74 protein-coding genes and 1 pseudogene are annotated in these 84,096 nt (G+C 32.5%); 13 read left to right on the forward strand and 62 right to left on the reverse strand.

The window, feature by feature from the left end; all coding sequences use genetic code 11:
* On the forward strand, positions 1–227 hold a 227-nt coding region (locus Z054_RS32325), incomplete at its 5' end, for a hypothetical protein (RefSeq protein ID WP_035092227.1).
* Between the two features lie 480 nt (positions 228–707).
* Here the strand turns inward: Z054_RS32325 and Z054_RS0115550 are convergent.
* The 4 genes from Z054_RS0115550 to Z054_RS0115575 all read right to left on the reverse strand — a co-directional run bounded on the left by Z054_RS0115550 (position 708) and on the right by Z054_RS0115575 (position 4,838).
* Positions 708–2,504, reverse strand: coding sequence for a M61 family metallopeptidase (locus Z054_RS0115550; RefSeq protein WP_024770973.1), 1,797 nt, complete (start codon positions 2,502–2,504; stop codon positions 708–710).
* Positions 2,504–2,950: a MarR family winged helix-turn-helix transcriptional regulator gene (locus Z054_RS0115555; RefSeq protein WP_024770974.1), complete on the reverse strand. Its 447-nt coding sequence runs from the start codon at positions 2,948–2,950 to the stop codon at positions 2,504–2,506. Before Z054_RS0115555 ends, Z054_RS0115550 begins: the two co-directional genes overlap by 1 nt.
* 925 nt (positions 2,951–3,875) lie before the next feature.
* The gene (locus tag Z054_RS0115570; protein ID WP_024770976.1) at positions 3,876–4,331 is read right to left on the reverse strand and encodes a hypothetical protein; all 456 of its coding nucleotides are present in this window, start codon (positions 4,329–4,331) and stop codon (positions 3,876–3,878) included.
* A 132-nt stretch (positions 4,332–4,463) separates the two neighbouring features.
* On the reverse strand, positions 4,464–4,838 hold the full coding sequence (locus tag Z054_RS0115575) for a hypothetical protein (RefSeq protein WP_024770977.1): 375 nt from the start codon (positions 4,836–4,838) through the stop codon (positions 4,464–4,466).
* A 246-nt stretch (positions 4,839–5,084) separates the two neighbouring features.
* On the opposite strand from Z054_RS0115575, the gene Z054_RS0115580 reads away from it, so the two are divergent.
* A complete protein-coding gene (locus Z054_RS0115580; RefSeq protein WP_024770978.1) occupies positions 5,085–5,654 on the forward strand; it encodes a Crp/Fnr family transcriptional regulator in 570 nt (189 codons plus the stop codon).
* 120 nt (positions 5,655–5,774) lie between these two features.
* A complete protein-coding gene (locus Z054_RS0115585) occupies positions 5,775–6,554 on the forward strand; it encodes a hypothetical protein (protein ID WP_024770979.1) in 780 nt (259 codons plus the stop codon).
* A gap of 47 nt (positions 6,555–6,601) precedes the next feature.
* Here the strand turns inward: Z054_RS0115585 and Z054_RS0115590 are convergent, their stop codons facing one another.
* Positions 6,602–7,237, reverse strand: coding sequence for a hypothetical protein (locus Z054_RS0115590; protein ID WP_152538577.1), 636 nt, complete (start codon positions 7,235–7,237; stop codon positions 6,602–6,604).
* A 153-nt stretch (positions 7,238–7,390) separates the two neighbouring features.
* Here Z054_RS0115590 and Z054_RS0115595 point away from each other — a divergent pair, with 153 nt between their 5' ends.
* The 3 genes from Z054_RS0115595 (at position 7,391) to Z054_RS0115605 (ending at position 10,659) form a co-directional block, all read left to right on the forward strand.
* On the forward strand, positions 7,391–8,140 hold the full coding sequence (locus Z054_RS0115595) for a hypothetical protein (protein ID WP_024770981.1): 750 nt from the start codon (positions 7,391–7,393) through the stop codon (positions 8,138–8,140).
* A gap of 197 nt (positions 8,141–8,337) precedes the next feature.
* The gene (locus tag Z054_RS0115600; RefSeq protein WP_024770982.1) at positions 8,338–9,504 is read left to right on the forward strand and encodes a threonine synthase; all 1,167 of its coding nucleotides are present in this window, start codon (positions 8,338–8,340) and stop codon (positions 9,502–9,504) included.
* Positions 9,505–9,960: 456 nt separating this feature from the next.
* Entirely contained in the window at positions 9,961–10,659 is a 699-nt protein-coding gene (locus Z054_RS0115605) for a hypothetical protein (RefSeq protein WP_024770983.1), read from the forward strand.
* A 199-nt stretch (positions 10,660–10,858) separates the two neighbouring features.
* Here Z054_RS0115605 and Z054_RS0115610 read toward each other — a convergent pair whose 3' ends face one another.
* The 22 genes and pseudogenes from Z054_RS0115610 to Z054_RS0115715 form a co-directional block, all read right to left on the reverse strand.
* Positions 10,859–11,980 (reverse strand): aminotransferase class I/II-fold pyridoxal phosphate-dependent enzyme, encoded by a 1,122-nt coding sequence (locus Z054_RS0115610; protein WP_024770984.1) that lies wholly within the window; start codon positions 11,978–11,980, stop codon positions 10,859–10,861.
* A 5-nt stretch (positions 11,981–11,985) separates the two neighbouring features.
* Complete coding sequence (locus tag Z054_RS0115615; protein ID WP_024770985.1) at positions 11,986–12,942, reverse strand: ornithine cyclodeaminase family protein; 957 nt, start codon at positions 12,940–12,942, stop codon at positions 11,986–11,988.
* Complete coding sequence (locus Z054_RS31045; protein ID WP_084050385.1) at positions 12,926–13,717, reverse strand: threonine ammonia-lyase; 792 nt, start codon at positions 13,715–13,717, stop codon at positions 12,926–12,928. The genes Z054_RS0115615 and Z054_RS31045 overlap by 17 nt, the downstream gene beginning before the upstream one ends.
* Positions 13,705–13,890, reverse strand: coding sequence for a pyridoxal-phosphate dependent enzyme (locus Z054_RS32720; RefSeq protein ID WP_024770987.1), 186 nt, complete (start codon positions 13,888–13,890; stop codon positions 13,705–13,707). The genes Z054_RS31045 and Z054_RS32720 overlap by 13 nt, the downstream gene beginning before the upstream one ends.
* Complete coding sequence (locus tag Z054_RS30320) at positions 13,887–15,371, reverse strand: M28 family peptidase (protein WP_024770988.1); 1,485 nt, start codon at positions 15,369–15,371, stop codon at positions 13,887–13,889. The genes Z054_RS32720 and Z054_RS30320 overlap by 4 nt, the downstream gene beginning before the upstream one ends.
* Positions 15,372–15,636: 265 nt before the next feature.
* Positions 15,637–16,074 carry a hypothetical protein gene (locus Z054_RS0115640; RefSeq protein WP_024770989.1) on the reverse strand — a complete coding sequence of 146 codons (438 nt, stop codon included), beginning with the start codon at positions 16,072–16,074 and terminating at the stop codon, positions 15,637–15,639.
* A gap of 186 nt (positions 16,075–16,260) precedes the next feature.
* Entirely contained in the window at positions 16,261–17,037 is a 777-nt protein-coding gene (gene speB / locus Z054_RS0115645) for an agmatinase (protein WP_024770990.1), read from the reverse strand.
* A gap of 13 nt (positions 17,038–17,050) precedes the next feature.
* A complete protein-coding gene (locus Z054_RS0115650; RefSeq protein WP_024770991.1) occupies positions 17,051–17,923 on the reverse strand; it encodes a ketopantoate reductase family protein in 873 nt (290 codons plus the stop codon).
* A 111-nt stretch (positions 17,924–18,034) separates the two neighbouring features.
* A complete protein-coding gene (locus Z054_RS0115655; protein ID WP_024770992.1) occupies positions 18,035–18,871 on the reverse strand; it encodes an alpha/beta fold hydrolase in 837 nt (278 codons plus the stop codon).
* Positions 18,872–18,909: 38 nt separating this feature from the next.
* Complete coding sequence (locus Z054_RS0115660) at positions 18,910–19,548, reverse strand: Crp/Fnr family transcriptional regulator (protein ID WP_024770993.1); 639 nt, start codon at positions 19,546–19,548, stop codon at positions 18,910–18,912.
* A 166-nt stretch (positions 19,549–19,714) separates the two neighbouring features.
* The gene (locus Z054_RS0115665) at positions 19,715–21,868 is read right to left on the reverse strand and encodes a serine hydrolase (protein ID WP_024770994.1); all 2,154 of its coding nucleotides are present in this window, start codon (positions 21,866–21,868) and stop codon (positions 19,715–19,717) included.
* Between the two features lie 175 nt (positions 21,869–22,043).
* On the reverse strand, positions 22,044–23,105 hold the full coding sequence (locus Z054_RS30325) for a DJ-1/PfpI family protein (protein ID WP_051473776.1): 1,062 nt from the start codon (positions 23,103–23,105) through the stop codon (positions 22,044–22,046).
* A gap of 89 nt (positions 23,106–23,194) precedes the next feature.
* Complete coding sequence (locus Z054_RS30330) at positions 23,195–23,473, reverse strand: helix-turn-helix domain-containing protein (RefSeq protein WP_024770996.1); 279 nt, start codon at positions 23,471–23,473, stop codon at positions 23,195–23,197.
* 201 nt (positions 23,474–23,674) lie between these two features.
* Positions 23,675–24,154 (reverse strand): annotated as a pseudogene (locus tag Z054_RS32725) (DJ-1/PfpI family protein); the annotation flags it as partial.
* Positions 24,155–24,223: 69 nt separating this feature from the next.
* A complete protein-coding gene (locus tag Z054_RS0115685) occupies positions 24,224–24,829 on the reverse strand; it encodes a hypothetical protein (protein ID WP_024770998.1) in 606 nt (201 codons plus the stop codon).
* Positions 24,822–25,316, reverse strand: a complete 495-nt coding sequence (locus Z054_RS0115690) for an RNA polymerase sigma factor (RefSeq protein WP_024770999.1) — start codon at positions 25,314–25,316, stop codon at positions 24,822–24,824. Before Z054_RS0115690 ends, Z054_RS0115685 begins: the two co-directional genes overlap by 8 nt.
* The gene (locus Z054_RS0115695; RefSeq protein ID WP_024771000.1) at positions 25,309–26,148 is read right to left on the reverse strand and encodes an alpha/beta fold hydrolase; all 840 of its coding nucleotides are present in this window, start codon (positions 26,146–26,148) and stop codon (positions 25,309–25,311) included. Before Z054_RS0115695 ends, Z054_RS0115690 begins: the two co-directional genes overlap by 8 nt.
* Before the next feature lie 184 nt (positions 26,149–26,332).
* Entirely contained in the window at positions 26,333–26,545 is a 213-nt protein-coding gene (locus Z054_RS32590) for a nuclear transport factor 2 family protein (RefSeq protein ID WP_262482438.1), read from the reverse strand.
* A complete protein-coding gene (locus Z054_RS32595; protein WP_262482439.1) occupies positions 26,539–26,784 on the reverse strand; it encodes a nuclear transport factor 2 family protein in 246 nt (81 codons plus the stop codon). The genes Z054_RS32590 and Z054_RS32595 overlap by 7 nt, the downstream gene beginning before the upstream one ends.
* A gap of 95 nt (positions 26,785–26,879) precedes the next feature.
* Entirely contained in the window at positions 26,880–27,986 is a 1,107-nt protein-coding gene (locus Z054_RS0115705; protein WP_024771001.1) for an AraC family transcriptional regulator, read from the reverse strand.
* A 53-nt stretch (positions 27,987–28,039) separates the two neighbouring features.
* Positions 28,040–28,741 (reverse strand): hypothetical protein, encoded by a 702-nt coding sequence (locus Z054_RS0115710; protein WP_152538578.1) that lies wholly within the window; start codon positions 28,739–28,741, stop codon positions 28,040–28,042.
* A gap of 224 nt (positions 28,742–28,965) precedes the next feature.
* Positions 28,966–29,334, reverse strand: a complete 369-nt coding sequence (locus Z054_RS0115715) for a hypothetical protein (protein WP_152538579.1) — start codon at positions 29,332–29,334, stop codon at positions 28,966–28,968.
* A 221-nt stretch (positions 29,335–29,555) separates the two neighbouring features.
* Here Z054_RS0115715 and Z054_RS30340 point away from each other — a divergent pair, with 221 nt between their 5' ends.
* Entirely contained in the window at positions 29,556–32,213 is a 2,658-nt protein-coding gene (locus Z054_RS30340; protein ID WP_084050388.1) for a T9SS type A sorting domain-containing protein, read from the forward strand.
* A 142-nt stretch (positions 32,214–32,355) separates the two neighbouring features.
* On the opposite strand, the gene Z054_RS0115725 is transcribed toward Z054_RS30340, so the two are convergent.
* The 11 genes from Z054_RS0115725 to Z054_RS0115775 all read right to left on the reverse strand — a co-directional run bounded on the left by Z054_RS0115725 (position 32,356) and on the right by Z054_RS0115775 (position 47,788).
* Complete coding sequence (locus Z054_RS0115725) at positions 32,356–32,883, reverse strand: GNAT family N-acetyltransferase (protein ID WP_024771005.1); 528 nt, start codon at positions 32,881–32,883, stop codon at positions 32,356–32,358.
* Between the two features lie 158 nt (positions 32,884–33,041).
* A complete protein-coding gene (locus tag Z054_RS31775; RefSeq protein ID WP_161635297.1) occupies positions 33,042–33,215 on the reverse strand; it encodes a hypothetical protein in 174 nt (57 codons plus the stop codon).
* A gap of 148 nt (positions 33,216–33,363) precedes the next feature.
* Positions 33,364–34,089, reverse strand: coding sequence for a sulfite exporter TauE/SafE family protein (locus tag Z054_RS0115735; protein WP_024771006.1), 726 nt, complete (start codon positions 34,087–34,089; stop codon positions 33,364–33,366).
* 9 nt (positions 34,090–34,098) lie between these two features.
* Positions 34,099–35,721, reverse strand: a complete 1,623-nt coding sequence (locus Z054_RS0115740) for a M1 family metallopeptidase (RefSeq protein ID WP_024771007.1) — start codon at positions 35,719–35,721, stop codon at positions 34,099–34,101.
* A 119-nt stretch (positions 35,722–35,840) separates the two neighbouring features.
* Entirely contained in the window at positions 35,841–37,178 is a 1,338-nt protein-coding gene (locus tag Z054_RS0115745) for a M28 family peptidase (protein ID WP_024771008.1), read from the reverse strand.
* Between the two features lie 83 nt (positions 37,179–37,261).
* Positions 37,262–38,791, reverse strand: coding sequence for a nuclear transport factor 2 family protein (locus Z054_RS0115750; RefSeq protein ID WP_024771009.1), 1,530 nt, complete (start codon positions 38,789–38,791; stop codon positions 37,262–37,264).
* A 206-nt stretch (positions 38,792–38,997) separates the two neighbouring features.
* Complete coding sequence (locus tag Z054_RS0115755; protein ID WP_024771010.1) at positions 38,998–40,335, reverse strand: DUF4302 domain-containing protein; 1,338 nt, start codon at positions 40,333–40,335, stop codon at positions 38,998–39,000.
* 17 nt (positions 40,336–40,352) lie between these two features.
* Positions 40,353–41,288, reverse strand: coding sequence for a substrate import-associated zinc metallohydrolase lipoprotein (locus Z054_RS0115760; RefSeq protein ID WP_024771011.1), 936 nt, complete (start codon positions 41,286–41,288; stop codon positions 40,353–40,355).
* A gap of 11 nt (positions 41,289–41,299) precedes the next feature.
* Positions 41,300–42,781, reverse strand: coding sequence for a RagB/SusD family nutrient uptake outer membrane protein (locus Z054_RS0115765; protein WP_024771012.1), 1,482 nt, complete (start codon positions 42,779–42,781; stop codon positions 41,300–41,302).
* A 12-nt stretch (positions 42,782–42,793) separates the two neighbouring features.
* Positions 42,794–46,348, reverse strand: a complete 3,555-nt coding sequence (locus Z054_RS0115770) for a SusC/RagA family TonB-linked outer membrane protein (RefSeq protein ID WP_161635298.1) — start codon at positions 46,346–46,348, stop codon at positions 42,794–42,796.
* Positions 46,349–46,618: 270 nt separating this feature from the next.
* Positions 46,619–47,788, reverse strand: a complete 1,170-nt coding sequence (locus tag Z054_RS0115775; protein ID WP_024771014.1) for a FecR family protein — start codon at positions 47,786–47,788, stop codon at positions 46,619–46,621.
* Between the two features lie 160 nt (positions 47,789–47,948).
* Between Z054_RS0115775 and Z054_RS0115780 the strand changes: the two genes are divergently transcribed.
* Positions 47,949–48,461: an RNA polymerase sigma factor gene (locus Z054_RS0115780; RefSeq protein ID WP_262482441.1), complete on the forward strand. Its 513-nt coding sequence runs from the start codon at positions 47,949–47,951 to the stop codon at positions 48,459–48,461.
* Positions 48,462–48,506: 45 nt separating this feature from the next.
* Here Z054_RS0115780 and Z054_RS28670 read toward each other — a convergent pair whose 3' ends face one another.
* The 3 genes from Z054_RS28670 to Z054_RS0115795 all read right to left on the reverse strand — a co-directional run bounded on the left by Z054_RS28670 (position 48,507) and on the right by Z054_RS0115795 (position 51,626).
* On the reverse strand, positions 48,507–49,661 hold the full coding sequence (locus Z054_RS28670; RefSeq protein WP_035092238.1) for an MFS transporter: 1,155 nt from the start codon (positions 49,659–49,661) through the stop codon (positions 48,507–48,509).
* Positions 49,662–49,665: 4 nt separating this feature from the next.
* Complete coding sequence (locus tag Z054_RS0115790) at positions 49,666–50,460, reverse strand: sugar-binding protein (protein WP_024771016.1); 795 nt, start codon at positions 50,458–50,460, stop codon at positions 49,666–49,668.
* 275 nt (positions 50,461–50,735) lie between these two features.
* On the reverse strand, positions 50,736–51,626 hold the full coding sequence (locus Z054_RS0115795; RefSeq protein WP_024771017.1) for an MBL fold metallo-hydrolase: 891 nt from the start codon (positions 51,624–51,626) through the stop codon (positions 50,736–50,738).
* A 178-nt stretch (positions 51,627–51,804) separates the two neighbouring features.
* Between Z054_RS0115795 and Z054_RS0115800 the strand changes: the two genes are divergently transcribed.
* From Z054_RS0115800 to Z054_RS0115815, 4 genes are all read left to right on the forward strand, one after another.
* The gene (locus Z054_RS0115800) at positions 51,805–52,260 is read left to right on the forward strand and encodes an OsmC family protein (RefSeq protein ID WP_024771018.1); all 456 of its coding nucleotides are present in this window, start codon (positions 51,805–51,807) and stop codon (positions 52,258–52,260) included.
* An 8-nt stretch (positions 52,261–52,268) separates the two neighbouring features.
* On the forward strand, positions 52,269–52,661 hold the full coding sequence (locus Z054_RS0115805) for a hypothetical protein (protein ID WP_024771019.1): 393 nt from the start codon (positions 52,269–52,271) through the stop codon (positions 52,659–52,661).
* A gap of 11 nt (positions 52,662–52,672) precedes the next feature.
* Positions 52,673–53,143, forward strand: coding sequence for a DinB family protein (locus tag Z054_RS0115810; protein WP_024771020.1), 471 nt, complete (start codon positions 52,673–52,675; stop codon positions 53,141–53,143).
* Positions 53,144–53,240: 97 nt separating this feature from the next.
* Positions 53,241–53,930 carry an ArsR/SmtB family transcription factor gene (locus Z054_RS0115815; protein ID WP_024771021.1) on the forward strand — a complete coding sequence of 230 codons (690 nt, stop codon included), beginning with the start codon at positions 53,241–53,243 and terminating at the stop codon, positions 53,928–53,930.
* Positions 53,931–54,014: 84 nt separating this feature from the next.
* Here the strand turns inward: Z054_RS0115815 and Z054_RS0115820 are convergent, their stop codons facing one another.
* From Z054_RS0115820 to Z054_RS0115855, 8 genes are all read right to left on the reverse strand, one after another.
* Positions 54,015–55,826, reverse strand: a complete 1,812-nt coding sequence (locus tag Z054_RS0115820) for an acyl-CoA dehydrogenase family protein (protein ID WP_024771022.1) — start codon at positions 55,824–55,826, stop codon at positions 54,015–54,017.
* A 78-nt stretch (positions 55,827–55,904) separates the two neighbouring features.
* Complete coding sequence (locus Z054_RS0115825; protein WP_024771023.1) at positions 55,905–57,095, reverse strand: acetyl-CoA C-acyltransferase; 1,191 nt, start codon at positions 57,093–57,095, stop codon at positions 55,905–55,907.
* A gap of 12 nt (positions 57,096–57,107) precedes the next feature.
* On the reverse strand, positions 57,108–59,513 hold the full coding sequence (locus Z054_RS0115830; RefSeq protein ID WP_024771024.1) for a 3-hydroxyacyl-CoA dehydrogenase/enoyl-CoA hydratase family protein: 2,406 nt from the start codon (positions 59,511–59,513) through the stop codon (positions 57,108–57,110).
* 17 nt (positions 59,514–59,530) lie between these two features.
* Positions 59,531–59,986 carry a MarR family winged helix-turn-helix transcriptional regulator gene (locus Z054_RS0115835; RefSeq protein ID WP_024771025.1) on the reverse strand — a complete coding sequence of 152 codons (456 nt, stop codon included), beginning with the start codon at positions 59,984–59,986 and terminating at the stop codon, positions 59,531–59,533.
* A 195-nt stretch (positions 59,987–60,181) separates the two neighbouring features.
* A complete protein-coding gene (locus Z054_RS0115840; protein WP_024771026.1) occupies positions 60,182–61,954 on the reverse strand; it encodes an AMP-dependent synthetase/ligase in 1,773 nt (590 codons plus the stop codon).
* Positions 61,955–62,287: 333 nt separating this feature from the next.
* On the reverse strand, positions 62,288–62,845 hold the full coding sequence (locus Z054_RS0115845; RefSeq protein WP_024771027.1) for an isochorismatase family protein: 558 nt from the start codon (positions 62,843–62,845) through the stop codon (positions 62,288–62,290).
* The gene (gene purL / locus Z054_RS0115850) at positions 62,842–66,516 is read right to left on the reverse strand and encodes a phosphoribosylformylglycinamidine synthase (RefSeq protein WP_024771028.1); all 3,675 of its coding nucleotides are present in this window, start codon (positions 66,514–66,516) and stop codon (positions 62,842–62,844) included. The genes Z054_RS0115845 and purL overlap by 4 nt, the downstream gene beginning before the upstream one ends.
* A 251-nt stretch (positions 66,517–66,767) precedes the next feature.
* Positions 66,768–67,976, reverse strand: coding sequence for an RsmB/NOP family class I SAM-dependent RNA methyltransferase (locus Z054_RS0115855; protein ID WP_024771029.1), 1,209 nt, complete (start codon positions 67,974–67,976; stop codon positions 66,768–66,770).
* Positions 67,977–68,059: 83 nt separating this feature from the next.
* Here Z054_RS0115855 and Z054_RS0115860 point away from each other — a divergent pair, with 83 nt between their 5' ends.
* Entirely contained in the window at positions 68,060–69,124 is a 1,065-nt protein-coding gene (locus Z054_RS0115860) for a WD40/YVTN/BNR-like repeat-containing protein (protein WP_024771030.1), read from the forward strand.
* A gap of 49 nt (positions 69,125–69,173) precedes the next feature.
* Here the strand turns inward: Z054_RS0115860 and Z054_RS0115865 are convergent, their stop codons facing one another.
* The 13 genes from Z054_RS0115865 to Z054_RS0115925 form a co-directional block, all read right to left on the reverse strand.
* Positions 69,174–69,620, reverse strand: a complete 447-nt coding sequence (locus Z054_RS0115865; RefSeq protein ID WP_024771031.1) for a hypothetical protein — start codon at positions 69,618–69,620, stop codon at positions 69,174–69,176.
* Positions 69,621–69,728: 108 nt separating this feature from the next.
* Complete coding sequence (locus Z054_RS0115870; RefSeq protein WP_024771032.1) at positions 69,729–70,253, reverse strand: hypothetical protein; 525 nt, start codon at positions 70,251–70,253, stop codon at positions 69,729–69,731.
* Positions 70,254–70,284: 31 nt separating this feature from the next.
* Positions 70,285–70,833, reverse strand: a complete 549-nt coding sequence (locus Z054_RS0115875; RefSeq protein WP_024771033.1) for an RNA polymerase sigma factor — start codon at positions 70,831–70,833, stop codon at positions 70,285–70,287.
* Between the two features lie 2,439 nt (positions 70,834–73,272).
* Positions 73,273–75,831 (reverse strand): GEVED domain-containing protein, encoded by a 2,559-nt coding sequence (locus Z054_RS30345; RefSeq protein ID WP_084050391.1) that lies wholly within the window; start codon positions 75,829–75,831, stop codon positions 73,273–73,275.
* Between the two features lie 483 nt (positions 75,832–76,314).
* The gene (locus tag Z054_RS0115885; protein ID WP_024771035.1) at positions 76,315–78,141 is read right to left on the reverse strand and encodes an ABC transporter ATP-binding protein; all 1,827 of its coding nucleotides are present in this window, start codon (positions 78,139–78,141) and stop codon (positions 76,315–76,317) included.
* A gap of 31 nt (positions 78,142–78,172) precedes the next feature.
* Complete coding sequence (locus Z054_RS0115890; RefSeq protein WP_024771036.1) at positions 78,173–79,900, reverse strand: phospho-sugar mutase; 1,728 nt, start codon at positions 79,898–79,900, stop codon at positions 78,173–78,175.
* Positions 79,897–80,022, reverse strand: a complete 126-nt coding sequence (locus Z054_RS32600; RefSeq protein ID WP_262482440.1) for a hypothetical protein — start codon at positions 80,020–80,022, stop codon at positions 79,897–79,899. The genes Z054_RS0115890 and Z054_RS32600 overlap by 4 nt, the downstream gene beginning before the upstream one ends.
* Before the next feature lie 162 nt (positions 80,023–80,184).
* Positions 80,185–81,132, reverse strand: coding sequence for a glycosyltransferase family 2 protein (locus Z054_RS0115900; RefSeq protein WP_024771038.1), 948 nt, complete (start codon positions 81,130–81,132; stop codon positions 80,185–80,187).
* 164 nt (positions 81,133–81,296) lie between these two features.
* The gene (locus tag Z054_RS0115905; RefSeq protein ID WP_024771039.1) at positions 81,297–81,821 is read right to left on the reverse strand and encodes a DUF4199 domain-containing protein; all 525 of its coding nucleotides are present in this window, start codon (positions 81,819–81,821) and stop codon (positions 81,297–81,299) included.
* 23 nt (positions 81,822–81,844) lie between these two features.
* Positions 81,845–82,369: a DUF4199 domain-containing protein gene (locus Z054_RS0115910; RefSeq protein WP_024771040.1), complete on the reverse strand. Its 525-nt coding sequence runs from the start codon at positions 82,367–82,369 to the stop codon at positions 81,845–81,847.
* A gap of 23 nt (positions 82,370–82,392) precedes the next feature.
* Entirely contained in the window at positions 82,393–82,917 is a 525-nt protein-coding gene (locus Z054_RS0115915; RefSeq protein ID WP_024771041.1) for a DUF4199 domain-containing protein, read from the reverse strand.
* Between the two features lie 24 nt (positions 82,918–82,941).
* Positions 82,942–83,466: a DUF4199 domain-containing protein gene (locus Z054_RS0115920; protein ID WP_024771042.1), complete on the reverse strand. Its 525-nt coding sequence runs from the start codon at positions 83,464–83,466 to the stop codon at positions 82,942–82,944.
* Positions 83,467–83,489: 23 nt separating this feature from the next.
* Positions 83,490–84,014 carry a DUF4199 domain-containing protein gene (locus Z054_RS0115925; protein ID WP_024771043.1) on the reverse strand — a complete coding sequence of 175 codons (525 nt, stop codon included), beginning with the start codon at positions 84,012–84,014 and terminating at the stop codon, positions 83,490–83,492.
* Positions 84,015–84,096: the final 82 nt, after the last annotated feature.

Raw genomic sequence — 84,096 nt, forward strand, 5'->3', positions numbered from 1 at the left:
ATTGCAAAAAGGAAATAACCTTTCGATTAAACACTAAACTTTGCTCTGATTTTATATATAATGTTGTAAAACGTTTTTATTACAGAAATAATTTCCATACTTCCAAAACCAAAAGTAATATTGCTGAAATAGATAGACCTAAGGTTAATATTATTGTTTTCAAGTTCTCTTTTTTAAAAATTGAAATGACTGATAGTATGAAAGAAGTTATTCCTATAAAAATATAATCGAGTTGCATTAGATGCTTAATTCCATATAATGCTTGTGTCTTTCCAGTTGCGGTTTGGTATTCGTCAAATAAATTATATTGGATGGAAATAGCAATATAAATTCCAATGAGGCTTATAATTATAGATATCCTAGAAATGAGCATTATTGTCCAGTCTTTTTATTCAGTAACTCTTTTTCGTAACTCGTTTGAAATCCGATATAAGTTATTTCTTTGATTTTTATTTTTTCATTCTCAACCCACGCCGATGGCACGGATTTGCAATCCGTGCTATTAAAACTTTAAAATAAATTTAAAACAATCTTATCTATAACTGGATTATTATAATGTACTTTAACAAAAAAACAGTCACATTATAAGTGGCTGTTTTGGTATTTCCTTATGTTTCACGGATTACAAATCCGCGCCGTCGAGTTTTGGCACTTAACCCTTATTATTTTTATACTTTGTTATGTCTTGTTATTTTGCCTCCAGATTTCTAAAGTGATTTTGACCAAATTTTAAATAGTGCTTTTGCCTCTTGTGTTGCTTTAGAATCTATTTCAAACACATAGTTAGTAACTTTTGGAAACATCATACCATCTAGGTTTATCGTGTTTCCATTTCTTATAATTGATATTGAATAAGTATCATTAGGATTTAAAAGTGACCACATTTTCTTTATATCGCTTATAGTATTTTCATCAAATGCTTTGTTATTTACTGTTTTTATAATATCTCCTTCTTTAAAGCCTATTTTTGATGCTTCTTCTGAACATTTTAAAATAATAAACCCTTTTTCTGTTAAATAATATCGTAAACCTGTTTGGCTTTTAGTTGTATCAATAACTTGTTCTATGAAATTTACTCCAATTTTTTTATAGATTTCTTTTAATGGTAAAGGTTTTGCACCTATAATATAGTTATCAATGAAAATTTTAATCTCAGGGTTTGACATACTTACTATTTCATCATAAAAAGTATCTTCTTTAAATGGTTTTGAAGGTCCATATTTTTGAATTAACTCGTTAACTAGTTCACGCAATCCTTTTTTACCATTAGATAATTCTAACAATTTAATATCTAATAACCCCATAGTAAGTGCGCCTCGATGGTAAATATTGACATATTGTTCCTGTCCTTCATTTGAATAAGAATTTAGAGATAATTTTTCAAGACTATAATCGCTATCAAAAAATTGACTTGCATCTACTTTTCTATGTAACAATTCAAAATATTCTTCTAAAGAAATCTGATCAGACCTAAATAACATTGTATTTGCAGCCCATTCTGTAGTGGCTTCATATAACCACAAGTGCTTTGAAGGTACAGGTTTGACAAAATTAAATTGTTCTATTATTTCACTATGAATATTTAATGGAGTTACAATATGAAAGAACTCGTGCGCGGCCGTATTTTTAACAAACTGTTCCATAACTGACCATTTGTTCTCTCTCAATACATATCCTGAACTATAAGAATGTTCCCAAGCACCTGCATCTTTATTATCAAAGAAAAATAAAAACGTATATCTATCTACCGGTAATCCGTATAAAAACTTGTCTGCAGCAACTAGTATTTCTTCCATAGAAGAAAGTATTTCGTTAGAATTAACAATTTTATTTTGAGAAAACGTAAACACATCAATATCTGTGTTACCAACTTTTGAAGAAGCCACATTTAATTCTCCTAAAAGAATTGGAGAATCTACAATTTCATCATAGTTCTTTGCCAGATATCTACCTTGGTTATCTTTCTTTAAAGCAGTTCCTATTTTCCAATGGTTTGGATACTCAATTTTTACTCGAATTGGAGCAGCCTGTTTACCTTTGAAATACCCAAAAACAGCCTGTCCATTTATTAGTGCGTGATCATTCTCTATTGAAGTACCACACATTAAATAAACAGTGTTTTCCTTTATTTTAGAATCAAAAGTTTCTGCAATTTCATATGTTATTTTTACTGTCTTTTGTGGAGCAGATAATTCATATTGGTTTACAGAAATCTTCTTTACAGGAAGGCTTCCATTATTAGCATCAAAAGCGTTAAAATTTGAAACAAAGCGACCAATGTCCATCACTTTGTAGGTGCCTGGAGCTGTAGCAGCAAATTGAAAAATTGCATTTTCTTTTGTTAGATTTGTAACATCAATGGTTATTTTAAATGTATCGTTTGACCTATCGTTTAAATTAATACTATAATCAATGGTTGTTCTGTTTTCACTTTCACTGATTTTTATAGACTTACACGATAACGTTATTAAGATTAAACTTAAAATTAGAACTTTTTTAATCATTATTGATTTGGGATTTTGCAATTGGTAATTATTTTTTGTAACCCTGAATTAATCTGAATTATTTCATTTTTTGATAAACCATATAAAGCTGTGCGTCTATTCTCTAGAATAGTTGACTCTAATGCTTTTAGGGATTTTGTGCCTTTATTTGAAATAATCAAGTTAAACCGTCTTCTATCCTTTTCATTTATCTCTCTTTTTATATAATCTTTTTTTACCATTAATTCGATCATTCTAGTTATAGAGGCATAATCTTTAAATAATAATTCAGCCATATCTTTTTGAGATAATTTCGAATTATCACTAATTATAATAAGTAATAAAGCTTGATCAACAGTAATATCTAATCCAGTTTTGTCAATATTATTTTGACATAATTTCCGATATTCTTTAATAGCTTGTTCGATGGAATAAAGAATTGTTCCAGTAGGAGTATTAAATTTCATAAAAAAAATACTTGATATATATATATATATGATACAAATATACTTGATATATCAAATAAAACACAATTTATTTAACTAATTTTTGAATAAACTAAATAAAGGGTTGAGTTATTTTAATAAGGCATAACGCCAAATATATGAATCGGAGCAAGGCAAACAAGCCTGAATCAATTGATCTATCTGCGCATTTTTATTTCTTATTCAATTTATAAAAATTTAGCGCCATTGCAAAAAGGAAATAACCTTTCGATTAAACACTAAACTTTGCTCTGATTTTATATATAATGTTGTAAAACGTTTTTATTACAGAAATAATTTCCATACTTCCAAAACCAAAAGTAATATTGCTGAAATAGATAGACCTAAGGTTAATATTATTGTTTTCAAGTTCTCTTTTTTAAAAATTGAAATGACTGATAGTATGAAAGAAGTTATTCCTATAAAAATATAATCGAGTTGCATTAGATGCTTAATTCCATATAATGCTTGTGTCTTTCCAGTTGCGGTTTGGTATTCGTCAAATAAATTATATTGGATGGAAATAGCAATATAAATTCCAATGAGGCTTATAATTATAGATATCCTAGAAATGAGCATTATTGTCCAGTCTTTTTATTCAGTAACTCTTTTTCGTAACTCGTTTGAAATCCGATATAAGTTATTTCTTTGATTTTTATTTTTTCATTCTCAACCCACGCCGATGGCACGGATTTGCAATCCGTGCTATTAAAACTTTAAAATAAATTTAAAACAATCTTATCTATAACTGGATTATTATAATGTACTTTAACAAAAAAACAGTCACATTATAAGTGGCTGTTTTGGTATTTCCTTATGTTTCACGGATTACAAATCCGCGCCGTCGGGAACCAATCGATTAACCACTAATCAATTATGATCACATATATCGTGTTATAACTTTTTTTTAAAACGTATAAAATCGAACAAAATGTCTGTATTTCACATTTACAACTTTTCCGTTATTCATACCAGGAGACATTTTGGGAATGGAAGTAAATATCTCATATACATTCTTTTTAGCTGTTTCTGTTGGACCATTTACTTTAATGTCTTCAATTTCTCCATTACTATTGATTATGAATTCACTTCTAATTTCAACTAACGTTCTAGGATCGAATTCTTTTGAAATCAGTTCTGTATTTAACTTTCGATGAATAAAACCGTTGATTTTATCTTTTGTACATTTTTTATTTTTTTCCTCCTTCTTTTTCCTCTTACAATCGTTAAAAAGGGGGGCAATTTCCACATCTTTCCATTCAGTAAATTCAGTTTGAGATTTTTCTATTTCGTTAGTCACTTCTTGAGACTTAACGGATAAAATCGTTAAAATAAAAAGGAGAATAGATAATTTGGTTTTCATATTTAATTTTGATTGACTATAACAAAGATATATAGTTACCCTAGTTACTATATATCTGTTTGTAATTGTTTATGATTATTTATAAACGTTTGTTTGTGTTATGAGATCACATCTATCAATGCTTTTGTTTTTTTATACTATAAATTCTTGCCTATGTTTTCTGATACCGTTATCGGTTAATCCAATCTCATAGGCTTCGGCATATACCTCATCACGAGCTTCTAATTCGTTCCAGGCATCATTTAATAAGCTCATTTCGATTCTATCGAGATCAAAGACATCATTGTATTTTATAGTTTGATTCAATTGTTTCTTTTGATCTGGTTCTTGTAACAATGCACTAATAATCTTTTTTTGAATGCCTTTAATGATGTGTTGGTCCTCTTCGTGATGATCTTTGAGGTTATATTTTACTTCAAGATGTTCTAATATTCCTTGTTTTATTTTTTCTTGTTGGATATTCTTATGTTCAGAGATTTCTCTGATTTTACGGTCTAATTTGTCCATTTTTTTAACCCCTTTTTTTCTGGATGCTACTAAAATATACCTACGGTATATTTTTGAGCACTAAACTACTATTCCCTTTTTAGATATTTTTACGGGAACCCGCAGGAGGGAGATAAAAGTTTAGTTTAATGAGGTTGGTTGGATGGCCTTTTTAGAGAATTTATACATAGAACATAAACTATTAGTGAAGTTTTTGCATATTTACCTATACAAACTCTACCCAAACAATTGATTTTATTATAAAACATGATAGAGGATATATTTAAAAAAATTACAGAAGAGTACTGTGAAATTAGTACCGAAGCTATTTACGATTGGTCCGAAAAAATAAAAATTGTAGAGTATAAGAAAAGAGATGTACTGGTAAAAGAAGGTGCATACTCACATAAGTTTTATTATATCATACAAGGTGCACTCAAAGCCTATTACTTATCTGATGATAAAAAAATAACCGATTGGTTTGCATTAGAAAATGATTTTATTCCGTCGACTACCAATCATATGCATGGCCAACCCAGTTCACATACCATAGAAGTATTAGAAGACAGTGTTCTGGTAGCATTAAACCATGATGATTTAGAAGATTTGTGTAAAAAGCACCATGATTTTGAACACCTGTACCGCCTTACACTATCCAAAGTAATCTACCAGCTTAGAGAGCGAATAGCTTCTCTTCAGTTTAGAACGGTACAACAACGTTATGATAGCCTGATTCATCTACATCCAAAAATCGAATCCCGTGTTCCTCTGGGAGATATAGCTTCTTTTCTGGGGATTACACAAGAAACATTGAGTAGGATTAGAGCTTCAAAGTAAGAATTTGATTTAGATCAAAAGTTTGTATTCGCTAAATAGATAATTTTGTTTTCGGATTTTGAAATGGAACTATCAGAATGATATTTCGTTTGTTTTATTTCCCTAAATACTTTTGAAGAAATGAAAAGAATACATCTATTCGAATTCGAAGATTTACCATGGTTTCCTAACGGGATTAGAATTTGTATGACCAGACTAATTATGGTAATGCATAAAAAATTTGGTACCAGTCAGGATATGGCTATGCTACTTGCTGATCTTATTAAGCATACAAAAACAACAAAAATTATTGATTTATGCTCGGGTAGTGGAGGCCCAATGCTCGATACGATACAGCTATTGCGAAATCAGTATAATGTAAAAGATGTTGAATTGGTTTTATCAGACTTGTATCCCAACGTAGTAGCTGCCAAACGAATAAACGGCAGCAGCGATTATATGAGTTATAGAACAACTCCTCTGGATGCTACGCATATTGATGATTCGATACAAGGGATATTTACAATGATAGGTAGTTTTCATCATATGAAACCAGACCAGGCCAAAAGTATTTTGACAGCCGTACAAAGAAAAAAGCAACCGATATGTATTATGGAAATCAACAAAAAATTTCCTCTCTTGCTATGGTGGCTCTTTATTCCTCTTAGTGCCGTTTTATGCCTTTTTATCACTCCTTTGGTACGACCTTTAACGATTAAGCAGATTATTTTTACCTATGTAATTCCTATAATTCCTTTATGCTTTGCGTGGGATGCGGTAATTACCAGCGGAAGAATTTATCGGTTAGAAGATCTCGATGAGCTTTTACAAGAAATTAAAGAAGACACCTATATTTGGAGAAAAGAGGTTATAGGAGGGAAATCTGAAAAAATTTGCCTGATAGGATATCCAAAAGAATAAGGTATCGTGTTTCATAAAGCTAACCTTATTCTTTTATGAATCATCATCTAATGTATTTCTATAAAGATGTCTTTATTGTCATTTTCAAATGGGGAAGGCTCGAGATGGGCATGCCCGATATCATAAATTTTACCCGATACCTTTTCTATTGTATACCACGACTCCTGAAATTCTGATACTACGCTTATCGTGTAATAATTCTCATGTTCTCGAATGATCATATCATCCTCAAAATTTTCTACGTTAACCGAACCAACTTTAGTACTCTTATTAATCGATTCGATTACAAATTGAATGTTTCTCTCTGTGTCTTTTGTTTGTTTATAAAAAGGAATTTCTTTTTTGCTATTAGACTCTGCAGGATTAGAAATTGAGTGATATGAGGTTATTTTTTCTTTAAGATGTACCATTGCACCAAAATAAAAAACAGTTTTTAAAGGGAGATATTTTATTGGATTGTTAAACAAAACGAAAACCTCTTTACCATTGGTGGTTACTCTAATTCTGGAAAAATTTTCTGTGCTAGCTCCTTTACCAACCAGCTGTAAAGCAGATTGTACAATAGCATCTTTACCGGGAGCGATAATTTCTGAGACTTCCTCATTCATTGTAATGTCCTGAGAAAAACAAGTAGTATGGTGTAGTAGAACTAGAAATAGAGAGAATATAGCAATACATTTCATTAACTTATCTTTTATGAGTACTAAACTACCGTAATGGTTTTTATATTCCTAATGATAAAAAAGAGGACATTTTATTACGGTAAACTAAAATGGGAGTACTCAATATATGTTACAAATAACTATATCTCTCGTCTTCTGATTAAAGATAACGATATGAGATACCCGTTGATTAAGCCTAAATACTACTTCACCTTATTCAAAGAATTGATTGACTTTATAAAAAAGCCTAAGAATGAAAAAAATCTGGAAAAATCTGTAAGACTCAAAATTTATGATACTATTGGACTGTACTTTTTAAAATTTATACTATTAATCCCTGTAATTTTGTTTTTCGCTCTCGTATATGACCCAGAGAATGTACAAAAGGTAAATATGTCAGAGCGTTTTTCTCCATTAGCATTATTAATCGTCGGTGGGATAATTCTCCCTCTTATCGAAGAAGTTGCTTTTAGACTTTCCTTAAGATTTAAACCCATTTATGTTGCACTGTCATCAGGTGTATTCTCATATTATGTATTAACCAAACTTGTTTTTCAAACAAAAATAAGTGCAGTAGACGAAAGTTTTTTGATACGAGCTGTTATCGCAATTGCATTAGGGATACTCTTGTATCTGGTAGTTAATAGTACATCATTAAAAGAGAAGTTGGCTAACTTCTGGAGAACACATTTTAGAAGTATATATTATGTCTCTTGTGTGTGTTTTGCCTGGATACACATTACAAAGTATGAGTTAAACTGGACAAATATTCTTTTGCTTCCGATTCTTACCTTACCTCAATTAATGAGCGCATTAATTTATGGATATATAAGAGTATCTTTTGGTTTCAGGTATCCATTGTTTTTTCATATGTCTAACAATCTTCTGGCGATAAGCTTATCTCTTTTACCGTTTACAGGTTAAGAAATTAGATACTCAATTTTACTATATAAAAATACTGTCATAAAGATAAAACACAGGCTTGTATTATCGGCGATTGATTCGATGGCTATTTTTCAGTTATTCAATGTATAAAATGGAAAATATCACTTTTTGGAGATTAATCCTTTTTGAGATATCCTGATCGCAGTATATTTTTATATAGTAAAAATTAATACATTATGTCTACTAACGAATACTCCTATCTTCGATGTGATCACTGCGGAGAAATTTATGATAAGAACGAAATCCATAACTATTGTCCAAAAGATAATCAGCCTCTGGTTGCACACTATAATTTGGATGGCCCACTTTCTAAAGACAGTTTAAAAAACAGGCCGGCTACAATGTGGCGATATCATGAGTTACTACCAATCGAAAAAGAAGAAAATCAAGTGAGCCTGGGAGAAGGGTTTACACCACTTCTCACCTTATCAAAGCTAGAATCAACCTATAACCAATCCCAGTTATTACTTAAGGATGAGTCTGGCAATCCTACAGGTTCTTTTAAAGCCCGGGGAATTAGTATGGCAGTCAGTAAGGCAAAAGAACACGGGATTAAGGCAATGTGCATCCCTACTGCAGGAAATGCAGGAAGTGCTCTTAGTGCATATTGTGCTAAAGCAGGAATTAAAGCTCATATTTTTATGCCCGAAGAAACTCCAAAAACGTTTCAGTTAGATTGTGAAATTATGGGAGCTAATGTTACTAAGGTAAAAGGAAATATTGCAGATGCTGCCGGTATGATGAGATCAAAAAATGATGGATCCTGGTTTGATGTATCTACATTGCAAGAACCGTTTAGACTAGAAGGAAAAAAGACAATGGGATATGAAATTGCAGAGCAGTTACAGTGGGAACTACCAGATGTAATTCTATATCCTACAGGAGGCGGCACTGGATTAATAGGAATATGGAAAGCTTTTCTTGAAATGAAAGCCTTACAATGGATAGATCATATTCCTACCCGAATGGTAGCTGTTCAAGGCGATGGATGTAATCCTGTTATTACCTCTTTTCATAATGAAATGGACCATGTGCCAAAGCATGATAATCCCGCTCCAACGATAGCCAATGGATTAAGAGTGCCAAAGCCGTTTGGAGATCGATTGATCATGAAAACATTATATGAAAGTAACGGAACAGCCATTTCTATTTCTGATCAGGAAATAAAAGAAGGGATGCAGGAATTTGCAAAAACAGAAGGGTTATTTATTTCTCCAGAGGGCTCTGCAGTATGGGCAGCATATAAAAAATTAAAGCAAACCCATTGGATAAAAGATAATGAATCAGTAGTGCTTCTTAATACAGGCTCTGTATATAAGTATATCGAAAATTTATATTCATAATTTATAAATAATAGTACTCCTTTTTAAACCTGAATTCGATGTAAGAAATTTACGTCAATTCGAGTGATCCTATACTTCGATATAACTCAGTACAGGCTGGAGGATTGTATCGAGAATAGTGATCTTCCTTCAAAAAAGCTATTCTCGATACAGTTTTCCTCCATTTCATTCTGAAAAACCACTCGAATTAACGCTTTTTTAAACATTATAACTTACGTCGAACTCAGGTTTTAAGAGAAAAAACAACTTGATACTGATCCAAAAAAACTGGTAACTACATAAAATAAATACTGTTTCACTGAAAACAGGGTAGTGTAAACAGTGTATGGCTTCTACTTTTGGATTAAATAATTGATTATCAAATAGGTACATGCTATAGTGACTAGGGCTTACTATGCTCTGTATTGTACATTCAATTATTGACAATCACACATTTAATTCTTAAAACAACAAATCATGAAAAAAACAATTTTTAAAGTAATCACTATTTTAACTTTGGCAATCTTTATTAGTAGTTGCGAAACCGATGATGGTACTCTTGATGGTATCGAAGGAGAATCAAAAGATGTATCTGTAGAGGCCTCTACAACAGATAAGTCTACTAAAAAAGCAGGTAATACTTGCCATAATTGGAACATTATAACCTATGAAGGCCCTGTGTGGATAGACGTTAGAAACCAAAAAGAATATCCTTATGTAAATACCATTATGACTGCTGAAGCAACTTGTGACGGACTATGGGTTGCCTCTGGAGGTTTTAAAATTATTGATAATACCAAAAACAAAAGAAAAGTACGAGTTAAAAGAATCAATAAAAATAAAGGCTATCTTACTTTTTTTACTAGTGATGGTCGCTATTCTACACGTAGTTTTGATGCTTTCATTTATCCAGATACTCCAGTTCCATGCCCTGGTAATGAACATGTAAATATGCTTAGTTATGCCTATACTGTTATGGCTAGAAAACACAATCCGAAGTATACATATAGCTGGAAAGCTGTTAGTCCTAGTCAAAGAATCTTTTATGGTACCGGGAGCAGAATTAGACTAGGTTATGGGCGTTACACTGTTACTCTAAGTGTCTCTAAACCAGGTTGCACTACTAAAACAGCAACTGAAACCTTTTTTCTTGAAAGCGATGGTATTCCAGAATAAATTGTTAAGCTAATCATTGACTCTAGTTCATAATTGGGTTATATATGATTTTCAATTCTCATCCCATCCTAAACCCCTACCAAAAGGAAAGGCTTTTGCCCCCTTTCCTCTGGGATGGAGTTGGAATATTACATGAAAAATCAACACTATTTAAAACTAGAGTCAAATCATTATACTAAAAATTATGACAGGCAGATTGCTATGATAAATTAAACCGTTCTTTAAGAGCTTGTTTAACGCGTTCTAAACCCGCCAGGATATATTCTTTGCGTTCTCCAATCCCTATTCTGAAATGATGGTCCATCCCATAACAATCTCCTGCCAAAATAAATACACTTTTTTCTGTACGTAACCATTCGGCCAGTTCGGTAGAATTAATATCTAAATTGTATTTTATAAATAACATTCCACCACTCTTTGGGGGTACATATTCAAATAAGTCCCCGTATTGATCCAGCCATTGCTTTACCACTTTTAGGTTTTCATTAAGCATGGTTCTGTTTCGAGTTAGTATTTCTTTACGTTTTTCGGGCCTTAATGCGATCTCACCAATATAATGACTCATTATACCCGCAGTAATAGAAGTATAATCATGATATGCCCATGTATCTGCAATTAGTGTTTCGGGGCCTATTAACCACCCTAAACGTAATCCGGGTAGGGCATAGGCTTTAGACAGTCCACCGTTAACCATAACTTTGTCATACATCCCAATAAAGCTTTCGATAATTTCTCCGTCTAATTCGGCTCCACGATATACTTCGTCACAATATACCCAGGCATCTACACGCTTTGCGATAGTTACAATTTCTTGCATTTCTTCAGAAGAAAGTGTGTATCCTGTTGGGTTATTAGGATTACATAGCGCGATCATTTTTGTTTTTGAAGTGACCAGAGATTTTAATTCTTCGATATCTGGTCTCCATTTGTTTTCTTCACGTAAATGAAATGCCTTGGGGATACATCCCATCTCTTCGGCAATACCCCAGATCTGCATATAGTTGGGTACCATCATAACCACTTCATCCCCTTTTTCTAACAAGGTATGACAAGCAATAAAATTCGCTTCAGAAGAACCATTGGTTACCAATACATTTTCCTCATTAGCACCATTATACATTGCACTAATTCTTTTACGCAAAGGGATAGAACCATTAGTTTGTCCATATCCTAAAACAGTATTGGTAAGTGTATCTATCTGGTCTTTCTCTAATAGTTCATTAAGAGTATAGGGATGAAAACCACTTTCTGTTAGATTATAATCTACTGTGTTCTCAAATAAGGATTGTACTCTTTCGAGCTCAAAAATTGGAATATTCATTCTATTTATATTTTGGTATTCATGTATGTTTTATAAACAGCTTTTGCAATCATTATATCTTGTACTGCAACTCCAGTAAGGTCTACTATTGTTATTTGATCATCATTGGTACGTTGTAAGGCAGGATTCTGAATTGCATTACCGAGTTCTACGATTTTTTCTTCGGAAATTGAACCGTCTTTAACAGCCCGATATATTTCGCCTCTACTTTTACTTTGCGGAATACTATCTGCAATAACGATATCTGCTTTTTGAAGTATCTCACTACCAAGTTCTTGTTTATCTGAAGTATCAGAGCCTACTGCTGTGATATGGGTACCTGGTAAGATATCTTTTGCGTCAAGCAGTGCGACTTCAGATGGAGTAGTAGTAACAATTAAAGTGCTGTTTTTTGCTACTTCGGCAGGAGTTTTGGCAATATGAATATCAAAATCAGTACTCATTTCTGCTTTAAACTTCTCTGCTTTTTCGGGTGTTCTTCCCCATATCCATACGGTTTTACAAGGATTGTTTTTCTGCAGGAATTGCAACTGTAGTTTAGCCTGGATCCCGGTACCTATAATACCAATAGCACTTATTTTTTTTGGAGCAAAATATAAGGCTGCCAGAGCACCTGCTGCTGCAGTACGAATATTAGTAAGATATCCTTCATCTAATAAAATAGCTGCTAGCTGCCCTGTTTTTTGACTAAATATGAGCATCATTCCCTGGCTGGAAGCTATCCCTAATTTTGAATTATTATAAAAACCAGAGGCAATTTTGATTACATAAAAATCATCATTCTTTATATATCCATATTTAATATGTACATCCCCAGGAGGATCTTCAAATAGTAACTCACCTACAGGCGGAACTACCGTTTTTTTATTACTATAGTGTATAAAACCTTCTTTCATAGCCTCAACGAGATCTAATGATTTTATACTTTCTTTAATCTCTTTCAGATTAATAATAGTCGCCATATTTTACCATTATTTGGGTTAATAATTGATTGTCTATCTTTTTTCCGGTTACTACCAGAACCACATTTTTGCCTTGATACGCTTTACTTTGTAATAATGCTGCAATCGGTAGTGCTGCTGTAGGTTCGATTTCTACTTTATGATATTTCATCATAAAAGCCACAGCTTTTTTTATATCCTCTTCTTCGATGATCTCAAAACCAGACAAGTGTTTTTTACAAATATCATAGGTAATAGCATTATCTTCAATTCCGCCTGCCGATGCATCGGCTATTGTTGATAAAGTACTTGGAGAAACGATACTATTATGTTGTATCGACAAATACATTTCTGAAGCATTTTTGGGTTGACAGCCAATGACAGAAACACTATTATTAGCACTAAAATAAGTGCTTATACCAGATGCTAATCCACCACCGCCAACAGGAGTTAAAATAGTATCTACTTCGGGTACTTGTTCTTCTATTTCAATAGCAATAGTACCTTGCCCTTTAATAATTTCGGGATCATTATAGGGATGAATTAGAACACCGTTCGTTTCTTTTGCATATGCTCTTGCTTTTTCTTCTGTTTCTAAGCTGTTTTCACCATAAAAAATAACTCTGATCGAGTATTGCTCAAGAGCTTTTATTTTTGTGTCACTTGTTTTTTTTGGAAGAAATAATACACCTTTAAAACCAAATTTTTCTGAAGCATATCCAAATGCTGCGGCATGATTCCCCGTAGATGCTGCTACAAAAGTTCTGTCAAAAACACTTTTGTCTAAACTGTGTATTTTAGTAAGAACCCCCGTGTTTTAAACGACCCCGTGTATTGCAAAAATTCCATTTTTAGAAAGACATTCGCCCCGGATATTTTACTTAACTCTGGAGAATGCGCCATAGGAGTTCTATGCAAATCAGACTTGCTAATTTTGTATGCATCTATTATATCTGTAGCATGTATCATTGTTTTGAATTTGGAAAATTTTGATCTATCGCTTCAATAGATTTCTGGATTAATTTAGCTACATTTTTATAGTATTCCGGATTTGTATCTTCGATATCGTCGGTTGCCTGGTGATACCCTGGGTGATCTTCTTCACTAAAAGTGATATTAGGGATTCCTTTCCTGAAAAAAGGACCATTATCAGAAGAAAACATCCAATAGTCTTTGGTTTTATCATCTGGATCATCATGACCATAAGAAACGATTAATGGACTATCTTTTGCAATACTTTCGATTATGGGTTTAAATAGAGGATAGGGATAGGTACCAACCACATATATTTCGTTTTTTGGGTTACGACTAATCATATCCATATTAATATTGAGTTTGATATCTGATAACAAAACCGGTGGGTTGTCTACAAAATATTTAGAACCAAATAACCCTAATTCTTCGGCATCAAAAGCTGCAAAAAGAATAGAGTGCTGAGGTTGGTTTTTAGAGAAATATCTAGCTAAGGTCAATAGGGCAGAAGTACCAGAAGCATTATCATCTGCACCATTATAAATGGTGTCATTTATAATACCAAGGTGATCATAATGTGCACCAATAACAATATATTTTTGAGGATTTGTCTTCCCTTTTATATAACCTATAAAATTGGTCCCAATCCTTTCTTTTTTGGTTTTTCTATCTTTAAAAGTAAAGTGAGAATCATAATCGGTATCTAATTTTTCTAAACCAATATTTTTGAAATATGACCTGATAAAGTCTTGTGCTTTTTGATTGTTTCCTGTACCTCTCCCCAAATACTGATCTGATGCTATTTGTTTTTGAATGTCCAGTAATTCAGTCGTTTCTATTCCTAAATCAGTTATTACATCATATTTTTTTATTTCGTTAGCTGTCATCCAGTGAATACTATCAGCGGGAGCAGCTTCTAATGTATACCAATAAAATTCTGTAGGGATATTCATTTCGGTATAATAGCTTACGTATTTTTTGTGCTCTTCATGATCTTTAGGGAAATCCAGTGCTACACTATCTTCTCCTGACCAGGAATGCACTCCAAGCTTAGCTGTAGCGTGAATATTTCGTTTTTCTCCTGCCAAAAACATATCTGTTCCGCCAGAAGCTACCATTCCGTTTTCTGGGATATAAGTATTTATATGATGTTTCCTAATTTCGCGTGAAGCAAGAAGATTTATTTCATCGTCTATAGACCCTGGGACTTCTTCCATTACCAATGTGGTCACTTTTGGGTTTTCGAACAAAATTTCTTTAATATCATGTAGTGTATTAGAATAAATAACACCATTCATGTATAGTGTGTCTTTTGTAGTTTGATTTTCTTTAAAATAGAATTCTGCTACTTGATCGCCTTCCATTTTCATCAATATTTTTTGCCCAAAAGAAGAGGTATATAGAATTTCGGGAAAGAAATACAAGGTAGCAACAGAAACAATGATAATTGCTACAAATGCGATGATAACTCTTTTCATAATAGTAATGTGTTAATTAATACCAGATGCAATAAAAAAAACCTCCGTACACCAAACCAACTTTTGTTGATTAAGGTATACGGAGGTTTTCCGTAAGAAATTCACTTGTCTTTCCGATGTTCTTCCTTAAGCTAAAAAACAAGAGTGTAACATACTGTTACTATATTTCTACATATACAAAGATAGAAAAAAAACAATTAAGTGTATACAAATTAGAATTATAGGTCTTGAATATTTACTTTGATAAGTAAAATTTTGGAGGATATCATTTTTTTTGAATAAAATAAATATCTATATAATCAGTAACTTCACTACAAGGATTATTCATCTCCTGGAGTCTCCAGTATTTTCTATTTCCTTTTACTTTAAAATTGAATTCTCCTTCTCTTATACAAGGCTGTCCGTTGTTTATAAAATCTACCTGGGTTTCAATAGTTCCGTTAAATATCAAATGCTTTGCAGAGGCAGGAGTAATGGTACCTTTGATTTTTAAGAAATCACTATTTTCTTTACTATTTTGGTGGCCTTCGATAGTATATGTATTGGTTTTTTTCGATTTTTCGATTTTGGCAGTTCCAAAGTAATCCCATGAAATCCACTGAACAGATAGATAGTGATTACCTACCAGAGTTTGATCCAGATTGTTTTGTGAAAAAGAAAATAATGACAAGGATACTAAAAGAATTAAAACTATTTTTTTCATGTGCTCTCACATTAATAATTGATATACTTCTTGATTACTACAAACATCTTTGAATCAAAGATAGACATCATAGGTAATTTATAGTACCTTGTTTTCAGTGAAATAGTTTTTTGATGTGTTTGTAAGCTTATTTTTGTACTTGAAAACTTTTAATTGGTTTATACATTGCTAATAATACCTTTTATATTATAACATCTTTCCTAAAATTTCTTTCATCATTTTGGCTGCCAAAAATGCTGTCATATTCTGAAAATCCCTATTAGGATTATATTCTACAATATCTGCCCCAATGACTTCACCTTTTATATTTTGGATTAAATCGATTACTTGTCTAGACGATAGACCTCCAGGTTCATGATGCGAAACTCCGGGTGCATATGCTGGGTCAAAACCATCCATATCCAATGAGATATATACAGGATTATCAAATTGAGATATTTTGGTTACATCCAGATTCTTCATTTGATGAATTTCGACATTAAATTTTTCTGCCTGCTCTGCCTGATGCGTATTTAGTGTTCTAATCCCCACCTGAACTAACCTGGCAGCAAATCCGTTTTCCATAATTCTTGCAAAAGGACAGGCGTGAGAGTATTTGTCACCTTCAAAGTTATCATATAAATCAGAATGCGCATCGATATGTAAAATGTCTAATTTTGGATATTTTTTATGATGAGCCTTAATAATTGGAAATGTAATAGAGTGATCCCCTCCCAAAGTAAAAACTTTTGTTTCAGCTTCTAAATGATTCGAAGTTATGGTTTCAATGTCAAAATAATCTGAAATATCAAAATCTCCTTTATCGGTTATTCGAGAATCCTCGATTGTGATTCCGTTTTCTGTGAAAAGATTAAGCGAACCACAGTGTAATGCTTCTCTAATTAATGGAGGAGCTAGTCCTGGACCTTGCTGAAAAGAGGATTTTTTATCAAATTGTATTCCTTGTATGACAATTTTACTCATTTATTTTTAGGTATTAATTCTGGTTTATTTGCCTGAGTAATTTACAAATAGTATCGTTAATTGGCGTTGCAATTTTATTTTGTATTGCTATCTTTTCGATCGCTCCATTTTTTGCGTTAACTTCTATGATATTTCCAGTTAACCGATCAGATAACATTGAGCTTCCTTTTGTTTTTGAGTATGTAGCTATTTTTTCCATCATTTCAGATTCAAAACTATTTTCAATTATTACTCCGTCTGATTTTGCTACTTCAATTCCTTCTCTTAGAAGATCTTTATACAAATCTATTACTTCTGAATTTTCAAAAACAGAACATGTTCTTCCGGTTAAGCATAGTATTGATCCAAGGGCAGAACTTTCTATTAGTTTTTTCCAATTTTCGGTTTTGTAATCCAATACTTCTATTATCTGTGCATCGTTTTTGGCGAAAAGCTGCATAAATCGTGTTGCTAACTCGCTTTGTTCGACTTTAAGTATCGGTTTTCTAAATTGTAAGTAATAATTATCTTCAATAGGTTGAGTAGGGCAATCAATCATACATTCCAAAATATTTTCCTTTGTAGTAAAAGGCGTAATGGGTTCTTTTAATTCTATACCGTTTCTTATAACAACTACTTTAGTATTCGCCCCGATTAATTTTTCCAATTTATCATTGGCTGCGTCAAAATGATATTCTTTTAAGCATATAAGTAACCAATCAAGTTCCTCTGATCTTTCTTTTTCAATCTCAATAGGTATTTCTATTTTTTTATCTTGAAATTGTATTTTGATTTTAGATTTAGGAGTTCTGGTATAATAGAATACTTCGTTTTCAGGATGTACTACTAATATCCGTGAAATTACAGAACCTATCGCCCCTAAACCGAATATTCCAATTTTTCTCATGTATTGTTTTTTGTGATGAATAGGTTAAAAAATAGATTTCAAGTCTACTTTTAAAAACATATTAACCCTGGCATTGTTATGCTTAGTACTTTTGTCGACATCATTAACTAATTACATTTTTTGTGTATTGTAACTTAGAATTTGTTGTTCAATAATTTTAATTACTTTTTTAGACCAAAGCATTTTGAAATGCCCAGTCCCTTCTATTTCAATAAATTTAGAGTTCTTAAATAATGAACTTACTGATTTAGTTTTTTCTACTGGGATTATTTTATCATACTTATCATGAATGAACGTTACATCTTTCATTTCTATATCTTTAATAACAGTACTGACTTTAAATGTTACTGGATCGTACTTTGTTGTCGTTTTTTTTATTTTATTAATCAATAATTTAGTTGTCTCAGTTGTTAAACCAAATTGAACAACAGCAAGTCCAATAAATTCTAAAAATCTGCTAGGAGTCGTTAATATAATCATTTGGTTTATTTTATATTTTAACGAACTCATAGCTGTAAAGGCAAGTACAGAGCCCATTGAATGCGTAATTATTAAATCGTATTTATCTTTTTCTAAAAACAACTTTACTAAATCAGACATTTCAAAAAAACTTGTTTTCTTCTTTGTACTGGCTCCATGGCAAGGGCCATCAAAACTTATAACTTTGTATCCATTTTTTGTTAATTCAGGAATGATTGCTCCAAAATTAGAAGCTCTTCCTCCCCATCCATGTATGAGTAATGCTTTCTTATTTCCGTTTCCCCATGTATAGGTCTTAATATTAAATTTTTTAAATCGAATTATGGTCTCGATAGCAATTTCTAATATCGATTTTTCAAATGCTCTTATTTTCCTGTTTTTAGGTTTTGAAATAAAATTAAATGCTATTTGTGCAGTTAGTCTTGGAGATATCTTTTGTAAGATGTTAAGTGTTTTTTTTAAATTCATTTGATAGGTTATTGGTAACCTTACAAAATTCTATTATTTTAGAATTTATTACATGACACATTTGTGTCAATATTAAATTGAATCACTCTTTTTCTAATTCGAGTTAATGTTTGTCGCTTAATGCCTAAAAAAGAAGAAAGGTGTGTGAGTGAAATACGATTTAAAATGTCTTTATTTTGTGAAATAAAGTTAATATATCTTTGCTCAGCATTCTCAAATAAAAAACTTTCAATCCTATTTTGTCTTCTATTTAAATGTTTTTCAGCAATCAATCTACCGTATTTTTCGAAATTTTTATATTTGGAATAACATTCCTGTATTAAAGTAAATGGAACGTTTACTAATAAACACGATTCTAAAGTTTGAATGTAATACTTAGAGGGAGTTTGACTAATAAAAGCACCATAATCTGTTGCATAATTATTCTCTTTTATAAAAGCAATTGTTATTTCTTCTCCCTTATCATTGATATGGAAACTTCGTAATAAACCTTTAAAGGCAAAAGCTAAACTTTCTTGAATTTCTCCAGCTATTAAATATAGTTTTTTAGCCTTTAACTTGGTAACTGTAACTTTACTGCTTATAAAGTGTATTTCATCGGAGTTTAAATCAGGATAAATTTTTCTTAAAGCGTTTGAATATGCTTGAATTGGTTTAGTTATATTATTTATTTCCATTTTTTGCGTATTAAGCACAACAGTTAAATTAAGTACCAAGGTAATTATAATTTCTAAATAGAGAAGAGGGTATGATTATAAGGATTATAAACAGGGGGAAGCTCAAAAAAACCTCACAATCTTGATTGTTTTTTTTGACATTAGTAGTATATAGGAGAGGCAACTATTATTCTTTTTTTTGCTTACCAGTAATTAAAAACTCTAATAAAGCGGTATTAAGACTATCTCCTGTATTACTATTGGTAAATACAACATATCCCATATTGAGATCACTATACAGTATCGCTTCGCATCTAAAATCACCATTATTACCTCCATGTCCGAAACTAGGACCAAATGGTGTTTTTTGCATATGGATACTTAATCCAAAATAGTTTTCCCATCCTTCTGGGCTAGGATCTTCTTTATCTTTAGGAATTCTGGTTTGTATTTTGAACATTTCTTTATAGGTTTCTGGTTTTAGCCCTTTTTTGTTCTGTAATCCTAATAAGAAATTGGTAAATGTTTTAGCCTCTGTATGCATACTCCAGGCCATACCCGGATTTTCTGGTAATGAAGCCTGTGATGGCAGATTATCAAAATGACCATTAGATACTACTTTGGCCAGGTATTCATTTTTAGAGAAATAGGTGTTTTCTATATCTAATGGTGTAAGTACTTCTTCTTTTAGTATAGTATTGATATCCTTAGCTGTTACTTTGGTAACTACTCTTTTTAAGTATTCAAAACCTTCGCCAGAATATTGATATTTGGTACCCGGTGTAAATTTAATGTCAATCTTTCCATCTTCGTTCATCCAAGCCCAGTTTGGAAATCCTGTTTTGTGAGACATTACATGTCGGGCAGTTATAAGTTTATAGCGATCATCATGCGCAATGGCTTCAAATGGCAAATATTCATATAATGGTTTATCAAGATCAATAATACCACGTTCTACCAATCGCATTACAGCAAAACCAAAAACAGGTTTGGTAATCGAAGCTGCTTCAAATAAGGTATTGTGATCTACTTTCTTTTTTGTGAGTGTGTTCTTTACTCCATAAGTTTGATGATAGACGACTTTACCATTTTTAATCAATGCAAGGGATACTCCGGGGATTTGATAATGTTCCTGATATGTTTTGATAAACGTATCCACTATAGAAGCTTCTTTGATCTCAAAATCGTGTAAAACTCCTTTGTTTGGGATTATATCTGGATCAGAAATAGTAGATAATTCAAATGTTGGTGCAGTGATGTTTTTATTTGCCACCGCTGTGACCTTGATATTGGCATCTTTTGTATTTATTCTAAAAAGCTCTTCGTCTCTAAATTGACTTTTATCTTGATAAAACAAACTTGATGCTGGTGAAATGATATACTCGCCAGAGGGAAGGTTTAAGGTGTAATTTCCCGTTGAATCTACCGAGGTTTGCGTCCAAAGGGCAGGGTTATGAGTAGATGTAAATCGAATTCGGTTAGGATAGCCTCCCATAGCGCTATTTTTCCATTTTAATTTTCCACTGATTGTACCCGTTTTTTCTTTTCCTTTCATGAATATCACATCACCAAGTCTTCCTGGGGCACTACTTTTACCGCCACTATTTCCCCAGGCAATAAAAGAATTAGAGTTTTGATCATCATCAGCATCTTTATCGATAAATACATGATCGATTCCAATAGATTTACCTGTAGTTATGGTACTATTCAGTTTTACTTTACATTCATAAATAGTGGTGTTTTTATTTCGTTTGGATTTGATTTCTATAGCATCCCAATTTGTATTTTTCTTTGTAGGATCCCAGCTTATAGATTGATTATTGGTGTCTTTATAATTTTCGCTATACTGATATAAATCTACACCAGAACCATCGGGAGAGTGTTGCTCGTCGATATAGAAATTAAAGGTATCTTGTGTATTCCACTCTGATGCATCGGTAGTATCTACAATATGAGAGTCGTCTGTTATTACAACAACAATAAAAAGAGCGTTTTCAGAGAGGTTATATCCCACCTGAAAATAAGCATCAAAATCATTTTTGTCCTTAGGCCCACCACCATATGGTAGTTTATTGATAGGATAGCGAGTAAAGTCTTTTGGCCAATCTTGAGGATTCCCATCAATAGTTATAGAAGATACAGGATCTGCATAGGCGATAGCACCATTAGACACTTCTATTAAATTTTCTGATTTTGTTTTTATGTCAATCGAATTACTATATGCAGTATCAAAAAACACAAAAAAGAGTAGTACTATATACACTACTCTTTTTGAAATATTTCGATGTTCGTTTGATTGATGATGAATGGTATTTGTAAGAGAATTAAAGCGCAAACCCATAGTGATTGATTTAAAATGTGAATAAATAGCTATATTCCTTAAAAAAGATGAAGCTAAAGAGCATCATCTTTTCTAAAGATACTATTGTTTAAAGATTGTTACAGTTTTGCAGTTATAAATTGAAATAAAAGTTAAACAAGTGAGATTTTAAACTTTACTGTTATATAGATTGGTATTAATCACTTAGTTTATGAAATATTGTTTTTGGATGTTGTGAAGATGTGTATCCGGTAACTTTTTTATTTTTATCCTTTATAAATGTGATCTTATGATTAGCCAGGTTCATAAAAGTATTATTTTGTACATGAAAAATCGGATAATTTCTATCATCTACTATCGCATAAAGGGCTTTTTCTCTAGGGTTGATTTTTAATTTTACTTTGGCTCCATCCAGATATTCATAAGTTCCTGTGTATGCTTCCAGAATTGTTCTGTCACTATAATTTTTATAAGGATCATCTTCTGATAAAATTACCCCTTCTCCTGGTACCCACTTATCATATTCCATATGGTATGCTATTCTTCGTGCTTCATTAAACCCTTGAAGTTTTGCTACCAAATGTAAGGCACCATCAATACCGGCAGAAATACCAGCTGTGGTGATTACTTGTCCATTATCAACAAATCGTGCGTCTTTTATCACTGTTATATTTGGATAATTAGTTTCTAATCCATTCAATGCGTTATGAAAAGTGGTTGCTGATTTACCATCAAGAACTCCGGCTTTTGCTAATGCAAATACTCCTGTACATACCGAGAAATGGTATTCGATGTTTTGTTGTGCTTTTATCCATTCAATTACTTGTGGATCATTAAAAGCATTGGAAGAATTTCCTCCAAAAAAAGCAAGTATATCTGCATTAGGGCTATCGACTATACTATAATCCGGGAGTATTTTCAGGATTCCCTGGGAGATAATAGGTTCTTTGGTTTTAGAAACCGTAAAAACTTCAAAATTTGCATATGCAAATACTTCCATAGGTCCAGCAAAATCTAATACTTCTATACCAGGTTGTAAATAGAAAGCAATTGTCATTTTTTTATTAGCTAGTTTTTGAAGCTCCTTTTCTGTAGTAAGTTTCATATTACAATGGTGGCAGATTCCAGGTTTACTAAATTTTAAAGTATCGCAACTACTATTGCAAGGAGGACATACATAAATTTCATTAGAAGTTGCTGAAGGTTGTGATATAGCCGATATATTGATCAGTAATAGTAATACTAATAACTTTTGCATTGTTTTTGGAGTAATGATTAATTCTTCAAAATTAAATGTCTTTTGTAAATCTTAAAAGGACAAGTGTGCGCAGTATTAGGACAGATATATTATATATAAGTGAAGTTAACAGGCAATACACCTTTATGTTTTTTAAGTAAGGCTCTTAATTGGTTCGTACTTTTTAATCCACATTGGTTGGCAACATAGCTAACTTTATTACCATCGGACAAAAGATGTATGGCTTTATCTATTCTAAGTTTTTCGAGATAGGCACCAATAGTAATTCCTGTTGTTTTTTTAAAGAGCCGTGTAAGATTACGACTACTCATATGTACATAATCAGCCATATTTTCTAGTGTGAATGAAGTATGGAGATGTTTTGTCATATAATCTTGGGCATCATGAATCCGAGTGTCTAGATGATTTCGATATTGTAAGAAAACACTCAGTTGAGGATCAGATTCGCTACGACGAAAATATATAACTACTTCTTTGGCTATGTCTGTAGCAAACTTAGGACCATATAATTGCTCGAGAATAAATAAAGAAAGATCAATACCAGAACTGACTCCTGCACTAGAGTACAGACGATTATCTACAACAAATAATCTGTTGTTAACTAGATCAACTTTACGAAACTTATTAGTAAATTCTTTAAAATATTTCCAATGCGTTGTACATTTATGCCCATCTAATAATCCTGATTCTGCAAGTAAAAAACTTCCGGTACATACAGAACAGATGTTGACTCCGTTAGAATATTGAATATGTAACCAATCAAAAAAAGCTTTACTTTTTTGTATAAATTCAGAATCAGAAAGTAGTTGAAATTCTATCCCTGGGATAAAAATAAAATCACCCTCTGTTAATTCAAATTTCTCAAAATTAGAAAGTTTTGCAAAATACAGCCCAGCACTGCTTTTTATTTCCTCTTCATTGTTTATGGTAACAAAATGAAGATCGATATCAGCCCCATATTCTTTGGCTTCATAAAAGATATGTGCTGGACCATTAATGTCTAATAAATGAACTTTGGGTGGTATGACAAAAATGATATTTTTGATAATCTGATTTTAAGCTAAAATACTAATAAATAATATTCTTTAAGGATTATTAAATGGGCAAAGAGAAGATTTTTATGCTTCGTTTTCTTCAATAATTTTATTTTTTAGCTCGATAATTTCTAAAAGGGTTCGTATCTCTTTTTGAATACTATTTCTAACAAACTTAATAAAGATAATAGCGCCAATAACATAGGAAACGTCTATCATTACCATTTTCCATGTGGAAAAGTATAAGCTAAATTCTGGAGTGATCATATAAAAACCAATAGTGTACAATGCTATGATGGTTATAGTGACTGGCCCATGAATACGTTTTCTGAACTTGTAAAATGCTATTGTATCATTGGTTGTTTTTAGCACATCATCTATTACATCAATCTTTTTTGATTTTAAGACACTAATACATTCGATTATTATTCTTAGTAATAATCCTCCTATCATTAATGCTACTCCAATTCTACTTAGTATTTCTTTTACCGGAGCGATGTAGTAGAAAAAAGCAGATATTACTATTAATGTGATTGATAGTATTATGATGTTTCCGTAGTGAAAACGAACATTTAAATTTTTCTTAGACGTAATAGAAGATAATGTCTCTTCTAGTATTCCAGAATTGCTCTCGATATCTTTTTTTCCTTTTTGCCACTTACGTTGCAATTCGTCAAATTCATTACTCATGATCTAATATTTTTTTAAGTCGTTTCTTTATTCTGTGAATTTTTACCCTAACATTGGTGGGTTTAATACCTAAAACATGTGAAATAGTTTCATAGTCCTGCCCTTCTAACACCATCATAATGATTAACCTATCCAGTTCTTCTAATTGGCCTATGGCTATATACAATCCTTGTTCTTGTTCTGCATCCTGGTTTTGTGACTCATCAACCAGTACATGTTCTATTTTATCAAAGGATAATCTCTTTTTCTTTTTTTCTTTTCTTATGTATTGCAGGCATGTATTTACCGTGATTCTATACACCCAGGTTTTATGAGTGGATTGCCCTTTAAAGTTTTCGAGAGCATTCCAGATATTAATGAATACTTCTTGCGAAAGATCATTAGCCATATCTATATCTCCTTTCATAAAACCGAGACACATTTGCTGAACCATAGGGTAACACTGGCGATATACGGTCTCAAAAAGTTGTTGATTCTTTTTACTCATTTGCCAGGAAAGCGTTTACTGTTGTATAAAACCATTCGGGTTGATCAAACATTATAAAGTGTTTACTGTTTGAAGCCATCTTGATAGATTTGTTTGCTAAAGTAGTATATTGTTTTTCATAATTAGACTTTGCGACCTCTACAGAAGGAAATGATGCTCCCAGAATTAAAGTTTTTGCAGTCACCTTGTTTAAAATTTTTCTTAAATCCAGTTTTAATAAATCGGTATATCCATATACATACGTTTTGCGATCAGCTTCCATGATCCAATTGATCAAAACATCTACTTTATCTTTATTATTGGTCATGTTTTGGGCCATCATAGTGGCTGTTTGTTTAAACTGGGTATCTTCTGTTTGTAGCATTTGCTTGTTATATGGACTATCGTATTGTATTTGACTTTCTGGTACGCCAGGCATCATTAATTCTCTCATACAAGGGATGGAATCTACAATAACTAACCTGGTAATTGTATCGGGTAGTGCTGCAGCAAGATCAATAGCTAGATTTCCACCCATACTGTGTCCTATAATTGTTACATTGGTTAGGTTTCTATCTTTGATATATACAATTAACTCTTTTTTAATGGTATCATACCATGGCATTGCAATAGGAGGGTTGCCATTAAAACCAGCGTAGGAAATAAGATGAGCTTCACTTTTTGTAGTTAAATGTTCAACGGTATTGTTCCATATTGATCCGGGAGTGGTAAAACCTGGTAAAAATAATACAGGATTTCCTTGTCCAACTATTTCAGTTTTGATAGCCGATGTTTGACTAAATCCTAAGTTTACAATAATTAGTACTAATAAGGTAATTCTAAATGTTTTCATGTCTTTATTTTTATTGTATTTCTATTTTGATTTTCCCCTTTGATGCAGAAAGTTGTGAATTGTTACATGTGGGATAAAAAAAATAAAAAGAAATAAAAAAGACCTGTTAGAACTTAGTCAATAGTTGGTTGATAAGGTACAGTAAATATTAGAGTTATTGAATAGATCCCTATAAGTAGAGGGATTAATGTTTGGATGAATCGTTAAATTGCCAAAGGACATTTACAATTTTCCATGTACCATTTATTTTTACAATATGCATATAATCAATCCACTCATCGGCAATAAGTTTTACAGAAGCTGTCTTGTCAAAAACATCTAATATAATAACCTCTTTTTTTGGGTTTTCGGGAAACTTATCTCCGTTACGATTATAAAACTCTGAGAGAATTACCATAAAATCAGTAAACGTTTCTCGAAGGTATTCTTTGTAGCTTTATTTTTCCAAAAAGTCCTTTTTACCATTCTAGGATGAGCAGCTCGTTCAAATTGCTTAGGATTTACATTGTGTTGCGCTTCGAGGTAATCAAGAGCTACTTGTTTAATATCCAGAGAATCTTGTTTGGATTGTGCATTTGTTTGGTAGGCGAGTAAACTAATACAAGAAACTAAAACAATTTTAAACATATAATTCATGATGGCGACCTTTTATTTTTGTTTCTAAAATAGAAGATATCTAATAATTAAGTTTGAAATTTTTCTTAAATGTTAACGAGTAATAAATGTTATTTTTATTGCTGAGAAGTGAAATATTCTTTTGGTGACGTTCCCATCAACTTTTTGAAAGATTTATTAAATGTAGTTTTAGAATTAAAACCTGCTTCCTGGGCCAGCCCGAAAAAGGTGAAGTTTTTAGCCTTATCTGTTTTTGCTAATTCTACAAATTCTTTAATCCGATGATAATTAATGTATTCAAAGAAATTCATGCCGATATTTTCGTTTAATAAACGGGCTATTTCTGGACTGCTCACTCCCAGCATGTCAGCAAGTTCTGCTTTTAATAATTTTCTATTGAGATACGGCTTTTTCTCTACCATTAACTGATCTAGTTTGGTTTGTAAATGATCGAGATCTAATTTAGATAACTTGGATTGCGTATATTTTTTATGAACTCTACCGGGAATAATTTTAAATAAATCAGGAGAAATCATACCATAATAGGCGATAAAAAGAATGATTAAAGCGATACTTAGCCAAATCATTTCTCTTGCCGCTCTTTCTATCATTTCAAACCCAAAAATACTAATGAAGTATACAATTACCCAGCATAGTAAGCAAATACCAATTGCAATAAGAAAATTAAGGAAAAACTGTGTTTTTACGGTGTAGCTTAATTCATTGCGTAATTCTTTCCTAAAAGAAAGAAATAACTGCAGACTCATCACCCAATACGTAATGTTGAATAGTAGACCAGTACCAATAAAAATAGTTATGGTACGAAATAATTCTCCACTTTTAATTCTTGCCCCAATAACCTCGTCTGTGGGGAGCATAAACATAAAAACTACAAAAATAATATAGAAAATTCCAGGGAGGTAGTGTAACAGATCCTGATATGAAAAACGTTTGTTTAATAATGAAGATTTGGTAAACAAGTAAATTGTGGATCCAAATAAGAGTGTTGCAAACTCAGAAAAAGCAATCAGCCGAAAGTTTTTACCAAAAATATCAGATATATAAAGTACTCGACCTGATAAACCAATCATAAGGACCAGTACTAAAAAAGCAACATATCCATTAATGTTTTTTCTGTTTTTTGGTGAAAAAAGGTAAATACAGAGTAAAAATAAGCTCTGAAAATACCCAAAGTATACGAGTTGATTTAAAAGTGTCTGCATAATAATGTATTAAGCAGGTTATTAAATAACCTGCTTTTGTTGGTCTAAAATAGTTACTTAATATGAAACTGGTTCACATGTTTCACCGAACTATGATCCATTTTTAGATTTTCTTTATAAAACTGTTCAAAAGCGGCTTTGTTTTTCCAGGAAGTAATAACGAAATAGTCTGGATTATAGTTATATCCAAAAGGAGATGCACCTTCTACAAAATCCACTTGTATTTGACCACCTGATTTTTTCATTTTTTGTACCCATTCTTTTTTGAACTTTTGAAAAGAAGACTTGTTTTTATACCAATATGCGGTAACAATAGAAAATTTTTCAGGGTTAATGCTAAAAGAAATATCCTGTTTTAATTCATAATAGGTAAGGTTAAAAGTAGACCAGAGATTTCTTCTTTCTTCATGAAAATCAGGCATTGTTTTCTGAATATCGTGTAAGAATTTTTCTCTTCCATCAAGTGTATCCCAATATCCAAAGATCATACTTTCGGGATGATAATTACCTTGAGTTGGACTTCCCTTTATAGCTATCCCAGGTAATCTATGATACCCCATTTTTTCTGCTACAGGAAATACAGCTTTAAAGTAATGCTGTAGTTTTTGTTTAGTATCAGGTTTGGTATTCAGAAATATGATATCAAATACATGCCCTTTTTTTAGGCTATATGATTTTGTTTTTGATTGCGCATTCAGGGATGTAAAATTAACAGTCAAGAAAAGTGTTAATAACGAGATTTTTAAAAGCTTCATATAGTTCTTCAATTTTAATTAATGAATTTTTTTTACAAGACAAATGTATATGCTATCATCTGGGAAACGAAGAATAGTAGGGGGTGAAAGGTACATATACCGTATGTGTACTTTTATTTAGGGATAAAATAGTGAGAATTGATAATGTAGAGGTGATTCTATTAAAATCTAGTAGCTTATAGTAGAGATTATGGAAGTGAATTATAAATATATATATTGAAGATCTAAGTATGAAGTGTACACTTAATCGGTGTTTTTTTGTTATTTATTTGATGTACCAAATTACATATGTACTTATTAAATTCATGATTTCTTGCACCATAACTGGCAAGTCCCATTAATTTTACTTCCTGATTTTCTTTAGAATCTACCTTTATAATAAATAAGGAGTAGCCTTTTCTGGTTTTAAACCTAAGCCCTTGTTCTTCTCTTATAATTTCATAATCACTCAACTCATCAGAATAAGGTGATTCTTTTATTAGAATATAGTTTTCATAAAGAATACAATTAGGACTTGGCATAACTTTACTCAAAAGGAAGATAAGGGTAACGATACTAATTACTACCATACTACCTATTATCATAACGATCATCTTTCTTGAGTTTTTATGCATTGTTAACCACACCTTATGCTATCTAATGTACTAAAAATTATTTTCTTTTTGAATTCATGATTTGCTTCTTGTTTGAAAAAACATTCGGAAAATCTACAAATTAGAGTCATTCAGCTAATTTGTTTTTTATACGTTTCTCTTATTTATATCTTTTAAAGAATCTCAATATATATTAATCCAACTTATTTAAAACGTAAAGAATGAAACACAAACTCTTATTCGTCGTATGCTTACTATTTAATTTTTGTATCTATTCCCAAACCTTTATTCGGGATTATAGTAATCCCACAGCAACTTATCAATTAAAAATGGATTTTTCACCTCAATCCTGGGGAGATGTTTATCTTGATATAGAAGTAAAAAATACGGGAAACAGTGGTATTAATACTAGAAATGCTAAACTTCAATTTTTATCTGATGCTACTCCAAACTTTGTGAATTTTACACCTAATGGAAGTATTTCATATCCAACTGTAACGATGACTCATCTGCAAGATGGAAGTCAATTTATTAATACTTTAAATATCGGACTTCCCGAAGCGTCTTGGGTTGATCATATTTTATCTCCTAATGAAAGCTTTAAACTTAGAGTTGACCTTAGAACGGTAACATCATCATATAGTGATCTCGCTGATTCTATACGATTTTATACAGAAAATGGAGCACCTTCATTATTTACAGATGTGACGACCACAGTAACTGGAAATGATGCTAATGCTGTAATGGTTAACTATAAAAATACGAGTTCTAATACTCTATCTACAGAGACAATTACAACATCTGCCATCTCTTCGCTAAGAATTGACCAGCCATACCAGATATGGGCAAATAGCTTTGTCGTAGGTACTACTCAATATATAAGTGCATATGAAGAATCATCACCTTTATCATTCATACCTTCTGAAACAAATACTAATATTACTATAGGATATACGAAATCTACTATTCGTACAGAAAATGTAACTATTAATGTAATTGGACTTCCCAGTGGAGTTTCCGCACCAATTGCTCTTAAGAATAATGATATAAACGGTGCAGATAAAAATACACAGATTACTAATGGTAGTAATAGCATATCACAGGTTCTCGAAGGAAATTATGCTGTTACAATATCTGCCTATACTGATAATGCTAATAACCTTATTTATACTCCTCAATACACTGCTAATTTTACTGTAGCTACAGGAAATAGCAATACTCTGGCTGTTTCTTTTACGGCTTCTTCTGTTCATGAATTTACAGTCAAAGGTTTTCCTAAATACTTATCTCACGGAACCATAACGAATGCTGCTGCTTCTTTTGATGATAATTTCAAGAATTCACCTTTGAACGCTCTTTTTAAATATTCGGGATTAGACGGAGCAGGGGATAGAGGTAAGATTCCTGATATGACTCCTACAAAAAACACTATCGAGCAGGCACGAAGATTAGAAGCTAGTCAAGGCGGAAGAAAAATACTTCCTGTAATGGTACATTATACTGCTAATGCTAGTGGTGGTGGATCACTAGAAGCTATTAAAGATCTGAGTGAAAATCAAAATTTATATTTTCATTATAGAAATTTGATTCAGGAAATTAAAGTTATTTTGAGTTATGAAGATACTGATCACCCTAATCCAGGAGCTTTTGTAATTAGCCCCGATCTGATAGGCGCTATTCAACAAGATGTCGTTTTTGGAAATGATCATAATATCAGAACCATGCGAGTAGAGGTTAATCAAGATATCAAAAAAGCTTTTGAAGATGAGAATTTAAATATCACAGGACTTCCTTCTTTTTCTGATAATCTGAAAGGTTATTTGCAGTCGGTTAATTTTTTGATTCATCATGTTGGAGAATGTAAAATTCCATTTGGGTATCAGCAAAATGTATGGGCCGCTGGTTCTGCCCGTTGGGTGTTTGAAAAAGCAGGAGAGTTTAATGACCCTGTGAGTGAAGCTATTGAAGTAGCCGATTTTATGAATAGTCTTGAGTTATATACAGGAGAGTGGAAACCAGATTTTATAGCTTTTGACCGGTATGAAAGAGACTGTTTTGGGCCAGCCGCAATACAAAACTATGCATGGACAGCTAAACATTGGGATATGTACCTGATCTTTTGTGAAGAAATTGCAGAACGAATAGGTAATGTACCTATCATGTTATGGCAAATTCCTGGAGGGCATATGCCTACCACAGATGAGAATATTGTGAATTTTGATATTGCTAATCACTCCTCTGCATCTGCTCCTTATTTTCTTGGAGATAGTAGAATAGGAACAGACCTTAGTAAGATTCATCCTGATCTGAAAAATATTGCATTAGCACTTCCACATTATGAAGCTAATACTATAGGAGGACATTTGGCTAATGATAATGGTTATGATTGGGGAACGTCTAATCTGCAAAGACTAGCAAATATGAATGTTTTCTCTATTTTGTGGGGTGGAGGATCTACTACCGGAATAGGTTCTATCGGCACTAACGGAGATGATGACCAGTGGTTAGCTAAAAAAATAAGTGAATATTATAGCAATGCTCCTGTATATAAAACTGTTGCGATTACACCATATCAAAATGCAACGTATTGCCAGAATGGAGTAAAATCTTCATTGTTACCTAATGAAAATAATAAAGAATTACAGGGGATAAAAATATTCCCTAGCCCTGCAAAAGATCAATTACAGATAAGTAGCTCTGTTTCTGATCAGGAATATATGATAACGATATTCGATATATATGGTAAAAAAGTAGGTGAATATAAAAATCGAAATGGGAACAGTATAGATGTATCTAATTTATCTAAAGGAGCTTATATTATTAAATTACATTCTCGATCTGAAGAAGGAAGTATCTCTAAAATATTTTATAAAGAATAATTTTATCTGTTTAAAGAACAGATGCTAATTAAATTTATTAACCAGAGCCTGTCAAAATTATTTGATCACCAAATATGATATGAAATCTAGGCAGGCTCTGATTGATAATAAAAAAACCTTTCCTGAAGAGATGGTTTTCAGGTCATTTATTTCTGGAAATAGAAAAGATAAAATTGTCTAGATTGTCACTATCCTTTCTATGTTCAATATGATTAAAGTTGTTTTTAGTCAATAACTTTTTTGAAGGTTCATTATTTTTATGTGTAAAGGCTTCTATAGTATCTAGGTTTAAAACTTCAAATCCATACGTTAGGATATTTACCAATGCTTCGTTCATAATCCCTTGTTTATGAAATTTAGGATGTAAATCATAGCCTACTTCTGCTGTTTTTTTGTCTTCAGAGAAATTCCATAAGCAAATAGTACCGATGAGCTCTGGATTATCTTTTATTGTAATCCCCCAAAATAACCAGTTTTGCTCATCAATTCCTTTATTGATTTTGTCAATGAAATTGTTAGCCTCTTCTATTGTATTTGTTTTTGGTCTTTTTACAAATGCATTAACAGCTTCATCAGATCGTAAGAAGAGAATTACCTGATTGTCATTTTCTTTTAATTGCCTTAGGAGTAATCTTTCGGTTTGTAATTTTGGTAAAGACGTAATTTTCATTATTTAAGATTCTTTTTTTTTGCCTAATTTATTCAAAAAGAATTATACTCTCATATACATTTGAAATTACTAGCGATTATTTAATTGTATACTATATAAAAACTGCCAAAGGTTTAAATTTTTGGCAGTTTTATAATTTTTAGAAATAACCTATCTACTTAACAATCATTTCTATGTGAAACACATGTTCCTGTTGCACAAGCAAAGTTGCAATTTGGAGCAATACTAGAATCACAATCTCCTGTACCAGTACCTCCTTTAATTTTTTGAGCACTAAACTTAGAAATAGTGTTTTTGTTAAGTTTGAGTTTTTTTAACTGCTTTTTTTTCATGATATATATATTTAATTTGATTAATATCTAAATTTATCAAATTAGCAGCATTATTGTTTTTGTATGATATTAATTAACTAAAAGTTTAACTATGAGTTATTAATCTATTAAATATGTATGCTCTATAATTATTTAATATGATTAGTGATTATTTAAATAAAATAACCAATCCTCCAATGGCTGTCATGATCAAAATAAATTTTCGGTATTGGTGATCTTTAAACCGTTTTACTACCTTAAGCCCAATGACAAATCCCAGGATAACTCCCGGAACCAAATATAAATCCACAATTAATGTCTTCAGATTTATAGTATCCCAGCTAAAAATATGAAATGGAAGTTTAAACAAATTAATTATAAAAAAGAGCCAGGCAGCAGTACCGATAAACTCATTTTTTGGTATTCGGGTTGCCATGAAAAAAATATTGGAAAATGCTCCCGCCAGGTTCCCAATCATTGTGGTAAAACCTGCAGCAAACCCGGTAGTGCTAATAAACCAAAGCTTATTAGGTATGTTTTTTTGATCGCACCGTTCCCAAAAAAACATGATAACCACACTAATAATGATAATCACGGCCATTCCTTTCTTAAATATATATTCAGGAAGATCTTTTCCGACAAAAACGGCTAATAGAACTCCACCTATCATCCATGGAAGAAATTGAAGGAGATATTTCCAACGAGCATGTCGGTTATAATATAGTACGGCCAAAACATCTGCAAAAATTAACAGTGGTAATAGTATTCCTGTAGATGCTTTTGCACCATGTGCCAGTGCCATTAGAGTTACGACTACAATTCCCATTCCTTTGAGTCCTGATTTGGACACTCCTAATATAAAAGCAGCAGTAAACGGAATAAGGTAAGATGTCATTTTATAACACTATAGTTCTTTTACATTTACATAAAAATTAGGATCTACTGTAAGTTTATTTCCTTTAAAATCTTTGGTCTGCCACTTGGCATTAGGTTGTACCCATTCTGGAATACCATCGATAAAAAGACGTACAGGCATATCAAATTTATCTACAATGTCGCTATAACGATATTTTAATTTTCCTTCTTCGAATGAATATTCAAGAGTTGGGATTCTTGTATCTCTAAGATATTGATCAAAAAACTGGGTAAGATCAATTTTTGTAGCTGTACTAATATAGTCTTCTATTTGTTGAGTAGTAACGGTTTGATGATAGAAATTTGAGTTAAGCCCTCTTAGTATAGATCTCCATTTTTCATCATCTTCGAGGAGTTGACGAAGTGTATGTAACATATTTGCTCCTTTATAATACATATCACCTGATCCTTCTTTATTTACATTATAGTGACCTATAATTGGTCTGTCGTTTTGGATATTTCTTTTGGTGCCTATTACATATTCTGAAGCTGCTTTTTTACCATAATGATAATCAACAAATAAGTTTTCAGAATAGGCAGTAAAACTTTCATGTATCCACATGTCTGCAATATCTTTATATGTAATATTATTGGCAAACCATTCGTGACCAGACTCATGGATAATAATAAAATCAAATTTTGTTCCCCATCCTGATCCGGAAAGATCGTTACCTAGATATCCATTTAAATATTTATTACCATAGGTAACAGAGCTTTGATGTTCCATCCCAAGATAAGGCACTTCTACCAGTTTAAAACTATCTTCATAAAAAGGATAAGGACCAAACCAATGCTCAAAAGCTTTCATCATCTTAGGGGCGTCTTTAAATTGTTTTTTCGCTTTTCCAAGATTATCTTTTAATACATAATAATCCATATCCAGTTTTCCTTTCTCACCCTCGTATTGTTCTCCAAAGTGAACATAATCCCCAATATTGATATTTACACCATAGTTATTGATTGGATTGCTTACAAACCAATGAAATGTTTTGGTACCATTGTCATGTTTTTCTGTTTTACGCAATCGACCATTAGATACATTCATAAGAGTAGATGGTACATTAACACTAATTAGTAAACTATCTACTTCATCATACATATGATCTTTGTTAGGCCACCAAACGCTAGCTCCTAACCCTTGGCAAGAGGAAGCTACAAAATGCTTTCCATTTTGATCTTTTTTCCAGGAGATACCACCATCCCACGGAGCACGAACAGCTTCACGAGGTTTACCACTATAATACACTTCTATTGCATTTTTACTATTTTCTTTTTGTGTAGTTGATAGTGTTATAAAATGAGCATTACCTTCGGATGTTACTTTTAGTTGCTTATTACCCTGAAGTACTTTTTCTATCTTTAAAGGTGGTTGCAGGTCGATTTGCATTACATTATGCTCTTTCAATACTTTGTAATGAATTGTATTTTTTCCTGAAATAGTTTTTTGATCAGGGTCTACAGCAATATCAAGATGGTAATAGGTTAAATCCCACCATGCTCTTTCTGGAGTTATTGATCCTCGCAATGAATCTTGCCTGGTAAATTGTGATTCTTGTGCAGATAATAAGGTAAAACTTAAAATACTGAATGCTATTGTATAGAACGTGTTCATCTATGGTATGTTTATTTCTCGATCGTTATACTTTATATCTACCTGTTAGGTTAGTAGAATTCATATAGTAATCAATTTTGTGTTAGTTTCGAAATTATTGACAGATTCTTTTGTGTAATTTATCTAAAAGTTTCTGATGGAAACACAACAGGACTCTCATGTCCATTTTTTCCAACAGTGGCTATTCCGAAGAAGAAATTGTCAATAACAATGCCATCTAAAATGAAGTTGTCTACATTTCCTACAAAACGACTATGATCCCAGGTAGGAGAAGTGGTGTCTCGCCAGTATATTTTATAACCTTTAATATTTGGGTCATTGGCTTTTTGCCATTTAAATTTTACTGAAGGCTCTACAATTCCGCCTATTTTTACTTCAGATGGGGCAGGAGGAGCCCATGCAATACTTGCTAGATTTATAGCATTTACGGCAGTAAGTTTTGCGGCATAATTAAAATTAACATGTTCTACAACATCTCCGTATTTGATCCCATTTTCTTCACGAATATTTTGATGTTGTTGAGTATAGTTTTCATGCGCTTCCATAATTCGAATTCCGGCATAGCCTAAATCATTAAAAGGTCTGTGATGACCACCTCGACCAAAACGATCTAATCGATAAATCATCATAGGGTTCATCTCTGGCATATATGTTTTTACATTTTTATGTACATATCGAGCCAATTGGCGCGAAATCCCGTCGACTTCTCCTCCATAAAAACGTCTACGTCTTACAGTCTTTTCGTTATCAGTAAGATTGGTAGGTTCAGAAAATATTCTAAAAGCTCTATTGTCAATAACTCCATCTACTCCTTTAATGTTTCCGATCATATCATTATTAAGGATTCCGATAATATCCCAGCCTTTGTCTTTAGCGTATTTTGCTAGTCCACCACCACCGAAGAGGCCTTGTTCTTCTCCAGATAATCCAACATAAATAATACTATTTTCAAAAGTATGTTTTGATAATACTCGTGCGGCTTCAATGGTTCCTGCCATTCCACTGGCATTATCATTTGCACCAGGAGCATCGGTAGTAAAATCCATAGTATCACTAGCTCGAGAATCGATATCACCGCTCATAATAATATAGCGGTTAGGGTATTTTGTTCCTTTTTGTATGGCTACTACATTTACCACCCAGGCATCATGAGGAACTCTGGATCCCATATCTTTGGTTACAAAATCTTTTTGATAAAATACATCTAAACAGTTCTTACAATCTGTGGAGATTTTTTCAAACTCTGTTTTGATCCACCTTCGGGCCGCTCCAATACCTCGTGTCTGAGAAATAGTGTCGCTAAATGTATTACGAGTTCCGAAGTTTGCTAATTTTTTGACATCGGTTTCAATTCTATCTGCAGAGACTGCATTAATGATATCATAAATACGTTGATCTGTTTGTGCGATTAAAATGGTAGATAATAGAAGTAGGGTAGCCGTGAAAAATGTTCTCATTTGTGTGAATTTGATCGCCTAATTTAAATAAAAGAGCCAAGTAATGATTGTTTCTTAACAAATTTATAAGATGATGGTATGTATCACTGAATAAAAACAACCTTAGTTATTTTCTCATTATTTACCTCATAAATCGCGACAGCACTATAATATTGTTTATTAATGGTTAGAAACTCTTCATCAATAACTACATTACCCATTACAATTCTATTTTTTATTTTACAATTGAGATCAGGTGTGGTTTTAAAGAAATTGGTATATCCTTCTTTAATTTTCTCATGACCTTCGTATAAAAATTTGTAAGGGAAATTATACACTTTTATACCTTTGGTATAAGTGGCAACAAAAGCATCGATATCTCTAGCATTATAGGCATCGAGTTGTTTATTAATGATATTTTCAGAATTCTTTTCAATATCATTGTCAGGTTGAGGTCTGATAAAAGTTACCTTAGCAATCTTTCCATTTTCTACTTCGTATACAGAGATCACTTTTACAATTCGATCACTATATGTAACATATTCTTCATCAATTACTTTATTACCAAGTACAATACGATGTTTGATTTCACAAAATAAATTGGGTTCAGTTTTAAATTTTTTATCATAATAAGGACGCATGGCTTCTTTGCCTTTGTAACGTACTGTATCTGGATAATCATAAATTAACACATTGTCATTATATGTAGCTAAAAAGGCATCGATATCTTTGGCATTGTAGGCGTCTAATTGTTTTTGAACAATATGCTCGGGAGAAATATCTGATACCACAGCAAGCATGCTTCCTGAAGTATTTGTTGCTATTCTGGAAATATGACCGATTTCTTTATCCATAAAAGTATAAAAGGTGTTCCAGCCAGAATCTGTTTTTGGATTAAACTTAAAAACCGTATTTCCTTTCCCCATCAAGATAGTACCATCTGGTAGCCAGCAGATATCTTCAGACCCAGGTACTGTATGTATGATTTTTTCGGTGATTCCTGTTATAGGATCAATTGATTTAATTTCCCAATCTTTATTTTCTTTACTGATATAGCTAATCAGATTTGTATTAGGTATTTTATGCAACGATCTTCCTATTTTTTTTTGAAACGTATGATTAGTTCCTTTTTTTATATTAGATACTACCAATGACAATGCATTATCTTCAAGTACAGATGAAACGAGCATGTCTTCATTAAACCAGGTATGATATCCAACTTTAAGTCCTTCTAATAAAACTTTAGACTCCCCGGTTTTGTAATCATAACGATAAAGGAGTTGTTTTCCATCTTGATCCAGGCGAATAGAAGAAACTTGATTTTTGTTAGGGATTTTGGTAGGGGAATATTCACTTCCGTTTTTGGTTTCTGTAACCCAATCTATTTTAGCATTTTTACTATTATATACGACTATATCTGTTTGTTTATTACGGGTAGAAGAAAACAAAACCATGGTATCATTAAAAATGGAAGGTTGGTTATCATATCCTTTGTTGTTAGATATATTTCTTTGATTGTTAAGTATGATTGTTTTTTCTTTTTTGATGATATCAAAAAGATATACTTCAGTATCGGTTTGTGAGAAGGTAGGTATTGTAGTGAGTACTACTAAAAGAACAATTATGTACTTCATTGTTTTTATTTTCTAAAATACATTGAAATATTGACGTTATTCTTAAGTAAATGTTAATGTAGAAATGATGTCTATCCTTGGTTTTTAGAAAAAAAGAGAAATGGGTTTAATCAAAAAACCCAGAGCATAAAGCTCCGGGTTTTCGAAAGTTGAGTTAGAAAGGCTATTGAGGGAACAATAGTCAATTGTGTATATTGTTGATAAGATTAGATTCCATACACGGAGAATCTAAAATTTGGGAAATTCACATTCGTAAGTTGAAATGATGGATTAAAGGCAAAAGTACTTTCATCGGTTTCTTGTATGTACCATCCTCCTGTATCGATTAACAAAAGAAGTACACTTACAACATCATCGACAGGATCTGTTGCACCAAGGAATGTAAGAGTAAGTTTTTCTCCTGGGGTTTTTGTAAAATTAAAGGCAGCAATTAGAGGTCCGTTAGGTCCGGAAACTCCTCTAAATTCTATACCATGAACACCAGCGCCGAATTGATTCATTCTGATATCTAAACCAAACGCATTAACACTTTTAAGTAAGTGTAAAAAGTCGGGAGAAGTTTGCTCAAGGAAATTACGAGAAGTATCATCAAAATATAAATATCTAGGAAACCTCGTATCAAAAGTATCTACATCGGTAGAGAATAAGGAAGGAACCGGTGCGGTAGCAACAGGAGCCAGATCATAACCAATAACAGTGTTTAATCCACCATCTGCAGAAACGAAAGTATTGGTAGCTTCATCAAAAGTAAAGCTAGAAATATCCGAGCCATTTACTTGTAAAGCAGTTCCAAAATTAAATCCAATATCAGTACCAGCTATAGGGTAATTAACAGATTCTATATTTCCTGTTGATTGATTAAAAGTTGTAATTATTCCTAATCTTTCAAATTCTGCAAAAGAGAATGTACCTTGAAACAAAGGAGGGTCTGTAGCTCCTGCATTAGGATCAGTAACAATTATATTTCTAAGGAAACGGTTACTATCATGCCCTAAAGCTATCTCTTCATAAGATTCTCTTGCATTTGTAACGCGTTCTTTTTCTCCTTGGGTTGCTTTTTCAAAGACAATTGTAGTGATATCATCTTCATCGGTATCGGTTTTACTTCTAAACTCGATTCGTTCCGTTTCAACTTTTTGAAAAATAAATTCAAATTCTGCTTTTAAACTAAACCCATTGGTTTCAAAAAGATTATGAAAAGTAGAATAGTTCTCGAATACTAATTCTGGAAAATGAGCTTTTCCTACTCTATAAGTAGTTTCAAAATCTTGTGCTCCCAGAGCATGATCAGAAACAATTTCTACAGTATTATCCTCATTAAAATCTAAGAAAATATTATAAAAACCTACACTGTTATTGGGTTGGTAAACAAGTTTCCATCCAAATTCTGCATCTGTAAGTGTTTTTTTGTAGCCTTTTAAAAGAGCATCAACACGGCTATCCACGTTTTGATCAAATAGCGGTTCTACTTCATTATCGGTACTACAGGCCATAAAACCCAGAGTAATCAATAGTAATGTATATATTTTTATGTTTTTTAACATGTCGTTCTAATGTTTAATTAGTTAATACTGTTTAGAAATTCATCTCTCACTGTTAAAAGATCGATTCCTACATCTTCTTTCATATATTTTACTACAGCATCATATTTTTGTTTAATACGAGCTTTTCCTGTATTTATTTCAGCACAGTTAGCCGGAGCTCCCATAGCAGAGCAGTCAATAGGAGTAATATATGTAGCTTCAAAAACAGCGGGATCAGTAGTAACAATACGAGCTATTATTTCTGCAAAATCTTCTCCTACAGCAGAAGTGCCATAAGGAGTTACCATACCTCTTACAATTGCGTTGTTTATTGATGCAGCACTGTTTTCGTCCCCACCTGCAATTAGAGTTGTCCATGTTCCTTGCGATGTATAATCATCACTTGATATTTTGAAAAAAGATTCTACATCAAAATTAAAATTCTGATCTACAATATGTGCAAATTCATGATGTAAGGTTCTAAATGTTTGTATAATCCATGCAGTATTATCAGGAGCAAAATTATTAGCCTGTGTAAGTGTTACTCTTACCCCAGCATCTGCAACCCCAAGTGTGATCGTACCATCACCGTTAAATAGAGGAGAACCTATTAAAACAATTTCTGCGGGGAAATAAGTTTTTAAAAAGCTTTCTCCTTGATCTGATGCTTTGTTATAAGGCTCGATCCAGGCTTGCTTGATTAATTCAGCAATAGGTTGTACTACCTCTCTACGTGGTGGTACAGCAGATTTTGTTGGATCTATATAACGATCTACAAATTTATAGATTACATCACATCCGTATGGATCTCTAAACTCTTTTTTAAGGAATATATCAAGTGGATCGGTTGATTCAGCTTCTCCTTCAAATATAGTTGTTGGTTGTAATGTTTCTTCTCTATCACATCCAGATAGTACTACTAAACCTAGGATGATAAACAATATTTGCTTTATTAATATTTTTGGTGTTTTCATAATCAATATTTTTATCTAGGGTTAGGGGTTAATCCAAATGAAACAGCGTCATCTGGAATTTGCAAAGCTTTTCTTAGATCGTTGGTAGTGAGTTCAAAAGTTCCTCCACCTTCACTTACAGGTAATACATGAGTAACAGGAAGATTAAATCTTTTGATATCAAACCAACGTAACCCGTGATCAATGAATTCTTTCTTTCTCTCATCTAATAATAACTGAGTAATAGCATCAGTTTCACTAGTTGCAGAATAGAATGTAACAAGAGCGGCAAGATCAGTATATTGATTTCCTGCATATCTATTATTAGCAATCAAATTAATATCTGCCAATGCTGCAGCCTGATCACCTAGAAACAAGTTGGCTTCAGCTCTATTTAATATTACTTCTTCTCCTTTTAATTCTTGAGAGATGTGATAAGCAAGCCCTGAATTAGACGAAAGGTTCTCTCTAAAGAAATATTCTCTAAGTCTAGAAAGGTATCTTGAGTCGGTTCCTACATTCCATACCCCTGTAGAGGTTCTTGCATCTGCTACATTAAAAATATTAGCAAATAAATTATTAAGTTCTGCATTATTCAACCTATATCCAATACTACGACGTTGAAATGTGCTAAATTTTTGAATAACCAATACATTACTTTCATCTTCTGGATCACCATATTTATCCGCAATATCATTATAACCAGACCCGGTAAGAGTAGCATAATCTTTCACGAAAATTTCAGGAGCACCTCCTAAGAATAGATCACTGTATTTTTTACAATTGGTATAATCTTTTTTCCATAAGTAGAACCTTGATGCAAAAGCCTGAGCAGCTTTTTTTGTAAAATGATATTTTTTTGTTCCAATGAAAAAGTCATCGTTTATAAGGGCTAATCCTTCTAATAAATCTTTTTCAACAAGATCATAAACTTCAGCCACTGTATTACGTTTGTAACTTGGTAGAAATTCTGTCTCAGGCTCTAATACATAAGGTACTCCTAGGTTAGAAGAAGCACTTTGATCATAGTGCAAACCAAACATGTTAACCAGCATAAAATGATTATATGCTCTGGAAAGGAGAGCTTCTCCTTTTACTGCATTTTTTAAATTTTGTTCTCCTTCAAGATTATCAATTACAGCTAGTACTTCATTAGTTTGTGCAATTGCTTCATATGTTTGATCCCAAAAATATGTTGGAGTATCCTGAAAAATAGCGGTTACATTATCCCAAGTATATATTTGAGTATCTTGTAAACGTATAGTATTTCCTCCCGAAGTTTGTACAACACCTTCAGAATCAGGATTTCCTGTTGGGCCTACTAAATCGGTATATGCATCTGTAAAAGCATAACTAGCTTGTGAGTATGCATCTGCGATAATTTTGGCAGCTTTTTCAACCGTATCTAGCTCTAATCTGTCATCAGGAGCTTCATCTAAATAATTCTCACAACTTGTACCTAAGGTTACAAGAAGTAGCAATAATATATATGATGTTAATTTATAGTTCTTCATAATTAATCTTTTTTAGAATCCAACATTAAGTGAAAGAGAAACAGTTTTAGCTACTGGTAATGCAGCTCCTCCAGAATTAAAGAATTCAGGATCCTGACCGTTTAACGCTTTGTCAGAGTATAGTAAGAATAAATTCTCTCCTTGTATACGAATTCCTGCTGAGGTAAGACCTAGCTTTTTAGCATATGCAGAAGGTACTGTATATCCTAATGCTATAGATCTCATACGAGCATACGTACCGTCTACCACTCTTAAATCACTGTTGTTATATAATTGGTATGCATTGTCACCGGCAAATACAACACCATTATTAACAAAACCATTAAGTTGGCTTATTAAAACACGATTATCTAATATAGCAGGGATGTTGGTTACATTTTCATCTCCTGGAACCGCCCACCTATTAACTAATTCTCCAGGAAGAGAATTGAAATCTGTATATGCAGCATCAAAATTGCTATTTAAACGAATTTTGTAATCAAATTTAAATGAAATGTTTGTAGATAAAGTAAAACCACCATATTTGAAAGTGTTATTAAGTCCACCTGCTCCTCTTGGTTGAGTAGGACCTTCATACTTTAGTATTTTTTCAATATCGTCTCTACTTTGAAGATCTATATTGGTTACTCTATTATTATCAGCATCAAAGAACGTTGGTATACCAAATTCATTTAATCCGGCAAAACGAACCGAGTATAGTGCAGAGATTTCACGACCAGTGAATGGAGCACCCGCTGGTGATATTAGATCTACTAAACGAGGATCAAATTGAAGTTCTTTTACTTCTTCGGTGTTATAACCTACATTAATATTAGTAGACCATTCGAATTTATCTGTTTTTAGATTAACAGTAGATAAAGTAAATTCATATCCCTCTACAGCTAAATCAGCATAATTTCCTCTTTTAAATGCTTGACCACCTACACCACTCGTTTTAATATCTCCAATAAGATCAAACGAATTACGGTTATAGTAACCCAGTTCACCGGCAACTCGGTTATTAAACATAGAGAACTCTAATCCAACACTAAATTCTTTAAGTTTTTCAAAAGTTAAATCAGAATTTTCTAATGAATTAATTCTAATTATACTTTCTTGATCTTGAGGTCGTAATGGTATTTGACCTCTTAAATCAAGAGAAGCACTTGTATTAGAAGGGCCTCTACCTCCTGATAAACCATAAGTAGCTTTTAATTTTAAAAGATTTACCCAATCAGCTTTGAAGAAATCTTCTCTATCAATGTTCCATGCCCCACTAATATTATAGTTTGTAAGATATCTTGCTTTAGGACTTGACCCTTGTAGGTTGGACCCATCATATCTTAAAGTACCGTTAATAGTGTACTTGTTTTTTAAAGTGTACCCTGCATTAAAGAAAAAACCAGTAAAACGATCTCTAAAATTTTCAATATCAAAATATTGATCGTTATTATCGATTAATTGATCAATAGCATCTGGATTAGTATTAATCAAATATCCGTTTTGATAAGAGATACCGATACCATTATATTCTCTACGTTGTCTTGTAGAAGATTTTATTTCTTGACCCAAAAGGAATGTAAATTGATGATTATCCCCTATGTATGGATTCCATGAAATAGAATTTCTCCAATATACATAGTCTAAAATATCTTCATTAAAGACATTTATACCACCTTCTGGTAATATAGAGAAAGGAGGTCTGGTTAAATTATCTCTATCTTGATATAAGAAAGGATTTACATTTGCCAAAACGCCTTCATCTGCTCTAAATGCTTCTGCCTGATTAGATTTGTCACCAATAATATGCTCTCTTTGAGTAATCGCTTTACGATAGTTAAAAGTAGAAGTAGCAGTTAAGTTATTAGTGATTTTATAATTTAAATCTGTTTGAAAAGTAATATCAGTTACGTCAATATCAACATAATTATTGTCTAATTCATGAATGATATTAAAAGGTGCATAGTTTTTTCTAAAGAATTCTAAATTACCATTTTCATCGTATGGTGTAACACTTCTACTATTGGTTAAAGAAAAGCTATAAGGGTTGATCTCAAACTCACGTTCAAATTCACCTGTTAATGGGTTTAGTGATCTATCATTGGTTCCTGGAGCTTTCTGTTTTCTAAAACTCCCTGTTAATGAGGTGTTTATAGAGAATTTTTCAGAAAGATTAAACTTGGTGTTTAACTTTGTAGTATATCGTTGTGCATTATCTCCAATCGTTTGTCCCTGATCATTAAGGTAACTAGCTGAGAAATAGTAAATAGCATCATCACTACCACCAGATATACTTAAAGAATGATTTTGTTGTAATGATAAATCATTAAAAAGGGTTTCAAACCAATCTGTATTGGCTACTTGATAACGTCTGAAAAAACTATCTGATAATTGTCCGTTAGCTCCTATTTCTACATTATTCGTTCTTCTTTCGTTATAATATTGCCCTAAAACACCATAAGATTCGGCAAGTTGTGCTGTTGTAAGATCGATTAATCCTTTTTCTACCAATTCGGCATATACAGATAATTCTTGTTGAGAATTTAATACATTAAAGTTTGTATATCGAGGTCTCAATCTATAAGCAAAATTATTACTGTAGCTTACTCTTAATCCACCTCTTTTACCTTTTTTGGTTGTGATTACAATTACACCATTCTTTGCACGTGCTCCATATAAAGCTGTTGCAGACGCATCTTTTAGAATAGAGAAACTTTGAATATCATCTGGGTTTAATCCAGCGATAGAGGAACCAATTAATGAATTGATATCTCCAGAAGCTAAATCTTCCTGATTTAATTCTACATTATCTTCCAAAATTACACCATCAACCACCCAAATTGGGTTATTGTTACCATTAAGGGATGTATTACCTCTAATTCTAATTCTTGGTGATGCACCAAATGAACCAGAAACATTATCTACAACTACCCCAGCATCTCTACCTTCTAGAAGTCTTGATGCATCAGAAACTCCATCAATTTTAATATCTTCCAGGTTAAGCTTTGTAGCAACCCCGGCAAAAAGACGGCGATCTACTTTTTTATAACCATCTGTTATTATGACTTCGTCTAGTGACTCTACAGATTCTTTTAATACAAATTGAAATTTTGTTTTATTCTTATCTGTGATCGTAATAGTTTGAGTTTCGTAACCTAAGTTTTCGATCTTAATTACATCTGATACCGAAACTCGCATTGTAAAATTTCCATCAAAGTCTGTAACTACTCCTTGGGTAGTTCCTTGTATAGATACAGTAGACCCGGGAATGGGAAGACCATTTTTGTCAACAACCTGTCCATTAATTTCAAAACCTTTCTGTGGTTTTACCAGCGCAGATTGTCGTTTTTTGATTGTTGGAATATTAGAACTAACCACTTTTTTTACCAATACAATTTGCTTATCTACTATTTTATAAGAGACATTGGTGTTCTTAAATATTCTATCTAAAATATATTCTACTCTTTTGTTAGAAACTTTAAAAGATACCTTTCTTTTGGTATTCACCTCAGCATCCTTAAAAAACACTTTAAATTCTGTTTTTTGTTGTATTAAATCAAATACTCTCTCAATTGTAAAGTTTTTCACATCAAGTGAAATCTTCGTGTTTTGAGAATAAGTATTTGCGTTTATTCTAAATAGAGACAATATAATTAATAGTATTGTTAGCCTCATTTTCAAATTAAATATTAATTTTGCCACACCATTTGTGTGGTTTTGTCTAATTATTTTCATATTTTTAATATGATTTAATGATTGAACCATTGTTAAATTACGCTTACTCTAAATCGGGAGATGTTGCAGCATTTCTCGATTTTTTTTGTTTATTAGTCATTTTGGAAACATACTTTTTTTGTTTTAGGGATTAATAATTATTTCATTTTCTTTGATGGTAAAATTAAAGAAGGTATTGCTTTTAAAGGTTTTTAATACGTCTTCTATATTTTCTACATCAAACTGACCTGTGAATTTTTCTTTCTTTATTTTTGGGTAATTTATTGTTATTTTCTTGTCATAAGATCTCTCCAGTTTCTTAATTATATTCTCAAAACTTTCATTCTTAAACAATAATATTCCATCAACCCAAGCAGTATAATTTTCTGTTTTTACTGTAGAAATATTTAAATTCTGACCTGATTTTAAAAGACTAGCCTTCTGATTTGGCTTAAGTATTTGATCGGTATCTTTATTAAATCGGTCTTTATTTTTAAATACACCTACACTACCTTCTACCAGAACAACCTCAGAAAATGGATCATCAGTGTAAGAAGAGACATTAAACTTTGTCCCTAAAACTTCAGTTTTAATACCATTGGTAGATACAATGAATGGAGCTTCTTCATTTCGGGCAACTTCAAAATAGGCTTCACCAGATAATTCTACTTCACGAACTTGTCCGGCAATAAAACGCACGGGAAATTTTAATGTAGAACCTGCATTAACATGAACTATTGTACCATCAGATAGTTCTAATTGAAATTTTCTTCCATAAGGTACTTTTAATGTGTTGATACTTGGTTTTACCTCAGCAATGTTGTTTTTTTCGTTTTGGTATACTATTTTACCTTTTTCCTGAACTCCTACTACAGTACCATCGTTATTTTTAATTTCTTTAAATAACTCATTCTCCTGTATAGTTTCAAGACTGCCATCGCTTAGTTGTAATGTTACTTCATTTGAAGTAGAACCGGTGCCAAAAAAAGTGTTGTTGTAGTATAAAGTAGCACTAATTATAAGCCCTACAAAAACTGCAGCATATTTTAAATAATTATTGATTCTATTTTTGCGGGTTTTAGTACGAGATTTTGTACTTTGTATTTGTTTTTGGAATAATGATGATGCTTTTTGATTATCAAAATCGTTTTTACCTAATTGGATGTAATGATCAGTGATAATGTATTTTTTAAATTCATTTAAATTTTCTTCATCATTCAATAGTTTTTTGAACTCGGTGAGTTCTCGTTCGGACATCTCATTATTTAGGTATTTTAGTATTTGATTTATATCCAAATCTTTGTTTTTTTTCATGCGAATTATTGGCTTATTTATAGTTAAGACTTGAAAAAAATAAAAAACCCTTACTTCTGAAACTATTTTTTTTATTATTTATGTAAAGTTTTTGTTAATTGTTTTAGGATAGGGTTTAAAAATGAGTTAAAAAAAGAGTGCTATAAAGAACGAGACCCAAATAGAGGAACTTAAGAGAGGTAATGAATTTGTATACAGGCATTTATATGAGATGTACTATAACGAATTATGCGCCTATATCTATAGTTTATCGAGGGATAAACAGCAGGCAGAAGACATCGTTCAGAACGTAATGCTTAAAATTTGGAAGAATAAAAAAAAATTAAATATTACTACTTCTATCAAAAGTTACCTATATAAAGCATGTTATTATGAATTAATAGATACCTATAATAAAAATAAAAAAGAGTTAAGTTATATAGAACAAATACAAAAAAATACTCTTAATGTTTTTGTAGAAGAAGATAACGATTTTATCAAAAGAAAAATACACCTTGTTCAGGCAGAAATTGAAAAACTTCCTCCAAAATGTAAAGAGGTATTTATATTAAATAAAATTCAGGGATTTAAATATAAAGAAGTGGCAGAACAACTTGATATTTCTATAAAAACTGTTGAAGCACAAATGTCAAAGGCTATGTCAAGAATTAAAGAAGCTCTAGAGACTGTTTAATAGAATATTTCTTTTCAAAAATGATATTTCAAACTATTTAATTACTTATTTCCTTAATGTATATATCCCTAAAATAGGCCCTATACTTAAAAACACGTATAACATAGTATTATCTAATTTTCCTGTTAAAAAAGATAATAACTGAATACTAATTATAGTAATAGCAAATCCAATACAATTAATAATTGTAAGAGCAGTACCTCTTAGTTCTGGGGGTACAGCAGCAGCTACCATTGTAGAAAATTGAGGAGAATCTGAAATTACCAACATTCCCCAAATACTTAAAGCAATTAAAAATAATTCTGGCGGTAATAGGAAAAGCAGGGGAGAAGCAAGACAAAATATTCCAGAAATTAATAGTGAATTATATGCTACTTTTCTACTTCCGGTTTTTAGCGAAATCAAACCACCCAGAATGCAGGAAATAAAACCAACACCTATGATGATAAAAGACCAAAAAGACACCTGAAGTTGTATCGATTGTAAGCGAGAATAGGTTTTAAGAATAATAGGAACAAATCCCCAAAACGCATATAGTTCCCACATATGTCCAAAATATCCAAAAGCTGCTTTTCTAAAACTAGGGATACTAAAAAGTTGTGTAACGATCCCAAGTTGAAGCTTAGAAACTAGTTTTCTGTATGGACCATCAGGAACCAAAAACCACATTGCTGATCCTCCAACAAATGCTAAGATAGATGTGCTAATAATTACAGCTTTATAATCGCTACTCCAGGAAAACTGATTAATTAGGTGAGGAAAAGCTGTTCCTAGTACCAAAGCACCTACAAGATACCCAAGTGCCTTACCGAGTCCGTCTTTATAATAATCAGAGGCTATTTTCATGCCAATAGGATATATACCAGCAAGGAAAAATCCAGTGCCAAATCTTGCCGTAAGTAAATTAAATACCGTGATATCAGGAATAAGTAATGACAAATTACTAAGCCCTCCCAAAAAAGCACAAATCATAAATATTCGAGATGGAGAAAACCGATCGGCTAATGTTAATAGAGCAAATGTTAGTGTTCCTACAATAAACCCAAATTGCACAAAAGATAAAAGATAGCCTAAAATATTAAAATCAGCATTAAACTGAGAGGCGAGATCATCAATAACAGCATTGCCAGCAAACCATAACGAAGTACAAAAAAACTGCGAAATGATAATCACCGGGAGTATGTAGAATTTTGATTTCAATACATTATTCTTCTAAAATGATTGTGCCAAAAATATCGGCATTAATCCACCCCAGATTTTTTTCTTCTCCTGGGATAAAAACAGAACCAATAAAATTTTCTCTTTCCTTACTACCATCATTATCATTATAAGCAATAGCAAAACCTAATTTCTGATCCTTTTTTAAAATCATTGGGTCATTAACTTTTCCTTCTGTATAAGTATTGTCATATACAATGATCTCAAACTCCCATACCGATACATCGCCATTAGTAATTCGTTTAGAGCTAACATGACTATTATATAGTAATGGTTTTTTTTGTTCATCCAGATCAACAACATTTCCGTCTAATGCTACATGATATGCGAATGCATTATTAGAATATTGATGATCACCACCAGAGTTATCCGCATCAATAAAAATCTCCACACAGTCATCATCCCACCATAAACTTAGAGGGTCTTTATTTTGATCATATAAAACATCATCTTTGATTTCGACTAATACATATAGAGCTTCTGGGGTCCAAACCACTTTATACCTTCCAAAAAAATCATTAAAGGTATAAGGTGCTCCCAGCCACCTTTGATCAAAACCATACCAAATAGCTTCTTTCCAAATAGGATCATTCATCTTGCCATCTAGCTTAGGAACAATTACTGCTTTTTTTACTTTTCTGATTTGATGATCAACTTTAACTTTCTGTTTTAGTAAATCTTTTTGATCTACGATTGCCAATTCATCTTTAGTCGAGTTGGGAAGGTTTTTTTTACAGCTTAGTATAAATAATAAAATGAATAATAAAAGTATTCTTTTCATAATGACATTTAGTGACATAATCATGATAAATGTAGTGAACAAAATTTAAAAATTAGTTGTAGCATATAAATAAGTAATAATCATTTGTATTTCTAACAGTAGATTACTGGATAACCGGAAATAGATATTTTATGTTCACATGATATTAAAAAGTGTATTAAATTGAGTTTTGATACTAATAATAAAAGGAACTCTTGGTTATTAATGTTTTGGAAGAAAAAATTTGGAATATCCTGTATGAATAACCATAGATTTTTTTGTCTATGTAAAGCTTACTATAACTGAAAAATAATTATTTCCATCCCACTATAATTATAACGTATTGCATTATATCCCCATAAAGTGGTAGCCGAAGATTGACAATTGTTACTTTCGATACATATTAAGAAGTCCTTAAGAGTTTGTAGTTTGTTAAAAGTAATTTTAGGAGCACCATAAAGAGTGTAATCAGAATCTAAAATATAAATGAGATGATCAATACTTTCTCTATATACACCAAGGTCATTGTTGTTAAATAAAAATAAAGCACCATTATATAAATAATCTCCTAAAAAGGCAATTTTATTGGTCTTGTCAATAATTGCTGTAGATTCTATAGTATGGCCAGGAATATTAACTAATTGTATAATTCTGTTACCTAGGTCTATATCTTTATTAACAGGGAGCCATTCGTTTATTTGTATTTGAGATGGATGTTCTCCTATAAACAGATCTCCGGTAGTAAAAGAAAATATATTATCCCCTGTGATACGTTCTTTTAAAAATGGCAAATCCGGAAAGACAATGTTTTCAAATTCTGATATATTTTGATTGTGGTCAAAATGAAAATGAGAGAGTAAAAGAGAAACCGGCAAATTGGTTAACTGATCTGTGATATGCTTAATTTTAGATCCATTTTCTGGTTCATTTTCACCAGAAGCGGTATCATACATTATAGCTTTATTGTCTCCGATTAATAAATAACTCACATTGGCCTGAGAACTTTTAGGCTCTTTAATGATATAAGTTTTATTTTTTAAATAGTCTACATCATACCAATTTGATGTTATTGTAACTCCTTCATTTTCGGTATCTGTGATGGGGTTTTCTGCAGCGTTGTCATTATTGTTACAAGCAACTAATACTATGTAAAAGATGATCGTTGTAATCCGTGTTGTTGTTTTCATGTTTTAATCATATTAGTAGTATGCTTTGCTAAAGATACAATAAGAAAATATTTTCTTTTAAAACAGACGATATACATGTCTTTTGAGTAACATGTTAGAATTTCATACTTCATTCTAGAATGAAATAAAAAAAATAAAGCTGTTTTACTTTTGTGGAATACAAAAAGGAACAAGTAAAATGAAACATTCGGCGAGGGTATTTTGGAAGAAAAATCAACATGAAGCATTTATGGATGGAAAATATAGCAGGGCACATGCCTGGTATTTTGATGGGGGAGCAGAAATTTTGGCTTCTTCTTCTCCAGAGGTAGTCCCCACTCCAATGTCTAATGCATCCGCGGTAGATCCTGAAGAAGCGTTTTTAGCATCTGTTTCGAGTTGTCATATGTTGTTTTTTCTTTCTATCGCTTCAAAGAAAAAATATGTTGTAGAGAGTTATGAGGATCATCCTGTAGGGGAACTAAACGAAATAAAAGGAAAAAAAGCAATTACTACGATTGCATTATGCCCTAAGGTAATTTTTAAAGGAAACCAGCCTTCAATAAAAAATATAGAGCAGATGCATAATCTAGCACATTCTAATTGCTTTATCGCGAACTCTATTATAGCAAATATTCAAATTAAAATAATATAAAATCAAGTATGAGAAATTTGACAATTAGATTAGATAATAAACCAGGAGCTTTAGCAGAAATGGGAGAAATTTTGGGAAACGTAGGAGTAAGCCTTGAAGGGGGAGGTGTTTTTGTACATAACAATATTGGAATGGCTAATTTTTTGGTAGCCGATGCCGAAAAAGGAAAGAAAGCATTAGAATCTTATGGGGTTGAAGTGTTTGCGATCAATAAAGTACTTATTCAAAAATTAAATCAGGAAGTACCCGGACAGTTAGGTAAAATTTGCCGTTTAATGGAAAAAAATAATATAAACATAATAACACAATATAGTGATCATGATAATCAGTTAATATTAGTTGTAGATGATTATGAAAAAGGCAAAGTTATTTCAGAGAATTGGAGTAGAGGAATATATTAAAAAGATGCATGATGAATTCGATAGAAATTATTTTATTAAACTGTACAGAGACAAGGAGACGAAGTATTAAACTTTGGAAAGGAATACCAGAAGAATATTTTGATTGGAAACCAGATAAAAATGCGTTCTCAATTATCGAAATGATTAGACATGTATTAGAAACCGAGCATTTATTTCATAAGATAATTGACAATAGAGGAAACCTGGGAGATTACCATTCACCATGGCAAGGAATGAAGTATGTGGATCTGGAGTTTGAGCTTGAAATAGCAATGAGCTATAGAAAGAATTTTCTTGATATGATAGAAGGGTTAACAGAGACAGATCTTGAAAACATAAGGATAGAAAGAACAGAAGTAGGACAGAGCAAAAAACTTGGTGATTATCTAAATAGAATTGTGTTTCATGAAGCAGTGCATATGGGACAAATGCTCGATTATTTAAGAACACTTGAAGTAAAAAGACCTAAAATATGGGATTGAAAATGATCATATCGGTTATATTATAGTAAATTCATGGCGCAAATGGTATTACATTAGTTTTGTGTATTGAAATCGGATAATATTGTGATAATAGTTAATGGAAGAGTTTGAAAATAAATTTGCTCAGATCGCCTCTTTATTAGGAGATAAATCTCGATCTGTAATGCTATGGTGTTTGTTAGATGGTAGAGCATATACAGCTCTTGAGCTGTCGATATGTGCAAATATTTCTGCGCAATCAGCAAGTAATCATTTAAAAAAATTAATTCAGGCTAATATATTACTGGTAGAAAAACAAGGAAGACATCGGTATTATAGGTATGCTACCTCTGAAGTCGCTCAAGTTATTGAATCTATGGCAGGATTAGTATCCATTACCGATGAATATACTAGGATTAAACAACCAGAACTTAATGGTATAACATATGCCAGAACTTGTTATGATCATTTAGCAGGGAAAATTGGTGTAAAAATCACAGATGCCTTGCTTGATAAAGGCATGGTAGAAATTGTAGAACGAACTTATAAAGTTACGTCTGCAGGAGAGAGTTGGTTTCAAAATGTTGGTATTGATATCGATGATATAATGCTGCAGAAACGATCTTTTGCTCACCCGTGTTTGGATTGGAGTGAGCGTAGACATCATTTGGCAGGTGCACTTGGTGCTTCTTTTCTTACTATGATGTTACAAAATGATTGGATACGAAGGAAGAAAGATTCAAGAGAGGTTTTGGTAACAGGGAAAGGAAAATTAGAATTGAAAACAAGGTTAAATTTGGAAATATAAAAACCGCCTTCTAATTATTTAAAAGGCGGTTTCTTATGATAAATTAAACACATCACAATGTTTTGTGTTCTTTTATTCTATTGATTAACCAATAAAATACCCGTTTTCTTTGGCGATTTTATCAGCAATTTTAGTTCTTAAAGCAACTACATTAGGCTGATTAGCATATTTAGTAAAACGCTTAAGTCCCATTAACATCATTCGTTGTTCATCTCCTTCTGCAAAAGAAACTATTCCTTCTTTTCCTTTTCTAATAATAATATCTACGGCATTGTATAAATATAATTGAGACATTGCTATTTGAGTTTCCTGAGCATCTTCACCAAAACGTTTTGCATTTTTCTCGGTACGTAAGATTGCAGATTCTGCCATGTAAATTTCAATTAAAATATCTGAAGCAGCTAGTAATAATTGTTGATGATCCTCAAGTTGTGGCCCAAATTTTTGTACCGCAGCTCCTGCAACCATCAAAAATACTTTCTTAAGCTTAGCAATGATTTCTTTTTCTTCAGAAAACAATATTGAATAATCCGGAGTATCAAAAGATGGAATACCTGTAAGTTCATCTGCAACTTTCATTGCAGGGCCAAGAAGATCTACATGACCTTTCATTGCTTTCTTTACTAACATTCCTACGGCAAGCATTCGATTAATCTCATTGGTACCTTCGTAGATTCTAGAAATACGAGCATCTCTCCATGCAGATTCCATTGGTGTATCTGCAGAGAATCCCATACCTCCAAAAATCTGTACACCTTCATCTGTACAACTTTGTACATCTTCAGAAACGGCAACTTTAAGAATAGAGCACTCAATTGCGTATTCTTCAACACCCTTAAGTTCTGCTTCCTGATGTGTGTTCCCTTCCGCTTGACGGATAGCAATTCTATCTTCGATATTTTTTGCAGCTCTGTAACTAGCAGATTCATCGGCATATGTATTGGTAGCCATTTCTGCAATTTTAGCTTTAATAGCACCAAAGTTCATAATAGGTGTTTTGAACTGGATACGTTCATTAGCATATTTAGTAGCTTCACCAATCACACGACGTTGTGCATCAAGACAGGCAGCAGCAAGTTTAATACGCCCTACATTTAATGCATTCATTGCAATTTTAAACCCATTACCTCTTTCTGATAACATGTTTTCTACCGGTACTTTGGTATCGCTAAAGAATACCTGGCGAGTAGAAGATGAATGAATACCTAACTTCTTTTCTTCATCACCTAGAGAAATCCCATTGGATGGATCGTTTTCTACAATAAATCCTGTAATATTTTTATCATCTTCAATACGGGCAAAAACAATAAATAAACTACAGAAACCGGCATTAGATATCCACATTTTCTGACCAGAAATCGAGTAATGTGTTCCATCTTCAGAAAGTACGGCTTTTGTTTTACCAGAATTGGCATCTGACCCTGCACCTGGTTCTGTTAAGCAGTATGCTCCAAACCACTCACCAGTAGCAAGCTTAGGGACATATTTTTTCTTTTGCTCTTCATTACCATACAAGGTGATTGGCATGGTGCCAATACCAGTATGAGCTCCAAAAGCAGTACTAAATGATCCAGTAGCTCCAGAGATATAATCACAAACTAACATTGTAGATACGAATCCCATTCCTAAACCATCATATGCTTCTGGTACAGAAACTCCTAAAAGTCCAAGTTCACCAGCTTTACGCATACACTCTTCTGTATATGCATAGTCTTTACTTTCGAATCGCTCCCAATGAGCCCATAGCTCACGATCTACAAATTCTCTAGCGCTATCACGCATCATTCTTTGCTCCTCAGAAAAATCTTCTGGAGTAAATACATCTTCACATTTAGTTTCTTTAACAAGGAATTGTCCTCCTCTAAGAATATCTTTATTTATAGTTTTATCACTCATTTTTTTAGTAAGGTTTTAGTCGTTAGTATTGAGGCTGATTAAAATGTAATTTTTAACACTTAGATCTCAATTCTAATTTTAATTTAAAAATTCGTAAATACCAGCAGCACCTTGTCCTGTACCTACACACATGGTTACCATTCCGTATTTACCTTTCATATCACGTTTACGCATCTCGTCAAATAATTGAACCGAAAGTTTTGCTCCTGTACATCCTAGTGGGTGTCCTAATGCAATTGCGCCTCCATTAACATTTACGATATCCTGATTGAGACCTAATTCTCTCATTACTGCAAGAGATTGAGAAGCAAAAGCTTCATTAAGTTCTATAAGTTCTATATCGTCTTGTTTTAATCCGGCTTGTTTTAAAGCTTTTGGAATAGCTTTTACTGGCCCAATACCCATGATTCTTGGTTCTACACCTGCAGCAGCATAATTAACAAGTCTTGCAATAGGCTCAAGATTTAGTTCTTTAACCATCTCTTCGCTCATTACCATCACAAAAGCGGCGCCATCACTCATTTGCGAAGAATTACCAGCAGTTACACTTCCTCCAGCTTCGAATACCGGTCTAAGTTTACCTAGTACTTCTTTACTGGTTCCGGCACGAGGCCCTTCATCCTTAGATACAGTATATGATTTTGTGGCCTTTTTTCCATTTTCATCAACATAAATTTGTTCGACATTAATAGGAACAATTTGATCCTGAAAACGCTTTTCTGCTTGCGCTTTTAAGGCTTTCACATGAGAGTTGTAGGCAAATTCATCTTGATCTTCTCGAGATACTTTGAATTGGTGAGCAACTGCCTCTGCAGTATTTCCCATTCCCCAATAATAATCTTCATGCCCTGATTTGGCTAAATCATAATTAAGTTCTGTTTTATAACCTGTCATGGGAACTGAACTCATGCTTTCTGCTCCACCGGCAATAATACAATCTGCCATTCCAGATTGTATTTTGGCTGTTGCAATACCAATGGTTTCTATTCCTGATGAACAAAATCTATTTACTGTTACTCCGGGAACATCAACAGAATTTAACCCCATTAATGAGATTAAACGTGCCATATTTAATCCTTGAGACCCTTCGGGCATGGCATTACCAACAATTACGTCGTCGATACGTGCTTTGTCAAGGTTAGGAAGCTCTTTCATCATATGTGCTATGGTTTCGGCTGCCAATTCATCTGTTCTTTTAAACCTGAACACCCCGCGAGGAGCTTTTCCTACGGCTGTTCTATATGCTTTTACTATATATGCTGTTTTCATTATTTTCTTTTTCTAGTTTCTTAGAGGTTTTCCTTTCTTAAGCATATGCTCGATACGTTCAAGAGTTTTACGTTCTGTACAAAGTGACAAGAAAGCTTCACGTTCCAGATCCAATAAGTATTGTTCTGTAACCAATGTTGGTTCAGATAAATCTCCACCAGCCATTACATATCCTAGCTTATTAGCTATTTTATGATCATGCTCAGAAATATATTTACTAGCTTCCATAGAGTCGGTTCCAACCAAGAACATACCTAATGCTTGTTTACCTAGTACCTTAATATCTTTTCGAAGAGGTGGTTGTGTGTATCCTTGTTCTGCCATCAATTTAGCATGTGCTTTTGCTGTAGCGATTTGGCGATCTTTATTTACAACAACGATATCTTTTCCTTTTTGAAGTATATTAGTATCATACGCTTCATAAGCAGAAGTTGATACTTTGGCCATACCTATAGTTAGGAAATGTTCTTGTAGCACATTAAGTTCTACATCATTTTTCTTAAAAGTATCAGAAGCTCTTAGTGCCATTTCTTTGGATCCACCACCACCGGGGATAACACCAACACCAAATTCTACAAGTCCTATATATGTTTCTGCAGCAGCAATTACTTTATCGGCATGCATAGAAAGTTCACATCCACCACCAAGTGCCATACCATGAGGAGCAGCAATTGTTGGGATTGCAGAATAACGCATACGCATCATAGAATCCTGGAAATATTTAATTGCCATATTAAGCTCGTCATATTCTTGCTCAACAGCCATCATAAATATCATTCCGATATTTGCACCTACAGAGAAGTTTGCTGCTTGATTACCAACAACCAATCCCTGAAAATCTTTTTCAGCAATATCGATAGCTTTGTTTAATCCGGCTAGAACATCACCACCAATGGTGTTCATCTTACTCTGGAACTCTACATTTAGAATTCCATCACCAAGATCTTCTACTACGACTCCGCTATTTTTAAATACTTCTGAAGATTTACGGATATTATCCAGAATGATAAATGCATCTTGTCCTGGTACTTTTACTTGTTCTTTTTTAGGAATATCGTAGAAAAATGTAGCTCCGTTATTTACAGTATAAAAAGAAGTACTTCCTGAGGCGATCATATCATTTATCCAATCAGCAGGTTCATACCCTTCTGCACGCATCATTTCGATTCCTTTTTCTACTCCAATAGCATCCCAGATCTGAAAAGGACCATGTTCCCATCCAAAACCGGCTTTCATTGCATCATCGATTTTATATAAATCGTCTGTAATTTCAGGAATACGATTGGAAACATATGCGAATAACGCGGATAAATTTTTACGATAAAATTCTCCTGCTTTATCTTTTCCAGATACTAATACTTTAAAACGATCAACTACTTTATCTATAGTTTTTGTCATTTCAAGAGTGGCAAAAGAGGCTCTTTTCTTAGCTCTGTATTCTAAAGTTTCTAAATCTAAAGACAGGATTTCTCTTTTTCCATCTGCACCAACATTCTTTTTATAGAATCCTTGTCCGGTTTTACTTCCCAACCATTTATTATCCATCATAGTACCGATGAAATCCGGAAGTTTAAATAATTCGTGACGTTCGTCATCCTGACAATTGTCGGCAATACCATTAGCTACATGAACCAAAGTATCTAAACCAACGACATCGACTGTACGAAAAGTTGCAGATTTTGGACGGCCAATTACAGGACCAGTAAGTTTATCTACTTCTTCTATGGTTAATCCCATTTCTTTTACCATGTGGAATAAACTCATGATACTAAAGATCCCGATTCTATTACCAATAAATGCGGGGGTGTCTTTTGCTATTACAGAAGTTTTTCCTAAATATTGTTCTCCATATCCGTTAAGGAAATCCAAAACTTCCTGAGATGTATTTGGGCCAGGAATAATTTCGAATAATTTAAGATAACGGGCAGGGTTAAAGAAATGTGTTCCACAGAAATGCTTCTGAAAATCTTCACTTCTTCCTTCATTCATAAAATGAATAGGAATACCAGAAGTATTAGAAGTAATTAATGTACCTGGTGTTCTGTGTTTTTCAAGATTTTCAAAAACTATTTTTTTAATATCTAATCTTTCTACAACAACTTCTATAATCCAATCTACATCTGCAACTTTTGCGATATCATCTTCCAGGTTTCCTGTAGTGATACGATTTGCAAATTTTTGATGGTATATAGGAGAAGGTTTAGATTTAAGAGCAGCGGTAAGTGAATCATTTACTAATCGATTACGGACCACTTTGTTTTCAAGAGTAAGGCCTTTCGCTTTTTCTTTATCGTTAAGTTCTCGAGGGACTATATCTAATAATAGTACTTCGACACCAATATTAGCGAAATGACATGCAATACCGGATCCCATGATTCCTGAGCCGATAACTGCAACTTTTTTAATGATTCTTTTCATTTTTTAACTTCGAGTTGTTAAGGTTTTACAGATTCTTGTTTTGAGTAAATTTTTTTAGATGATATCAGATCATTTATGGTTTGAAACACCTCTAAGAAAATGTCTAACTTTTCTTGTGGGACATGTTTTCTTACCATGGTATCAAAAGTAAAAACGACTTCTTTCGAGAAATTTCTCATTTCTACGCCAAATGGAGTAAGGTAGATCAATACACCACGTCCATCCTGAGGATTTTTCTTTCTGAAAATCAATCCTTTTTCTTCCATGGTTTTCAAAGTGCGTGATAAACTTGTAGCTTCCATTCCCATTTTGGGACCTAGTGAAGTAGAAGGTGTACCGCTTTCTGGGTCTATGCTTAGTAATGCAAATCCAGTAGCCATCGTACTTCCTTTTTTGCTGGCTTCTTCATTATACATCTTAGCAACCGCCATCCAGGTGGCTCTAAGTGCATAATCGATTGTCTTTTCTCTCATTCAAAAAAATTGTTATGAATGTAAAGGTAAGGAAATTTATTATGCGTGCATAATAAATAAAGTAAAAAATTGAGAAAAGTTGATGTAATGTACACTTTTTTGCTGAATTAATAAAAAAACTCCCCATAAAATGAGGAGTTTACTGATTAACAGTTAAAGCTTACATGCATTTTGCGTTGCAATCAGTTAATTGAATTAGCCATAAATTTTAGAATAAAGATCTTTGTATTTTTCTTTTATTATTTTCCTTTTTAATTTCATAGTAGGAGTGAGGTGACCCGCATCAATACTCCATTCATCTGATGTAAGTTCGAATCGTTTCACACGTTCCCATTTTCCGAACTTTTTATTATGCTCGTCGACTTCTTCCTGGTAACGATCAATAATTGATTGATTTTTAAGAGCTTCTTGCATAGAGTCACCCATTTGTATGCCTTTACGCTCTGCCCATTCTTTTAGAAACTCGAAATTGGGTTGTATAAATGCTGCCGGCATTTTTTCTCCTTCTCCGATTACCATTATTTGCTCAATAAAACGGGATTGTTTCATGGCATTTTCTATTAATTGCGGAGCGACATATTTACCACCAGAAGTTTTAAACATTTCTTTTTTACGATCGGTAATACGCAAAAACCCATCATTATCGATTTCACCAATATCTCCGGTATGGAAATACCCGTCTTTTAATACCTCTTTAGTTTTTTCTTCATCTTTATAATAGCCTAACATTACTTGAGGACCTTTTACCAAAATTTCACCATCTTCTGCTATTTTCACTTCAGTTTCAGGGATCATTCTTCCTACAGAGCCTATTTTCATTCCTCTGTTTCCTGTTTCATTTACAGAGATTACAGGAGACGTTTCTGTAAGACCATATCCTTCCATAACTCCCATCCCTGCCGCATTAAATATTCGTGCAAGTCTTGGCTGTAGTGCAGCACTACCAGAAGCAATTAATTTTAAATTACCTCCCAGAGCTTCCTGCCATTTACTGAAAATAAGTTTTCGAGCGAGACCTAATTTTTTCTCATACCACCAGCCATTTGCTCCATAAGGTTCGTATTTTAATCCCAGATCTACTGCCCAAAAGAATAATTTCTTTTTAATCCCTGTAAGATCAGCTCCTTTGGCAATAATTTTGTCATATACTTTTTCTAGTAACCTTGGTACTGCGGTCATAACCTCGGGTCTAATTTCCTTTAGGTTATCACTAATAGTTTCTAAAGATTCTGCAAAATATATGCTCACACCACGGTATTGATATAAATACATTAACATTCTTTCATAAATGTGGCATACGGGAAGAAAGCTTAAGGCTTTTGTTTCTCCATCTACAATAGGGAATCTGGAAGAACTATTTATCGAATTGCTTACTACATTTTTATGACTTAACATCACACCTTTAGGCCTTCCTGTTGTTCCTGAAGTATATATTAAAGTTGCAAGATCATCTTCTTTTACAGAAGCCATGATTTCCTCTACTTCTGATTGATTGCTATCGTCTTTACCTAATTCAAGAACTTCATCCCAATTTTTACAACCTGAAATATCATTATAAGAATATACTTCTTTTAATGAAGGTACATTTGCCTTAATGTTTTTAACTTTTTGAAATACTTCTTCGTCTGAAACAAAACAATATGCTGCTTCAGAATGATTTAAAACATATTCGTAATCTTCTTGAGAAATTGTTGGGTAAATGGGAACATCTTGTGCACCAATTTGAAGAACACCAATGTCGGTTATATTCCATTCTGTTCTGTTATTAGAAGATATAATTGCTATTTTGTCATTAGGTTTTACTCCTAACCGTAATAAACCACGGCTAATTTGATTTGCTTTCTCTACATATTCTTTAGTAGAAGTTGCAATCCATTCACCATTATATTTAGTTATTAAAGCCTTGTCTAAATTAAAGTTTTTTAATTGATAATGTGGGAAATCAAATAATCTCGTAATTTTCGTCATAAGTTGTTTTAAAATAATTTTTGTAGCATTCTAAAGCTCCTTTCAGATGGTTATTTTTAAAAATAATTGGGTGATTAATTTACGTATAAACAAATTAGATTACACCACTATTTAAGAACTTAAAAGAACTACTATGCGCGCATAGTTTTGCAAATTATAAAAAATCTTATAATACACAACTCTAAGATATAAAAAAAAGGTGCTGTAAATTGTTAACTCTTTAATATTTTATCGTTTTTAATAAAATATCTGCCATTTATAGATTCAAAAATAGCTTTATAACATATAAATAGGATAATCTCTTAACAAATTAAGGGATGTATTCTATACCTATTAATGACTTGTTAGATTGTTTTTTATCTGCTCAAAGTTTTTTACATCTATTTTTCCTTTGGTAGGAATCATATTTTGCCACACCCAATTGTAATGCTCAATTACTTTTTCAGCTTTTAAGTGTGGCCTGTCTCCTGTGGTATGACCATCTTCTACTACAGTTATGTTATAGTCCTTTGTTAAAGCTGACTGGACAGTTGATTCTACACAAAAATCAGTTGCACAACCTGTAATAAATAACTCATCAATATTTAAATCGTTTAGCTTTGATTGTAACTTTGATTTATAAAATATATCATTTGCGTACTTATCTATAAAAACGTCTGTTGATTTTATCTTTAAGTCATCTAGTAACTCCCATTCTGTTGTATTTGGTACAAATTCATTTGTTTTTGTACCATCATGTTGAATAAAAAATACTGAAAAATCAGAAGCTCTAAATAGTTGTGCAAGCGTATTGATTCTATTTACAACTCCTTTTGCATCAAAGCGTGGAGTTTTTGGAGTAAAAGAACCCTTTTGCATGTCAATTATTAAGAGTGCTTTTCTGTTTTTCATTCAGAAGCGTTTTTCTCTAACCATTTTCTGGCGTTTACAAAGGCTTCGATCCATGGGGATACTTCATCATGTCTATCTTGCGGATAGTTGGCCCAGTTCCATTGAAAAATTGAACGCTCAATATGAGGCATCATTACCAAATGGCGACCAGTTTTATCTGTCATCATAGCTGTGTTGTAATTTGATCCATTAGGGTTAGAAGGGTATCCTTCGTATCCATATTTTGCTACAATGTTATATTGATCTTCTGGTAACGGTAGGTCAAACTTTCCTTCACCATGAGAAATCCATACTCCCAGTGTACTTCCTGCCAAAGTAGATAGCATTACAGAATTGTTATCCTGTACTTTTACAGAAGTGAAACCACTCTCATGCTTATGAGAATCATTGTAGGTTAGTTTACCGTGTTTTTCATGTTCTGGATTAATAACTTCTAGCTCCATAAACAACTGGCAACCGTTACAGATACCTACAGATAGAGTGTCTCCTCTTTTAAAGAATTTTTTTAAAGCTGTATTTGCTTTTTCGTTATACAAAAAGGCACCTGCCCATCCTTTTGCAGATCCTAAAACGTCACTATTAGAGAAACCTCCTACGGCTCCAATAAACTGAATATCTTCTAATGTTTCTCGACCAGATATCAAATCGGTCATGTGTACATCTTTTACATCAAAACCTGCCAGATACATGGCATTGGCCATTTCTCGTTCAGAATTACTTCCTTTTTCACGTATGATAGCTGCTTTTGGTCTTTTAAGCTTATCAGAAATGACTGGTCGTTTACCATTAAAGTGTTTTGGAAAAGAATAGTGTAATGGTTGATCTGTATAATTTTTAAATCGATCTTTTGCTAAATCATTTGCGGTTTGTTTCTGATCTAATAAGAAAGAAGTTTTATACCATGTATTTCTTAATTCTTCTATAGGAAGATCAAAGGAGTCATTTTGATTTTTAATTGATAAAGAAGCTTCTTCTTTTATGATACCAATATTGAAAAACTCAATGTTATTTTTAGAAAGAATAGACTCGATATCTGAGTTTGAAGCACTCTGAAAAATAATTCCTGAGTTTTCTGCAAACAATAACTTAATTGAGTCAGATTCTCCAATTTTGGTAAGATCAAGCTCTGCTCCAAGATTAAGATCTGCAAAACACAACTCTAATAATGTAGTGATCAAACCTCCTGAAGCTATATCATGACCTGCTACAATTTTATCTTCTCTAATTAGATCTTGAATCACGTTAAAGGTGTTCTTAAAATCAGCTGCGTCCTTAATATTTGGTGCTTCAGAACCAATTTTATTTAACATTTGTGCAAAAGAAGAGCCTCCAAGTTGATGTTTATCATTAGAAAGGTTAATATAATAGATATCACCACCATTTTTTTGTAAAACGGGTTCAACAATTTTGGTGATGTCATTACAATGTGCAGCTGCAGATATCACTACGGTTCCGGGAGCAATAACTTCTTCATTTGGGTATTTTTGCTTCATAGATAGTGAATCTTTACCCGTAGGTACATTGATTCCTAAATCAATAGCAAAATCTGAAATTGCTTTTACAGCTTTATATAATCTGGCATCTTCTCCTTCATTTTTACAAGGCCACATCCAGTTTGCGGATAATGAAACGGAGTGTAATCCCTCATTTAGCGGTGCCCATATCATATTAGTCAATGCTTCGGCAATCGAATTTTTACTGCCCGCTTCTGGGTTAATCAAGCCTGAGATAGGAGAATGCCCAATACTAGTTGCAATACCTTCTTTACCATTGTAATCCAGCGCCATTACTCCACAATTATTTAGAGGTAATTGTAATGGTCCAACACATTGTTGTTTAGCAACTTTTCCTCCTACGCATCGATCTACTTTATTGGTTAACCAATCTTTACAGGCAACAGCTTCTAGTTGTAGTACCTGTTCGAGATAGTTTTGAAAATTTTCTTTGTTATATGAAATGTTTTCATAATTACGCTCAATGGTTTTATCATTCATTATAGTCTTAGGAGAACTGCCAAACATATCTTCTAATGCCAGATCCATTGGTGTATCTCCTTTGGTCTTGGACTGAAAGGTAAAACGGTGATCTCCGGTAACATCTCCTACTTCATACATGGGTGAGCGTTCGCGCTCTGCAATACGTTGCAGTGTATCTATATTTTTTTGCCCGATAACTAATCCCATACGTTCCTGGGATTCGTTACCGATGATTTCTTTTGCCGATAATGTTGGGTCTCCTACAGGTAGTTTATCCAGATCAATTTTTCCTCCGGTTTCTTCTACTAGTTCAGAAAGACAGTTAAGATGGCCTCCTGCACCATGATCGTGTATGGATACAATTGTATTTTCTTCATTTTCTACCATACCTCTAATTGCATTAGAGGCACGTTTTTGCATTTCTGGATTAGAGCGCTGTATCGCATTTAATTCGATACCACTACTAAATTCTCCTGTATCTGCAGAAGATACAGCAGCACCTCCCATACCAATTCGATAATTTTCTCCTCCCAGGATTACAATTTTATCTCCTTTCTCTGGGGTAGCTTTGATAGCTTGTTCGGCTTTACCATATCCAATACCACCTGCCTGCATAATTACTTTGTCGAAACCAAGTTTACGGGTATTTTCTTCGTGCTCAAAAGTGAGTACAGATCCTGTGATTAGAGGTTGACCAAATTTATTCCCAAAATCAGAAGCTCCGTTAGAAGCTTTTATCAAAATATCCATTGGAGTTTGGTATAGCCAATCTCTTTCTGTCATAGCTTTCTCCCATGGGCGGTTATTTTCTAATCGCGAATATGAGGTCATATATACTGCTGTCCCGGCAAGAGGCAAGGAGCCTTTTCCTCCGGCAAGACGATCTCTGATTTCTCCTCCAGATCCTGTAGCAGCTCCATTAAATGGTTCTACTGTGGTCGGAAAATTATGTGTTTCCGCTTTAAGCGAAATCACACTGTTAAATTCGGTTTCCTGATAAAAATCAGGTTTATCAGCAGTTTTTGGAGCAAACTGAGTAACTCTTGGTCCTTTTATGAAAGCTACATTATCTTTATAAGCAGAAACAATATCGTTTGGATTTATCTCTGATGTTTTTTTAATTAACTTAAAAAGCGAAGTAGGTTGTTCCTCTCCATCAATTACAAAAGTCCCATTAAATATTTTATGACGACAGTGTTCAGAATTTACTTGCGAAAATCCAAAAACTTCTGAGTCCGTAAGTTGTCGTCCTATTTTTTTGCTAACTCCTTCGAGGTATTCAATCTCTTCGTTATTAAGAGCTAAACCTTCGGCGATATTATAAGCAGCAATATCATCAATTTCAATGATCGATTCTGGCTTTATATCAATAGTATAGATATCCTGATTTAATAGATCATACTTTTGAGAAAGCATAGGGTCAAAATCAATATAATCTTTTGTAACGGTTCGAAATTCTTCTATTCTAATAATTCCTTCTATACCCATATTCTGAGTGATCTCTACGGCATTGGTACTCCACGGAGTAATCATTGCGGCACGAGGACCAACAAAAAAAGCGTCAATAGACGCCACAGATAGTTGAGGTTGGTTGCCAAATAACCAGGTTAATTTTTTGATGGTTGAAGGAGAGATTTCATTGTTTGTTTGAACTGCAAATACTTTCTCGTTTTGGTTTCCGAAGAAATGGATCATACTTCGATTATTTGTGTTGATTTTTATTAAGCTGCAAATTTACTACTTTCTTACTAAAATTTGGTATAAAACTAAGATAGAATCCCAGAGTTATTCACTGAATTTTGAACAATAGAAAAGAGATAAAATGTAATAACCGAATTTCGTAATACTACAGTATTGATGTTTCTATAGTTTTTAGAAGGTTTTGCATCTTTGCAAGAGTGAAATTTTTATATAAGTGTATACATATTATTGTATACAGATACTTTTTATTTTCTTTCTAGTAGGGCCATATAAAACCCATCATATCCTGATTTATGTGAAAGTACTTTCTTGTCTTTGATCAAGGTGAAATCATTTCCGATTTCTTTAGAAAGGAAACTTTTTACCTGATCTTGATTTTCTGATGGTAAAATAGAACAGGTAGCATATACTAATTTTCCTCCAGATTTTACCATTTTAGAATAATTCTCAAGTATTTCGGCTTGTGTATGCTTGATTTTATCTAAAAATTCTGGTTGTAATTTCCATTTGGCATCTGGGTTTCGTCGTAAAACACCCAAACCACTACATGGGGCATCAATAAGAACACGATCTGCTTTGCCATATAATTTTTTGATGTCTTTTGTGCTTTCTATGACTCGGGTTTCGATATTATGGGCACCATCTCTACGAGCTCTTCTTTTAAGCTCTTTTAGTTTATTACCATAAATATCCATAGCGATAACCTGTCCTTTATTTTGCATCAAGGCAGCCAAATGAAGGCTTTTACCGCCTGCACCTGCACAAGTATCTACAACACGTTGCCCAGGTTGTACTTCTAGAAAATCAGCTACCAATTGAGAAGAAGCATCTTGTACTTCAAATAATCCGTTTTTGAATGCTTCTGTGGTAAATACATTGGTTCTTTCGACAAGCTTAAGCGCATCTGGATATCCTTTAATGAATTCGGTATCGATGTTTTCGTCTTCCAGTAGACTTCTAAGTTTTTCTCTTGATGTTTTTAAGGTATTTGCACGAAGAATTACAGGAGCCTGCTCATTAAGTGCGGTAATTTCTTTATCCCACAGTTTACCTAGTTCTTGTTCTCCCAATTGATCCATCCAATCGGGGATAGACTCTTTGAATTTTCTTATTTTGCTTAATTCATCAAAACGTCCTTTAATACGACGGGTAGGCGTAGGGCCAATTTGTTTCCAATCGGGCAAAGAAATTCCTCTTAGAGTGGCCCAAACAGCGAAAACTCTCCATAAGTTATCTCTGGAGAAAGGTTCTTTTACTTCGGCTATTTCGGTATATAAGCGTTTCCATCTTACGATTTCGTATACGGTCTCTGCAACAAAACTACGATCACGTGATCCCCATCTTTTGTCTCGTTTCAGTAATTTCTGAACCACTTTATCTGCATAGCTTCCTTCATTAAATATTTCATGTAATCCATCTATAACAGCAAAGACAAGATTTCTATGTAAACGCATTGTATTTTTTTTAAGGTGTGCAAAGGTAGACCTTTGTGATCAAATACTATTATATTTGACTATAATTATTGATATAGGAACCTATGAAATTAATCTGCACCTTATTATTTGTTTTGACTTTTGTTTTTTGCACTACAGAAGAGAAAGTAGTTACTCATAATTTTTCTAAAGTTGAAATAGAAGTTATTTTAAAAGATTCTATAAGTATACGAGCCTTAGATATATATAATGATACTTTGATTGGTTTTGGATTTAATAAAGGGTACGGGTTTGTGAACCTTACTACAAAAAAGAAAGCTATTGTCGAGTTTTCGGAGAGCGATACTATAGAAAAAAAGGAAAACTGGATTGCAGAACAACGTGCTGTTGGTTTTACTGATAAGTCGTTTTTTAGTCTGGGAGTGAGTTCTCCTGCAAGATTAAGAAAAATAGATAGCGAAAGTAAAGAAGAAAAAATAGTATATACCGAAATGCATAAAAAGGTATTTTATGATGCAATAGCATTTTGGAATGCTAAAGAAGGAATTGCAATGGGAGATCCTACAGATACTTGTTTATCGATAATTATAACAAGAGATGGGGGAGAAACCTGGAAAAAAGTTTCTTGTAATGATCTACCTGAGACTTTTGTTGGAGAAGCAGCATTTGCTGCTAGTAATGGAAACATTGCAATTGTAGGCGATAAGACGTGGATAGCGACAGGAGGGATGAAGTCTAGGGTGTTTTACTCTCCTGATAAAGGAAAAACATGGGAGGTTTTTGATACTCCGATCATTCAAGGAAAAGAAACCACAGGAGCGTATTCTGTTGATTTTTATGACGAGAATAATGGAATCATTTTTGGAGGAGATTATACAGCTCCAAAAAGTAACGAGGCAAATAAAGCGATTACAAAAGATGGAGGAAAAACCTGGGATTTGGTGTCAGATGGCAGTGGAGCAGGGTATAAGAGCTGTATACGATATATACCTAATGGTGGTGGTAAAGAAATGATAGCTGTTGGATTTACTGGAATATCAATTTCTAATGATCTTGGAAGAAGTTGGAAAGAGCTAAGTAAAGAAGGTTTTTATACAGTAAGATTTATAAATGATAGTACTGCAATAGCAGCTGGTAAAGGAAGAATTGCTAAACTGGTTTTTAAATAAAAAAAAGAGGTTTATTATAACCCCTTTTTCTGTTTTTATTACAACGGTGTTAATGCCTTTTTCTTCGTTCTTTAATTCTTGCCAGCATACGTTTATGAAAATCTGCTTCTGCTTTTATGAGTTTTAGAATCTTCTTATTAGGTATGGCCTTCTTTAAATCGACGATTAATTTTTTTCGGGACTGTGATTTCTGTTCTTCAACCTCCAGAAAGCTGTTTATAGCATCTTCGGCTTGCTTATCACTTAAACCAGTGGGGTTGTCGTTGGATTCTTTTATACTTTTAATTAATTTACGTTCTTGACGTCTAAGTTTTCCAACGGTCTCTTCATGTGCATTATAAACAGGCCAGAATTGCTGTGCTTCTTTACTGGTTAAATCTAATTTTTCAGTAATATATGCAATTTTAAATGCCTTTATTTTTTCTCTTGACCCGTGTTGAGCAAAAGCACCTATATAAAAACAGGCAAAGCAAATAAGTAAAACTATCTTTTTCATGTGTATGTTTTATTGTTTTAGAGGTCACATGTAATCTTTGACGATTAAAAGAATTATAGATTGATGTTTTAATAATTATTTTAATCGAGTCGGTTTCATGTGTATGTTTTATTCTGTAAATATAATTTCATCATCTAAGTCCTCTTCAGATAAATATTCTAATAAAGTTTCATCATCGATTAATTCTTTTTCGAATGTTTCAGAATATGTAATATCATCATCTAATAGAGCTGCTATTTCTGTAGTACTAAGTTCAATATCTTCTTCGGTAAAATAAGCATGTATATCGGCAACTTCGATAGAGTTAAAATTTAATTCTGATTCTTTAGGTATGGATATAGATATAATAATAGCAATCATTGCTGCAATACCAGAGAGATATAAAATATTTTTCCTGGTTCGTAATGAGATAAGTTTCCCTTTGGGTTTATCATCATCAATTTTTTGCAATATATTACCTTCTAAAGTAGTAAAATAGTCTTCGGGGATTTTAAAACCCGAATCCATTTTGGAACTCAGTTGGTTATCTTTATCAGAAGCTATTTTTTCAAAAAGTTTACTTTCGAAACTTTCAAAATAACCTTCTGGTACTTTAAAACCGTCATTGTTTTTATGTGATTTATCTTTTTTCACTGGTAGTATGACTTTTTTATTTTAAAATGGTTTAATCTTTTTTTAAAAATTCTTCAATTTTTTTTGAAGCTAAATGATACGAAGCTTTTAATGCTCCTTCACTGGTCTCCAGAATTTCTGACATCTCACGATATTTTAGTTCCTGAAAATATTTCATATTAAAGACCTGTTGTTGTTTTTGTGGCAAAGTAGCTATAGCCTTTTGCAACATTAGTTGTATCTGATCTCCTTCATAATAAACATCAGCTTCGAGGTTCTGAATTAATTGTAAACTTAACTCTTCATTACTAATATTATATTTTTTTGCTTTTTGATTTAGAAAAGTAATAGACTCATTTGTGGCTATACGATATAACCAAGAGTATAATTTACTATCTCCTTTAAACTTTTTTATATTCTTATACACTTTAATAAACACATTTTGTAGTATATCATCTGTATCGTCATGATTTTTTACCATATTTCTGATATGCCAATAAAGGCGCTGTTGATATATAGCAACAAGCTTACCAAAAGCGGTATTTATATCCTCGTCTGATTGTAAGGCAATAAGTAGGTCTTGTTCTTCCTGAGTGTTCAAAGGTAAAATTAGTTTTATCGAAATGATCAATTATTTGATCTTGGTACTACTATATGACTAATGTACATAAAAAAGGTTTAATCATGTTTCAAATAATATTTTGTAGGAATTTTGTAGGATTAAATGTTAAATCTAATGATTATTTACTTTTTTTATAGATAAAAAGCACTTTTTGTTTGGTCAATTGAAAATAAATACTATCTTTACAGTGTAATAATGATTGAGTTCTTTCATTTCCCCCAAGATGAAAGTTTTTTATAAAAGTGAGTTTTAATTTTAGAGTAAGCCCCTAAATTAAGATGATTTGTGTGAAGAGAAAGAGTGCGAAAGCACTCTTTTTTATGTTTAATACTTTTTGTTAGGCATTATTTTGAAATATTCATATTTGTAAGTAAAAGACTACATATTATAATATTTATTCTTTTTTTAGAAGCTAAAACACATAATTATTAGATAAAGTACATTTTTTATTTGGTGGATTAAAAATAAATGCTATCTTTACAGTGTAATAATGATTGAGTTCTTTCATTCCCCCCAAGATGAAAGTTTTTATAAAAGTGAGTTTTAATTTTAGAGTAAGCCCCTAAATTAAGATGATTTGTGTGAAGAGAAAGAGTGCGAAAGCACTCTTTTTTATGTTTAATACTTTTTGTTAGGCATTATTTTGAAATATTCATATTTGTAAGTAAAAGACTACATATTATAATATTTATTCTTTTTTTAGAAGCTAAAACACATAATTATTAGATAAAGTACATTTTTTATTTGGTGGATTAAAAATAAATGCTATCTTTACAGTGTAATAATGATTGAGTTCTTTCATTCCCCCCAAGATGAAAGTTTTTATAAAAGTGAGTTTTAATTTTAGAGTAAGCCCCTAAATTAAGATGATTTGTGTGAAGAGAAAGAGTGCGAAAGCACTCTTTTTTATGCTTAATATATTCGATAACTTTTATTTAAAGAAAACTTATTCTTTAAATAAAATCTAATATTTGTGAGAATTATACTACATGATAATAGTTTTTTTTGAAAAAATACTGTTAAAAAGTACTATTTACAGATAAAGTTCGATTTTTATTTGGACGTACCGGATTTTTGTATTATATTTACATCATAATTAAAGAGAGTTAGTCCTTCCATTCCCCCCAAGATGGAAGATGTTAATAAGAGTGAGTTTTAATTTTAGAATAAGCCCCTAAATTAAGATGATTTGTGTGAAGAAAAAGAGTGCGAAAGCACTCTTTTTTATGCTTAATACTTTTGTTAGGTGCTGTTCTTGAATATTAACATTTGTAGGTTAAAGGCTACAAATTTTAATATTTATTTAATTTTATAAAGTTAAAACACGTAATTATTAGATAAAATACATTTTTTGTTTGGTAGATCGAAAATAATTACTATCTTTACAGTGTAATAATGATTGAGTTCTTTCATTTCCCCCAAGATGAAAGTTTTTTATAAAAGTGAGTTTTAATTTTAGAGTAAGCCCCTAAATTAAGATGATTTGTGTGAAGAGAAAGAGTGCGAAAGCACTCTTTTTTATGCTTAATACTTTTGTTAGGTGCTGTTCTTGAATATTAACATTTGTAGGTTAAAGGCTACAAATTTTAATATTTATTTAATTTTATAAAGTTAAAACACGTAATTATTAGATAAAATACATTTTTTGTTTGGTAGATCGAAAATAATTACTATCTTTACAGTGTAATAATGATTGAGTTCTTTCATTTCCCCCAAGATGAAAGTTTTTTATAAAAGTGAGTTTTAATTTTAGAATAAGCCCCTAAATTAAGATGATTTGTGTGAAGAGAAAGAGTGCGAAAGCACTCTTTTTTATGCTTAATATATTCGATAACTTTTATTTAAAGAAAACTTATTCTTTAAATAAAATCTAATATTTGTGAGAATTATACTACATGATAATAGTTTTTTTTGAAAAAATACTGTTAAAAAGTACTATTTACAGATAAAGTTCGATTTTTATTTGGACGTACCGGATTTTTGTATTATATTTACATCATAATTAAAGAGAGTTAGTCCTTCCATTCCCCCCAAGATGGAAGATGTTAATAAGAGTGAGTTTTAATTTTAGAATAAGCCCCTAAATTAAGATGATTTGTGTGAAGAAAAAGAGTGCGAAAGCACTCTTTTTTATGTTTTATCTTTTCGATAGTTTTAATTTAAATACAATTTTTTATAGATAAAGTATAGTTTTATGGGGTTAAAATCAATTTTTGATTTGTGAAAATGCCTTGTCAGTCAGAAATGTAAAATTCTTCCAGTTCTAACATCTTTGATTAGATATCGTTCTTTTTTCCAAAAGAGCTATAGTTAAGCTTGTTTTGAGTTTGTATTTTTATGAAATACATGAATTCAACAATAACCACAAAAAAAAAGGCCATCCCTAGAGATAGCCTTTTATAACTATTAATTAGACTATTATTGTTTTATAAATCTTTTGGTAACAGCCAACCTTTTAGAAACAAACCTTACAAAATACATACCTGTAGTAAATTGTGAGACATCAATATCATGAGAACCCACACTTGGGTTTATCTTTTTAATGATTGCTCCTGTGGATGCAAATATTATGATCTCATCATAATCACCTCCCAAAATGTCAATAGTTAACTTTGATTTTGCTGGATTAGGATGTATTTTAATATTTCTTTTTGAGTTTTGAGTGAATGATCTCAATGTTTCTACATTATTAATAGCAGTGACTCCAGTTCCAAGATTAATTGTGTAGTCTTCCACTTCACCATATGTGAAAGTTTCACAAGAGGTTGGAATTCCATTATACTTCATTGAAACTCTCATTCTAACCGAAGTTTTAGAAGTTCCGCTAGGAACTGTAAAAGATCCGCTATTAGAAGTATTAGTAGAAGCGGCTTTAGACCAAACTAATTCTCCCGAATCATTAAAATCCCCATTATTATTGTAATCAATCCAAACTGCATATGCTTCAGAGTATGTGGTTCCTGTCCAGGTAGGAACAACCGTAACAGTATATGTTTGACCTTCGTTTAAATCTGTAGAAATTGAAGTGAAATCTGAATAAAATTGTGCGCCAGAACTCTTGTTGATTGTATTTAACTGAACATTGCTAATAAACTCATCGTTTACATTTGTACTCGCAGAGCTACAATAAGTAACAGTGGTTCCAGTCGTAGTGAACGAAGTAGTAGCATTTCCAGAAACATTCCCAGCAGCATCTTCAGCAGTTACAGAAGCAGCATACGTGGTTGAGGGGGAAAGCCCAGTAACGTTAAAAGTAGCAGTTGTAGAAGTACCAACAACAGTACCACCTATAGAGATATTATAGCGAGCTACACCCACATTATCTGTAGATGCGGTCCAATTAAGTACTGATCCACTAGATGTGATGTTACTAGCAGTCAAATTAGTAGGGTTCGTCGGTGCTTCAGTATCAGGAGTACCCGCTTCAATTTGAAATTTTCCAACGACACCTTTTCTACCACCCTTCATATACTCGGTAATAAACCAAAAAGAAGAATCATCAGATGGATCTACATCAATCTTGCTATAATCCCCATATCGGGTACCACTAATATTTCCAGTTCCATTTGCGATGAGTCCTTCTGTACTTGTCATTGTTCCTAATGGGTCAGCACTCAATCTACCTGTAAAATAAGAACTTACCCTAACTGTTGTTGAAGTTGTAGGTCCTGACATAGATGTATACCCCATTCCTATATTGCCGTTTCCATCCATTGCAAGACTTGCGTTCCAGGCATGTCTTCCATCTGGTGCGGTATACGTGCCTTCTTGATATAAAGACCAAGGCTGATTATCCCCACTCTGTCGAAATTCGTACCAACGTACTCCTGCTAGTTTACCTGAGCCAGCATCTGTATCGACTACAAAATTAAAAAGCGCCGAATTATGAGTTGCAAATTTTCTAAATTGAGCTTGATTCATAATTGTTGCTTGTAATGCATCAATAGTAGAGCCTCCTCCGGGTTGGCTTAAATTAGAAAAACTTCCACCATCAAAAACACTAATAAAAGGCGTTGTATTGATTTCCTGAGGATTTGAAACTGTCGAGCTTCCTGGCGTAGTCCAATTTATATTAGCAGTCCAAACTTTAATATGATCCACAGATACTCCGCTCCAAGCATTGTCCTGTAAATAGACTATGGTAGCACCTCCAGGAGCAGGTAAATTGCCATTAGTAACATTTAAAGCTTGTGGACTATGAAAACCACTGGTAACAATCCCCGGAAGTTTAAAACCAATAATTTGAGCCGCAGAATTTCCCGCCAACATAGCAGTCCTTTCTAATACCCAGAGTTTATTAGTACCTCCCGTATTTTCGGTAATATAGTATCCATCACTCCAGACAGATAATTTTTGATAATCCTTTATACCTGGGATATTGTATATATACCACCCTGCTGTTAATGGGTTAGGGCCATCTGAAACCGCCACCTGAGCTCCGGATCCCAGAAACGAAAGTACCCATCTATCTGCTGCATTATCATAGGATGCCGTAAGGTCACAACAGCCACCCGAAGGGAAAATAGCAGGATTAGGAGCGGTTTGACCTAACAATTGATTACCAGATTTATCATAAATCATAAACCCAGTATTATAAACCACCATCACATGATTAGGGCCTATGGCCATAGAGGGATCTGTCGGTTGAGAATTTGATGAATAGGTGTCAAAAACAAGGCTGGCAGGAGCTCTTTTCATGCTTTGTTCCTTTTCATGTTTATTTCTTACGAAGTAATCATTTTTCGTTTGAGGGTCTTTGCCAGATACAATTTGATTTCCTAATGATTTTTTATCTTTTGCCTCCCTAACCGAATTGTCTGGGGGGGTAAGATCATTGGGTCTTGATTCTAGAGATGATACATACTCTACAGAAGATATCTTTCCATGATAGAAAGCTTTAGTGTCATTTTCTTGTGCGCGAGTCATAAAAGAAACGGCGAACAATAGCGGTAATAATAATAAATTTTTTAGTTTCATTGAGTTTGTTTTAAGAGATTTAACTGACTTAAAGTTAGATAAATAACATCGGGAATTTTAATTTCAATACACCTTTTTTTTATTTAATGGTAAGGCCATATTGTTAATATGTGCTAACCTTTGTTTTATGCCTTTTTGACCATCTAGTCAAGTAATCTTTATCAAAAAAATACGATTAGATACTTTAAACTCTCATCATTTTTTAGATAAATTAGAGATTGTAGTTAGGAATACAGAAAACATAACCGATGAGATAATCAATGGATATTTGAAATACTGCGGATGAAGAAATGGTGGTAATTACAACTTATACCATTTCAAAGTTAAATTGGTATTAATATTGGAACAAGCAGAGGGGGGAGATATCAATCCGAGTTGTTTTTATTGAGTAAACTTTAACCAGAAATAGTTCTTAGAAAATTCAAACCCCTGTACTTAATAGTTACAGGGGTTTTTGTCGTTTTATTGTTTACTATAAACTCTTTATTGATCTAATGATTGCATATTCACCAATTTTTGATAAATACCGTCTTTAGAAATAAGCTCATCATGTGTACCTTGTTCAACAATTTTCCCTTTTTGCATTACAACGATTAGATCAGAATTTTGTATTGTAGATAATCTATGAGCGATCACAATGCTTGTTCTGTTTTTCATCATATTCTCTAATGCGGATTGCACCAATCGTTCACTTTCGGTATCTAGGGCAGAAGTAGCTTCATCCAAAATCATGATCGGAGGATTTTTTAATACAGCACGAGCTATAGATAAACGCTGCTTTTGTCCGCCACTAATTTTATTACCGCTATCTCCAATATTTGTTTCGATCCCAGCTGGTAAATCTTTTACAAATTCCCAGGCATTGGCAATTTTTAAAGCTTTTATAATTTCTTCGTCAGATGCAGATGGATCTCCAACCAACAAATTATTTTTTATAGAGTCATTAAATAAAATTGAATCCTGGGTAACCAATCCCATGAGATCTCTTAAGGAGTGTTTGGTTAGATCTTTAATATCTACACCATCTATTTTAATATTTCCTTTGTTTACATCATAAAAACGAGTAACCAGATTGGCGATAGTGGATTTACCACTACCAGACTGACCAACTAGTGCAACAGAACTACCTTTAGGTACTTTTAAAGAAAAATCATTTAATACATACTCATCTTCATATTTAAAGGATATATTCTCTAGAGTAATATCAGTGGTAAACTCTTTTTTCTCTTTTGCATTTGGGTGATCTTGTAGAGGAGAGGTCGTATTTAATATTTCTAGTACACGCTCTGCCGCTGCATTACCTCTTTTTACTCCATAACTTGCTTTAGAAATGGCTTTTGCTGGCGTAAGAATATTATAAGCAAGACCCATATACACAATAAAAAGCCCTGGATCCAAAGATTTTTCTACTAGTACCATTTGCCCTCCATACCATAATAAAATAGAGATAACAGTTATACCCAAAAACTCACTTGTTGGGGATGCAAGATTTTGTCTGTTAAGTAGCGTATTCGAAAAATTATAGAAACGAGAAGTAGATTCCTGGAACTTTTTACCAAATATTTTTTCAGCATTAAATCCTTTGATTACTTTTAATCCACCAAGAGTTTCTTCGACAATAGAAAGAAAGAACCCTTGTTCTTGTTGTACTTTATCAGAGTGTTTTTTTAACTTCTTTCCAATTAAAGAAATCAAAAACCCTGATATCGGAATAAAAATAAAGACAAATATTGTTAATTTTAAACTTATCAATAACATGGTCAATATCGTAAATAGAATCATCAAAGGCTCTCTTACGATAAGTTCTAATATAGATAAAAAGGAATGTTGTATTTCTAGAACATCTGTAGATATTCTAGCCATAGTATCTCCTTTTCTTTTTTCTGAAAAATATGACAGTGGTAATTCTACTGTCTTTTTGTATAATTCATTACGTACATCTTTTAAAACACCATTTCTTAGAAATGTAATAAAGTACATTGCCAGGTAATTAAAAATATTCTTAAGAAAGAACATACTTATTACAAGAACCACCATAAAAATTAGGACATCCTCACTACCTTGATCGGCTTTTTGTGTTACAAAATAATTAAGATAATCTTCACCATATTCTTTAGCTTTTAATATGCCTTCCCATTTTGGTTTAACCCTAATTTTTTCAGTTTTGTCAAAAAGAACCTTTAGCATGGGAAATAAAGATACCATAGATAGTGTTCCGAAAAGGGCATAAAAAATATTAGAAATTATATTTAATATAGCATATACTTTATAGGGTTTCGCAAAGCGAAGGATTTGTTTAAAATAATTCATTAAAAATATACTGAACAGCTATCACTGTTATTTAAGTTAATTGTAAATCTTTTTTGATGGCTTCAATTCTACCATCTAATTGTTGTTGCACAGCAGTAAAGTCAGCACTTGTATGAAGTGATTCCTGTACACTGATATAAAATTTTATTTTTGGTTCTGTTCCGCTTGGTCTGGCAGCAATTTTACTTCCTGCTTCGGTATAAAATATCAAAACATTTGATTTTGGGATATCGATACTATGCTCTGTATGATCCTGAACGTTTTTGGCAATCCCGGTTTGATAATCCTCGATCAATACTACTTTTTCTTCATTTAGAGATTTTGGAGGATTATTTCTTAAATCCACCATAGTTTGTTTAATCTCTGCAGCACCATCGATTCCTTTTTTCACCAATGAAACCAAATGTTCCTTGTAAAAACCATGTTTTGTATATAAATCTAATAAAGTGCTATAAAAAGAACTACCATTTGCTTTAGCAAAAGTAACAATCTCACAAGCGAGTAGGGTAGACGTTACTGCATCTTTATCTCTAACAAAATCACCTACCATAAATCCAAAACTTTCTTCACCACCACCAATAAAATGTTGGTCAGGGAAATCTTTGATTAATTTGGCAATCCATTTAAAACCGGTTAATACTTCTTTGTATTCTACACCGTAGGCCTGGGCCAGACTTTGCATCATAGGAGTAGATACTATGGTAGAGGCAATAAATTCATTACCTGTAAACCCTTGTTTTTTATAATTTTCTAACAAAAACCAGGTCATTACAATCATAGTTTGGTTTCCGTTAAGTAATTGTAATTCCCCTTGATTATTACGTATAGCTATTCCTAATCGATCACAATCAGGATCAGTACCGATTACAATATCTGCATCAACTTTGGTAGCGAGTTCCATTGCCATTGCTAAGGCTTCTGGTTCTTCTGGGTTAGGAGATTTTACGGTAGGAAAATTACCATCGGGTTCTGCTTGTTCTTTTACGATATGTACATTTTTGTATCCTGCTTTTTGAAGAGTCTCGGGTACAGCAGTAATAGAAGTACCGTGTAAAGAAGTAAAAACAATTGTCGTATTGTCTTTTGCTTCCTGAGTAGCTGCAAAACTTCCGTTTTTAACACTTTGTTCAATAAAAACAGTATCAATTTCCTGATCTATTTTTTGAATAAGACTGGGATTGGCATCAAATTGAATATCTGAATATTTTAATGCATTTATTTCTGCAATAATCTCACCATCTTGCGGCGGAACCAATTGTCCGCCATCCTGCCAGTATACTTTATATCCATTATATTCTGGTGGATTATGACTCGCAGTGAGAACAATACCACAATGACAGCCTAATTCTCGCACGGCAAAAGATAATTCTGGAGTAGGACGAAGGCTGGAGAATAAATAGACTTTAATACCATTAGCAGAAAATACATCTGCAACTACTTGCGCAAGCGTATCACTATTATGTCTACAATCATAAGCAATTACTGCTTTAGGTTGTTCTCCCGGAAATTGCTTGATCATATAATTACTTAACCCTTGTGTGCTTTTTCCCAAGGTGTATTTATTGATTCGATTGGTTCCCACGCCCATGATACCACGCATACCTCCGGTACCAAATTCGAGATCTTTATAAAAGCTCTCTTTTAATTCTTCTGAATTAGTATCCTGTAAATTTTTAATTTCTTTTTGAGTAGTGGTATCAAAAACCGGAGTTAACCACTCGTCAACTCTTAGGTTTATATCAGAATCTGTGATTTTCATGCTTGTGATTTTAGTGCAAAAATACTATTTAATTTTGGTAAAAAAGTTTCGAAATACGCATAAACTGCTTCGATATTTAATTCATCATGACTTTTTATGTCTGCAAAATGAATTTGGGACATTAAGAACTCATCTTGACTTTTTGATTTTAAGCGAAAATTAGGAGTTTTTCGTTCTGTTGAAGGCTTTTTTGAATTGCATAGCAGGGCTATGGAAGGAAAAAAAGACGAAAACAGGGCTAAAAACAGCAATTTTTCAGCAAATTGAAAAAGTTAAGATGGGTTCTAAAGATGTATCTTTTCTGCAATGCTATATCGCTCTTTACTTCGTTTACTGGTTAGGATAATTTCGCCTAAGAATCCTGCCAGAAAGAACTGCGTTCCTAAAATCATAGAGGTTAACGCTACATAAAACTCGGGGCGTTGTGCGATAAGCCTCCCTTTGGTTTCTATAAAAAGTTTATCGATCCCTAGGTATAACGAAAAGCAGAATCCTATAATAAAAAGCAAGGTACCGATAAGACCAAAAAAGTGCATGGGTCTTTTCCCGAAACGCGACATAAACCAAATGGTGATTAAGTCTAAAAAACCGTTAATAAAACGACTCATCCCAAATTTGGTTTTACCGTATTTTCGAGCCTGGTGTAGCACTACTTTCTCGCCGATTTTTGCAAAACCGGCATTTTTGGCAAGTACAGGGATATAACGATGCATCTCGCCATGTACATCTATGTTTTTTATTACGATATTTTTATACGCCTTAAGTCCACAATTAAAATCATGTAATTTAACACCAGATGTTTTTCTGGCCGCAGCATTAAATAATTTTGAAGGTAGATTTTTGGCAATAACAGAATCGTATCGTTTCTTTTTCCATCCGGAAATAAGATCATATCCTTCTTTGGTGATCATATCATACAATTCTGGAATTTCTTCTGGATTGTCTTGTAAATCAGCATCCATAGTAATGATCACATCTCCCAGAGCTGTGCCAAATCCAGCATGTAATGCCTGTGATTTTCCAAAGTTTTTTAAGAAACGAATTCCTTTTACATTTGGATCTTTTGTTGATAATGCAGAGATCGTATCCCACGACCCATCGGTACTACCATCATCGATAAAGATAATTTCATAAGAAAAAGAATTGGATTGCATAACTTTTGCAATCCAATTGTATAATTCATTAAGTGATTCCTGCTCATTAAGCAGTGGTATGACCACAGATATATTCATATATTAATATAAGTCTTGTTTCTTTTGCTATTATAGAAAAAGCATGAATGTTCAAATATAATGAAATGTTGTTATTTGTAGTATATATTTACTACAATCATAATAATTTAGAGAGAAATTCCTTTTTATTAAGTTTAGTATAGGTGTGAAATTATTTAAGTTAATTATAAATCTTTTTTTCTAGCTAATATGAGTCCAGCAATTAAAACGTAAATAGACCCAAATATTACTTTGTCTATTAAATCAAATGTAATTCGAAAATAAATAGTATTAAACATTTGGGAAAATGCTAGTTGTTCATGTAGTTCTTCAGGAGTTATACTAGGGTTACGCCTAATTATTCCATCTCGACTAGTTTTCATCATTCTATTGGCTAAATCGGGTTCTAGTATTGTTTCTTCTAAAACTAACCAAATTATAGATATAATGGCTGATATTAGGACTATTCCCATACCAATTTTTAAAGCGCTTTTTAGTTTTAAAAAACCATTGTTAGCATATTTATATTTATATACTCCATACATTATTATACCAAATCGAACAGTTATATCAAGAGTAGTATGAACCCAGTTTCTGCTTATGGTATTATCAGTAGAGTACATCATGAAGCCATAAGCTACAGATATCAATCCTAGGATTGATCCATAAGTAAAGATATATTTTCTAGTAGAAATAGCGTTGGATTCCATTACGTACTTTATTTTTTGGATTATTATAAGTTCTGTTTTTTGTGTAGGATTGCTCCTGTGATAAAGGAAATTATAAATCCTAAGAATAAATTTTCAATAATTGAAAATAATGATTTTAGAAATGAAGAGCTAAGTTTTTCAGCTTGTTCCATAGCCTGAAGCACTTCTCTTGGCGACATATTTGGATTGTGAAGAATCATCCTTTCTCGTTGAGAGTCGAGTGATTGGTTAATCATATCAGGCTCTATAATGTTATATAATAAAAGATACCATGTGAAAATGATTATTCCACCGACTAAAGAAATACCCATGCCTATTTTTAAAGCTTTACCTAATTTTAAAAAACCATTATTGTTTGATTTATAGGTGTATATACCATAAGTAATAACTCCAATGAGTACAGCTAAAGTTACTATGGAGTAACCCCAGTTTTTGGTAGTCAAATTATCGGTTAGATAAAGAATAATACCATAAATAGAGGGTGTAACTCCTAAGATTATGCCATATTTAACAATATGTTTTCCGGCAGAAATTTTATTATTTTCCATTAGGTGTTTTAATTTTTTGGATATTATAAATTTTGTTTTTTGTGCATTATAAGCCCTCCTAGTAAAGTAATAATGAATCCAAATAATAAATACCCTGTTAAAGAAAAAGCAGATGATATATACAGTGAATTATTTTTTTTGACTATTTCCATGCTTTTATGCATTTGTTGAGGAGACTTATCTAGGTTTTGCAGAATTATTTTTTCTTGTTTTTTATCTAGTATTTGGTTGGTCATATCTGACTCCACTAAGTTTATAAAAAAAACATTCCAAATAATGGATATTACTCCCCCTAACAAAGCAATATTTGTCCCAATTTTTAAAGCTGTTCCTAATTTCAAAAAACCATTATTTTTAGATTTATATGCGTGTATTCCATAGATAATAACTCCAATAAGTATTATTGTGCCTGCTACTGTAAAACCCCAGTGTCCATCAACGATATTATCTGTTAAATAAACAACAATATTATACATCACTGATGAAATTCCCAAAATCACTCCATATTTGATGATATATTTTCTAGCAGAAATAGTGTTAGTCTCCATTATGTGTTTTAATTTTTTGGACTATTATAAGTTTCGTTTTTTATGCATTATTGCTCCTGCGATTAAGGAAATTATAAATCCTAATAACAATCTCCAGAATAGCCCGATTGTATTAACTATATATGAAGAACTGAATTTTTTCGAAAATTCCATGGTTTCGTTTACTTTTTCAGGAGACATTTCTGGATTATTTAGAATCATCTTCTCTCGTTGAGTATCGAGTATTTGGTTGAATAAATTTGGTTCTATAACGTTAGATAGTAAAACATTCCATACGATCGTTATTATCCCTCCTATTAGAGAAATACCTAAACCTATTTTTAAAGCCTTTCCTAATTTTAAAAAGTCATTATTATTTGATTTGTAGCTGTATAATCCATAAATAATGATGCAAAAGGGTATAGCAATATTTATTGTTACATGGATCCAATGTTCACTAGTAATATTATTGGTCAGGTAAAGAAAGACGTTGTATATGACAAATGTAATCCCCAAAATTACTCCATATTTAATGATATATTTTTTAGTAGAAATAGTTTTGGTTTCCATTGGTTATTGTAGTTTATGGTTTGTTATAAGTTTTGCTTTTTATGCATGATTGCTCCTGCGATTAAGGAAAATATAAAACCTAATGATAAACGCCAAGTTAACAGAATTATATACCTTATATAAGAATAACTATATTTTTCAATTACTGCCATTTCTTGGTGTACTTCTTTTAGGGTTAAACCAGGATTGTCTAAAATCATTTGCTGTCGCTGAGATTCTAATCTTTGGTTCATCATATTAGGTTCTATTAGATTTAGTAACAAGACATCCCAAATAATAGATATGAAGCACCCAATTAAAGCAATGCAAAAACCAATTTTTAGAGCTGCTCCATATTTCAAAAAACCACTATTTGCTAATCGATATTCTCTTATTCCAAAGAAAATCGGTGTAATATGTATAACTAATTCAATAATTGAAAACAACCAGTGAGAGTCAGATGTACCAATGGTTAAATAACGGATGATGCCTAATGCAATCCATGCAATACCACTGATTAATCCATATTTGATGATGTATTTTTTAGTAGAAATATCGTTGGTTTCCATTGGTTATTGTAAATTATGGTCTGTTATAAGTTTTTCTTTTTGTGCATAATAGCTCCTGCGATTAAGGAAATTATAAATCCTA

The sequence above is a fragment of the Aquimarina macrocephali JAMB N27 genome (assembly GCF_000520995.1).
Classification (GTDB): Bacteria; Bacteroidota; Bacteroidia; order Flavobacteriales; family Flavobacteriaceae; genus Aquimarina; species Aquimarina macrocephali.

Bases quoted from the DNA above. Each gene is read 5' to 3' on its own strand.
- Z054_RS0115755 (WP_024771010.1), bottom strand. From the start codon at position 40,335: ATGTTAAAAAACATAAAAATATATACATTACTATTGATTACTCTGGGT.
- Z054_RS0115650 (WP_024770991.1), bottom strand. From the start codon at position 17,923: ATGAGAAAAATTGGAATATTCGGTTTAGGGGCGATAGGTTCTGTAATT.
- Z054_RS0115890 (WP_024771036.1), bottom strand. From the start codon at position 79,900: ATGAAAATCACAGATTCTGATATAAACCTAAGAGTTGACGAGTGGTTA.
- Z054_RS32600 (WP_262482440.1), bottom strand. From the start codon at position 80,022: ATGTCCCAAATTCATTTTGCAGACATAAAAAGTCATGATGAATTAAAT.
- Z054_RS30340 (WP_084050388.1), top strand. From the start codon at position 29,556: ATGAAACACAAACTCTTATTCGTCGTATGCTTACTATTTAATTTTTGT.
- Z054_RS0115835 (WP_024771025.1), bottom strand. From the start codon at position 59,986: ATGAGAGAAAAGACAATCGATTATGCACTTAGAGCCACCTGGATGGCG.
- Z054_RS0115590 (WP_152538577.1), bottom strand. From the start codon at position 7,237: ATGAAATGTATTGCTATATTCTCTCTATTTCTAGTTCTACTACACCAT.
- Z054_RS0115615 (WP_024770985.1), bottom strand. From the start codon at position 12,942: ATGGCGACTATTATTAATCTGAAAGAGATTAAAGAAAGTATAAAATCA.
- Z054_RS0115910 (WP_024771040.1), bottom strand. From the start codon at position 82,369: ATGGAAAATAATAAAATTTCTGCCGGAAAACATATTGTTAAATATGGC.
- Z054_RS0115725 (WP_024771005.1), bottom strand. From the start codon at position 32,883: ATGAAAATTACGTCTTTACCAAAATTACAAACCGAAAGATTACTCCTA.
- Z054_RS0115900 (WP_024771038.1), bottom strand. From the start codon at position 81,132: ATGAATATATCTGTGGTCATACCACTGCTTAATGAGCAGGAATCACTT.
- Z054_RS0115750 (WP_024771009.1), bottom strand. From the start codon at position 38,791: ATGAAGTACATAATTGTTCTTTTAGTAGTACTCACTACAATACCTACC.
- Z054_RS0115920 (WP_024771042.1), bottom strand. From the start codon at position 83,466: ATGGAAACCAAAACTATTTCTACTAAAAAATATATCATTAAATATGGA.
- Z054_RS32595 (WP_262482439.1), bottom strand. From the start codon at position 26,784: ATGAATTATATGTTTAAAATTGTTTTAGTTTCTTGTATTAGTTTACTC.
- Z054_RS0115595 (WP_024770981.1), top strand. From the start codon at position 7,391: ATGAGATACCCGTTGATTAAGCCTAAATACTACTTCACCTTATTCAAA.
- Z054_RS30325 (WP_051473776.1), bottom strand. From the start codon at position 23,105: ATGCAAAAGTTATTAGTATTACTATTACTGATCAATATATCGGCTATA.
- Z054_RS0115790 (WP_024771016.1), bottom strand. From the start codon at position 50,460: ATGAAAAGAATACTTTTATTATTCATTTTATTATTTATACTAAGCTGT.
- Z054_RS0115745 (WP_024771008.1), bottom strand. From the start codon at position 37,178: ATGAGAACATTTTTCACGGCTACCCTACTTCTATTATCTACCATTTTA.
- Z054_RS0115905 (WP_024771039.1), bottom strand. From the start codon at position 81,821: ATGGAATCCAACGCTATTTCTACTAGAAAATATATCTTTACTTATGGA.
- Z054_RS0115760 (WP_024771011.1), bottom strand. From the start codon at position 41,288: ATGAAAACACCAAAAATATTAATAAAGCAAATATTGTTTATCATCCTA.
- Z054_RS0115840 (WP_024771026.1), bottom strand. From the start codon at position 61,954: ATGACGAAAATTACGAGATTATTTGATTTCCCACATTATCAATTAAAA.
- Z054_RS0115810 (WP_024771020.1), top strand. From the start codon at position 52,673: ATGAATTCGATAGAAATTATTTTATTAAACTGTACAGAGACAAGGAGA.
- Z054_RS0115795 (WP_024771017.1), bottom strand. From the start codon at position 51,626: ATGAAAACAACAACACGGATTACAACGATCATCTTTTACATAGTATTA.
- speB (WP_024770990.1), bottom strand. From the start codon at position 17,037: ATGAGTAAAATTGTCATACAAGGAATACAATTTGATAAAAAATCCTCT.
- Z054_RS30320 (WP_024770988.1), bottom strand. From the start codon at position 15,371: ATGAAAAGAGTTATCATCGCATTTGTAGCAATTATCATTGTTTCTGTT.
- Z054_RS32720 (WP_024770987.1), bottom strand. From the start codon at position 13,890: ATGATACATGCTACAGATATAATAGATGCATACAAAATTAGCAAGTCT.
- Z054_RS0115640 (WP_024770989.1), bottom strand. From the start codon at position 16,074: ATGAAAAAAATAGTTTTAATTCTTTTAGTATCCTTGTCATTATTTTCT.
- Z054_RS0115610 (WP_024770984.1), bottom strand. From the start codon at position 11,980: ATGAATATTCCAATTTTTGAGCTCGAAAGAGTACAATCCTTATTTGAG.
- Z054_RS0115575 (WP_024770977.1), bottom strand. From the start codon at position 4,838: ATGGACAAATTAGACCGTAAAATCAGAGAAATCTCTGAACATAAGAAT.
- Z054_RS0115605 (WP_024770983.1), top strand. From the start codon at position 9,961: ATGAAAAAAACAATTTTTAAAGTAATCACTATTTTAACTTTGGCAATC.
- Z054_RS0115705 (WP_024771001.1), bottom strand. From the start codon at position 27,986: ATGCAGACACTTTTAAATCAACTCGTATACTTTGGGTATTTTCAGAGC.
- Z054_RS0115915 (WP_024771041.1), bottom strand. From the start codon at position 82,917: ATGGAGACTAACACTATTTCTGCTAGAAAATATATCATCAAATATGGA.
- Z054_RS0115555 (WP_024770974.1), bottom strand. From the start codon at position 2,950: ATGAAATTTAATACTCCTACTGGAACAATTCTTTATTCCATCGAACAA.
- Z054_RS0115695 (WP_024771000.1), bottom strand. From the start codon at position 26,148: ATGAAAACATTTAGAATTACCTTATTAGTACTAATTATTGTAAACTTA.
- purL (WP_024771028.1), bottom strand. From the start codon at position 66,516: ATGATCCATTTCTTCGGAAACCAAAACGAGAAAGTATTTGCAGTTCAA.
- Z054_RS0115715 (WP_152538579.1), bottom strand. From the start codon at position 29,334: ATGATCGTTATGATAATAGGTAGTATGGTAGTAATTAGTATCGTTACC.
- Z054_RS0115885 (WP_024771035.1), bottom strand. From the start codon at position 78,141: ATGAATTATTTTAAACAAATCCTTCGCTTTGCGAAACCCTATAAAGTA.
- Z054_RS0115860 (WP_024771030.1), top strand. From the start codon at position 68,060: ATGAAATTAATCTGCACCTTATTATTTGTTTTGACTTTTGTTTTTTGC.
- Z054_RS0115830 (WP_024771024.1), bottom strand. From the start codon at position 59,513: ATGAAAAGAATCATTAAAAAAGTTGCAGTTATCGGCTCAGGAATCATG.
- Z054_RS30330 (WP_024770996.1), bottom strand. From the start codon at position 23,473: ATGACAAAACATCTCCATACTTCATTCACACTAGAAAATATGGCTGAT.
- Z054_RS0115735 (WP_024771006.1), bottom strand. From the start codon at position 34,089: ATGACATCTTACCTTATTCCGTTTACTGCTGCTTTTATATTAGGAGTG.
- Z054_RS0115740 (WP_024771007.1), bottom strand. From the start codon at position 35,721: ATGAACACGTTCTATACAATAGCATTCAGTATTTTAAGTTTTACCTTA.
- Z054_RS0115815 (WP_024771021.1), top strand. From the start codon at position 53,241: ATGGAAGAGTTTGAAAATAAATTTGCTCAGATCGCCTCTTTATTAGGA.
- Z054_RS0115825 (WP_024771023.1), bottom strand. From the start codon at position 57,095: ATGAAAACAGCATATATAGTAAAAGCATATAGAACAGCCGTAGGAAAA.
- Z054_RS0115845 (WP_024771027.1), bottom strand. From the start codon at position 62,845: ATGAAAAACAGAAAAGCACTCTTAATAATTGACATGCAAAAGGGTTCT.
- Z054_RS0115865 (WP_024771031.1), bottom strand. From the start codon at position 69,620: ATGAAAAAGATAGTTTTACTTATTTGCTTTGCCTGTTTTTATATAGGT.
- Z054_RS0115775 (WP_024771014.1), bottom strand. From the start codon at position 47,788: ATGAAAAAAAACAAAGATTTGGATATAAATCAAATACTAAAATACCTA.
- Z054_RS0115690 (WP_024770999.1), bottom strand. From the start codon at position 25,316: ATGAGTAAAAAGAATCAACAACTTTTTGAGACCGTATATCGCCAGTGT.
- Z054_RS0115855 (WP_024771029.1), bottom strand. From the start codon at position 67,976: ATGCGTTTACATAGAAATCTTGTCTTTGCTGTTATAGATGGATTACAT.
- Z054_RS0115580 (WP_024770978.1), top strand. From the start codon at position 5,085: ATGATAGAGGATATATTTAAAAAAATTACAGAAGAGTACTGTGAAATT.
- Z054_RS0115820 (WP_024771022.1), bottom strand. From the start codon at position 55,826: ATGAGTGATAAAACTATAAATAAAGATATTCTTAGAGGAGGACAATTC.
- Z054_RS31775 (WP_161635297.1), bottom strand. From the start codon at position 33,215: ATGAAAAAAAAGCAGTTAAAAAAACTCAAACTTAACAAAAACACTATT.
- Z054_RS0115685 (WP_024770998.1), bottom strand. From the start codon at position 24,829: ATGAGTAATGAATTTGACGAATTGCAACGTAAGTGGCAAAAAGGAAAA.
- Z054_RS0115600 (WP_024770982.1), top strand. From the start codon at position 8,338: ATGTCTACTAACGAATACTCCTATCTTCGATGTGATCACTGCGGAGAA.
- Z054_RS0115655 (WP_024770992.1), bottom strand. From the start codon at position 18,871: ATGAATTTAAAAAAAACACTTAACATCTTACAAAAGATATCTCCAAGA.
- Z054_RS32590 (WP_262482438.1), bottom strand. From the start codon at position 26,545: ATGGTAATTCTCTCAGAGTTTTATAATCGTAACGGAGATAAGTTTCCC.
- Z054_RS0115805 (WP_024771019.1), top strand. From the start codon at position 52,269: ATGAGAAATTTGACAATTAGATTAGATAATAAACCAGGAGCTTTAGCA.
- Z054_RS0115925 (WP_024771043.1), bottom strand. From the start codon at position 84,014: ATGGAAACCAACGATATTTCTACTAAAAAATACATCATCAAATATGGA.
- Z054_RS0115660 (WP_024770993.1), bottom strand. From the start codon at position 19,548: ATGGAAATAAATAATATAACTAAACCAATTCAAGCATATTCAAACGCT.
- Z054_RS0115665 (WP_024770994.1), bottom strand. From the start codon at position 21,868: ATGGGTTTGCGCTTTAATTCTCTTACAAATACCATTCATCATCAATCA.
- Z054_RS0115550 (WP_024770973.1), bottom strand. From the start codon at position 2,504: ATGATTAAAAAAGTTCTAATTTTAAGTTTAATCTTAATAACGTTATCG.
- Z054_RS0115585 (WP_024770979.1), top strand. From the start codon at position 5,775: ATGAAAAGAATACATCTATTCGAATTCGAAGATTTACCATGGTTTCCT.
- Z054_RS0115710 (WP_152538578.1), bottom strand. From the start codon at position 28,741: ATGAAGCTTTTAAAAATCTCGTTATTAACACTTTTCTTGACTGTTAAT.
- Z054_RS0115570 (WP_024770976.1), bottom strand. From the start codon at position 4,331: ATGAAAACCAAATTATCTATTCTCCTTTTTATTTTAACGATTTTATCC.
- Z054_RS0115800 (WP_024771018.1), top strand. From the start codon at position 51,805: ATGAAACATTCGGCGAGGGTATTTTGGAAGAAAAATCAACATGAAGCA.
- Z054_RS30345 (WP_084050391.1), bottom strand. From the start codon at position 75,831: ATGAAACTAAAAAATTTATTATTATTACCGCTATTGTTCGCCGTTTCT.
- Z054_RS0115765 (WP_024771012.1), bottom strand. From the start codon at position 42,781: ATGAAGAACTATAAATTAACATCATATATATTATTGCTACTTCTTGTA.